Raw genomic sequence first — 103,640 nt, 5'->3', positions numbered from 1 at the left:
AGGGTAACCAGCGCCGGAACCGAAACCCGAGGCTGGAAGCCACACTCCAAGGTGACCAAACAACGTTTCGCGCCCAGCACAATCATTCTTTTCGATAGGTCCGAAAAAGGGGAAGGCCGAGGAGAACAGTCCTACACCGGACAAGTCTGGTCAGCAAGAAAACCGACCACATCCTCAAACCGCCCCTCCCGAGCAAAAGCAGCCCGCTGCCGAGCCGCACCAGACCCATCCAGCAGCAGCCGAGCAAGCGACTCGTTCACCAGCTCATAGTCCCCGGCATACTCCAAAGCAGGCCGGATCCACCGAACGAGAGCCGCAGCCAAGTTCCCGGCAGGTGCCAACTCACCCGTGCGCACGTCCAGCCCGAGACCTTCCAGACCGTCCCGAGCCGCGCGCCACAACGCCGGCCGGAGCAGGTGCTGCGGCACGGCCAAGGCGGGTGTCTCCGAAGCCAACGCGGTCGCGGCGATCCCCCGCACGATGGCGGCGAGCATCACCGCGTCGTCGACCGTTGGCGCTACGTCGCAAACCCGAAGTTCGACCGTGGGGTGATGCGCCGAGAGTCGCGCGTCCCAGTACAGCATTCCCACGTCGATCGCGGCGCCGCTGGAGATGACCTCCTCACGGGCCGCGTAGTACGACGCCGCCGATTCGAACCACGGTGGTGGGCCGGCGGACGGCCATCGGCCCCACATCAGGTAGCGCCAACTGGCGTACCCCGTGTCCGAACTGTTGCAGTAGGGCGAGTTGGCGCCGATCGCGAGCAGGGTCGGCAGCCACGGCCTCAGGTGGTTGGAGACCAGCACCCTGGCCTCGTCGTTGGGCAGTCCGATGTGGACATGGCAGCCGCAGACCGGCAGGTCGCCGACGAGCGCACGGAACTCGCGGTTCATCCGGTGATACCGCGGCACGGGGGTGAGCATGAGCGGCGATGTCCGCGCCAGTACAGGCGTGCCGGAGGCGATGATGCGGGCACCGTACATGGCGGCCTGCTCGCCGAGGGCCATCCGCGCACCCACGAGCTGTTCCCGCAGCTCACCCATGCTGAGACAGACACCTGACGCGGTCTCGACCTGGCTGAGGGTGATCTCCGCCTGCAGGTCCACGCCTTCCGCGTCGGCGTTGGACAGCACGTCCGGGGCGCGGTCGGCCAGCCGGCCCGTTCCGGTGTCGACCAGCATGAACTCTTCTTCGACGCCGACCGACAGCAGATCCCGTGGGGCGCTCGCCGTTCGGAGCAGTCGTTCACGGGTGTCAAGCCGGGCTTCGCTCACGACTGCCTCCAGTGACGACCGTCCTCACAATCGACAGTAGGAGTCAGCACCGGTCGAGCGCATGCGGCGTTTGAGGGAAACCAAGTGTGAGTTTCCCGCGCGTTCACCAGTCCAACGCACCGAGGAGGAGCATCACAAAGAACGCCAACACCAGTTTTCCGACATATCGTGCGGCGGCTACCGCGCTCATGACCCCACCTCCCCGCTGAAGACTGCCGGGCGCCCCCTGCTCCGCGCGTCCTTCCATGGGACGGTCCGAGACTCATCCTTTGGGCCGATACCGGAGCCACAACGGCGGTATGCAACAGTTCAGGGGGAGGCGGACACCTCCAGACGTGACGACCACCGCGAACCGGACGCTGGGAGCGAGGATGCTGCCCGACCGCGGCGACCCCGCCCTGGGGCCGCCGGCAGGGGCTGAACCCGTCGAGGACCGACACAGCGACTCAGCGCTGTGGCGGCGTGCGGCGTCCGGCAACAAGGCGGCGTTCGGCGAACTGTTCGAGCGGCACGCGCAGGCGGTGTGGAACCACGCCTACCGGCTGACCGGTTCTTGGTCGCTCGCGGAGGACCTCACCTCGATCACGTTCATGACCGCGTGGCGCAAACTCAACGAGGTCACCCTGGTCCGGGACAGCGCACTGCCGTGGCTGTACGCGGTCGCCGGCAACCTCGCACGTTCGGAGTACCGCAGCTCCGGCCGGTTCGCCCGGATGCTGCGCCGGGTCCCCACCCAGGAGGCCGTCGCGGACCACGCCGAGCATGTCGCCGACAAGGTGGACGGCGAGAACCGGATGCGGACCGTCCTGGCCGCGGTGGCCAAGCTGCCGAAGTCCGAGCGCCAGGTGGTGGAGCTGTGCCTGATCGGCGAGCTGTCCGTGGCCGAGGCCGCTGAGCTGCTCGGCCTGGAGGACGTGAGCATCCGGTCCCGGATCTCCCGCGCCCGCGCCCGCCTGCGCAAGGTCCTGGGCCGCGACCTCACCGAGGAGGAGTCGTGAGCGACTTCTTTCCTCCGCCCCGGCGGGAGATGCCGCCCGAGGTCCGCGACCGGCTGCGCCGCAAGCTGTGGCGGGAGTTGGACCGGCCGGCCCGGTTTCGCGTGTCACGCGTCCGCGCACCGCTCGCCGCGGCCATCTCGGTCACCGTCCTGGCCGCTGCCGTGTCCTTGGTCGCCGCGCAGTCGACACCGACGGCCGAGGACGCCGGTCCGGCGACCGCACAGGCGCCGGTCGGTGAGGTGTCCGCGAGCGGCGCCACGGACCACTCCTCCGCGGATCTCGACCGTTGCTTCAACGCGGCCAAGGCGTCCCCGGCGGCGGCCACCTTTCCGGACCGGCCACAGTGGACGGTCTCGTTCACCGCCGAGCTGAACGGGGTCGAGGTCACCGCGGCGCGAGCCGGTGGCAAGCCGTTGTTCTGCGAGAGCACGTTGACGACCGTGACGCTGTCGAACCCGTCGGCCGAACCGGCCTACGCGACGGGTTCGGCGACGGGCGCGCTGTTCGCGACTCCGAACGGGACGGTCGCCGGCCTGACGGACCCGTCGTGGGACACGTTCGAGATCACCCCGGCCGACGGGAACGACGCCATGATCGCGGCGCCGGAGAAGGGCGACGGCATGTTCGTCCTGTACACCACGGCCGACCTCGCCCCGGACGCCCACCTGCAGGCCCAGCAGCTGCCCCCGGACATGCCGTTCGACCAGCCGGACCGGCCGGACGACGACGACCCGACCTACCCGATCCGGGACATCCCGAGCGTCCCGCCGCCCATAGTGTCCGTTGTGGACAGACCGGCGCCGGCCGAACGGACCAGCACCCGGGGCAAGGCACTGGCCGACTGCATGGCCGGCTCGCACGACCCGGAACCCGACCGGGACAGCTGGCAGGCAGGCGCGGCCGCGACGGTCAACGGCAACGAGCTGATCATGGCCACGAACGCCAAAGGAGTGGCCGTCTGCCAGTGGCAGACCGACTCGGCGACCCTGGACTTCAGCGAGGCGACGAACCAGAACTTCCAGGCGTACACGCAGTTCGTCCGGTCCCCCCTGCCGGTGGACGCGGCCCAGACCTCGGTGATGAACGGCGGCGACGACGGCCTGGTCATCCTCGGCACGGTCCGTGCGGACGCCACCAAGATGTCCGTCGTCCTGGACGGCACGACCGAGCTGGACACCGACGTGAAGGACGGGACGTTCATCTCGATCGTGCCGGACTCCCAGATCGACGACACCGGCCAGCTCCCCGAAGACCACCTGGCGACGCTGTCGACCACGATCTACGACGCGAAAGGAAACGAGCTGTACCGCGGCCCGCTGAACGCCCGCTGAGCTCGTTCAGACGAGTTCGAGCGGGTCAAGGCGAACCTTGAGGGCTTCCGGGTCCTTGCGGGCCGTGCGGGCGGCCTGGGCGTTGGTCAGGGTCGCGACCAGGGCCCGTCCGTCCACTCGGGACGACCTGATCAGGGCTCGTTCCCGGTCTCCGTTGTCCCCCAACGGGACCGGGCCGAGGATCTCGCCGGACGGCGGGAGCTCAAGGTGTTCGAGGAACTCGACCAACGCGTCCGGCGAACTGTCCACCGAGGCCATTCGGACCGCGGGCGGGAAGCCCAACTCGGTGCGCCCGGCCAGTTCCTGCTCGGCGTGCCACGCGGGATCCCACCGCACCAACGCCTGCACCGGCCCGAGCGACGAATCCGCCACGACCACAACACGTCCGCCGTCCACCGAGGGCCGGACGAGGGCGGCCGCGCCCATCCACCGCCGGAGGGTCTCCTCGGCCGCCCGCAGATCCGCCCGGCCGAGCAACGCCCAGCTGTCCAACAGAAGCGCGGCGCCGTACCCGCCCTCGGCGACCGGCTCGGCGCCCGGCGTGCACACCACAAGCGCCGGCGTGTCGGGCACGGAAGCAAGCACCTCGTCGGCGCCGGATGTCCGCACCGGCACGCCCGGGAACGCCCGGCCCAACTCCTCCGCGGTCCGCTTGGAGCCGACGACGACCGCCCGTAGCCGCCGTGAACCGCATTCGCCACAACGGAAAGCGGCCTCCGCGGCACCGCACCACCGGCACCCGGGCGGCCGGGGAACGTCGGCGTCCCGTCCGCCGGGCAACGCCAGCGGCCCGGCACACCGCCGGCACCGCGCGGGCGCACGGCAGTTGGCGCACGCCAGGGCGGGCACATAACCACGGCGAGGCACCTGCACCAGCACCGGCGCCTCAGCCGCGAGGGCACCCCGCGCGGCCTCAAAGCTGACGAGCGGCAGCCGCGCCGCGCGCGCAGCGGGGTCCCGCGCGATCTGTACGTCGGTCTCGCCTATGGCGGTCACCCGGGGCGCGGCCTGCCGCACAGACTCGCGCGACGCGACCAACTCGTGCGCCCAACCGGACTGCACCAGCAGCTGCGCCTCGGCCGTACGGGCGAAGCCGCCCACAAGCAGTGCCGCGCCCGACAGGTGCGCCCGGAGCGTGAGGACCTCCCGTACATGCGGGTACGGCGCGCGCTGATCGGCGTGCAGGTCGTCGCCGTCGTCCCACACGACGACCAGTCCTGGGTCCGTGACCGGCGCGAACGCCGTCGCTCGCGTGCCCACCGCGATCCGCGCGCTGCCGCGGAGCACCGCGAGCCACCTGCGATACCGCGTGGATGGCCCCAGATCGGCCGACAACGCGACAACCGCGGGTTCCCCGTCCTTCCCGACCAGGTCAAGGCACGCGGCGTGCAGACGGGCCACGTCGCGGTAGTCCGGCACGACGAGCACCACACCCCGGCCTGTGGCGGCGACCGTGACGGCCAGTTCGGCGAGCCGGCGCGGCCAGTCCTCGTCCGGCAGCGCCTGCCACACGGCATGGGCCTTACGGCCGGCACGCAGCGCCTCTACGAAAGCACCACCGCGCGGATATCGGTCCCACCCCGACATGTCCACGGGTGCGAGGGCGACGGGCTCGGGCGACTCGCCGGCTTCGGCGCGTGCGTGCCGCGGCGGAATCGCCAGCCGCAGCACGTCCATCATCGTGCCCGAGTACCGGTCGGCCACGGCGCGGGCCAGTTGGGCTATCGGCGGTGACAGCACCGGCTCGGACGAGACCACCTTCTCCAGGAACATCGGCTTGGGGTGGTCGGACTCGGCCACCCGGTCGATGACGTATCCGTCGACCAGCCGCCCGGAGAACCTGACCCGCACCCGGCAGCCGGGCACCACGTCGGCGTCGACATGCGCCGGAACGACGTAGTCGAAGGCCTTGTCCAGGTGCGCGAGCGGCACGTCCACGTAGACACGGGCGACCGGCAGGACGGCGGCCGGCTGCCGTTCGCCCTTGTGCTGGACACCCGGTTTGACCATGTCAGGTGTCTACCAGAGGGTCCCGTCCCGCCAATTACTGAACCCGGTCTGATTTCAGACCGAGTCTGATATTATTCGGTCATGGCAGGCCTGCGGGAACGCAAGAAGGAGCTGACCAAGCGGCGGATCGCCGTGGTGGCGTTGAAGCTGTTCACCGAACGCGGCTTCGAGGCGGTGACGGTGAACGAGATCGCCGAGACCGCGGAGGTCGCCAAAGCGACCCTCTTCACGTACTTCCCCAGCAAGGAGTCGCTCGTGCTGGAGGGTGTTGGCGACGACGACCTGGCCGGCATCGTCGCCCGGCGAGCGCCCGACCAGACACCGCTGCAGGCGTTGCGAACGCACTTTCGCACGTTCGCGGCGGTGCACACAGGCGCGATCGACTGGGACGACGTAGTTGGGCGAACGCGCGTGATCATCGCCAGTCCCTTGCTCAGCGCGGCCGCGAACACCCTGCTCTACCAGCAGCGTCAGGCGTTGGCCGAAGTGCTGGCCGAGGACCACGGGCCCAGGGCGGCCACGCTGATGGCGGCTCAGATCGCCGCCACCGTGCTCACCCTCCAGGAGTCGTTCTTCCACCTGTTGACCGGCGGCACGTCACCCGAACAGGCGACCGGCGCACTGGCGCAGGACATCGAGCTCGCGTTCGACCTGCTCGAACACGGCATCGACCACACGAAAGGAAAGTGACGTGCGCGCACACGGCATCAACTACGACACCGGTTTCCTCCCTGGGGAAGGCATCTCCCGGAAGACGTTCACCCCCGAGGTGGTCCAGCACGACATGGCGGTGATCGTCGGCGAACTGCACTGCAAGACAGTCCGTGTCTCCGGCGGCGATCCCGAGCGGCTCAGCGTCGCCGCACGCTGCGCCGCCGACGCCGGTCTGGAGGTGTGGTTCGCGCCGTTCCCTGTCGACATGCCCACCGATCAACTGCTCCCGTTCCTGGAAGACTGCGCACAACGAGCGGAAACCCTGCGGCGGGACGGCGCCGACGTGGTGTTCGTCGCCGGCTGTGAGATCAGTGCCTTCTGCGGCGGCTTCATCCCGGGCGACACGTACTCCGACCGCCTGCAGACCATGGTCAGCGCCGATCAGGAATGGTGGGCATCCCTCGGCCCGATCATGCAGCGGTTCAACGAGTTCCTCGCCCAGACCGCCGCGACCGTCCGGTCCCATTTCGGCGGCCGGGTCACGTACGCCGCCGGCCCGTGGGAGTTCATCGACTGGAGTCCGTTCGACATCGTCGGCGTGGACGCCTACCGAGCGGCTTACAACGCCGAGGAGTTCCGGTCCGAACTGCGCCGGCACTTCACCCACGGCAAGCCGGTCGCGGTCACCGAATTCGGAACGTGCGCCTACCAAGGCGCGGGCGACCGCGGCGGAATGGCGTGGCAGGTACCGGAAGGCGCGGTACGCGACGAGGACGAGCAGGTTCGCTACTTCACCGAACTGCTCGACATCTTCGAAGAGGAAGGCGTCGACACCGCACTCTGGTTCACCTTCGCCGGCTACACCTACCAGGGCGACAAAGACCTCGGCTCGTACGGCGTGGTCCGCATGCTCGACGAGACCACATGGGAGCCGAAAAAGGTGTTTCACACCATGGCCGACCGCTACAAACGAGCTTGACCGAAACCGGCCGGGCATCCACGGATGCCCGGCCGGTGACGCTCGACTTCCTCAGACGCCAGCGGCCTGCTTCAGGGCGGCGGCCCGGTCGGTGCGCTCCCACGGCAGGTCCAGCTCCGGCCGGCCGAAGTGGCCGTACGCGGCGGTCGGCGCGTAGATCGGGCGCAGCAGGTCCAGGTCGCGGATGATCGCGGCCGGCCGCAGGTCGAACACCGAGCTGATGGCCTGCTGGATCTTGGCCGGGTCCACGTTCTCGGTGCCGAACGTCTCCACGAACAGGCCAACCGGCGCGGCCTTGCCGATCGCGTAGGCCACCTGGACCTCGATCCGCGACGCCAGCCCGGCCGCCACAGCGTTCTTGGCAACCCAGCGCATCGCGTACGCGGCGGACCGGTCCACCTTCGACGGGTCCTTGCCGGAGAACGCGCCGCCACCGTGGCGGGCCATGCCGCCGTACGTGTCGACGATGATCTTGCGGCCGGTGAGGCCGGCGTCGCCCATCGGGCCGCCGATCACGAACCGGCCGGTCGGGTTCACCAGCAGCCGCACGTTCGACGTGTCCAGCTCCAGGTCGGCCAGCTCGGGCAGCATGACGTGCTCCCGCACGTCCACCCCGAGCATCTTCTCCAGGTCGATGCCGTCCGCGTGCTGCGACGACACCACCACGGTGTCCAGCCGCACGGCCTGGTCGCCGGCGTACTCGATGGTCACCTGGGTCTTGCCGTCCGGCCGCAGGTACGGCAGCGAACCGTCCTTACGCACGTGAGTCAGCCGCTTCGACAGGCGGTGCGCCAACGCGATCGGCAGCGGCATCAACTCGGGCGTGTCCGTGCACGCGTAACCGAACATCAGGCCCTGGTCGCCCGCGCCCTGACGGTCGATCTCGTCGTCGGCGGACTCGACCCGGGACTCGTACGCCGTGTCGACGCCCTGCGCGATGTCGGGCGACTGGGCGCCGATGGCGATGTTGACGCCACAGGAGTTGCCGTCGAAGCCCTTCGCCGACGAGTCGTAGCCGATCTCCAGGATCTTCTCCCGGATGATCGCCGGGATGTCGGCGTACGCCTCGGTGGTGACCTCACCGGCCACATGCACCTGGCCGGTGGTCACCATGGTCTCGACCGCCACCCGCGACCGAGGGTCCTTGCGCAGCAGGGCGTCCAGGATCGAGTCGCTGATCGCGTCACAGATCTTGTCCGGATGCCCCTCGGTGACCGACTCCGACGTGAACAGCCGGCTTGCCTTACTAGCCAATGTGTCTTCCCCTCAAGTCATCCCGGGTGAACTCGGACAGCCTACTGAAGGCGGGTGAGTGGACCGTCAACTGTGCACGAAATCCCAGATTTCGGCCGCCATTTGCGCCTTCGACCCCAATGCGATAGGTCGTTCCTGGCCGTCCTTCGCGAGCAGCCACCCGGAGTTGTCCTCCACTTCGAACGCCTGCCCCTCCCCCACGGCGTTCACCACCAGCAGATCGCAGCCCTTACGGGCGAGCTTGGCGCGGGCGTGGGTGAGCACGTCCCCGCTCTCGTCGCCGGTCTCGGCGGCGAACCCGACGATCACCTGGCTCGCCGGCAGCCGGCCGGCGGCACGGGCCTGGACCAGTTCGGCCAGCACGTCCGGGTTGCGGGTGAGGGCCACCGGGTCCGGGTCCCGGTCGGATTTCTTGATCTTGTGGGTGGCGGTGGTCACCGGCCGGAAGTCCGCGACCGCGGCGGCCATCACCACGATGTCGGCGTCGGCCGCGGCCTTGTGGACGGCGTCCCGCAGCTCCAGGGCGGTGCCGACGTGCACGATGTCCACACCCGCCGGTTCGGGCAACGCGACCGTGTGCGCGGACACGAGCGTCACCTGCGCGCCGCGCTGGGCGGCGACCCGAGCGAGCGCGTACCCCTGCTTGCCGGACGAGCGATTGCCCAGGTAGCGCACGGGATCCAGCGGTTCACGCGTCCCGCCCGCGGACACCACCACCCGCTTGCCCGCAAGGGACCGGGGCAAACTGTCGGACCGGGCCAGCAGCAGCCGGGCCAGGTCGACGATCTCGGCCGGATCGGCCAGTCGCCCCTTGCCGGTGTCCTTGCCGGTCAGCCGGCCGCTGGCGGGTTCGGCGACCACCACGCCCCGCGACCGCAGCAGGGCCACATTGGCCTGGGTGGCGGCGTGCTCCCACATCTCGGTGTGCATCGCCGGGATCATCAGCACCGGGCAGCGGGCGGTCAGCAACGTGCCGGTCAGCATGTCGTCCGCGAGGCCGTTCGCGGCCTTCGCGATCAGGTCCGCGGTCGCGGGGACCACGACGACCAGGTCGGCCTCCTGGCCGATCCGGACGTGTGGGACGTCGTACACGTCCTCGAAGACCTGGGTGTGCACGGGCCGGCCGGACAGCGCCTCGAAAGTCGCCCGGCCGACGAAGTTCAGCGCCGCCGCGGTCGGCAGCACCTGCACCTGGTGTCCGGACTCGGTGAGCCGCCTGAGGACCTCACACGCCTTGTAGGCGGCGATCCCACCTCCGACCCCAAGGACCACCCGGGGCCGGCTGTCCGCCGGGGGCACGTCCGCCGGGGGCCCGAACACGGTCGGCTCCGTCACTCGCCTTCGGTGTGCTCAAGCAGGCCGGAGTGGATCTCGCGGAGCGCGATCGACAGCGGCTTCTCCCGCGGGCCCGGCTCGACCAGCGGGCCGACGTACTCCAGCAGGCCCTCGCCGAGCTGCGCGTAGTAGTCGTTGATCTGACGGGCACGCTTGGCGGCATAGATGACCAGCGCGTACTTGGAACTGACCTTGTCCAGCAGGTCGTCAATCGGGGGGTTGGTGATGCCTTCCAGGTTCGCGGTCGGCTCACCCAGTGCGCCCAGCTCGGTGCTCAAAACAACTCCTGCCTGGTCAAGATGGTCTTCCCGTTGTCAAGGTTAGCAACTCGGCCGCGGCCTGCCGCACGTCGGTGTTCACCACGAGCGCGTCGAACTCGCCCTGGGCGTCCAACTCCTTCTCGGCGACGGCCAGCCGGTGGGCCACCACGTCGGGGTTTTCGGTGCCGCGCCCGGTGAGCCGCCCCACCAGTGTCTCCCAGGACGGCGGTACGAGCATGACGAGCTGCGACTCAGGCATCGCGGCGCGCACCTGCCGCGCGCCCTGCAGCTCGATCTCCAGGATCGCCGGCCGGCCCGCGGCCAGCGCGTCCAGAACTGGCTGGCGTGGTGTGCCGTAGAAGTTCCCGGCGTACTCGGCGTACTCAAGAAAGTCGTCCTGCTCGATCATCCGCTGGAACCGCTGCCTGTCCACGAAGTGGTAGTGCTGACCGTCCACTTCGCCCGGCCGCTGCGCGCGGGTGGTGCAGGAGACGCTGAAGAAGATGTCCGGGTCCAGTTTCCGCACCTGTGCCACCACAGTGGACTTCCCGACCCCGGACGGACCCGACACAACAGTGAGCCGGGGTTGGGCGCGCACACCCGTCCCCGGCTCCCGGTCAATCACAATTACTCGCCGCTGAACTCGGCGAGCAGCGCCTTGCGCTGCCTGTCGCCGAGGCCCCGGAGACGGCGGCTGGGCGCGATCTGCAACCGCTCGATGATCTGGTTGGCCCGCACCTTGCCGACGCCCGGCAGGGCCTCAAGCAGTGCGGTCACCTTCATCTTGCCCAGGACCTCGTCGCTGTCGGATTGAGCCAGCACGTCCTTAAGGGTCGTGCCGCCTCGCTTCAGGCGCTCTTTGAGCTCCGCCCGAGCCCGACGAGCGGCAGCCGCCTTCTCCAGCGCTGCGGCCCGCTGCTCCTCGGTCAGCTGGGGAAGGGCCACGATTTCCTCCGTGGGGTGGGTGTTTCTGGATCGGGTGCTGGCGACCGTACCGACCTCGGGTATCCCAGGACAACGTGGGTGGCCAATCAGGGCGGGATCACGCGTGGTACATCAGTGGTCACCGGCGGCCGACACGATCGCGTCACGGGTGCGCAGGGCCTCACTACGCAGCGCGAAGACGTCCGGACCGGCTTGGAGCACCCCCCGTGACGTGGCCGGAAGTACGTTACGCAGGGACTTTCCGAAGAGTGTCCGGATATCGGACAGGGTGCCTCCCTGCGCCCCGAAACCGGGTGCGAGCACGGGTCCGTTGAGGGTCGACAGGTCCACCCCAAGGTCCTTGATGGTTGCGCCAACAACAACGCCGATTCCACCGATCGGAGTAACACCGATGTTGCGTTCGGCCGCGAGGTCCACCACCGTTTGGGCGGTGGCGCGTCCGCCGTTCACCGCGCGCTGTACCTCCGAAGCTTCAGGATTCGAGGTCAGCGCAAGGACAAAAACGCCCCGGCCGGACTTCTCCGCCGCTTCGAACGCAGGTTCCAACGAGCCCACACCAAGGTACGGTGACAGTGTTACGGCGTCCGCCGCGAGCGGTGAGCCGTCGGCCAGGTAGGCGTCCGCGTAGGCCGCCATGGTCGAGCCGATGTCGCCGCGTTTGACGTCCAGCAGGACCACCGCGCCGGCCTGCTGGGACTCGGCGATGACCCGTTCGAGGACCGCGATCCCCTTCGACCCGTGCCGCTCGAAGAACGCCGACTGGGGCTTGAGCACGGCGATCTCACCGGCGAACGCCTCGACGCACGTCAGCGCGAACCGTTCCAGTCCACCTGGATCGTCCGGCAGGCCCCACGCGGTGATCAATCCCGGATGTGGGTCGATGCCGACGCACAGCGGCCCACGCAGCGACACGGCCGTGGTGAGCCGGGATCCGAACGATGCCCTCATGGCGTTCCCCTTGTCAGCTTCGCCCTCAGCGCCTCTTGCAAGGCCTGCAACGGCCGGACATGGATATCCCCCCGGATCAGGGCCTCGATGCCCTGTACGGCCGCTGCGGCGCCCTGAATCGTGGTCACACAAGGGATGTCGCGCGCGACCGCGGCGGTACGGATCTCGTAACCGTCCACACGGGGTCCACTGTTGCCGTACGGCGTGTTGATCACCATCTTCACCTCGCCGGCGAGGATCACGTCGACGGCGTTGCGCCCGCCATCGGTCTCGAAGTGCTTGGGCACCTCGGTGCAAGGGATTCCGTTGCGTCGCAGCACTTCCGCGGTTCCGGTGGTGGCCACGACCTCGAACCCGAGGTCGGCGAGCCGTTTCACCGGGAAGATCATCGCCCGCTTGTCGCGGTTCGCCACGGACACGAAAATCCGTCCTGACGTGGGCAATGAGCCGTAGGACGCGGTCTGCGACTTGGCGAAGGCCTTGCCGAAGGAGGTGTCGATGCCCATGACTTCGCCGGTGGACTTCATTTCCGGGCCGAGCAGGGAGTCGACGCCTTTGCCGTCGGGGGTGCGGAAACGGTGGAAGGGGAGGACGGCTTCTTTGACGGCGACGGCGGCGTCGGAGGGTAGTTCGCCGCCGTCGCCGGTGGCGAGCAGCATGCCCTCGTCTCGCAGTTGCTTGATGGTGGCGCCGAGCATGATCCGCGCGGCGGCCTTGGCCAGCGGCACCGCGGTCGCCTTTGACACGAACGGCACCGTGCGGGAGGCGCGGGGGTTGGCCTCCAGGACGTAGATTTGGTCGTCTTTCAGGGCGTATTGGACGTTGAGCAGGCCGCGCACCCCGACGCCGTGGGCGATGGCCTCGGTGGAGCGGCGGACGTTGTCCAGGTCGGTGCGGCCCAAGGTGATGGGAGGCAGAGCACAGGAGGAGTCGCCGGAGTGGATGCCGGCTTCCTCGATGTGTTCCATGACGCCGCCGATGTAGACCTCGTCGCCGTCGCACAACGCGTCGACGTCGATTTCGATGGCGTCGTCGAGGAACCGGTCGACCAGGACCGGATGCTCGGGCGACACCTCGGTGGCGCGGGTGATGTAGTCGGCCAGGGTGGCGTCGTCGTACACGATTTCCATGCCGCGCCCGCCGAGGACGTAGGACGGTCGGACCAGGACGGGGTAGCCGATCTCGTCGGCGATGCGTTTCGCGGCGGGGTAGGAGGTGGCGGTGCCGTAGCGGGGTGCGGGCAGCCCGGCGGCCTGCAGGACCTCGCCGAACGCGCCGCGGTCCTCGGCCAGGTGGATCGCCTCGGGCGGGGTGCCCACGATGGGCACGCCAGCGTCGGCCAGCCGCCGGGCCAGGCCGAGCGGGGTTTGCCCGCCGAGCTGCACGATCACTCCGGCGACGGTGCCGGACTGCCGCTCCGCATGCACCACTTCCAGGACGTCTTCGAAGGTGAGCGGCTCGAAGTAGAGGCGATCCGAGGTGTCGTAGTCGGTGGAGACGGTCTCCGGGTTGCAGTTGACCATGACGGTCTCGAACCCGGCCTCGCGCAACGCCATCGCGGCGTGTACGCAGGAGTAGTCGAACTCAATGCCCTGCCCGATCCGGTTCGGCCCGGACCCCAAGATCAACACTTTGGGTCGGTCAGGTTGGGGGGCGACCTCGGATTCGGCGGCGGGGTCGGATTCGTAGGCGGAGTAGTGATAGGGGGTGCGGGCGGCGAACTCGGCCGCGCAGGTGTCCACGGTCTTGAACACCGGCCGCACACCGAGCCGGTGCCGCAGCGTGCGGACCCCGTCCTCACCGGCCAGTTCCGGTCGCAGCGCGGCGATCTGCCGGTCAGACAACCCCGCCCGTTTCGCCCGGCGCAACAGGGTTTCGTCCAGAACGGCCGCGTCCATGATCTCGGTGCGGAGTTCGACCAGGGAGAGGATCTGGTCGATGAACCACGGGTCGATCTTCGACGCCTGGTGCACCTGCTCGACCGTGGCACCGAGCCGCAGGGCGCGTTCCACCGTGTAGAGGCGGCCGTCATGCCCGGCGGCGAGTTGTTCCAGTGTGGATTGGAGGGTGGTGTCGGGGTCGGGGGTGGTCCAGAACCCGGCGGCCTTGGTTTCCATCGACCGCAGTGCTTTGCCGAGGGCTTCGGTGAAGTTCCGGCCGAGTGACATCGCCTCACCGACGGATTTCATGGTGGTGGTGAGGGTTTTGTCGGCGCCGGGGAACTTCTCGAACGCGAACCGCGGCACCTTGACCACCACATAGTCCAGCGTCGGCTCGAAGCTCGCCGGGGTCTCGCCGGTGATGTCGTTCTGAATCTCATCCAGGGTGTAGCCGATGGCCAGCTTGGCGGCGATCTTCGCGATCGGGAACCCGGTCGCCTTGGAGGCCAGGGCGCTGGAGCGGGACACCCGGGGGTTCATCTCGATCACGACCATCCGCCCGTCGGCCGGGTTGATCGCGAACTGGATGTTGCAGCCGCCGGTGTCCACGCCGACCGCCCGCAGGACGTCGATCCCGACGTCGCGCATGTGCTGGTACTCGCGGTCGGTCAGGGTCATCGCCGGGGCGACGGTGACGGAGTCGCCGGTGTGCACGCCCATCGGGTCGATGTTCTCGATCGAGCAGACCACCACGACGTTGTCGCGCCGGTCGCGCATGAGTTCGAGTTCGTACTCTTTCCAGCCGAGCACGCTCTCCTCGATCAACACCTCGGTCACCGGCGACTCGGCCAACCCGACCGACGCGAGCCGCTCCAGTTCTTCGGGGGTGTGGGCCATGCCGGAGCCCAACCCGCCCATGGTGAACGACGGCCGGATCACCACCGGCAGACCAAGGTCGGTCACCGTGTCGCGGACCTCGTCCATCGAGTGGCAGACCCGGGAGCGCGGGGTCTCGGCGCCGATCTGGGCAACGATGTCCTTGAACTTCTGCCGGTCCTCACCGCGTTGGATGGCGTCGATGTCCGCGCCGATCAACTCCACGTCGTACTTCGCCAGCACCCCGCGGTCATGCAGGGCGACGGCGCAGTTGAGGGCGGTTTGGCCGCCCAGGGTGGCCAGGATCGCGTCCGGCCGCTCGGCCGCGATCACCTTCTCCACGAAATCCGGCGTGATCGGCTCGATATAGGTCGCGTCGGCGAACTCCGGATCGGTCATGATCGTCGCCGGGTTGGAGTTCACCAGCGACACGCGCAGGCCCTCCGCGCGCAACACGCGGCAGGCCTGGGTGCCGGAGTAGTCGAACTCGCACGCCTGCCCGATCACGATCGGCCCCGACCCGATCACCAACACGTGCTGGATGTCAGTCCGTTTGCCCATCAGTGCTCACCGCTCAGGTAGTCCACGAACTGGTCGAAAAGAGGCTCGGCATCGTGTGGGCCGGCCGCGGCCTCCGGGTGGTACTGCACGGAGAACGCGGGCACATCGAGGCAGCGCACGCCCTCGACCGTGCCGTCGTTCGGGCAGTAGTGGCTCACCTCAGCCGGGCCGTACGGGGTGGCGAACCGTTGTCCGGGTTCGCCTTCCAGGGCGAAGCCGTGGTTCTGCGCGGTGATCGCCACCCGCCCGGTCGCCGCCTCGATCACCGGCACGTTGATCCCCCGATGCCCGTAGGTCATCTTGTAGGTGCCCAGGCCGAGGGCCCGGCCGAGGATCTGGTTGCCGAAGCAGATCCCGAACAGCGGGATCCGCCGCTGAAGCACCTGCTCGGTCAGGCTGATCGCGTGCGCCTGGGTGGCCGGGTCACCCGGCCCGTTGGCCAGGAACACCCCGTCCGGCTCGACCGCCAGCAAATCCTCCATAGTGGACCCCACCGGCAGGACGTGCGTCTCGATCCCCCGCTGAGCCATCATCCGCGGCGTGTTGAACTTGATCCCCAGGTCAAGCGCGGCCACCCGAAACCGGCGTTCCCCGTCCGCCGGGACCACGTAGGTTTCCTTCGTGGACACCGCGCCGGACAGGTCCGCGCCCTTCATCTGCGGGCTCGCCTGCACCTGCGCGACCATGCCGTCGGCCTCGGTCAGCGCGTTACCGGAGAACACCCCGGCACGCATCGCGCCCTGCTCGCGGATATGCCGAGTGATCGAACGGGTATCCACCCCCGAGATCCCCACGATCCCCTGGCTCACCAGTTCCGCGTCCAGCGACCGCCGCGACCGCCAGTTCGACGGCACCCTCGCGGGATCGCGCACCACATACCCGGCGACGTGGATCTTCGCCGACTCGTCATCCTCGTCGTTCCACCCGGTATTGCCGATCTGCGGCGCCGTGGCCACCACGATCTGCCCGTGATACGACGGATCCGTCAACGTCTCCTGGTACCCCGTCATCGCCGTACAGAACACAACCTCGCCGAGGCTCACGCCGACCGCGCCAAAGGCCTCACCGCGGAAAACCCTGCCGTCCTCAAGCACAAGCGCAGCTGGTGTAGTCACGCCTTTCCTCCCATCCGCTGCAGCGCGTCCACCCAGTCCGCGTACACGTCCTTGTCGTCTCCTCGGAAACCGGTGTCCAACTCGTGCTCGCCGAGCCGCCAGCGGACCACGAGCAGGCCGTCCTTGCCCATCACCTTCCCCGCGATCGCCCGGTCGGTCCGCGCGCCCACCACGGACCCCGCCGGGATCCACACGTGGTCGGCGCCTTCCCGGTCGAACAGGACGCCGTCGCCGGTCAGGTGCATGGTCGCGGCCGCCCGGAACCCGATGTCGCCGATGGCGATCCGGTCCTGCCAGCTGGCCGCCGTGGTCGTGCTGACGTAGACACCGGTCGCCGGTTCGAGCACGTCCGGTGCTGGTGTCTTCGGTGGCTGCGGGAACTCCGGCAGCACCGCGTCCTGCCGGCGGGCCCGGTTGCGGTAGCCCCACCACATCGCCAGGACGCACAGCAGGAACACGACCACGATCGCGACGGTCAACAGGGCCCTCATGGCCGTGTCCTCCCGTCCTGCGCGGTGACCCGGCCACGCAACAGCGTCGTGTGCACGACCCCAGGCAGCTCCATGCCCTCGTACGGCGTGTTCCCGGCCAGGCTGGCCAGCTCGGCGCCGTTCACCACCCACGTCCTGGCCGGGTCGACGAGCACCAGGTTCGCCGGCTCGCCCGCCGCGATCGGCCGGCCCTGGTCGGGCAGGCCGGCGATCTCCGCCGGCCGCTCGCTCATCACGCGCGCGACGCCACGCCAGTCGAGCAGCCCCGGCCGGACCATGGTCTGGATCACGATGGACAACGCGGTCTGCAGGCCGAGCATGCCGGGTCGGGCCGCGGACCACTCGCAGTCCTTGTCCTGCGGGGCGTGCGGCGCGTGGTCGGTCGCCACACAGTCGATGACCCCTTCGGCGAGGGCCGCGCGCAACGCCTTCGTGTCCGACGAGGTCCGCAGCGGCGGGTTCACCTTGTTGACCGGGTCGTACGTGGCCAGCCGGTCGTCGTCCAGCAACAGGTGGTGCGGTGTGACTTCCGCCGACACCTGCGTGCCGCGCGCCTTGGCCCACCGCAGGACGTCGGCTGTGCCGGCGGTCGAGACGTGGCAGACGTGCAGTTGCGCGCCGAAATGCCCGGCCAGCAGGCAGTCCCGGGCCACAATGGACTCCTCGGCCGCCGCCGGCCATCCCGCCAGGCCGAGCCGGGCCGCGGCCTCGCCCTCGTGGGCCTGCGCGCCGACCGTCAGCCGGGGATCCTCGGCGTGCTGCGCGATCAGGACGTCCAGGCCACGGCTGTACTCCAGGGCGCGGCGCATGATCAGCGGGTCGGCGACGCACATGCCGTCGTCGGAGAAGATCCGGACGTTGGCCGCGCTGCGGGCCATCGCGCCGAGCTCGGCGAGCCGCTCCCCTTTCAGGCCGACCGTGACCGCGCCGATCGGGTGCACGTCCACCAGGCCGACCTCACGGCCGCGCCGCCACACGTGCTCGACCACGACCGGGTTGTCCGCGACGGGATCAGTGTTGGCCATGGCGAAAACGGCCGTGTAGCCGCCGAGAGCGGCGGCGGCCGAGCCCGTCTCGATGGTCTCGGTGTCCTCGCGGCCCGGTTCCCGCAGGTGCGTGTGCAGGTCCACGAGGCCGGGCAGGGCGATCAGGCCGTGCGCGTCGATCACGTCCCCGGCCCGGTCGCGGACGTTGCCCGTCGCGGTTGCGATTTCGGCGATCTGGCCGTCCTCGACGACGATGTCGACCGGGTCACCTTCGCCGTAGGGCACGGCGCCTCGGATCAGCGTCATGCGACTTCTTCCTCTCCGGCGAGCAGGTGGTACAGCACGGCCATGCGGACGTGCACCCCGTTGCGGACCTGGTCGGTGATCGCGGCGCGCGGCGAGTCAGCCACCGCGGACGCGATCTCCATGCCGCGCAGCATCGGCCCGGGGTGCAGCACGACCGCGTGTTCGGGGAGCAGGCGCAGGCGCGCCTCGGACAGACCGTAGGCGATGGAGTACTCCCGCGCAGAGGGAAAGAAACCGCCGTTACTGCCTCCAGGGCCGGCAGGCCCCGCAATCCGCTCCGCCTGAACCCTGAGCATCATGACGGCGTCCACAGCGGACAGCTCCGCGTCGAGCTCGTGCGACACGTTCACCGGCCAGCGCTCCACGCCTGACGGCAGCAGCGTCGGCGGTGCGACGAGTACGACCTCCGCGCCGAGCGTTGTGAGCAGGTGCACATTGGAGCGCGCCACTCGGCTGTGCAGCACGTCTCCGACGATCGCGACTCGGCGACCGTTGAGCCCGCCGAGGCGTTCCCTCAGCGTCGCCGCGTCGAGCAGGGCCTGCGTCGGGTGCTCGTGCGTGCCGTCGCCCGCGTTCACCACCGACGTGTGTGTGCCCGCGAGCCACTCCGCCAGACGGTGCGCCGCGCCCGACGCGGGGTGCCGCACGATGACGCAGTCCGCGCCGGCCGCGGCCAGCGTCAAGGCCGTGTCCCGCAGGGACTCGCCCTTGCTGACCGACGAGCCGCCGGACGAGACATTGACCACGTCCGCGCTCATCCACTTGCCGGCGATCTCGAACGAGACGCGGGTGCGCGTGGAGTTCTCGTAGAACATCGTGATGACGGTCCGCCCGCGCAGCGTCGGCAGCTTGCGGACCTCCCGGCCCAGCAGCGCCTGCTTCAGCGCGCCGGCTGTGTCCAGGATCGCAGTCGCGGCGTCCGCGCCAAGGTTCTCGCAGCTCAGTAGGTGTCTCATCCGACCAGCTCCACCGCGTCCCGGCCGTCGAGCTCGGCCAGCGACACCACGATCTCCTCGGCCCGATTGGTCGGGACGTTCTTGCCGACGTAGTCCGCGCGGATCGGCAGTTCCCGGTGCCCGCGGTCGACCAGGACGGCGAGTTGGACCGCTCGCGGCCGCCCATGGTCACGCAGCGCATCCAGAGCGGCACGGACTGTTCTCCCCGAGTAGAGGACGTCGTCCACCAGGATCACGAGCTTGTCCTCGATGCCCCCGCCGGGCAACGCGGTCGGCTCCAGCGGGCGGTTGGGACGTCTCCGCAGGTCGTCGCGGTAAAGCGTGACGTCAAGGACGCCGACCGGGACAGTCACTCCGCTGAATTCCGCAATGCGTGCTGCCAGACGCTCGGCCAGCGGTGCGCCCCTCGTCGGAATACCGACAAGCACGACCGGAGCAGCGTCGGCAGCACCGAGAGTCGTTTTTTCGATGACCTGATGGGCCATTCGAGCGACGGTGCGCGCGACGTCCCCGGCCGAAAGCAGCTCACGCCGCCCGCCAGGGTCCGCCGCGCCACGGGTTCGCGGCACGGTCAGGGACCTCCTTCCCCGCCTCGCCGGACGGGTCGTTAAAGGATGTCGAGGACCCTTGCTACCAGGGTCATCAGGGACGGTACCAGGAGAAGTCGGTAGACCTTCCGGGTGGTGTTTTCGACGATCGGGCTACGGCATCAGTGAGAGGTGCTTGACCTGCCGACCACAACAAGTAACCATTACTCTGCGTATCGATCTAAGCAGGGACCCGCCGGCACTCCTTCCCGGCCGCCGGGGTGAACGAAATGGAGAACCGCCAACATGGGCGATTACGCCAAGGCGCTAGGGGCCAAGCTCCGTGGCATCCGCCAGCAGCAGGGCCTGTCTTTGCACGGCGTCGAGCAGAAGTCCGGCGGACGCTGGAAGGCAGTCGTCGTCGGCTCCTACGAGCGCGGCGACCGAGCGGTAACCGTCCAGAAGCTGGCCGAACTGGCCGACTTCTACGGCGTTCCAGTGGTCGAGCTGCTGCCTGAGGGAAGGGTGCCCTCCGGTGCGGAACCGGCCACGAAAATCGTGATCAACCTGGAGAGGCTGCAACAGCTGCCGGCCGAGAAGGTCGGCCCGCTGGCCAGGTACGCGGCCACCATCCAGAGTCAGCGAGGCGACTACAACGGCAAGGTGCTGTCCATCCGGACCGAGGACCTGAGGTCGCTCGCCATCATCTACGACATGACCCCCGGCGAGCTGACCGAACAGCTCATCGACTGGGGCGTGCTCCCGCCGGAAGCCCGGCCGTCGAAAGAGGACTGACGGCCGAGAGGGGGACGTAGTTCGACACGACCCGGCTGCGCGTCTGGGGGTCCGCTCACGAGGTGGCGCGCAGCCGGTCGGTCTGGCTTCATCGCACGGACTCGTGCCGGCACAAATGCCGTCACGAGCGGGGCGTGAGCTATGCCGTCGGCTTCTCCAGATACACCAACGACAGGGTCGGGCTGACCGCGTGCGTGCGGTAGGGGACGTACCCGGCCCGCTGGTACAGGCGCAGATTGGCTTCGCTGCGTTCCCCGGTGTGCATCCGGAATCGGCGCACGTGCGCCGCATGGGCACGCTCCACGGCTGCGATGAGGTCGAAGGCGATGCCTCGTCGTTGCATGTCCGGAGCCACCACCAGGCGCGCGACCTCGCAGTCCTGGCCGTCCCGGATCCCGCGCACGGCGCCGACAATGCGAGCGCCCATCGTCGCCACCAGGACGCTGCCGGACTCGACCGCCGCGCGGACCTCGTCCAACGACTCAGTCAGCGCGGAAAAACCCGGGTTGCCGTACAGCTGGGCCTCGGAGACGTACGCGGCACGCTGCACAGTCAGGATCTCGCCCGCGTCCGCCGGTTCGGCCACCCGGATGTGGTGCTCAGGTTCCCGGCGCATGGCCTTACAGAGTGGCGCGCAGGCGGTCGGCGATCGTCGCGATCCGGCCGAGCAGCCCGTTGACGAACCGCGGCGAGTCGTCGGTCGACAGCATCTTCGCCAGCTGCACAGCCTCGTCGATGGCGACCGGGTCAGGCACGTCCGTTGCCCACAGCAGCTCGTACAGGCCCAGCCGGAGCACGGCCAAGTCCACCGCGGGCATCCGGGCGAGGGTCCAGCCCTCGGAGTGCTCGGCGAGCAGCTCGTCGATCCGGGCCAGCTGCGCCTGGACACCTTCCACCAGCGTCACGGTGTAGTCGTTCACCGGCGGCACGTCCGGGGAGCCGACCCGGTCGGCGAGCAACGTCACCGGGTCGACACTCCGCAGCTGGGCTTCGAAGAGCAGGTCTACGGCGCGTTTTCGGGCCTTGCTCCGGGCGCCCATCTCAGCCCGAGACACGGCCGAGGTAACGGCCGTCACGGGTGTCGACCTTCACCTTCTCGCCGGTGGACAGGAACAGCGGGACCTGGATCTCCGCGCCCGTCTCCAGGCGCGCCGGCTTGGTGCCGCCGGTCGACCGGTCGCCCTGCAGGCCCGGGTCGGTGTGCTCGATGATCAGCTCGAGCGAGGTGGGCAGTTCGACGTACAGCGGGACACCCTCGTGCGTGGCCACGACGACCGTCGTGTTCTCCAGCAGGTAGTTGGCGCCGTCGCCGACGACTTCGCTGGACACCGGGATCTGGTCGTAGGTGTCACCGTCCATGAACACGAAGTCCTGGCCGTCGGCGTACAGGTAGGTCATCGACCGGCGGTCGACGGTGGCGGTCTCCACCTTCGTGCCGGCGTTGAACGTCTTGTCGACGACCTTGCCGGACAGCACGTGCTTGAGCGTGGTCCGGACGAACGCCGGGCCCTTGCCGGGCTTGACGTGCTGGAACGACACGACCGTCCACAACTGGCCCTCCAGGTTGAGGACCAGGCCGTTCTTCAGGTCGTTGGTGGTGGTGGCCACGGGTTCGGTTCTCCTGTACGCAGGGCCGCGCTTGTCACACGACCATGAGGTGCTTGGTGGTCAGGGTGAGGAGTTCGGGACCGGCCTCCCGCACGACGAGCGTGTCCTCGATACGGACACCGCCCCGCCCAGCCAGATACACGCCGGGCTCCACGGTGACCGCCATGCCGGCCGAAAGTGTACCTTCACCGGTCTTCGCCAGGCTGGGCGCCTCGTGAATCTGCAGGCCCACGCCGTGCCCGAGACCGTGCAGGAAGTCGTCGCCGTGGTCGGCGTCCTCGATCACGCCCCGCGCGGCCGCGTCGATGTCCTTGACGCCCGCGCCCGGTTTCAGCGCGGCCCGCCCGGCCGCCTGCGACGCCGCGACCAGGTCGTAGATCTCCCGCTGCCACTCCGCGGGCTCCCCCAGCACCAACGTCCTGGTCATGTCCGAGTGGTAGCCGTCGACCAGCGCGCCGAAGTCGAGCTTCACGAAATCACCGGACTGCAGCACGGTGTCGGTGGGCCGGTGGTGCGGGATCGCCGAGTTCGCGCCGGCGGCCACGATCGTGTCGAACGACTTGTCCGCGGCACCGTTCTCCAGCATCCGGTTCTCCAGGTCCCGCGCGACCTCCCGTTCGGTCAGTCCCGGCCGCAGACCACCGTGCTCCATCAGGTCCGCGAGCGCCCGGTCCGCGGCGGCACACGCCATCCGCAGCGCCTCGATCTCGATGTCGTCCTTGACGATCCGGAGCTTCTCCACCATGCCCGGCGCACGCACCAGGTCGATGCCGGCCGCCGCGTCGGCGAGCCCGTCGAGCGCCTCCACCGTGACGTGGTGGCTCTCGTACCCGGTCTTCCGGAACTTCTCCTTCGCCGCCCGCGCGGCAAGAAAGACGGCGCTGTTGCGATCGATCACCCGCTCGAGGTCGGGCACCTGTTTCTCGGACTGCGTCAGGTAACGGCCATCGGTGCAGAAGATCGAGTGCGCGTCATCGCTGGCGTGCACGACAAGTGCGGCGTTGGACCCGGTGAATCCGGTCAGGTACCTGATGTTGAGCAGGTCGACCAGAAGCAAGGCGTCCAGCCCCCGGTCGCGGAGCTGAACCCGCAGCGCCTCGCGGCGGCGGACGAAGGCGTCAGACATGTCTCGCAGCCTAAGGGCAGCCGGCACATTCACGTGGGCCGCGTGATCGGAGCGCTACAGTCAGGGCATGCGGTTCTGGCTGATCCGGGGTGTTGTGCTCGCCTTCGTACTGGCGGGCGCCGATGTCGGGCTGGCCGCGTTGGCCGTCCAGCACAGCGACCTGACCGTGGTCCGATCGATCGTGCTCGGTGTCGTCGCGGGGCTGGCCGCGTTGTGGGCCGCCCTGGACGGCTGGCGGCGGCTCGACGACCGGGGCCGTGCGTGGGTGTTGGCGGCCGTGATCGCCGGGTTCGGCAGCGGGCTGCTCCGGGTGATCGGCCGGGCCGTCTTCGTGGACGAGACCGGCCTCAGCTCGCTGGGCACCGCGCTGACCGGCGACGCGGCGTTCGGCGCGCTCGTCGTCCTCGTCCCGGCCGGACTGGGCCTGTTCGTGGGCGCCAGGTTCGCTCAGCGGGACACGGTCAAGGCCGGGCCCACCGAATAGCCGTCCCACAACGCGGGCGCCACGTCCACCACCGGCGACGAGTTGGCGGCCGCGACGGCGGCCGACGCGACCGGATACAACTGGCCATCCACGAGCAGGCCGATTCCCCGGCCCTGCGCCCGCAGCGCCTGAACGCCCGCGATCACCCGCGCGGCGGGCTTGACGTTGTCCATGGCTGCCGGCCGTGCGCCGATAACGGTCGCGCCTATCGCCTCCGCGACCGACTTACGGTCGATCCGGAACAGCTGCCCGGCGAGCACCAGGTCGACGGTCCGCTGCGGTCCCGGCACCGCGAACCCGTTCAGCGTGGCGAGCGCCGCCGCGGAGTTCTCGCAGCTCCACGGGTTGTTCAGGGTCAGTCCGAAATGCTGGAGATCGGTCGGCTCGGCCCGGTCCCGGGTCGCCCTGACCAGATCGACCGGGATCCGGCCGCACGGGTTCCGCGGATCGACCGGGGCGTGTCCGTCAGGACGGCGAACCAGGCCGGGCCCTTCCTCCCACGGCCCGGCGACCAGCACCGGCTGGTACGGGTTCGCGGTGAAATCCCTGTTCCAGAAGGTGATCGAGGTGCCGCCGTCGGCCTCGTGGGCGATCGCGAAGCTGTTCAGCGCCGCCACCCACATCCAGTCCGCGCTGAACGCGTCCACGATCGTCCGATCGCGTCCCATGCCCGGGCGAAAACCGTGGTCACCGAGGGATTCCACGCCGGACGCGAACATCGGGTCAGGTGACCGCAGCACGAACTGTCCTGCGCCGTTCGGACCGGCCGCGCGGCCGTTGGTGTCGGTGAACAACAGGTAGTACCAGCCGTCCAGGAAAACCACGGACGGCTGGCCGGCGCCGTAGGGATTGCCGCGGCTCACCTCGTAAGACGACGACACAACCGGCCGGCCGCCGTTCGCCCGCGCCCATGTGACGCCGTCGGTGCTGGTCGCGACCCCAATGGCATTGCCGGAGTGATCGGTGGACGCGCCCGTGTAGTACAGGTAATAGGTGCCGTTCACGCGTAGCACGGACGGATCGCAGGTGTGTCGTGCGTCGAACCCGTTCCCGGAGCCGCTGAACACCGCGCGACCGGCATCGAACGGTCCATTTGGCGCGGGCGCCTCGGCGTAGAGCACGTCATCACCCGGTGGTGGGGCACTGACCAGCTGGCTGCACCACCACATCCGCACCCGGCCACCGTCGGCCATCAGCGAGGGCGCGTAGTTGTACTGGGCGTTCTCACCGGCCGCCGCGACCACGTTCCCTTCCGCCCGGTAGCTGTCCGCGCCTAACGGACGAGGCCCGGGGTGATCGCCCTTGGGTCGCGGCTCCGCTCCCCCGAATGCCGCGCCACCAGCGCGTTCGGCCTGAGGCTGGGAATTACTGCACGCCGAGACGAGGGCCGCCGACACTGCCAGCAGCGCGACCAGTCGACGCACACGTCACCCCTAACGTCACTCCTTCGGGTGACAGTCTAGGGAGTCAGCGGGTGGCCGTCCGGGGCAACGCGACTTGGACGCGATGCGGTCCGCCGTAGTACGTCCCAGAGCCGACATCGAGGAACCCCAGTCGCTCGGCCAGTCGGGCGCTCGGGACGTTCCGCTCGTGCACCAACGCCCACACGGCGGGAACTTTCAGCGTGTGCAGGCCGTGGTCCCGCAACGCCGCAGCCGCTTCGGCCGCCAGACCACGGCCTTGGTGCTCGACACCCAGGTACCAGCCGATCTCGGCGACCGCGCCCGGCAGCTGGTGCGACGGGCGCAGGTGACCGATCCCGACCATCACGTCGTCCTCGACGAACACCCAGTGGCCCATGCCGTCCGGTCCGTCGAACGCGATCCGGCGGTCCATCATCCGCCCGACCCACCCGTCAGCCTTGTCCCCGCTCAGGTAGTGGACCATCTGCTCGGCCGGAAACACGTCGATCGCGTCCTGCCGGTCCTCGCCCCGCAGTGGGCGGATCACCAGCCGCTCGGTCCGGATCGTCGGCTGTGGTCCGGCGAACCCGCCGGGCTGCCCCAGCAGCACCTGCACCCGGCCCTCGCCGGCCGGCTGGGAGAACTCGGCGACATCCAGGAAACCCATGCTCCGCGCGAGCCGGATGCTCGGCTCGTTGCCGTGGTAGATCAACGCCCACACAGCCGCCAGCCCGAGAGTCCGCGTCGCGTGGTCGATCAACACCCGGACCGCCTCGGTCGCGTATCCCTGGCCGACATGGGCGCGGGCCACGAACCACCCGGCCTCCACCACGTTGCCGGGCAGTCGCACCGAATGCGTCAGCCGGCCCACGCCGACAGCGGTGCCGGCCAGGTCCATCAGCCACGTGCCGGTGCCGTCGCCCGGAGCCTGGCCGAGCCAGCGTTCGAAGCCGGCGACGGCGGTGACCGGGTCGGACATGTCCCGGGTGAGATACCGGCTGGACTCCGGGTCGGCGAAGATCTTGACGACCGACTCCCGGTCGTCCGGTCGCATCGGGCGCAGCGTCAACCGGTTCGTCTCGAACGTCGGCTGGGTCATTTCTTGGCCAGCCACCGCAACGCCAACGCGTAGCCCTCGACCCCAAGCCCCACGAGCACCCCGCTGGCGTGCGCCGAGATGTAGCTGTGGTGCCGGAACTCCTCGCGTTTGTGCACGTTCGAGATGTGCACTTCCAGCAACGGCGCGGTCAGCATGGCGCACGCGTCGGCGACCGCGATGGAGTAGTGGGTCCACGCGCCCGCGTTCAACACCACCGGCCACTGCCGCGTCGCGGCCTCATGGAGCCAGCCGAGCATCTCGCCCTCGTGGTCGGTCTGCCGCACCTCCACGTCCAGCCCCAACTCCTCGCCGGTCCGCGCGCACAGCTCGGCGAGGTCGGCGTGCGTGGTGTGCCCGTAGATCTCCGGTTCCCTGGTGCCGAGCCGGCCGAGGTTGGGGCCGTTGAGAACCAGCACCTTCACAGCAACACCCCTCCGCTCCTGCCCTCGGCGGCGACCGCCGAGTACGCGCCCGCCAGCAACGCCGGATCCGGGCCCTCCAGCCGACCCGGCTTGGCCAGCCCGTCGAGGACGACGAACCGAAGCATGCCGGACCTGGTCTTCTTGTCGTTGCGCATCCCGTCGATCAGTTGCGGCAACGCGTCCGCGTCGTACCTCGTCGGCAGCCCGATCGACGCCAGCACGCTCTGATGGCGTTCGGCCGTGGCGTCGTCGAGGCGCCCGGCCAGCCGAGCCAGTTCGGCCGCGAACACCATGCCCACACTGATCGCGGCACCATGCCGCCAGCGGTAACGCTCCCGGCGCTCGATGGCGTGGCCGAGCGTGTGGCCGTAGTTGAGGATCTCCCGGAGGCTGGACTCCTTCAGGTCCTTGCCCACCACGTCGGCCTTCACCTGGATCTTGCGCCGGACCAGCTCGGCGATGACGTCACCGTCGGGATCGAGGGCGGCCTTCGGGTCGTTCTCGATCAGCTCGAGGATCCTCGGGTCGGCGATGAAGCCGCCCTTCACCACCTCAGCCATGCCCGCGACCAGCTCGTTCGCGGGCAACGTGGCCAGCGTGGCGAGGTCCACCAGGACGGCCGCGGGCTCGTGGAACACCCCGACCAGGTTCTTGCCGGCGTCGGTGTTGATCCCGGTCTTGCCGCCGACCGCCGCGTCCACCATGCCCAGCAGGGTCGTCGGAACGTTGACCAGCTTGACCCCGCGCAGCCAGGTCGCCGCGACGAACCCGGCGAGGTCGGTGACGGCCCCGCCACCCAACCCGACGACAACGCCCTGGCGGTCAAGGCCGATCCGGCCGAGCACGTCCCAGCAGAACCCGGCCACATTGAGGGCCTTGCCGTCCTCCGCGTCCGGGATCTCCACGGTGTGGGCGTCCACACCAGCGGCCTTGATCTCGTCCCGGGCGGCCTCGGCCGTCTTCGCCAGCGTCGGCGTGTGGATGATCACCGCCTTGGTCGTCCGCCGCACCTGCTCGACCAGCTCACCCAGCAGGCCCCGGCCGACAATGACCTCGTACGGCTGCTGCGTGGCGACCGCGATCCGCACTGGTTCCATGGCGCTCAGCATGTCAGGTGGACGGCTCCAGGCTGGCGAGGACGTCGTTCAGGATGTCCGCCGGTTCCCGGCCGCTGGTCGGCACAGTGGCGTCGGCAACCGCGGCGTAGACCGGTCGCCGGTCGCTCAGCAGCTGCCGCAACTGGGCACGCGGGTTCGGCATCAACCACGGGTGCAGCGGCAACAGACCCTCACGCCTGAGCAGATGATCCAAGTCGACGTCCAGGAAAACGACGTGGAACGGCTTCAGCAGCTCCGGCACCCCTGGCGCGGTCGGCGTCCCCCCACCGAGCGCGAGCACCCCGTGATGTTCGGGCAGAACGCGAACCAGCAGCTCGTGCTCCAGTTCCTGAAAGCGTTCCCGACCGAAGTCGACGACCAGCTCGCCGGCCTCCTTGCCGTGCTCGGCCTGCATGTCGTCGTCGAAGTCACGAAACGACACACCAAGGTGGTCCGCCGCCAACCGACCGACCGTGCTCTTGCCCGACCCAGGCGGCCCGACCAGGACAAGCACCGGACCGCTCACTGGGCCGTTCACCGGGTCGCTGGCCGTCCCGCCCGCAGGGTCATGTGCTGGGTCGCTCGCGGCGCTGTTCGCGCTCACCAGCGCTCCTCCAGGGTCTTCAGGTACGACACCACGTTGCTGTGCGTCTCACGCATCGAGTCGCCGCCGAACTTCTCCAGCGCCGTGTCGGCGAGCACCAGGGCGACCATCGACTCCAGCACCACACCGGCCCGCGGCACCGCGCACACGTCCGACCGCTGGTGGATCGCCACCGCCGCCTCGCCGGTTGTCACATCCACAGTGGACAGTGCTTTGGGGACGGTTGAGATCGGCTTCATGGCCACCCGGGCGCGCAGCGGCTCGCCGTTGGTGACGCCGCCCTCCAGCCCACCCGCCCGGTTGGACCGCCGGCTCACCCCGGTGACGCCGTCGGCGCGGTCGATCTCGTCGTGCGCCTTGCTGCCCCACCGTCGCGCGGTGGTGAAGCCGTCGCCGATCTCGACACCTTTCATCGCTTGGACACCCATCAGGGCGCCGGCCAGCCGGGCGTCGAGCCGCCGGTCCCAGTGCACGTATGACCCCAGGCCCGGTGGCAGTCCGTAGGCGATCACCTCGATGACGCCGCCGACCGTGTCGCCGGCCTGCTTCACCGCCTCCACCTCGGCCACCATCGCGTCCGTCGCGGCCTGCCCGAACGCACGCACCGGGCTCTCGTCGATCGCTTCAAGGTCCGCGGCGGTCGGCTCCAGACCTTCGGGCGCCTCAGCCGCGCCGATGGACACGACGTGGCTGATGACCTCCACGCCGAGCAGCTGCCGAAGGAAGTTCTTCGCGACCGCGCCCAACGCCACCCGCGCCGCGGTCTCCCGCGCGCTGGCCCGCTCCAGCACCGGCCTGGCCTCGTCGAAGCCGTACTTCTGCATGCCGGGCAGGTCGGCGTGACCGGGCCGGGGCCGGGTGAGCGGCTCGTTGCGGGCCAACCCGGCCAGTTCGTCCGGGTCGACCGGGTCGGCCGCCATGACCTTCTCCCACTTCGGCCACTCGGCGTTCTCGATCTTGACCGCGACCGGTCCACCCTGGGTCCGGCCGTGCCGCACCCCGCCAAGGAACTCGGTGTGGTCGGTCTCGAACCCCATCCGCGGGCTCCGGCCGAAGCCGAGTCGCCTGCGGGCGAGTTGCCCGGCCAGATCGTCGGTGGTGACCTCGACACCGGCCACCATGCCCTCCAGCACGGCGACCAGGGCAGGCCCATGGGACTCCCCTGCGGTTATCCAGCGCAACACCCCCCGATCCTGTCATGAACTGCCAGCTCATACCGAACCCGGGTGTCCGCGCTTGGCCACCCAGCCACCGAACTCCTCAGGCGTGCGCACCCCGCCGTTCAGAACGGCCTCGTACGCGCCCACACCGCCCACCATGTGCGGATACTCGGGCCGCCGATGCCACACGTCCTTGATCCACGACACCGCGTCGATACTCCATAGATCACCGGCGTGCTCGACCGCGATACCGACGTGAGCTGTACCGGGCCGACGCTTTCGAAGGCGCCCATGAACCTGCCCAGCAGGTCACCGGCATCCGCCCGCAGCGACTCCTGGCGCCGCCTGAGGTCCTCAGCGGACTCCACGAACCGGCCTTGCTGATCGCTCACCGACGGTCCGCCGGTGGGCCGGCGAGCGCGGCGAGGTCCCGCACCACGTCGTCGAGTGGCCTCCGGGTGTCGATCTCCACCGTCGCCGAAGACCGGAGCAGCGGCTCGATCTCGGCCTTGTCCGCCGCGATCCGTTCCCGCTCCACCGAAGTCTTCCCGAACGGGTTGGTGTCCCGGCCGATGACACGGTCGAGCATCACCGCCAAAGGCGCGCTGAGCAAGACGATCTCGTCGAACCGTGGATAGAAATCGACCTGGTTCCACACCGTGCCCGAGATGAACAGCGGCTCACCGGAACGCTCATGATCCGTGATCAACGCGTCGATCCGGTCTTCGCGCCACTGCGGCTCGACACCGTCGCCGCCGGGACGAGGGATCTCCTCGACCCACCCGCCGACATCGGTGTCCACCACCCGATATCCCTGTTGTTCCAACCGGTTCAGCGCGCTCGACTTCCCCGTGCCGGACATGCCCGTCACCAAGATCACCGTCACTTGCCCATCCTAGGAACCGGGACAAGCTGGCTGGCCTGGCGGGTGGCCCGACTGGCATCGCGGACCGTTCACCGGCGAAAGGCGAAACCACATCTCGGTGTGGGTGAAGACCTCTTAGTCGGGTCGCTGTCGTCTAGGCGTCCTCCTGGGTTGGTGGGTCGACAAGTCCGCGGCATCGCATGAACGGCGCCGCGCGGTGGTCGCCGCTCAGGTCTCTGTGTGTTCGAACGGCGGCGGCTGCGGTTCCTCGTAGGGTTCGGGATGGCTTGTGTACACGCGGCCTTCGGGGCTGGTGAAGGTGAACGTCCCGGGCCTGGGCTGGTTGACCTGCCATGAACTGCGCTCCTTCCAAAGATTGTGGAACTTGCAGAACGAACCTGTGTTGTCGGGACTGGTCATGCCCCGGTCGGCGTGGCGGACGGTGTGGTCGATCTCGGTGGTGTCGGCCGGCGCGGTACAGCCGGGCACCCGACAGTTGCGGTCACGGACGTGGAGGAAGCGGGTCAGCGACGCGGACGGTTTGCGACGCTCGCTCGCATGCAACGTGTTGCCAACAGGGTCTTCGATCATGTGCCGCCAGGTGTTGTCGCTGACGAGTTCCGCGGCCCGTCTTGCCATCACTGCCTGGTATCCAACGAGTTTCGAGGGATCCTCGTTGAGGATTGCGAGTGTCTCGGCCGAGACCGTCGCGTTGACGGTCACGTTGATGTTGTCCTGGCCGCCGAGGATCAGGTCGACCAGAACATCGGCCCGTACCTCGTCAGGACTTCGCGGGTGGCCCGGAGTGTGCGCGACCTCGGCCAGGTCGTCGACCCGTCGCTGCGCGGCGGCGGCCTCCGATTGGGTCAGCTCGGCGGTGAGCACAGCCATGCCGTCGAAACACGGCTGATAGTGAACATCACGGCAACTCTGCGCCGCCGCAGCACGCTTCTCATCAGCGTGCGCATCCACTTTGGACGCATGGCTGCGAATCGCCTCCTTGAATCGGCCGACACTTGCCCTCCGTCCTCTGGACAGCACTCTTATCTCCACCAATCTGGCGTCCTCAACAGACAGGACACTGGTGAGCTCGGTCATGGCCACGGCGCGAGCATGATCGATACGGCCGGCGGCAAGAGCCTCGAGGGTCTCGGGCAGTCTCGTCACCAACTCCTTGGCGCGGCGTACCTGAGTGGCGGCCGTTCTGGGACTGATGCCCAACTCCAACGACACCTCCTCCCGCGCGCCGTCAGCCAGGTCGATCCCAGGCCTGTTCGGCTGGCGAAGGTCAGCGAACCGCGCCATCGCCTCCGCGATCCGAGCATCGAAGTGGGCGATCTTCTTGTCCGCGTCGGCAATCACATCAAGGCACTGGGCAGCGGACATCGACTCGACCGGAACGTCCGCCGGCGGCAGGACCTCCCGGAACTGCAGGAGGAACTCTTCTTCGATCATGACAGTGGAAGGGGTTGAAGGGACATGGCAACCTTCTGGCCGGCGGCGATCACGGTATGCGGGTGCCAGCGACGTCGGTGTTCGGGTGAGCGAATGAGGGACACGGAAGCTTCCTTCTGTTCTGGGGTTGAGGCGGCCAGCGTTGGTGACGTCGGCCAGATTCGGCTGGTGGACGGAGACAACAGTGTGCGGACTTGTTCAGTGGCAACCGGGAACGCTGCGGGGGCGTTGATCGGCCCCGGTGCGATGGTGCCGTGGCGGATCGACGGGGTTGGATCGACAGGGGACATGGTTGGGATGACTTCCTTTCGGTGTTGATTGGGCCTCGGGTGGCGAATGGACTGTGGCGCGGGGTGCACCGGCTGGACAGGCTTTGGTTGTTGGCATCGGGTCGATGGGGCGGGTTCGGCGCGGACTGGAACAGAGTGGACATGGGTTCGAGGGGACGGAGGCTGGGCAAGGGCGGCGGATATGGGTTGGAGATGAGGGATCAGACCCGGAGCAACGGTGGGCCCGAGTTGGTTGAGTCCAAACCCGCCGGATTCAGCGGCGGAGAGTCCAAGGGTTGTGAGTTGCGAGGTGGCGGGCGCTAGGCGGGGGTTCGGACTACGGGTTGTGAGTTACCGGGTGATGGGTAGTAGAGGCGATGGAGTTCGGACAGGCGGTTGTGGGTTGGGAACACAGGGATTGGAGGTGGTGGGTTCGGTCACGGGGTTGTGAGTCAAGAGGTGACTTGGATTGGAGGCAGTGGTTTGGACACGGGCTGTGAGTTGCGAGATGACGGGTACTGGAGGCAATGGTTTAGGCCCAATGGTTTGGGGCCTGATGGGTTGAGGTCCGATGGACTGAGGCCTGATGAGTTGGGGCACAGTGAGTTGAGGTACTGCGGATTCGGGCACCGGTGGACTCGGACATGGCGGGGTCAGACAGGCGGGGTCAGACAGGCGGGGTCGGACAGGGGCTGGCACAGGCACGACAGGCTCGGGCATGAGCACGGCGGCATGGGCACAGGTGGGTTGAGGCACGATGGGTCCAGACACGGTCAGGCACAACGGACATGGCACGACTAGCACAGGCGGCATACGCGGATTCGGGCACGATGGGTCCAGACAAGGGCAGGCTCGGACACAGGCGGGCACAGGCACAACGGGCTCGGGCATGAGCGCGACGGGCACGGGCATAGGCATGGCACAACGGGTCGGGCACGGGCACGGTGGGCTCGGGCATAGGCGGATTCGGGGATGGGTCCAGGCGCGGGCGGATTTGCACGCGTGGGCTTGGACTTGGTGAGCTCGGCCGGTGGGTGGACCGGTGGTTAGGGAGCTCGGGTGGGTGAGGTTAAGGGTGTTGGGTGGGTAAGAAGGCCAGGAGCCAGGTGGCGGTGAGGAGGCCGGGGCCGTGGGGGATGCCGTCGCGCCAGCGGTTGGCGGAGATGGCGCGCAGGCAGAGGGTGATCACCGCGGCGAGGGTGAGGGCGGCGGCCAGGGCGAGCCAGCTGACGGCGCCGAGGATGGCGCCGAGGGTGCCGGAGAGTTTCACGTCTCCGCCGCCCATGGCGTTCGGTGCGAGCATGTGGACTGTCGCGTGTAGACACAGGAAGAGGGCGGCGCCGGCGGTGGCGCGGACCAGGGTTGTGGGACCGGTTCCGGCCAGGGACGCGATGGTCAGCAGGAGGGCGAAGACTGGGTAGGCGGGCAGGGTCAGTGCGTCGGGTAGGCGGCTGTGCAGGAGGTCTGTGGTGACCAGCAGGACCGCGAACCAGGACAGGGCCAGCATCACCGGGGTCCACCATGGGGGCATGGAGTTGGTGGCCGCGCCGATGATGGCCCACAGCAGCGCGTTGGCGACCTCGCACCAGCCTGGGCGCACCACGGCGCCGCGCCGGAGCCGGCCCAACAGCAGGCGGCCCAACGCTCCGGCGAGGGCGCCGGTTGTCAGGAGGGTGATGATCAGTGCCATGGGTCAAGTTTGCCCATGGGGGTGGGGTTTGGGCTAGGACTTGTCCGCGCGAACGGTCCTTTCGCTCGGTTTTTTCCAGAGCAGCGAGTAGCGCCACAGGACATGCCGTCGGTAGTGCACCCCGGGGAGCAGGGAACGGGCCAGGCGGCGCATCTGTGTGTACGTCACCGGCGGCGGCCACACCACGGGTGACGGGTGCTGCCAGAAGTCCTTTCGAGCCTTGTGCACCCGGTGCGCCACGAAGCCGGCCAACTCGGGCGGACAGTCCCTGATGGACGATATCCGCGCCACCCCGACCACCACGAGGGTCCCGCCCGGATTCAGGAGATTCCTGAAGCGGGTCAGGCCCTCGGTCGCGTCCATGTGGTGCAGGGTGGCGACCGACGCGATGAAGTCGAACGACGGCAAGGGTTCGGTCAGGACATCGCCTTCGACGTACCTGACGTCGTCGCCTTGTTCACGGGCGAGCGCCAGGCTGTTCGAGTCGAGGTCGACCCCCGTCACCTCGGGCACACGTTGACGCAGGGCACGCGCCAGCATCCCCTCCCCGCACCCGACGTCCAGCGCGCTCCGGGCCCCGGCCGGAACCGCGGACAGGATCATCGGATGGTAGTGAATATTGTGGTTCCACCGTTCGGCCATGATTTCCGTTCGAATGTGAGACAATTACTTACCGCTGACACATTGCGTCAAGTATTCCACACGAACAATCGGTCACCCGCCGTCACCGGACCGTCCGGCGCGAAGTCCACCAACGCGCTGTTCTGCGCGTCCAACGCGACGACGGGGCAAATCGACGAATAGCCCGCCGCCTCCACCGCGCGTGGATCCCACCCGACAACCGGTTGGCCGGCCCGCACCGACTCGCCTTTCACCACGTGCAGGGTGAAACCCTCGCCTTTCAGTTTCACCGTGTCGATTCCAAGGTGGACGAGCACAGCCTGGTCGTCGTGCGCCACCACGAACGCGTGCGGGTGCAGGGCGGCCACCACTCCGTCGACCGGGGCGAGCACGTCACCGGCGGTCATGGCCGGTCGGACGGCCAGGCCGGGGCCGACCATCGCCTGGGAGAACACCGGATCCGGCACGGCCGAGAGCCCGGCCACCTCGCCGCTGACCGGACTGGAAACTCGCAAACTCACAAAAGGTCCTCAATGTCGCTGGCTATCGTGTCCGCTTCCGGTCCGACGACGATCTGCACCACGCCACCCATCCGTACAACCCCGTGTACACCGAGTGCGCGCAATGCGGCCTCGTCGACCAGAGAGTCATCTTCGAGCTCACACCGTAGCCGTGTGATGCACGGCTCGAGTTCGACAACGTTGTCCTTTCCACCTATCGCGGCGAGTATCTTCGCCGGTCGCTCGTCAGCCATCTGGCGTCCCTTCCGCACCCGACACGGATGCGTAACACTTGTTGACACTTAACACCTGCCAGGCGCATAGTGCCGCACTTACCTGGTCTAAACCAGTGGTGGCCACCCGGCCCGCGTGGACACCGCCCCGACACTGGAGAGACTCCCAAGTGAGCGCACCACAGATCCAACAGTCCGGCAGGGGATTCGCCGGATTACAACGATTCGCCCGCAGCCTCATGCTGCCGATCGCGGTGCTGCCCGCCGCGGCGTTGCTGTCCAGGCTGGGATACGTCGACGGCAGCGGCAAGGGCCAGGGCGAGCTGATCGCGGCCATCCCGTTCCCGGGCTCCCACGATGTCGCGAAGGTCATCGGTGCCGGCGGCGACGCGCTGTTCCAGTACCTCCCGCTGCTGTTCGCGCTCGGCATCGCGGTCGGTTACGCGCGCCGCGCGGACGGCTCGGCCGCCATCGCCGCCGCCGTGGGCTATCTGGTGTTCCACAACGTGTTGTTCACGGTGGTCGGGAGCAATCACCCCGAGCTCATCAAGGACAAGTCGTTCATGACCGGGCCGTACGGCGTGCTGGGCGGGATCATCACCGGCCTGATCGCGGCCGGGTTGTGGACCAGGTACCACCGCATCAAACTCCCGCCGTACCTGGCGTTCTTCGGCGGACGCCGGTTCGTGCCCATCATGGCCGCACTGGTCATGCTGGTCGTCGGCGCGATCCTCGGCCTGCTGTTCCCCCTGGTCAACACCGGGCTCACCGACGTCGGGGAGTCGGTGTCCGGGTCCACAGTGGTGGGCGCCGGCGTCTACGGCGCGCTCAACCGGCTGCTCATCCCGTTCGGCCTGCACCACATCATCAACTCGTTCGTGTGGTTCGTGTTCGGCAGTTCCAACGGCGCCACCGGTGACCTGAACCGGTTCTTCGCGGGCGACCCGAACGCCGGCGCGTTCATGTCCGGGTTCTTCCCGATCTTCATGTTCGCGCTGCCGGCCGCGGCGCTGGCGATCTACCACACCGCCAAGCGGGAGAACCGCAAGCTGGTCGGTGGCCTGATGTTGTCGGCCGCGCTGGCGTCGTTCCTGACCGGGGTGACCGAGCCGCTGGAGTTCGCGTTCATCTTCGTCGCCTGGCCACTGCTGATCGTGCACGCCGTGCTCACCGGCCTGTCGCTGGCCGTGACGAATATTCTTGGCGTGCATGACGGGTTCGGGTTCTCCGCCGGGGCGATCGACTACACGCTGAACTGGAACCTGGCCACGAAACCGTGGCTGATCATCCCGATCGGACTGGTGTTCGGGGTCATCTACTACGTGGTGTTCCGGTTCGTGATCACCCGGTGGAACCTGCGCACGCCAGGCCGCGAGGACGAGTCGCTGGACACCGAGCAGACAGGTGTGGACGCGCCGACGGACCGAGTGCCGCGGCCACACCGTGCCTGAGGTCCGCGTCCACGTGGCCAGCAAGGTCGGCCTGCACGCCAGGCCGGCCGCGTTGGTCGCCCGGCTGGCCGCTGAACAGCCCGTGACCGTCACCATCCGCAAGGACGGCGGCGAACCGGTGCCAGCGGCCAGCGTGCTCAATCTGATGACGCTCGGTGCGATGCGTGGCGACGAGGTGATCCTCGCCGCCGAGGGCGAACTGGCCCAGGCGAGCCTGGACCGGGTCGCCGCGCTGATCGCGTCCGACATGGACGGTGAATGACCAACGGATTCGTGGGCGGCGCCCACTACTTCACGCGGGGTGTTGCGGGCAGGCCTGTCCCGGGTTACTGGCCGAGCTTGCGCCGCGTGCTTGTCCGCGACATCGCCGCCGCCACGGTCCCGACAACCGCGACACCCGCGAACAGCGCCAAGAAGCCAGCGAAGAACACGACCATCGCCACGAGGACGACGGCCAGAAGCGCGACGGTCAACGCTGTACCCACGCACACCCTCCGATCACTGACACACACCGCTTCGTGAGCGTCACCTACTGTCTATCACGGGTGCGGTGGATCAGGCCAGGCGCATCCCCGTCGCCGCCGACAACGCGTTCCGCATCTCGTCCCGCGGCGCCGGGCGTCCGGTGAACTGCTCGACCTGCCCGAACGCCTGGTACAGCAACATATCCAGGCCTGTGCCGATCCTGCCGCCACGCGCCTGCACGGCCGAAGCCAGCCGGGTGGGCCACGGATGGTAGATCACGTCCAGCACACACGAAGCCCGCGCGAGGTCCTCGGCGTAAGGGTCGGCGACGCTCCCCGGAACCGTGCTCACCAGCACGTCGGCGTCGGCCGCGAGCTCCTCGAATGACGTGTCCGCCCAGCGAAGCACGTCGACCTTCACGCCAAGTCGTTCCGCGCATAGCGAAACGTCCGCGGACTTCGCTGGATCTCGCAGTACCAAAGCGAAAGACGAGACCTCAAGCGACGCGAGGGCCACCAGGGCGGCCAACGCGGTCCCGCCGGCACCGAGCAGTACGGCGCGCGCGTCCGGGCGGGCCTGGAAACCGCCGCCGTGCACCAGGGCGCCGACCACACCGTCCACATCGGTACAGTCCGCCCGCCAGCCGTCCGCGGTACGCACCAACGTGTTCGCCGCGCCGACAAGGGAAGCCCGGTCCGTGACCGAGTCCGCCAACGACAGGGCGGCGAACTTGCCCGGCATCGTCACCGACAGGCCCATCCACTCCGGACCGAGCCCCGCCACCAAACCAGGCAGTTCGGTGTCGTCCGCCTCGATCCGCGAGTACGTCCACTCGGTCAGCCCAAGGGCTTCGTAGGCGGCCGAGTGCAACACGGGCGACAGGGAGTGCGCGATCGGCTTGCCGACCACACTCGCCTTAGAAGACGCCATCCGCGTGCGCCTTCGCCACGTTCGCGTCGTGTTCCGCCTTGGTCGCCGCGAAGCAGGAGGTGCCGTCTTTCTTGCATTTCACGAAGAACCGGAAGTCTCCCGCCTCGGGCTTGGCCGCCGAACCCAGCGCGTCCCTGCTCGGCGCCGAGATCGGCGTCGGCGTCAGACCTGTGAGCTTGTATGTGTTGTACGGCCCTGCGCTGTTGCGGTCCCCTTCGTTGGTGGTGAGCACCGGACGGTCGAGCACGTAGTTGACGGTCGAGTCGAAGCCCAGCGGGATCTTCTCGGCCAGCCGCGTGTAGACCACCCGGGAGATCTTGCCGAAGTCGTTCTTGATGCCCTCGCGCTCGATCAGCGAGCCGATGATCAGCACCTGGTACGGCGTGAACCCGGTGTCGGCGGCCAGCTTGGGCATCCCGAAGCCGTCCAGCTGGCTGGCCGAGTCCGAGAGGACCGTCTTCAGCAGATCCTCGGCGCTCTGGCCGGGCATGACGTCGTAGACGCCGGCGGCGATCAAGCCCTCAAGCCGGCGTTTCGGCTCGGCCTTGGCCGCGTCCTGCACGGCCCACGCGGGCACACCCAGCTTGGCCAGGTCGGCGGTTTCCGCGACCTTGCGCAGCTCCTCCACGGTGGGGCCGACCTGCTTGCCGTTCATCGTCACGGTCCCGGCGCGGGCGATCAACGACCAGATGCCCGCGGTGACCGACTTGTTGGGCTGGGTGACGTCGTCGAGCTGGGCGCCCGGCTTGATCTGCAGCTGGCCTTTCCGGGCGTCCTTGTCGGTGATCCGGGCGACCGCGGCCTTGCCGGACATCTTCGTCTTCAGTTCGTAGAAGCCGGGCTGGATGGCCTTCACCTTGCTGTCGTCCTCACCGGCCACGGTGAACGCCCGCGGGCTGGCCACGATGCCCTTGTCCTTGAGGGTCGAGCCGATGTCGCCGACGCTCTGGCCGGCCTTGACCTCCACGATGACGTCCGACTCGCCGGTGCCCGGATAGTCGTCGTACGAGCCGAACCCGAGGACCTCGGTGACGCCGTAGTACGCGCCGCCGCCGATCAGGGCGACGACCACCGCGACGATGACCCAGAACAACGGCCCACGCCTGCGCCGCCGGGGCTGGCGTTCGCCGGGCTGCTCGTCGTCGTAGTCGTCCTCGTTGTCGAGGTCGCCCCGCGAGTTGTCGAAAAGTCCGAGTCCGTCGGTCATTCGCCACCTCGATCCCGCTGGATGGCCGCGCCGCGCGCGTCCAGCCATGACTGGAGGATCTCCACGGCCGCCGCCTGGTCCACGACCGCCCGCTGCTTCTTGCCCCGCACGCCACGCTCGGCCAGCACCCGGGACGCGGTGACCGTGGTCAGCCGCTCGTCGCCGAGCCGGACCGGCACCGAACCCACCCGCCGGGCCAGCTCGGTGGCGTAGGCGACCGCGCCGGCCGCCGCCGGGCCGTGCCGGCCGGCCAGTGTCCTGGGCAAACCGACCACCACCTCGACCACCTCGTGCTCCGTGACGAGTTCCGCGAGCCGGTCCAGGTCGCTGCCCGACCGCTCATCCCGAGACAGCGTAACCAGCGGACTGGCCAGGACGGGCGCCGGATCGCTCAACGCGACGCCGACCCGGACCGTGCCCACGTCGACACCCAGCCGCCGACCAGGCCCTGGATCATGTTCACCGGGACGGTCGGCGGCCGGGCCGTCATGCGTCACGCGCCGCCCAATTCCTTGCGCAGCAGCACGATGGCGTCGTCGACGCCGGCCGGCTTGGTGCCGCCGCCCTGGGCCATGTCCGGCTTGCCGCCGCCGCGACCGTCGATGGCCGGGGCGAACGAGCCGACCAACTTACCCGCGGCCAGGCCCTTGTCCCGGGCGACGCCGGTGGTGGCCACGACGAAACTGACCTTGTCCCCGGCCGGCACGAACAGGGCCACCACACCGGCCCGCCCACCGAGGCGGTTACGTACGTCCGTGGCCAAGGCGCGCAGGGCGTTGGCGTCCACTCCCTCGGGCACGCGCTCGGCCACGAGCAGCACCCCGTTGACGTCCTGGGCCTTGCCGGCCAGGTCGCCGGCGGACTGCAGCACCTGGGCGATGCGCAGCTGCTCGATCTCCTTCTCGGCGGACTTGATCCGGCCGAGCATGCCCTCGATCCGGCCGGGCAGCTCGGCCGGCGGCACCTTCAGCTGGTCGGCCAGCTGGGACACCAGCAGCTGCTCCTTGCGCACGTACCGCAGGGCGTCCGAGCCGACCAGGGCCTCCACCCGGTGCACGCCGGAGCCGATCGAGGCGTCCGCGACCAGCTTGACCAGGCCGAGCTGGCCGATCCGGCCGACGTGCGTGCCACCGCACAGCTCCCGCGAGTACTCGCCCATGTCGACCACGCGGACGTTGTCGCCGTACTTCTCGCCGAACAGGGCGATCGCGCCCAGTTCCAGGGCCTTGGCCTTGGTGGTGGTGAACGTCTGAACCTCGACGTCGGTCTGCAGGTAGTCGTTCACCTCTTCCTCGACCTCGGTGAGGATGTCCGAGGACACGGCACCCGGCGTGGTGAAGTCGAACCGCATCCGGCCGGGGGCGTTGAGCGAACCGGCCTGGGCGGCGCGCTGCCCGTAGGCGCCACGGACCGCGGCGTGCACGAGGTGCGTGGCGGAGTGGGCGCGGGCGATGGCCTTGCGGCGGTCCCGGTCGACCGAACCGGTCACCTCGGTGTCCAGGCCGATCTCGCCGGACAGCACGGTCACCCGGTGCACGAACAGGCCCGGCACGGATTTCTGCACGTCGTTCACCTGGATCTCGGCACCGGCGCCGACCAGGAGACCCGTGTCGGCGATCTGGCCGCCGCTCTCGGCGTAGAACGGGGTGCGGTCCAGAATCAGCTCGGCGTCCTGGCCGGCTTTGACCACCGGCACCGGCACGCCGTCCACCAGCAGGCCGATCACCCGCGAGGCGGCCTGCAGGTCGGTGTAGCCGAGGAACTCGGTCTCGCCGTGCTGTTCCAGGACCTTCCGGTACGCCGACAGGTCGCCGTGGCCGGTCTTACGGGCGGCGGCGTCGGCCTTGGCGCGCTGGCGCTGCTCCTCCATCAGCTCGCGGAACCCGGCCTCGTCGACCTGGAGGCCCTGCTCCGAAGCCATTTCCAGGGTCAGGTCGATCGGGAAGCCGTACGTGTCGTGCAGCTGGAAGGCCTTGTCACCAGCCAGCACGCGGCTGCCGCTGTCCTTCGTCTGGCCGGCGGCGAGGTCGAAGATGCGCGAGCCGGTCGTGAGGGTGGCGCGGAAGGCGTCCTCCTCGGTCTTCATGACGGCCGAGATCCGGTCGAAGTCGCGCACCAACTCCGGGTACGACGGCCCCATGGCGTCGCGGACGACGGCGGCGAAGTCCGTCAGCACCGGCTCGTCGACCCCGAGCAGCCGCACGGACCGCACGATCCTGCGTAGCAGACGGCGCAGGACGTACCCACGGCCCTCATTGCCCGGTGTAACACCGTCACCGATCAGCATCACGCCGGAACGGGCGTGGTCGGCGATGACGCGGAACCGCACGTCGCCGGTGTGGTCGGCGCCGTAGTGGCGGCCCGACATCTCCTCGGCCTTGGTGATCACCGGGCGCACGAGGTCGGTCTCGTAGACGTTGTCGACGCCCTGCAGCAGGTAGGCGACCCGCTCGACGCCCATCCCGGTGTCGATGTTCTTCTTCGGCAGGGTGCCGATCGGCTTGTGGCCCTTCTTCGGGCTCAGCTCGCCGCGCACGTCCTGCATGAAGACCAGGTTCCAGATCTCCAGGTACCGGTCCTCGTCGACAACAGGCCCGCCTTCCTTGCCGAACTGCGGACCGCGGTCGTAGTAGATCTCCGAGCACGGGCCGCCGGGGCCGGGCACGCCCATGTCCCAGTAGTTGTCGTTGCCGTCGCGGCGCTGGATCCGCTCGTCGGGCAGGCCGGCGATCTTCCGCCACAGGTCGATGGCCTCGTCGTCGTCGAGGTAGACCGTGGTCCAGATGCGGTCCGGGTCCAGTCCGAAGCCGCCCTCGTCCTGCGACGTGGTGACCAGGTTCCAGGCGTGTTCGATCGCGCCGGCCTTGAAGTAGTCGCCGAACGAGAAGTTGCCGGCCATCTGGAAGAACGTGTTGTGCCGGGTGGTCTTGCCGACCTCGTCGATGTCGCCGGTCCGCACGCACTTCTGCACGCTGGTGGCGGTCGGGTACGGCGGTGGGGCCTCGCCGAGGAAGTACGGCTTGAACTGGACCATGCCGGCGTTGACGAACAGCAGGTTCGGGTCGTCCAGGATCAGCGAGGCGCTGGGCACCTCGGTGTGCCCGGCGTTCTTGAAATGATTCAGGAAGCGGTTGCGGATCTCATGCGTTTCCACGGTCTTGTCCTTGCGGAGAGCGCGGGCCTACGGCCCGGAGTGAACGAATCGGGTCGCGGGTTTGTCGGCGGAACAGCGCAGACTCAGCTGTCCGCCCGGCGCGCTCGCGGCGCGGGCCGGCGGGCCTCGACGGCACGGGAACTGTGCCGCCCAAGCGTGACGCCCGACCGTTCGCTCACCACGTCCTGCAACTCCTTCTCGCGTTCGGCCATGCCCGCGCGCACGTCCGCTCCGAACGCGCCCACGGCTCCGGCCAGCTCCCGCATGGCGTCGCCGACGTTCTCCGCGATGCCGGCCGGGCTGGCCTGACGGGCCTTCTCCCGAAGTTTACGGGACAGAACCACTCCGGCCGCGACGCCGACTCCAAGCCAGAAAAACCTGCTCATTTGCGGCCTCCGCGGCGAAGCGTGCGGCGCGTGTGCTTCCCCTCGCGCTCGTCGGCACGCTTGCGACGGGCCTTGATCGCCTTGGACAGCCCGTAGGACACCGCGGCGACCTTCACCAACGGGCCGCCGAGGGTCGCGGTGAACACCGAGGTCAGCGCGGAGACGTTGCCGGTGACCGCCTGCGCGTTCGCGGTGATCCCGTCCACCCGCTCCAGCTGGGTGTTGACATGGTTCAGCGTCGTGTTGGCGCCGTTGAACAGCGGGTCGCTGTTCTCGTGAGCCTTGCGGATGGCGATGGTGGCCTCGTCCAACGTGCGTCCGAGCTTGACCAACGGGGCCACCAGCAGTGCCACCAGCACCACGAACGTGGCTGCGGCGACGACCGCTGCGATTTCCCCTACGGACACGAAGCCCTCCCGAAAAGGCGGTTGGCGGAAGTTGGGTGGGGCAAGGCTACCGGTCGCGCCGAGCAGCCCCTTTACGGGGTTTCGCCCTCAGCCAGCTCCTCCCGGTAGTGCCGGACGCTCAGGTCGTACGCCCAGTCGTCGGGCAGATCCTCGGCGTCCAGGCCCAGGTCACGCCGCATTTCCGCGCGCATCCGCCGGTAACCGGTCTGACTGGAGTCCCACAGGGTCTCGATCTTCTCGCGGTCCTGCTGGTCGTTGATCAGTTCCATGACGAGGTTCGACCGCGGCAGCATCGCGCCCCGAAGCAGGTCGTTGAACCGGGTCGGTGCGTACAGGTTGACCTGGCCGAGGGAATGCCGCAGCTCCTCGCGCACCCGGCGGGCGTCCGCGAGATCCTCGGCGTTCAGCTGGGGGTCGCGGCGAAACCCCTTGATGATCGGATAGATGATCCAGTCGAACGCCTCCACGGCCGAGATGACCTGGGCGTACGAGTCCTTACGGAGGTCGAAGTCGCGATTGTCTAGCTCGCGCTGACGTTCCCGGCGCCACCGCAGTTCCTCCCGTTCCTGCTCGCGACGCCATCGGCGGTCCTCGCGCCACGCCGCGATCAACTGGGCGCTCAGGACACCGACGAAACCGACGAACGCGACCAGGATGGTGACCCACAGCGGCACTTGAGACACAAGCGACAACGTAGACGTCGGCATGACCGGAGGAAACGGTGGACGTTCGGCAGCTCGAGTACTTCCTCGCCATCGTCGACCACGGTGGCTTCAACCGGGCGGCGAGCGTGCTGTACGTGTCCCAGCCGTCGCTGTCGCAGACCGTACGGGCGCTCGAGCGTGACCTGGGGACGGACCTGTTCCACCGGATCGGCAGGCGGGCGGTGCTCACTGAGGCCGGCACGGCGCTGATCGAACCGGCTCGCGCGGCCGTACGCAGCCTGCAGACCGCGCGCGCTCGGGTGGCCGCCGTGCGTGAGCTGAGCGAAGGGCGGTTGGACATCGCGGCGATGCCGTCGCAGACGGTCGAGCCCCTGACCACGATGATCCGTGGCTTCAGCGACCGGTATCCCGGCGTGTCGGTGGCCATCCGGGCGGCGTTCACCCCGCGTGACGTCGTCGACATGGTGCGCACCGGGTCCGCCGAACTGGGCCTGCTCGCCACCCCGGACCCGCTGCCGGGCGTCGAGGTCGTGTCCCACTCTGTCGGGGAACAGCGGTTCGTGCTGGTCACTCCGCCAGATGGTCCGTTCCCCGCCGGACAGGCCGTCTCCTACGCGGAGCTGGCCGGACATCGGCTGATCGTCGGGCAACGCGGCACGGGCATGCGCGCGTACGTCGACAGCCTGCGGGAGGCGGGCGTCGAGTTCACCGTGGCGGCCGAGACCGAGCATCGGGTGGCGATCCTCCCGCTGGTCCTGGCCGGGGTGGGGTTCGCCGTGCTGACCGAGTCGTGGCGCGAGTTCGCCGAGCGCGCGGGCGCCTTGGTGCTGGACATCGAACCGAAGACCACGCTCAAGATCGCCGTGGTCAGCCGCCGCGCGGAGCTGTCCCCAGCGGCCGACGCGTTCCTGGCGCTGGCGACTGATAAGTCAGACCTATAAGGCACATCGCATCTGCGTCTTGGACGGTGTGGCCGCGCGCTTGGTCCCATCGACCGCATGACGACGTACCGCATCGCGTTGATCCCCGGGGACGGGATCGGCGCCGAAGTACTGCCGCCGGCCCGACAGGTCCTCGACGCCGTCGGGCGCCGGCACGGGTTCGGCTTCGCGTACACCTCCTACGACTGGTCGTGCGAGCGGTACGCGCGTGCGGGCGCGATGATGCCAGCGGACGGGTTGGACCAGCTCCGTGACAAGGACGCCATCCTGCTCGGCGCGGTCGGCTACCCCGGCGTCGCCGACCATGTCTCCCTGTGGGGGCTGCTGATCCCCATCCGGCGTGGCTTCCGCCAGTACGTGAACCTGCGGCCGATCCGGGTCTTCGACGGGGTCGACAGCCCGGTGCGCGCGGCGGTGGCGGGCGAGGTCGACTTCGTCGTGGTGCGGGAGAACGTCGAGGGCGAGTACAGCGAGATCGGCGGCCGCCTCAACCGCGGTTTTCCCGACGAGATGGCCGTGCAGGAGTCCGTGTTCACCCGCGCCGGGATCACCCGCGTGCTGGACTACGCCTTCCACCTCGCCGCCGACCGGCGCGGACGGCTCACCTCGGCGACCAAGTCCAACGGCATCGTGCACACCCTGCCGTTCTGGGACGAACTGGTCGCCGAACGCGGCGCCGCGCACCCCGACGTCACCTGGGACCAGGAGCACGTCGACGCGCTGGCCGCGAAGATCGTGCTCGACCCGGCCCGGTTCGACGTGGTGGTCGCGTCCAACCTGTTCGGCGACATCCTCAGCGACCTGGCCGCCGCGGTGGCCGGCTCGATCGGCATCGCCCCCGCCGCGAACCTCAACCCGGAGCGGGACTTCCCCTCGATGTTCGAACCGGTGCACGGCTCGGCGCCCGACATCGCCGGCCGGGGCGTCGCCAACCCCTTGGGCGCGATCTGGTCGGCCGCGCTGATGCTCGACCACCTCGGCCACGCCGAAGCCGCCGCCGACGTCACCGACGCGATCGCCGCCGTCCTGGCCAAGACCGACCTGCGCACCCCGGACCTCGGCGGCACCGCGACCACCGCCGAGTTCACCGACAAGCTGCTCGACCTGCTGTGACGCGCCCTTTCCCTGTGACTTTCTCAATGAGGAGAAACCATGGACTTACCGATGCGCAAGCCTTGGTATCAGCAGCTGTACTTCTGGGTGGTCACCGCGATCGCCGCGGGCATCCTCACCGGCGCGCTCTGGCCGTCCGTCGGCGTCGCGTTGGAGCCGGTCGGCACCACGTTCGTCAACGCCGTCAAGATGCTCATCACTCCGATCGTGTTCCTGACGATCGTCGCGGGCATCGGCGGCGTCGACAGCCTCCGCCGGGTCGGCCGGGTGGGCGTCAAGTCCCTGGTCTACTTCCAGGCCGGGACCCTGGTCGCGCTCGCCATCGGGCTGGTGGCCGTGAACGTGTTCCAGCCCGGCGCGGGCGTCCACGCCCACCCGGGTGAGCTGCGTCTGTCCGGCAGCGCGGCCCAGTACGTGCAGTCCGGCGAACACCAGAGCTGGTGGCACTTCCTCACCGACATCGTGCCCAGCAGCGCCATCGGTGCCTTCGCCGACGGCAACGTCCTGCAGGTCATCTTCATCGCGGTGCTGTTCGGCGTCGCCATGAAGGCGATCGGACCGGTCGGCCGGCCCCTGGTCGAAGGCATCAACCGGCTCAACACGACCGTGTTCAAGATCCTGCACTACGTCATGCTGGCCGCGCCGGTCGGCGCCTTCGGCGCGATGGCCTTCACCATCGGCAAGTACGGCGTGTCCACGCTCGCCAGCCTCGGCCACCTGATCGCGCTGTTCTACGGCACGTCCCTGTTCTTCGTGATCGTTGTGCTCGGCGGCGTCACCGCTCTGATGAGGGTCAACATCTTCCGGCTGCTGCGCTATCTGCGCGAGGAGTTCCTCATCGTGCTGGGCACGTCGTCCTCGGAAAGCGTGCTGCCCCGGCTGATGACCAAACTCGAACGCCTGGGCGTCCGGCGTGAGATCGTCGGGCTCACCGTGCCCACCGGCTACTCGTTCAACCTCGACGGCAGCTCGATCTACCTCTCCCTCGCCGCCGTCTACATCGCCCAGGCGACCGACACCCCGCTCGGCATCGGCGGGCAACTCGGCCTGCTGGCCGTGATGTTGTTGACCTCCAAGGGTTCCGGCGGCGTCACCGGCGCCGGTTTCATCGCCCTGGCGGCCACTCTGTCCACGGTCGGCACGGTTCCGGCCGCGGGCATCATGCTGATCTTCGGCATCGACAAGTTCATGTCCGAGTGCCGCGCGCTGACGAACCTCGCCGGGAACAGCGTCGCGTCCCTCGTGGTCGCCCGGTGGGAGCGCGTTCTCGACGTGACCCAGGTCAATCGGGTTCTCCGCACCGGGTCGGCCGCGCCCGCGCCGGCCGAGTCCGCTCGTCAACAGGCGACCGTCAGCTGAAGATCTCCTTGCTCACGCTGGCGACCAGGCGTTGGAACTCCGCGCAGTGGGTGAAGTCGCCGACCGGGCACTCCAGGGCGTGGTCGATCAACGCCTTGGAGGCCTGGGCCTGCGCGATCCGCTCGTCCAGCTGGGCCCGCTGCTCGATCAGGACGCGGCGGCGCTCCTCGCCGTCGGGCGCGTTGAGCATGTCGCGGACCTGGTCGAGGCTCATCCCGGCGGACTTCGCGCGCATGATCACCGCGACCCGTGTGACGTGCTCCTCGGTGTACATCCGCCGGCCGTTCACCCGGTTCGCGGGCGTGAGCAGGCGTTCGGACTCCCAGTGCCGCAGCACGTGGGTGGCGAGGCCGAAGGTGCCGGCCAACTCGCCGATGGTGAGACTTGACTTCATGTTGACATTAACATGCAGAGTTGGTCGTGTTGTCAACCAAGCCAGGAGGAGTCATGTACGACGCGATCGTGATAGGAGGCGGCCCCGCCGGTCTGGCGGCGGCGCTGACCTTGGGCCGAGCCCACCGAAAGACCCTTGTCCTGGACTCGGGCGACGGCCGCAACGCCCCCGCCGAGGCCATGCACAACTTCCTCACCAGGGACGGAACACCCCCGGCCGAGGTCCGCGCGATCGGCCGCGCACAGTTGGGCGCGTACCCGGCCGTCACCGTCGTCGATGCCCTCGCGGTGTCCGTGGCGACCGTGTCCGGCGGTTACGAGGTGCGGTTGGCCGACGACCGGGTCGAGTACGCCCGGCGGCTGCTGCTCGCGTCCGGACTGGTCGACATCCTGCCGCCGGTCGACGGCCTGGCCGAGATCTGGGGCCGCTCAGCGCTGCACTGCCCGTACTGTCACGGTTTCGAGGTCAGCGACCGGCCGATCGCCGTCCTCGGCGGCGACCCCGACCGGATCCACCTCGCCCTGCACCTGAGCAGGTTCTCCAGCGACGTCGTCCTGTGCACCAACGGGACCGAGATCGAGGAGACCCACCTGGCGACCCGGACCGCGCCGGTGACCCGGCTGGTCAGCACCGGCGGCAAACTGGAGGCCATCGAGTTCGCCGACGGCACCGCCCTGGCCAGGGACGCGGTGTTCGTGAAGACCTCATGGCGGCAACGCTCCGGCCTGCCCGCCCAACTCGGCTGCGCGACATTCCCGGACGGCACCCTCGAGGTGAACGACTTCGGGCTGACCAGCGTCCCCGGCATCTACGCGGCCGGCGACATGGCCCGCCGGGCCAGCCAACCAGGACCGATGGCAGCGGTCATCGCGGCCGCGGCGAGCGGCACGATCGCGGCCGTGGCGCTCGACAAGGACCTGCTCGGCGCCGACTTCGACCTGCCAAATCCGTTGGCGGCCAAGGCTTAGTCGCCACGGATCGCCTTGCGCAGTTTGGGGACCCGGTCGGCCAGGGCGCGTTCGGCGCCGCGTTGGGTCGGCTCGTAGTAGTCGCGGCCGACCAGGCTGTCGGGTGGATATTGTTGGGCCAGAACACCTTCCGGGACGTTGTGGGGGTAGCGGTAGCCCTGGGCGTTGCCCAGGCGGGTGGCTCCCGCGTAGTGGCCGTCCCGTAGGTGGGGTGGGACTGTGCCGGCGGCGCCTGCGCGGACGTCGGCGAGCGCGCTGTCGATCGCGGTGATCACCGCGTTGGATTTGGGTGCTGTGGCCAGGTGGATGGTGGCCTGGGCGAGGGCAAGGCGGCCTTCCGGCATGCCGATGAACTGCACGGCGTGGGCAGCCGCCACGGCGGCTTGCAGGGCGGTGGGGTCGGCCATGCCGATGTCCTCGCTGGCGTGCACGACCAGGCGGCGGGTGATGAACCTGGGGTCCTCTCCCGCCTCGATCATCCTGGCCAGGTAGTGCAGGGCCGCGTCCACGTCCGAGCCACGGATCGACTTGATGAACGCGCTGATCACGTCGTAGTGCTGGTCACCGGCCCGGTCGTAGCGGACAGCGGCCTTGTCCACGGTGGCCTCGACCGTGGCCAGGTCGATCTGGCCGGCGCCGGTGGCCCCGGCCGAGTCCGCGGCCGCCTCCAGCGCGGTCAGTGCCCGCCGGGCGTCCCCACCCGCGAGCCGGACCAGGTGGTCCTCGGCGTCCTCGGCCAACGTGAGGGTGCCGGCGAGGCCACGCTCGTCTTCGACCGTACGCCGGATCAGGACGCGCACGTGCTCGTCAGTCAACGGGTGCAGTTGCAGCACCAGCGACCGGGACAGCAGAGGCGACACGATCGAGAACGACGGGTTCTCCGTGGTGGCGGCGACCAGCAGCACGATCCGGTCCTCCACGGCGCCGAGCAGCGCGTCCTGCTGGGTCTTGGAGAACCGGTGCACCTCGTCGATGAACAGCACGGTCGACTCACCGGACCGGGTCAGCCGCCGGCGAGCGTCGTCGATGACCGCGCGGACCTCCTTCACCCCCGCGGACAGCGCGGACAGCGCGACAAACCGTCGCCCGATGGCCTGCGACACGAGCGTGGCGAGCGTCGTCTTGCCCGTCCCAGGTGGGCCGTACAGCAGTACGGACGCGGGTGCGGCGCCCTCGACCAGGCGACGCAGCGGCGAGCCGGCCCCTAGTAGGTGATCCTGCCCCACCACCTCGTCCAGGGACCGCGGCCGCATCCGAACCGCCAACGGAGCGTTCGCCGCCACCCGCTCCGCCGCTGCGGGATGCAGTGCCGGGGTCGGCTCGGACACGTCGAAAAGGCCGTCTTCCACGGAAAACACGCTACAGCAGGCCCCCGACAGGTCAGCGGAACGCTGATTTCACCATGATCGACACGGCGTAGGGCAGTAGATCCCGGCCGCGTCGCCAGAGCCAAGGGATGCCCTTCAAGATCAGCCACAGTATGTGCCCGGCCGCGCCGACGTGCCGGCCGCCGGAGCACTCCAGGCTGACCGGGTTGGGGACCGCGCAGCCGCGTTCGGCGAGCATCTCCCCGAACGCGCGCGCCAGCATCCGGTGTCCCAACTCGGACGGGTGCAGCCGGTCCACGCTCCAGGAACGCAGGTCGTACGCGCCCGGCAGCAGGTCGAGGTCGAGGCATCCGGCGTCGTGCGCGGCGGACACCTCGGAGATCAGCGCGTTCAGCTCCGCGATCCGGCTGCGCAACGCCCGCTTGATCGGTCCGGGCAGCCGGAACACCTTGCCGTGGTCGTGGAACCGCACGGTGAGCACCACTGACCCGGCCGCCACCAGCGAACCCAGCACGTGGTCCAGGTCGGCGCGCATGCCCGCCGGGTCGAAATCGGACCGGAGGGTGTCGTTCATGCCGACGAGGATCACGGTGACGTCGGGCCGTCTCCGGACCGCCGCGGGCAACTGGTCTGTGCGCACGCACGCCATGCGCGCGCCGGTGAAGGACAGGTTCGCGAAACGCACGCGGTCGGCGCCGCTGAGCGCGTCCGCGAGCAGCGGGCCGACTCCCCGCCAGCCACCACCGGGCAACGGGTCCCCCAACCCGGCCGCGGTGGAGTCGCCGAGCACGACAAGGCTGCGAGCCTGCCATTCCGGCGGCTGCCGCACATCCCCATCCGAGGTCACGCATTCCAGCACGGTCACGGTGGAAACGATCGCTGGCCCGGGCTCACCGCCGGTGACTACGGGTTAACCGTCCGAAGACCACCGATTGAACCCTGGGTGCCCATGAATCACGTGTGAACACCGGCCGACTCGCCGAAGAATCCGTGGTGGGAACTCGTTCACCCGGGCGACCGGGTTGGATGGACGGCATGTTGGTGGGGAGGTCGGTCGAGCGGGCCGCCATCGACGCCTTGCTGGCCGACGCGGCCGGCGGGCGCGGTGGTGCGTTGGTTCTGCGCGGCGAGGCGGGGATCGGCAAGACCGCGTTGTGCGACTACGCGGAGGCCCAGGCCGGGACGCCGGCACGGCGGACGACTGGGGCCGAGGGCGAGTCGGGGCTCGGGTACGCGGCGTTGCAACGGTTGGTGCCGGAGTTGACGGAGGCCATCGGGCCTGACCCGTTCGCGGTCGCGGTGAAGGCGTTGACGTGGATCTCGGACGCCGCGCCGGTGCTGATCGTCGTGGACGACGCGCACTGGATCGACCCCGCGTCGGCGCAGGCGTTGCTGTTCGTGGCTCGACGGATCGAACGCGAGCCGGTGGCGATGCTGTTCGCCACCCGCGGTGAGGAGTTCGCCGACCTGCCGGAGTCGCGGATCGAAGCCCTGGCGGAGCCGGAGGCGCGAGAACTCCTGAGGGCGGTGCACGGCCATGTTCAGCCACGGGTGCTGGCGGACGCCGCGGGCAACCCGCTCGCGTTGGTCGAGCAGTCGCGCGGCGGCCGGGTCGAGCGGATGTTCGCCCGGCAGGTGGCTGATCGCGTCGAGGAGGAACGGATTGCGCTGCTGCTGGTCGCGGCCGCCGGTCACGCCAACGAACTGGTGCTGCGGCGCGCGGCCCGGATCCTCGGTGTCACGCTCGAGAGCGATCTGTTGCGGCACGGCCGTTTCCGGCATCCGCTGATGCGGTCCGCGGTGTACGACAGCGCTTTCGACACGCAACGCTGGGCCGTGCACTACGCGTTGGCCGAGGCGCACGACGACCCGGACGAGCGGATCTGGCATCGGTCCAAGGCGACAGCGGGACCGGACGAGGACGTGGCCGGCCAACTCGCCGAGGCCGCGACCCGAATGGCCGCGAACGGCGCCTACCTGGCCGCCTCGGACGCGTTGGAGCGTGCCGCTGAGCTCGGCGACGAGAAGTTGCGCGGCGAACGCCTGACACAGGCCGCGGAGGCCGCGTGGCACGGTGGTGACGGGCGTCGTACGTCGGCCCTTCTCGACGCGGCACGGGTGCGCACCGCGCAGTCGATCTATCTACGCGGGGCGATGGAGGTGCGTTCCGGCGTTTCGACCGACGCGGTCCGGATACTGGTTCCCGGCATCGCGATGGCCACCGACCCCGGCCTGGCGCTACGGATGCTGCTGCTGGCCAGGGAGGCCGCGTTCAACACCGCGGCACCGGAGATGCTGGCCATGGTGGAACAGGTGCCGGTGCCCAAGCCGGACGACCGGCACGAGGCCGCCATCGCCCGGATCTTCGAGTTGTTCCGGTCGGCGCACGCTGACCCGGCGCTCGCGTACCGCAGTGGTGCGATGCGTTATCGGGACGAGTGCGTCGCGTTGATCACCGAGCTGGGCGAGAGCCTGACCGACCCGGAGTTGTTGCAGGTCGCCGGCGGTATGGCGCACGCGCTCGGCGAAGCCGGAATGTCGCGCGCCCTGCGCCTCAAGGCGGTCGCCGTGGCCAGGGAACGCGCCGCGTTGGGTATCCTGGCCACCACCTTGGAGTCCATTGTGGACGAAGAGGTCGCGCGAGGCCGCTTCGACGCGGCCGAACAGGCCGCTGAAGAAGGTCACCGGCTGGCGATCGAAGCCGGCCGGACGAACAGCGCGTGCGTCCACAAGGCGTCCCTGTCGCTGCTGGCCGGACTACGTGGCCGTGAGCAGGCGACCGCGCAGATTCTCACCGAAGCGACAGAACGACAGCTTGTGCGCGCGGCAGTGACGGCCTTGCGTGGCGTCGGTCTCGCCGCACTGGCCGCCGGACGTTTCGAGGACGCGGTCCGCGCGTTGGAAACCAGCGCGGGCGGCAAACCCGTGCCCGGTGGCCCGGCCGCCGCGTTGTCCGCCACGCCCGACCTGGTGGAGGCGGCCGTCCGGGCCGGCGATCCGGCCCGTGCGCACCGGCTGTTCGAACCGTTCCGGCTCTGGGTGGAATCGTTGGGATCCGCCGAGTTCACCGCTTTGCTCGCGCGCTGCCGCGCTTTGCTGGACGACGACCCCGAGCCGCATTTCCGGGCGGCACTGGCAGCGCACGCCGAGTCCGGACAGGTGTTCGAACACGCCCGTACCCGGCTGCTTTACGGCGAGTTCCTCCGCCGGGACCGACGCCGGGCCGAGGCCCGTGAACCGCTGCGCGACGCCATGGAGACGTTCGAACGGCTCGGCACCCCGGTCTGGGCCGCCCGCGCCGCCGCCGAACTGCGGGCCACCGGTGAGACGGTCCGCAGTCGGACCGACACCACCGAGGCCCTCACCCCCCAGGAACGCCAGATCGCCGAGGCGGCCGGGGCCGGCGCCACCAACCGGGAGATCGCCGCCCGGCTGTTCCTCAGCCCCCGCACGGTCGACTACCACCTGCGGAAGGTGTTCCGGAAACTCGGCATCAGCTCACGGACCGAGCTCATCCGAGCCACCCGGTGATCACTGTGTAGATCACTGCGGAACCATTCGGTTGCTGATGTGCAGTCCCACGATCCGGTCGTCGACCACGATGTGGGTGGTGCTGAAGCTGCCGTCGATCGACCGGTCGCCGATCGTGCCGGCCTGGGTGTACCAGCCGACCACGACAGCCGTGTCGCCGAACCGGCGGACGTCGCCGCCGTGCCACTCGAAGCCCGAGTAGGTCACGCCCTGGTTGGTGAACCGGTCCAGCCACCCCTGTTTGGTGAGGACGAAGCCGGCCGGGCCGACCGCGACGAACTCGGGGTGCAGCAAGGTGTCCAGGTCGGTGGCCGAGCCGGCCAGTTCGGCGGCGGCCCAAGCGGTGAGGATTTCGTTGGTTTCCATGACGTCAACGCTATGAACCGGGGCCGTTCGCTCGCATCACGCACATCGCCAGTCCCCTACCGGTGGTGCTCCCGGAACGCCGGGTACATCGGCAGCTCCAGGTCCGGGCCGAACTTGCGCTCCAACGCCGCCACCACCGACCAGGCGTGCTCCAGGATCGAGTCGGCGCCCGCCCGTTTCGCCTCGTCCGCCAGGTGCCGCCACCGCGCGGCCAGCGACACGCTCCGCCGGGGGGACGGCAGGTGGCTGTCCAGCGGCGCGTCCGACTCCCCCGGCCTCGGCAGGAACCAGAACGTCGACGCCCACACCCAGAACAGCTGCGCGTCCAGCATCCGGGGCAGCATCACGCCGTCGTCGGCCAGGTCCGGCCACATCACCCGCACCTCGGCCCGCCACGCCGCGAACATCGCGTCGGTCATGCCGGCCGGCAACGCGAACGCGCACCAGCACGACGGGAACGGAACCCGCAGGTAGGCGGCGTCCAGCATGATGTTCCGGACGCACCCGCCCTCGAAGTCCAGGAACCGCACGCCCCGGCTGGTGATCAGGTTGTTGTCCGGGCACAGGTCGGACGGGCTGAAGCCGCGGTGCCGGCTGGTGGCCAGCAGCCAGCGGGTCCGCTCGGCTCGTTCGAACACCTGCGCGGGGGTGTGCACGCCGAGCGTGTCCGCCAGCAGCTGCGGCAGGCGTTCGATCGCGGCTGGGCCGTTGACCGCCAACGGGTCGCCCTTGATCCGTCCGGCGGACAGCCGGCGCATCAACGCGTCGAAGTCGGCCTCCCGGCCGGCGGTGGTGGCGTGCAGCCGACCCAACGACCTGGCCCAGGACAGCAGGGCGCGCTCGGCGCTGCGGGCGTCGTCGCCGAGCAGCTTGTCGGCCAGGGTGGGGGCGCGGCCGAGGTCCTCGATCACGATCACGCCCGCGTTCCCGTCGTGGGCGTACAGCTCGGGGCACATTCGTTCCTCGGCGGTCAACGCCGTGAACAGCTGGTAGCTGACCGCCTCCCGGACGAACGACTCGGCGGGCGCCGGCTCGGTGTACCGCTTCACGACCAAGGTGCGCGGCAGCGAGAACGGGGTCGCGGCGACCCGGACCCGGACGACCGTGGAGAGCTTGCTGCCGCCGAGGTCCTCCGGTTCGGCGAGCTGGATCTTCGCGCCGAACCGGCGCCGCAGCACCGCCTCCGCCGCGGCCACCGCCGCGCGAATGGCTGGACTGGGCGTGTTGTCCAGGTCTGGTGGGTCGGCGGCGATGTCCACACTCATCTCCTCCGACCCTACTCCCACGTCCTCGCGGCCCCGACGGTAGCCGCCGTCAACGATAAAGAGCGACCCTTGAAGCAACAGATTGCGATCTCAACCTGTGGACCGCTGTCCTTCGACGCCGGTTTCTCCCAGCACCCCGGCCACCGCCGCATGCCCCGCGGCCGGAATCGTCGTCACCGAGATGAACACGCCCACCAGTGCCGCCGACTTCGCCGACGTCATCGACAAACATACCCGCCGCACCGGCGAGGAGCAGCCGCTACTGGGCGGGCTTGGGCTTGGCGTCGACGCCCGCCTCCTTGCGCTGCTCGACAGTGATCGGCGCGGGAGCCCCGGTGAGCGGGTCGTAGCCGCCGCCCGACTTGGGGAACGCGATCACCTCACGGATCGAGTCCGCGCCGGACAGCAGCATGCAGATCCGGTCCCAGCCGAACGCGACACCGCCGTGCGGCGGCGGGCCGTAGGAGAACGCGTCCAGCAGGAAGCCGAACTTCTCCTGGGCCTCCGCCGGGCCGATGCCCATCACACCGAACGCGCGCTGCTGCACTTCCCTGTTGTGGATACGGATCGAGCCACCGCCGAGCTCGTTTCCGTTGCACACCAAGTCGTACGCGTACGCCAACGCGTTGCCCGGGTCCTGCTCGAAGGTGTCGATCCAGGTCGGCGTCGGCGAGGTGAACGCGTGGTGCAGCGCGGTCCACTTGCCCGACCCCACGGCCACGTCGTCCGAGCCCTCCACGGCCTGGAACATCGGGAAGTCCACGATCCACACGAACGACCAGGCCGAGTCGTCGACCAGGTCACAGCGTCGGCCGATCTCCAACCGGGCCGCCCCGAGCAGCGCCCGCGCCGGGCCGGGCTCGCCGGCCGCGAAGAACACGCAGTCGCCCGGGTTCGCGCCGACCGCCTTGGCCAGGCCCTCGCGTTCGGCGTTGGTCAGGTTCTTGGCGACCGGGCCGCCGAGCGTGCCGTCCTCGGCGACGAGGACGTATGCCAATCCCTTGGCGCCGCGGGTCTTCGCCCACTCCTGCCAGGCGTCGAGCTGGCGGCGGGCCTGGCTCGCGCCGCCGGGCATCACCACCGCGCCCACGTACGTCGCCTGGAAGACCCGGAACGTGGTGTCCTTGAAGTACTCGGTCAGGTCGGTGAGCTCCACCCCGAACCGCAGGTCGGGCTTGTCCGAGCCGTACCGGGACATCGCGTCGGCGTAGCTCATCCGCGGGATCGGCAGCGGGATCTGATAGCCGCCGGCCTCGCGCCAGACCGCCGACATGACCTTCTCGGACAGCGCGATCACGTCGTCCTGCTCGACGAAGCTCATCTCGATGTCCAGCTGGGTGAACTCCGGCTGCCGGTCGGCGCGGAAGTCCTCGTCCCGGTAGCAGCGGGCGATCTGGTAGTAGCGCTCCAGGCCGGCGACCATCAGCAGCTGCTTGAACAGCTGCGGCGACTGCGGCAGCGCGTACCACGAGCCGGGCTGCAGGCGGGCGGGCACCAGGAAGTCACGGGCGCCCTCCGGGGTGGACCGGGTCAGCGTCGGCGTCTCCACCTCGACGAAGTTCTCGCCGTGCAGCACCTCGCGGGCGATCCGGCTGACCTCGCTGCGCAGCCGGATGGCCTTGGCCGGGCCGGTGCGGCGCAGGTCAAGGTAACGGTGCCGGAGCCGGGCCTCCTCGCCGACGGTCAGGTGGTCGTCGATGGGGAACGGCAGCGGCGCGGCCTCGCTGAGCACCGTCAGGTCGGTGACCAGGACCTCGATCGTGCCGGTCGGGATGTCCGGGTTCTCGTTGCCCGCCGGCCGGGCCGCGACCTCGCCGACGACCTGCACGCAGAACTCGCTGCGCAGGCGGTGGGCGCGCTCGGCCATCTCGCCCTCGCGGAACACGACCTGGGCCACGCCGGAGGCATCACGCAGGTCGATGAAGATGACACCACCGTGATCGCGCCTGCGGGCCACCCAACCGCTCAGCGTGACGGTCTGCCCGGCGTGCTCGGACCGGAGCGTACCGGCCTCATGAGTGCGGATCACGGGTTGTGCTCTCCTCGCATTCGAAACGTCCCTCTTGGCGCAAGAAGGCTAGCCAACGAGGCTGCGCCTTTTACGCTCGGCTACCAGTTGCGGCCCGGATCAGCATGTGAAACACCGACTCTTGTCGGTACCTTGGCCGATCACCCCGAAGTAGCCTCGACGCAGGAGAAAGTCAAGCCAGGGGAGCATACCGGATGGCCGATTGGGCGGTTGGTGAGACCAGCGCCGTCGACGAGGTCGACGCGCTGGCCGGGGACGCTTTCCCGGTCGCGCTGCGGGCCGCCATCCGAGCCAGCGGCCTGAGCCTCGACCGCATCCAGTACCGCCTGCGCGCCCGTGGACTGACCATCAGCGTGACCGCGCTGAGTTACTGGCAGTCCGGCCGGCGCCGGCCCGAGCGGCCCGAGTCGCTGAGCGCCCTGAAGCACCTTGAGGAGGTTCTGGGCGTCGAGTCCGGTTCGTTAACCGCGCTGCTCGGCCCACCGCGGCCGCGCGGCCGGGCCCAGCGCGCCCCCGCCGCGATCTCGATGGACGCGCTCTGGGACAACAAGGACCAACTGGGGCCGCTGCTGTCCCGGATGGACCTCGCCTCGGACACCGCGCTGACCAGGATCAGCCAGCACGACCGGGTGGAGATCGCGGCCGACCGGGGCGAGCACAGCATCAAGGTCCGCCAGGTGCTGCGGTCCGAGCAGGACGGCGCCGACCGCTGGATCTCGCTCTACGACGTGGCCCGGCCCGGCAACCCGCTCCCCCGGATCGTGCCACTGCAGTCCTGCCAGCTCGGCCGGGTGGCGAAGGACCCCGAGGCCGGGCTGATCGTGGCCGAGCTGCTGTTCGACCGGCCGCTGGCCCGCGGCGAGACCGTGATCATGGAGTACGAGGTGGCCTCGGACGGGCCGCCGTACCCGCGCAACGACGACGTCTTCTGCCGCAGGTTCCGGCTGCCGACCCGGGACTACGTGATCGAGATGCGGTTCGACCCGGCCGACCCGCCGTCCTACTGCCACCAGGTCGCCACGCCGGCCGAGGACGTGTCCGCCAGCGCCCGCCGGGAGATGGTCGTTGACGCCTCCGGGCACACCCACGCGGTCGCGCTCGGCTTCGGGCCGGGTACCTTCGCGGTCGCCTGGGGCTGGCACGACTGACAGTCCACTATGGACCTCAGTCGGCCGGCAGGATGAGTTCCAGCTGTTGCGGGGTGGCCGGTTCCGGCCCTTGCTCGGGCATGCTGCCGCGCGGCCAACTGGAGCCGCCCATCCCGTACCGGCGCAGCAACGGCCCGATCCGCTCACCGAGCCGTGCCTTGTACCGCTTGCTGGCATAGCTGCCACGCCCGTAGACGTCCCGGTACGAGTCCACCAGGTCCGGACGTTCCCGCTTGAGCCACGAGGCGAACCACTCCCGCGTGCCGGGCCGCAGGTGCAACGGGATCGCGCTGATCCCGGACGCGCCCGCCGCGGCGATCTTCGAGATCAGGCTGTCCAGCTGGGCCCGCGAGTCGGTCAGGTACGGCAACACCGGCGCCACCAGCACCCCGCACGGCAGGCCCGCGTCCGCGAGCCGGCTGATCATGTCCAGCCGCGCCTGCGGGGTGGGCGTGCCCGGTTCGAGGCGTTGCTGCAGGTCCTTGTCCAGCAACGCGAGCGACACCCCGACCCCGACCGGCACCTCCTTGCTCACCTGGGTGAGCAACGGGATGTCACGGACCATCACGGTCCCCTTGGTGAGGATGGAGAACGGCGTGCCGGACGACGCCAGCGCCGAGACGATCCTGGGCATCAGCTGGTAACGGCCCTCGGCGCGTTGGTACGGATCGGTGTTCGTGCCCATGGCGACGTGGTCCCGTTTCCAGGTGCGGGACTGAAGCTGCCGGGCGACGACCTCCGGCGCGTTCACCTTCACCACGACCTGCGTGTCGAAGTCGTGGCCGGCGTCGAACTCCAGGTACGTGTGGCTGTTTCGGGCGAAACAGTTGTGGCTGACCACGCCGTTGGCGATGAAGTCGCCCGTGCCCGTGGTGATGTCGTAGAGGGGGACGTTCGGGCCGATCGGTTCGATCGACTCGACCGCCAGGTGCGAGCCAGCGGTGACGGAGCCGTCTGCGGCGCCGATCAGCTGCACGCCGGGCGTCAGGTACGGCTGGCCGGTGATGCCCTCGGCGACCTGCTTCCAGCCGCGGTCGGTGAGGAACCGGTGGTCGCCGCTGGCGACCAGTTCGGTGCCGCCGGCCAGGGTGACCCGGTACGCCGGCTTGATCGTCGACCAGTGGGCGAGCACGCGGGTCGGCGCGTACCGGCGCATCCGGCCGAGCCGTTGGGTGCCGTAGATCTCGTCGCCGACCTGGATGTCCGCGAGGGGCTTGGTGCGCCCGTCCGCCATCAGGATCGCGGTGTCGCCGGCCATGCAGTACGTGCAGGCGTGCGAACAGCCGCGGTAGGGGTTGATCGTCCACGAGAACGGCATGCTTGAACTGGACGGCACCTTGTTGAGCACCGACTTGGCGTGCACCTCATGGAACACGACGCCGGCGAACTCCGGCGTGCGGACCGTGCGCACCAGCCCTGGCAAGGCCAGTTGCCCACGATCCGCCCGCTGGGAGTCCCACCGCATGACCTTGATCCGAACATATGTTCGAAGGTCATGTCAATCGACGTGCCGCGAACTCACCCGCCGAGCACCCGGAACAGGTCCGTGTGATCGTTGGTGCCGAGCAGCGCCAGGGAACCAGGACCGTTGCCCCACACCGGAACCACCGTGCCGGTGTGCTGCTGGCTCGGCGCCTTGGCGGCCGGGGCCTTGCCGTCGCCACCGAAGCCGGCCGTGCCGTACGTCAGCGTCAGCGTCTGGCCGTCCTTGGACACCAGGTTGGTCGAGTACCCGGTCGGCAGACCGGAACCCGACGCGTCCTCGGACACGATCTGGCTGGTGTGGCCGTGGTCCGCGGTCACCACGACGAGCGTGTCCGGGTGGGTCCGCTGGTAGTCCAGGGCCACCCCGATCGCCCGGTCGAACGCGACCGTCTCGCCGATCTGGCCGCACGCGTTGGTGGCGTGGTCCTGCTTGTCGATCGACGCACCCTCGACCTGCAGGAAGAACCCGCGCCTGCGGTCGTTCTCGAGCAGCTTGATCGCCTTCGTGGTCATGTCCGCCAGGCTCGGCTCGTTCGCCGGGCGCTGGTTCTCGACGCACGGCGCGGGCGCGCTGCCCTTGCCGAGCGCCGCGGCCGGACCGCTCCACTCCAGCGACATGTTGCCGCCGTTGAACAGGCCGATCACGGGCTTACGGGTGTCCTTGACGTTGGCCAGGCCGTTCGCGTCGGTCACGTACTGGAAACCCTTGTCCTGCGCGGCCTGGACCACGGTCTTGCCCGCGTCCGGACCGCCGGTGACCTTCTGCTCGAACCGGCCACGCCCGCCACCGAGCAACACGTCGATGTTGTGGTCGACCTCCTGCTCGGCGATGGAGCCCAGGCCACCCGCGGCCTTGGTCTCCTTCGGGCACGCGGCCATGTCGGCCGGTCCCTGGCAGCCCCGCAGCGAGACGTGCGAGGCCAGGACGGCCGGGGTCGCGTCGGTGATCTCCGCGGTCGACACGTTGCCGACCTTCATGCCGCGCTTCTGTGCCTTCTCAAGCACGGTCGGCAGGTTCTCGCCGGGCACGTCGAGCGCGGTGCTCGGCCCCTGGGAGATCCGCTCGTCGACGGTCTTCTGGCCGGTGGCCCACTGGCTGCCGGTGGACGCCGAGTCGGGGTCGTAGTCCGGCAGGTAGGGAGCCTTGGGGCCGGGCTTGACCGACCAGGTGGTGTCGAAACCGGTGATCGCCATCCGGTCGACGTTCAGCTTGTTCCTGACGCCCTGGTAGTAACGAGCGGCCGTGATCTCCTGCGTCCCCATGCCGTCACCCAGGAAGAAGATGACATTGCGGGGATGCCGGTCGAACAGCGCCTGGAACACAGCCCCGTCTTTGCTGTGGTCGGACGACGAACCGGCCGCCGACCCGGCGCCGACCGCGGCGACGAGCAGCGATAACGCGACAACGGCCGTGACGCCCCGTCTTCTCATTTGAAGGCCTTTCCCATCGGTTTACGTACCGGCGGGACGCTAAGCGCCGTGGGCAGACGGAAGGTGTCCACACAACAGACAGCTGGTAACAAATGCAGCTCCGCGCATCGTCGCATGCCTCGTTGTACGTGTTTTGTATGTCACCGGGAGACAGTGTGTGACAGCCGGCAGTGTGACCCCCCGCATGCTGCCGGCCCTGCGCTTGGCCGCGCCGGTCATTTCCGCGCCGCAACACGCCCGACATCGCCCCGGGCACGGCGGGAAGCGGCCCAGCGAAGATGTCGGCCGCGTGGGGCGGGGTGGAAATGATCGGCTTCAGGCGGCCAAGCGCGTCCGAGCGGAGCGAGGACAATCGGACGCTGAAAGACTCTCGCCCATGTCGTTGAGTTGGACCGAGATCGCCGGGTTCGTGACTGGTGCGTTGTGCGTGTGGCTGGTGGCGCGGCAGAACGTGGGGAACTGGCCGATCGGCATCCTCAACAACATCTTCTTCCTTGTGTTGTTCATGACAGGCGGCCTGTACGCGGACGGCACGTTACAGATCGTTTACTTAGCGTTGGGGGCGTACGGCTGGTGGGCGTGGCTGCGCGGGGGCGCGGCGCACACCGAGTTACCGATCAGCCGGACGACCGCGACGCAGTGGTGGACGCTTCTGGCCGTGGGTGTGGCGTCGACCGCGCTCGTGACTTGGGCGCTGGTGCGCTACACCGATTCGACCGTGCCGTTCGCGGACGCGGTGACCACGGTCCTGTCGCTGCTGGCGACGTGGGGGCAGGCCCGCAAGAAGCTTGAGTCGTGGTGGCTGTGGATCGCCGCGGACGTGATCTACGTGCCGCTGTACGCCTACAAGGGCCTGTGGCTGACCGGGGTCCTCTATCTCGGTTTCCTCGGGCTGTGTGGGTACGGCCTGGTGGGCTGGCGGGCCGCGGCGCGGGAGCAGGTGGCCGCATGACGTTCCGGCACGCGCTCGTCCTGGGCAAGTTCTACCCGCCGCACGTCGGCCACCACCATCTCGTCCGCACGGCCGCGGCGGCGAGCGACCGGACCACGGTCGCCGTCCTCGCCTCCAGTGTCGAGTCGATCCCGTTGCGGGACAGGGTGTCCTGGATGACCGAGGTGCACAGGGACGACCCCGGGGTGGTGGTCCTCGGCGACATCGACGAGCATCCCACCGATTTCGAATCGGACCCGGTGTGGGAGGCCCACGTCGGCGTCTTCCGGTCGGTGCTGTCCCGGCGGGCGATCATGGACGGCGACCCGTCGAGCGCGTCCGTCGACGCGGTGTTCACCAGCGAGGAGTACGGCGAAGAGCTGGCCGCCCGCCTTGGCGCCCAACACGTTCTCGTCGACCTGCGCCGGGACGCGTTCCCCACCTCCGGAACGGCGATCCGGTCGGACATCCGGCGCCGGTGGTCGGAACTGGCCGAGCCGACCCGCGCCGGGCTCGCCGCGCGGGTGGTCGTTGTCGGCGCTGAGTCCACAGGCACCACAACGGTTTCCCGTGCGCTCGCGGACCACTACGGCGCTGTGTGGGTAGCGGAGTACGGGCGGGTGCACACCGAGCAGAAGCTGGCCGCGGCGACCGCGATGACCCCGGACGTGACCGTGGACGGTCTGGTGTGGACGGTCGGCGACTTCGTCGACGTGGCCGACCGGCAGGCCAGGGCGGAGGACGCGGCGGCCCGGTCCGGCGGGCCGATCCTGGTGTGCGACAACGACCCCTGGGCAGCGAGTGTCTGGTGCGAACGCTACCTCGGCCGCGCCTACCCGCAGGTCGCCGCGGCCGTGGGCGACCGCCGCCCGGCGCTGTACCTGCTGACCGACCACCGGGAAGTGCCGTTCGAGCAGGACGGCTGGCGCGACGGCGAACATCTGCGCGAATGGATGACGGGTCTGTTCGAGCACAAGCTGACCGAGCGGGGCGTGCCGTGGACCCGGCTCACCGGCAGCCGCCAGAACCGGCTGCACCAGGCGATCGAGGCGTGCGAGTCGTTGATGGACAGCCATTTCCGGTACACCGCCCCGCTCGGCTAGCCGGGCGGTGTCGCGGTATGCTGCTTGAGTCATGACGACTTCTCATGACGATCCCACTCAGGTGGTCAAGGCCTTGGTCGCGGCGTTCAACGGCGACGACTTGGCGGCCATCGAGGGCCTCTACGAGCCGGACAGTGTGCTGATCCCGCGCGCGGGCATGGAACCGGTGAGCGGCCCGGACCGGATGGCCGGGTTCGCCCGGCTGCGCGAGCTCGGGTTGCCGATGAAGGCCGAGGTCCGGCACTCGTACATCGTCGACGGCATCGCCCTGCTCGTCGTGGACTGGTCCATCCAGGGCACCGCGCCGGACGGCCGGGAGATGAACCTGTCGGGCACGGGCACCGACGTGTTCCGTCGCGGCGCGGACGGGACATGGCGGTACCTCATCGACAACCCTGACGGCGGCGCGTAACGCGACGGCCCCGTGCGCAGCACGGGGGCCGTCGGCTATCCGTGCGTCAGGACTCGGTCGCGGTGGTGATGGTGACCGGGTTCTTCGGGGCGCCGTCCGTCGGGCCGTTCTGGCCCGGGGTGATGCCACCGGCCGCGATCTTGTCGATCGTGGTCAGCCCGGCCGGGTCGACGTTGCCGAAGAGGGTGTAGTTCGGGCCCAGCGTGCTGTCCCCGTACACCAGGAAGAACTGGCTCCCGTTGGTGTTCGGGCCGCTGTTGGCCATGGCCAACGCGCCCCTCGGGTAGATCACGGCCTGGCCGGTCGGGTCCGGCTTCAGACCGGTCGGCAGCTCGTCCTTGATCTCGAAGCCGGGGCCGCCGTTGCCCTGGCCGCTCGGGTCGCCGCACTGCAGGACCTTGAGGCTGTCCCCGCCGGTGAGCCGGTGGCACGGCACGCCGTCGTAGTACTTCGACTTCACCAGGTGCTCGATGGCCTGCGCGGTGCACGGCGCCTTCGACCGGTCGATGGTGACCGGGATGTCGCCCTGGTTGGTCTTGAGCAGCACCTTGGCGGTGCCGGTGTTCGGCGTCGGGTCGACGTCCGGCGGCGGGGCGACCTGCTTGGCCGCGGGCGACGACGCGGTCGTGTACTTGCACGGCCCGTTGGTCAACGGCGGCGCCTGAGGTGTCGACGGGGGTGTCGACGCGTCGCTCGGCTGGGCCGCAGGGGTGCTACTGCCCCCACTGTTCAGCACCACCAGGAGGGTGATCAGGCCGGCGACCACCACAACCGCGCCGATGGTGATCCCGGCTGTCCAGATCCGGCGTTTCTTCGCCCGCTCAGCCCTGTTCGCCAGCTGGCGTTCCAGCTTGCGTTTGGCCGCCTCCCGACGTTGCTGGTTTGTCGGCACCTGCACCCTCCCTGGGCCCCAACTCTCGCGCTTGTACCAGCCCCGATGGGGTGGCAGGCGGGCAGTCTATTGGCACCCTGGGTAAGAACCGTGTAGCGGGATGCTGGGACTAGGGTACTGAGGCACCCACCACTCGGTTCGGAGGTCCGTTTACGTGCTCGTCGTCGGCTTTCCCACCGGGGCACTGCAAGCAAACTGTTATCTGATCGCGGCCGGAAAAGGCGAGGCGTGCGTGATCGTCGACCCTGGCCAGGACGCCGCGGAGGCGGTCGAGGAGGCGGTCCGGGAGCACGACCTGTCGCCGGTGGCCGTGGTGCTCACCCACGGGCACTTCGACCACTGTTTCGCGGTCGCGCCGGTGTGCGACGGCAACGACATCCCGGCGTGGGTCCACCCGGACGACCGCGAGCTGCTGAGCGACCCGCTGAAGGGCATCAGCGCCGAGTCGCGGGCGTTCTTCGGCGGCAACCTGGAGATGCGGGAGCCCGCGGAGGTCCGGGAACTGGCCGACGAGGCCGTGCTTGACCTGGCCGGGTTGCACCTGGTCGTGGACCACACCCCGGGGCACACCCGTGGCTCGGTCACGTTCCGCTCCGGCACCGACGAAGGCGGCCGGCTGCTGTTCGCCGGGGACACGCTGTTCGCCGGCTCGATCGGCCGCACCGACCTGCCCGGCGGGGACATCCGGCAGATGGCCCAGTCGCTGCGGACCAAGATCCTCACCCTGGAGGACGACACGGTGGTCCTGCCCGGCCATGGGCCGACCACGACGATCGGGCGGGAGCGCGCCACGAACCCGTTCCTCGCCGGCCTGGCCGAGGGATCCACTGTGCCCGGTCCGTTGCGGGGGCTGTAGCGCCATGGCGGACGAACGGCTGCCGCTCGACCTGATCACCCGGGCCGGCGCGGGCAAACGGTTCCGGATGGCGGCGATCGTGATCGTGATCCTGGCGGCCGCGATCGGCGGGATCGTCGGGCTGATCGGCGGCCGGGTCGCCGGGCTGGTGGGCGCCGCCGCGGTGGCCGTGCCGCTGCTGCTGTTCAGCTGGTCGCAGGCGCGCCGGCGGCTGTGGCTGGACAGCCGGAAGCTCGTGATGCGGGCGTTCGGCCGGCGTTCGGTGGATCTGGCCAAGGCGGATCGGCTGGAGCTGGTCGTGACGAACGTGCGCGCCGTGCGGACGGTGAGCCTGCTCGTGGCCGACACACCCAAAGGCCGGGCGATCAACCTGGCCGTGGCCTCCTACTCCGCCGCCGGTGGCACCGAGCTGGGCATCCTCGCGTTACGCCGGTTGGCCGACGCGCTGGCGGCGAGCGAGAACACCGGCGCGCTCGTGTTCTCCGAACTGCTCGTGGCCCAACTGCGGGCCGAGGCCCGCGAGGAGGGCCTGGCCGGGCGGCCGCTCTACCAGCTGGCCTACGCGGCGCCGGACGGCAAGCTCGCGGTCCGGCTCAAGGCCGAGGCCGTGACGAAGTTCGTGGCTTCGCTGGAGTGACCGCTTCCTGACTGGCCACGACCGCGGCGACGAACGTGGTCACCGGCACGCACGCCACCAGCCCGATGCTGCCGACCAGGGTCCGCACGATCTCCTGCGCGATCGACTGCGACCCTAGGACCGTTCCGAGCCCCGCGCCCGACAGGTACGAGAACAGCAGCACGGGCAGCGCGGCGCCCGCGTACGCCATCACGAGAGTGTTCACCGCGGACCCAACGTGGTCACGCCCGATACGCAGTCCCGCGGCGTACAGCTCCCCTCTCGTCAGCAACGGGTTCGCGCGCCGCAACTCCCACACCGCGCTCGCCTGCGTGACTGTGACGTCGTCCAACACGCCCAACGCGCCGATGACGAGGCCCGCCAGCAGCAGGCCGCGCGTATCAAGCCCGTGCCCCAGTGAGCCGAGCAGCTGCGCGGTGTCCTCATCGAGTCCCGTGAGTTTCGCGACCGCGGTGAACAACGCGCCCAGCCCGCCGATGATGACCAGGCTGATCATCGTGCCCAGCACGGCCGTGGACGTCCGCGCGGTGAACCCGTGTGTCACGTACAGCGCGATGAACATGATCAGCCCGCTGCCGGCGACCGCGACCAGCAACGGGTTCTCCCCGGCGAGAATGGCCGGCAGCACGAACATCAGCAGCACGACAAAGCTCAGGACCAGCGCGACGAGCGCCGCGATCCCCCGGTACCGGCCGAGGACCAGCACCGCGAGCGCGAACAGCAACGCCAGCACGACCAACGGGATCCCGCGCTGGTAGTCGGCGATGCGGTAGGCGTTGGCGTCGGTCGGGTTGCCGCCCGCGAACGCGAGAACCACCTTGTCGCCCACGGTGTAGTGGGTCGACGTCGGATCGTTCGGCTCCCGTTTGGTGATCTCCTTGCCCGGCGCGGCGCCGTCCGCCATCCGGATCACCGTCACCAGGCACGGCCCACCGGTAGTGCCCACCTGGATGTCGTCATCCCGACACGGCCCCTGGGACACCGCGGTGACCTCACCGGACACAGCCGTGACAGGCGCAGCCGGCTTCGGCGTGCCATGAAACGGGTACAGCAGCACAACGCCGATGACCGACGCCAACGCGAACGGCACGAGCAACGCCGTCAGCAACCGCCGGACCCTGGCCGACGCCGGCTCCACCGGCCCATGACCGTGTCCGTGTCCGTTTCCGGGGCCGGCGGTGCCGTTCCGGTTTCCGCGCCGATGCCCGGCTGTGACGGGTTTTTCCGGTTCCAGCCGGACCCTGGGGATCGGTACGGTGTCGTCCTGCACGCGCCCATCCTGCTCCACCCCGGGCATACTTGGGCTATGTACCGGGAGTTCCGGCCGGGTGGCGACACTGTGGACAGTGTGTGGACGAGCACACTGCACGGTGTCCAACGGGTGGTTCCGGACGGGTGCATGGACATCCTGTGGCTGAACGGGCAGCTCGTGGTCGCCGGACCGGACACGTCGGCCCAACTCGCCCCGATCGACGGAACCATTGTGGGCGTTCGGTTCCGGCCCGGAGTCGCGCCCGGTTTCCTCGGCCTTCCAGCGAGCGAGCTGACCGACACCCGGGTCCCGCTGGCGGACCTGTGGGCACCGGACCGGGTGGACCAGCTGGCCGAGGAGATGCTGACCAAGCCACCGGGGCAGGTCCTGCTCGGGCTGGCCGGACAGGCCCGACCCGACCCGTTCGCCGACGCCGTCGTCACCGGCATCCAGTCGGACGTCCGGGGAATGGCCGAGGACATGGGCCTCAGCGAACGGCAACTACACCGCCGGTGCCTGACCCGGTTCGGATACGGCCCCAAGACACTGCACCGCGTCCTGCGCTTCGGCCAGGCCATGGAACTGGCCTACGACGGCGCCGCGTTCTCGGACATCGCCTACCGAATCGGCTACGCCGACCAGGCCCACCTGGCGCGCGAGGTGAAGACGCTGGCCGGAGCCACGCTGACCGAGCTGGTCAGGACGCCGACGTAACCCGGTGCTTGGGTCCCCACGCGGTCCCCGAGGGCATCGATGGCACACAGCGTGATCAGATCGGCCGCCAGGCGATAACATCGTTCTTCACAGATTTCAGAAGAATCATGAGAGCGTGGAGCTTGTCGAGGTGTCAGCGTCAATCACCAACAGTCACGGTGACAGTTATCCCCCGCAAGCGGCTGGCCTGGTCGAGAACCTTCCCCAGCGGGTGACCCCGTCGGCGCAGGAGCGGACAGTCGGCGTGACGAGAATAGGTGACCGCGTGTTACCGCCAATCATGTCAGGCTATGACCCGGTGTTCTCAGAACTGGCGTGTCGTCGTCTTGCCGCGATCGGGATCGACCCGGCGATGTTGAAGTCCCACGTCGAGGTCAAGCTCGCCGCACTCATGATCGACACTGGTCAGACCCAAGCGACAGTGGCCATCAACTACACTCCGTGCGGCTTTGAGGTCCGACGCTTCGCTCCCGACACCTGTCACAGGGTGCTGGACGATATGCTCCCGCCGGGGTACACGTTGACTGTCTACGGAACAACTCAGGACAACGCGCCCTTCGAGTGGACGTACGGGAGGAGGAACGGGTGAAGACAGCCGCAGCCGGACTACTCGCTGATGGCGGCGCTGACCTGCGCAGCCTTCCTCTCGACCTGGACCTCGTCGACCTTCTGCGAACCGCGAACGCCCAACGGCCGAAGCAGGCGTGGACCTTCTATCTCGACCCGTCCGACCGACTCGCCCCATCGCTCACGGTGGGGTTGAACGGGCCGAAGGGTTTTGTGCGCTGGTGGACCGGCAAAGCCACCCTGCGACCGGAGATGGCGACGCTGACCGGCGAGTACGTCGACTACTGGAGCGGTGGCCACCACTTCCAGTCCGACATCGGCGAGGAAGTCCCCGCGGAGTACGTGTTCGCCGTCGTCGTCGAGTTCGTGGCAACGCACCGGCGTCCGGCATGGCTGCGGTGGGAAGACAACGCGGCCTGATCGGTCAGGACGCCGACGTAACCCGGTATACGTCGTACACACCCTCGACGCTGCGCACAGCTTTGAGCACGTGCCCGAGGTGCTTCGGGTCGCCCATCTCGAACGAGAAACGGGACACCGCGACCCGGTCACGGGACGTGGTCACCGAGGCGGAGAGGATGTTGACCCGCTCGTCGGCCAACACCTTGGTCACGTCGGACAGTAACCGGTGCCGGTCCAGGGCTTCCACCTGGATGGCCACCAGGAAGACCGACGAGGCTGACGGTGCCCACTCGACGTCCACCAGGCGGTCGGGCTCGGCCAGCAGGTCGTCCGCGTTCGTGCAGTCCGTCCGGTGCACGGACACGCCGCCACCGCGGGTGACGAAGCCGAGAATGTCGTCGCCGGGTACCGGTGTGCAGCATCGCGCGAGCTTCACCCACACGTCGGACGCGCCCTTGACGACCACGCCCGCGTCGCCGGAGGACCGGCGGCGGGTCACCGTGGACGGAGTGGCCCGCTCGGCCAGCTCCTCCTCGGCGTGTTCCACGCCGCCCAGCAGGGCCACCAGGCGTTGCACGACGTGCCGGCCGGAGGTGTGGCCCTCCCCCACCGCGGCGTACAGCGAGGTGATGTCCGGGTACCGCAGTTCCCGCGACAGCGCGTTCATGGAGTCCACGGACACCAGGCGCTGCATGGGCAGGCCGACCCGGCGGACTTCCTTGGCGATGGCGTCCTTGCCCGCCTCGATCGCCTCTTCCCGACGTTCCTTGGCGAACCACTGCTTGATCTTGGCTCGGGCCCGCGGCGACGCGGCGAACTGCAGCCAGTCCCGGCTCGGGCCGGCGCCTTCCGCCTTGGACGTGAAGACCTCGACGACCTCGCCGTTCTCCAGCTTGCGTTCCAGCGCGACGAGCCGGCCGTTCACGCGCGCGCCGATGCAGCGGTGGCCGACCTCGGTGTGTACGGCGTACGCGAAGTCCACCGGGGTCGAGCCCGCGGGCAGGGTGATCACGTCGCCTTTCGGCGTGAACACGAAGATCTCCTGGGTCGACAGGTCGTACCGCAGCGATTCGAGGAACTCGCCCGGGTCCGCGGCTTCTCGTTGCCAGTCAAGGAGTTGACGCATCCACGCCATCTCGTCGACTTCGACGCCTTTGCTGTCGTGGGTGCCGCGGGTCTCCTTGTAGCGCCAGTGCGCCGCGATGCCGTACTCGGCCGTGTGGTGCATCTCGTGGGTACGGATCTGCACCTCGAGCGGCTTGCCGTCCGGCCCGATCACGGTCGTGTGCAGCGACTGGTACACACCGAAGCGGGGTTGGGCGATGTAGTCCTTGAACCGGCCGGGCATCGGCTGCCACATGGCGTGCACGACACCCATCGCCGCGTAGCAGTCGCGGACGTCCTCCACCATCACCCGGACGCCGACCAGGTCGTGGATGTCGTCGAAGTCGCGGCCGCGCACGATCATCTTCTGGTGGATCGAGTAGTACCGCTTCTGCCGGCCCTCCACCGACGTCTTGATCTTGGCCTCGGCCAGGTGCGTGGTCAGCTCGTCGATGACCGTGTTCAGGTAGTTCTCCCGGGACGGCGCCCGGTTGGCGACCAGGCGCACGATCTCGTTGAACTTCTTCGGCTGCAGGATGGCGAACGCCAGGTCCTCCAGCTCCCACTTCACCGTGGCCATGCCCAGCCGGTGCGCGAGCGGGGCCAGCACCTCCAGGGTCTCCTTGGCCTTGCGGGCCTGCTTCTCCGGCGGCAGGAACCGCATGGTGCGCATGTTGTGCAGCCGGTCCGCGAGCTTGATCACCAGCACCCGCGGGTCCTGCGCCATGGCGATGATCATCTTGCGGATCGTCTCGGCCTCGGCGGCCGTGCCCAGCTTGACCTTGTCCAGCTTGGTGACGCCGTTGACCAGGTGCGCCACCTCGTCGCCGAAGTCGGCGCGCAGCAGCTCCAGCGAGTAGTCGGTGTCCTCCACCGTGTCGTGCAGCAGGGCCGCGACCAGGGTCGTGGTGTCCATGCCCAGCTCGGCGAGGATCGTCGCCACCGCGAGCGGGTGCGTGATGTACGGGTCGCCGGACTTGCGGCGCTGGTGCCGGTGCTTCTCCTCGGCGACGTCGTACGCCTGCTGCAGCAGGCCCAGGTCGGCCTTGGGGTGCAGGTCGCGGTGCACTGCCGCGAGCGGTTCGAGGACCTGCTTGACCGGGGCGGACCGCTGCGCGGTGATCCGGCGCGCCAGCCGGGTGCGGACACGACGCGTCGCCGAGGGCGCCCTCGGGACGGCAGCCGGTTCGATCTCCGGCTTCAGGTTCGCCGCGGCCTCAACGTCGTGACTCACTCACACGCTCCCGCATCACCTGAGCCGTCCGCACCACGAGTGTGGTGTTCTACCGACGAGAATAACGCGTAACCGCAGGTGAACATCTGGACTTCGCGGTAGGCGGCCTGGTTCACACGGTGAGCAGCGCGTGAATCTTACGTCCGACGAGTCGCCGACGACCGCCGAGTGCGCCGATCTCCATCAGCACTGTGATCCCGGCCACTTCTGCCTTGGCGTGTTCGACCAGCTCACAGGCTGCGGCCGCGGTGCCGCCGGTGGCGAGCACGTCGTCGATGACGGCGACCCGCTGGCCAGGTTTGATCAGGTCGGCCGGGATCTCCAACTGGGCCGTGCCGTACTCGAGCGAGTAGGAAGCGTGCCCGCCGACGACGGGCAGTTTGCCGGCTTTGCGCACCGGCACCACACCGAGGCCGCGGGAGTACGCCACGGCGGCGCCGAAGAAGAACCCGCGGGCGTCCACGGCCACGAGCGTGTCCACGTCCTCCAGGGTCGCTGCCATGGCGTCGACGACCGCCCGGAACGCGGCCGGGTCGCCGAGCACGGGCGTGATGTCCTGGAACAGCACGCCCGGCTCGGGGAAGTCCGGCACTCGCCGGATCAGGGCGAGTGCGTCGGTCAACTCCACTACTTCTGCCGCTTGCCCTGAGGTGTCCGGCGCCGGTGCCGGTCCGACGCACGCTGGTTGCGCACCGGGACACCGCCGGCAGCGGCCATCGCCCGCTGGCGACGAGCGTGCGCGTCCACCGCGTCCTTGTCGAACGACTCCGGCTCGTCGTCAGCCACGTCCGCAGCCTCGTCAGACGCGCCCGTCGTCAACCGGGCAGCCCTGGCCTTACGGGCCGAAGCGACCCGCTTGGCCTGCTGCTTGAAGCGCGGGTCGCGCATGGTCATGTCCACCAGCAGCGGCGTGGCGAGCGCGATCGACGAGGACACACCGACGATCAGACCGGTCATCTGGATCAACGCGAGGTCCTGCAGGGTGCCGACACCCAGCAGCAACGCGCCCACCACGAACAGGCCGATCACCGGCAGCAGCGCGATCAACGCGGTGTTGATCGACCGCATCAGGGTCTGGTTCACCGCCAGGTTCGCGGCTTCGCCGTAGGTGCGGCGGGTCAGGCCGAGCAGGCCTCGGGTGTTCTCCTTGACCTTGTCGAACACCACCACCGTGTCGTACAGCGAGAAGCCCAGGATGGTGAGCAGGCCGATCGCGGTCGCCGGGGTGACCTCGAACCCGATCACCGAGTACACGCCGGCGGTGACGATCACGTCGTGGAACAGCGTGACCAGGGCCGCGGCGGCCATCCTGCGTTCGAAGTACAACGCCAGGAACAGCGTCACCAGCACCAGGAACACCAGCAGGGCGATCAGCGCCTGCTGGGTGACCTCGCCGCCCCAGGTGCCGCTGACCGCGCTGTCGCTGATCGTGCCCGTGGGGTGCAGCTGGTTGGTCAGCGCGTTCTTCAGCTTGTCGACGTCGACCGCGTTCAGCGTGATCGTCCGGATCTGGATGGACGCGCTGTTGCCGAGACCGACCGCCTGCACCGCCTCCGGCGTGGCGCCGAGCGCGTCCTGGTAGACCTTGGTGACGTCGTCGGTGCTGATCACCTGGCCGGACGTGGCGCGCGCCTCCAGTTGGACCTTGGTGCCGCCCTTGAAGTCGATGCCGAAGTTGAAGCCCTTGACCGCGATGAACGCGAGGCTCACCACCACCAGGGCCGAGAAGAAGATGTACAGCCCCTTGCGGTGACCGATGACGTCGATCGCGCCGGTGCCGACATACAGCCGGTGGAAGAAGCTCTGCTTCTTGCCTTCTGAGGTACCGCCGGCCACGTCAGGCCTCCTTCACTGCGGGACCGGTACGGCTCGCGGCCGCACGGGAAACACTCTCTCGGTGGGCCGCGCCCAGCCCGACCAGGCCCGGTTTGGACAGGGCCTTGGACGTGGACACGAGCGCCACCAGCGGATGCGTCACCAGGAACACGATGACCAGGTCGAGCACGGTCGACATGCCCAGGGTGAACGCGAAGCCCTTGACCTGGCCGGACGCCAGCAGGTATAGCACGGCGGCGGACAGGAACAGCACCGCGTCGGCGGACAGGATCGTTCGTCGGCCTCGGACCCACGCGCGGGGCACGGCCGACCTGAATGTTCGGCCCTCGCGCATCTCGTCTTTCAGACGTTCGAAGAACACCACGAACGAGTCCGCGGTGAAACCGATCGCGACGATCAGGCCGGCGACACCGGACAGGTCCAGGCTGTAGCCCAGGGCCCGGCCGAACAGCACCAGGATCGAGTACACCAGGCCGAACGACAGGAACAGCGACAGCATGGTGAGCACGCCGAGCAGCCGGTAGTAGAACAGGCAGTAGATGAACACCAGGCCGAGGCCGATCGCGCCGGCGATCAGGCCGGCCCGCAGCGACGTCAGGCCGAGCGTGGCGGACACGGTCTCCGCGTCGGACGAGTCGAACGACAGCGGCAGCGAGCCGAACTTCAGCACGTTCGCCAGGTCGGTCGCGGTCTTCTGGTTGAACTGACCGGTGATCTGGGTGTTGCCGCCGGGGATCGCGCCCTGGATGGTCGGCGCCGAGACCACGGCCGTGTCGAGCACGAACGCGGCCTGCTTGCCGACGTTGGCGGCGGTGAACTTGGCCCAGATGTCCGAGCCCTCACCGTTGAAGTTCATGTTCACCTGGTAGCCGGCGCCCTGGGTGTTCGGCGAGGCGTTGGCGTCGGTGATGTCCTGGCCCTTGAGGAACTGCTTGCCCAGCAGGTACTTGACCTGGCCCTTCTGGTCGCAGGTGACCAGCGGCAGGTTCACGTCGTCGTTGCCGATCAGCGGGTCCTTGCCCTGGCAGGTCGTGGTCGCGTACGCGGCCTGGATCGCGGCCTGGTCCGGGGCCTGGGCGTTGCCGCCGTCGTCGGCGGTCGCCAGCGCCGGGTTCTGCCGGATGTCCCTGGCCTGCTTGATCTGCGCGGCGACCTCTGGGCTGACCGCGCCCGTGCCGGTACCCGAGCTGGTGCCGGAGTTGTTGGACGGCGGCGGGTTCGAACTGGGTGGGTTCGAACTGGGCGGCGGGCTGCTCGCGCCGGTGGACGGCTGCTGCGCCACGTGCGGTGCCACGGCGCCCTGCGGCGCGCCGCTGGACGGGGGCGGACTGGACGGGGGCGGCGAGGACTGCTGCTGCGACCCGGACGGTTGCTGGGCACCCGACGGCTGTTGCGAGCCGGACGGCTGCTGGGAGCCGCTGGCGGGCGGTTGGGACGGGTTGGTGGCCGGCGGTGCGGGCTGGTTCGGCTGCTGGTCGAGCACCTTGCGGAAGCCCAGCAGCGCCGTCTGGCCGAGTTCCTTGGCCTTGTCGCCGCCCTCACCGGGGACCGTGATGACGATGTTGTTGCCGTCAAGCACAACCTCGGCACCGCTGATGCCCTGGCCGTTGACGCGGGTCTCGATGAGCTGCCTCGCCTGGTTCAGCGACTCCTGCGGGGCGGGGCCGCCGTTCAGCGTCCGCGCGGTCAGCACGACGCGGGTGCCGCCCTTCAGGTCGATGCCGAGCTTGGGAATCGGCTTGTGATCCCCGGTGCCGAACACCAGCCCGTAGAGAACCGCGATGATCCCGATGAAGAAGGCGAGATAACGAACGGGGCGGAATTGCCCTGCCGATGGTGCCACGTCGGTCCGTCTCTCTGTCCGTAGTCACTGGCGCGGTCGTGGTCATGACGCTGCGCCCGCACCCGATCACTATTGGGTGAGGGCGCAGCGTACCGCGCACCTGGTGTGGTATCTGTGTCTGCTACTTACCAGTTATCGCTTTTTCGGGGTCTCGACCGCCGCCTTGGCGTTGACCTTCTCCGGCTCGTCCACGTGCTCGGTCTCCGGCTCGTCGACCAGCTCGCCCGGCTCCTCGACCTCGTCGATGACCTCGGCCTCGTCGACGTACTCCTCCTCCGGGCCAACCTTCTCGCGGACGGCGGCGCGCAGCCACGTGGTCACGACACCGTCGGCGATCTCCAGGTCGACCGTCGCGTCGTCGTCGGTGTTCGCGACGGTGGCGTACAGGCCGGACGTGGTCATCACACGGTCACCGACGCCGATCGAGTTCTGCAGTTGCTGCTGCTGCTGCGCCGCCCTTTTCTGCTTGCGGCTCATCAGCACCATGGGGACGATGAGCACCGCGATCAGCAGAAACGGAAGCAGTTGACTCAGGTTCATTTCTCTCCGTTCGGCGGACATCCCGTTGGAGTGGAAATGCCCGAATTGTTCTGTTGCCCTGCCGCCGAGTGTGCCAGCTCCACGCGCGGGGGAGCCAGCCACTCTGTGCGCACGATCACTCGCCGAACAGGGTAGGCGTGGCCTGACCTGGCGCGTCGCCCGGGGCTCGCAACCCGAGGTGTTGCCACGCGGCCGCGGTCGCGACCCGGCCACGAGGCGTCCTTGCCAGCATGCCAGCCCGTACCAGGTACGGCTCGCACACCTCCTCCACGGTAGTCGACTCTTCGCCCACGGCCACGGCCAAAGTCGAAATACCGACCGGCCCGCCGCCGAACGACCGCACCAACGCGCCCAGTACGGCCCGGTCAAGGCGGTCCAGCCCGAGTTCGTCGACGTCGTAGACCGCGAGTGCGGAGTGGGCGACTTCCCTCGTCACAGCGCCGTTCGCGCGCACTTCGGCATAGTCCCGGACCCGCCGCAGCAGGCGGTTGGCGATCCGTGGCGTGCCGCGGGACCGGCTGGCGATCTCGGCCGCGCCGTCCGGCCTGAGGTCCACACCGAGGATGACGGCCGACCGGGTGAGCACCTGCTCCAGTTCGTGCGGTTCGTAGAACTCCATGTGCGCGGTGAAACCGAAACGATCCCGCAACGGTCCGGTCAACATGCCGGACCGGGTGGTGGCGCCGACCAGGGTGAACGGCGCGATGTCCAGCGGGATGCTGGTCGCCCCGGGCCCCTTGCCGACCACCACGTCCACCCGGAAGTCCTCCATGGCCAGGTACAGCATCTCCTCGGCCGGCCGGGCGATCCGGTGGATCTCGTCGATGAACAGCACGTCGCCCTCAAGCAGGTTGGACAGCATCGCGGCCAGGTCGCCAGCACGTTCCAGGGCCGGCCCGGACGTGATCCGGATGGCGCTGCCCAACTCGGCCGCGATGATCATCGAGAGGCTGGTCTTGCCCAGGCCGGGCGGGCCGGACAGCAGGACGTGGTCGGGCGGCGAGCCGCGCCGCATCGCGCCTTCGAGCACCAGTTGCAGCTGTTCACGGACCCGCGCCTGGCCGACGAACTCGCTCAGCCGCTTGGGTCGCAGGCTCGATTCGACGTCCCGTTCCTCCGGCACGGCCAGTGGCGAGAGGGTCGTGTCCGCGTCCATCTCGGTGTCCATGTCCGTGTCCATGTCGCCGTCGTTCACAGCGTCACCGCTTGCGGCCCAGCACGGCCAACGACTTGCGCAGCACCACCGCGGTGTCCCCCGCCGAGTTATCCGCGAGCACACCGTCCACGGCCTGTTCCGCGGCGCGTTGCGCGAACCCGAGCCCCACCAACGCCTCCACCACGGACGCCCGCACCACGCTCGCCGACGGCGCGGCCACGGCCGGCTCGCCACTGGGCAGGCTGCCGACCTTGTCCCGCAGCTCGATGATCAGCCGCTCCGCGCCTTTCTTGCCGATCCCGGGGACCTGGGTGAGCATGCTGATGTTGCCCTCGGCCAGCGCGGCCCGCAGCTTGTCCGGTTCCAGCACGGCGAGCATGGCCAGCGCCAGCCGGGGGCCGATCCCGGACACGGTCAGCAGCAGCCAGAACAGGTCGCGGGCGTCCACGTCGGCGAAGCCGAAGAGGGTGAGCGAGTCCTCGCGGACGATCAGGGCGGTCGCCAGCCGCGCCTCCTCCCCACGCCGGAGCATGGCCAGCGTGGACGGCGCGGCCTGGACCGCGAACCCGATCCCACCGACCTCGATCACGACGTGGTCGAGCCCCACGGACAACACCGGTCCGCGTACCGACGAGATCACCGCGTGATACCTCCTGCCCGACGCCCTGTCATCGGCTGGCCCCTCCTGCTTTGCGTGCCTGTGCCAGGCGCGCCTTGTGCACCCGCGCCAACTCTGCGGCGCGTTGTTCCGCTTCGGCGAGACGGGCTCGCATCGGCGCGCGCCAAATGTGGCAGATGGCCAAGGCGAGCGCGTCAGCGGCGTCCGCGGTGCCGGGACGTTCCTGGAGGCTCAGCAGGCGCATGACCATCGCGGTCACCTGCGCCTTGTCCGCCCGTCCGGATCCCGTCACGGCCGCTTTGACCTCGCTGGGGGTGTGGAACTCGACCTTCAGGCCGCGCCTGGCCGCCGCGACCGCCACCACCCCGCCGGCCTGTGCCGTGCCCATCGCGGTCTGCACGTTGTACTGACTGAACACCCGCTCGACCGCGACCACATCGGGTTTGTGCAGGTCCAGCCAGCTTTCGACGAAGTCGGAGACAGCGAGGAGACGGCTGGCCAGATCCGCGTCGACCGGCGTCCGCACCGTGTCCACGGCGACGCAGGTGACCTTCCGGCCGGTCCCGCCGTCGACCACGGCCACACCGCACCTGGTCAGGCCCGGGTCGACACCGAGCACGCGCACACCATCACCCCTTGTGGAACATTCGTTCGAGAGCGTAACGGGTCGCCGTTGGCCGGCCGCGCAGGACACGCGGGAAGATGGCGGCATGGGGCCCCAGGAGATCATCGAGGCGCTCGGACTCAAGCCGCTCCCGGTCGAAGGCGGCCTGTTCGCCGAGCACCTCCAGGACGAGCACGCGTCCTCGATCTACTACATGCTCGTCGCGCCGCAGTTCTCGGCGTTGCACCGGCTCACGCACCTGGAACTGTTCGTGCACCACGCGGGCGCGCCGGCCCGGATGTTCCTGCTGCACCCGGACGGGACCGTCGAACGACCCGTCCTCGGCATGGATCTGGCCGCGGGCGAACGGCCACAGGTCATCGTCCCCGCCGGCACCTGGCAGGCGACCGAGACGCTCGGTGAATGGAGCCTGCTGGGCACGGTCATGGCGCCGCCGTACGCCGAAGACGGCGTGACGTTCGCGGACGACACCCTGGCCGACCGGTTTCCGGACCACGCGACGGAGATCCGCCGGCTGCTTTGAGGCTGCGCGACACGTCCTCCCAGCGGTCGCGCAGCCCATGCTGGTCAGCCGGGTCGCGAGGGCAGGTGAACACGGCTGACCGGGTCTAACAGGGCGCCGCCTGGACGAGATCGCGGGTGACCTCGTGCAGGCAGGCGCACCCGCACAGCCCGAGCGCCCGGTCGGTCTCGTCGCGCAGGAGCTCAAGGACCTGCGTCACGCCGGCCGCACCGGCCACGGCGAGGCCCCAGATCACCGGCCGGCCGACGGCCACCGCGGACGCTCCGAGCGCGAGGGCCTTCACAACGTCCGTGCCGCGCCGGACACCGCCGTCGAGCAGGACCGGGATCCGGCCGTTCACCGCTTCGGCCACGTCCGGCAACGCGTCGATGGTGGCCATGGCCGTGTCCAGCTGGCGGCCGCCGTGGTTCGACACGATGACGCCGCTGACGCCGTGGCCCACCGCCATCACCGCGTCCAGCGGATGCATCAGTCCTTTGAGGACGATCGGCAGCGCGGTCGTGGCGCGCAGCCGGTCGATGTGCTCCCAGCTCAACTCCGGGGTGGACTCGATCTGCCGGACACCGCGTTCGCCCGCGATGCCGCGGAGGTTCTCGCAGTGCAGGCCCTCAGGCAGGTCATGGAACCCGTTGCGGTGGTCACGTTCGCGCCGGCCGAACACCGTCAGGTCGACCGTCACCACCAACGCCCGGCAGCCCGCGCGTTCCGCGCGCCGCACAAGAGCTTCGGTCACCGCCCAGTCGGGTTGGACGTACAGCTGGAACCACAGCGCGAGGCTTTGGCCGCCGGCGTCGGCGATGTCCTCGATCGCGACCGTGGACCCCATGCTGACGATCATGATCGCGCCCGCCGCGGCCGCCGCCCGCGCGGTCAACTTCTCGCCCTCCGGGTGGGCGAGGCGGTGGAACGCGGTCGGCGCGATCAGCACCGGCATGGTCGCGTCCATGCCCAGCAACGACACGCCCAGCTCACGGGTGGCCGGCCCGCGCAGCACGCGGGGCAACAGGCGCAGACGGCCGAACGCGGACTCGTTCGCCCGCAAGGTCACCTCGTCCTCGGCGCCGCCCGCGACGAAGTCGTACACGTCCGCCGGCAGCCGGTCGCGGGCCAGCGCCTCGAACTCCCTGATCGACAACGGCATCAGCGTGTTGCCGCCGTCAGGATGGTCTGCAGCAGGCGCTCCGCGAAGAACTCGGTCAACCGTCTGCGACGGACTGCGTCGCTTGTCAGGTCGTTCTCGACGGCATTGTGGTCGGCAAGGAGCGTGGCGCGGAAGAAGTGCCGGATGACAGTGCGCGGCGAGGCTGGTTCGCGGTTCGGTGTGATCGTGAAGTAGTCGTCGGCCAGCGCGTGGTCGTGCAGGTAGTCGACGGGGATCTCCTCGTAGTAGCTGGCCAGCCGGCCGGCGGGGACGATCACGTCGGCGAACTGGCGCCGCAGGAATGAACCGCGGCCCAGCACCACCTCGGTCAGGACGGTCGGATCCGCCTGATGACACGTGTTCGGCCAGTCGACGCCGTGGTACTTGCGCTCCAGGATCCTGTGCAACGCGCGGACCTGCGTGAGGGTGCCGGCGAAGTACACGCCCGGCACGTTGGTGGACTCCCGTTCGCTGGTCCGCGCCGGCGACCTGCCGTCGGTCGCCAGGTCCAGCCCGGGAATGTCCAACGGCGACGCGGCGATCACCGTCGGGGCCATGATCACCTCGCCGTTCGGGTCGACCGCGCGGAAAAGCTTGTCCTTGCGCACTTCCGCGACCGCGTCGACGACAAGACAGTCGTGGCCGGCCTGGCTCAGGAAGTGCCCCAGTCGCATCCCGGCCGACCCCGCTCCGATCACCAGATAGTCCATGCTCGTGACCAATGCGTCTCCTTTCGGGGAGGCGGCTCCGGGGCGCTTGTTTCAGCACTGCATATGGGGAGATAACGCGAGCACGGACGGTTCTGTTCAATGCTCAACCGATATTTATGGGGCAAAAATTGGGGCTTTGTTGCCACAAGTGTGCTATTGCGCCGTTGTCGCATGCCTGATCGGGCATATACCGTGCTGCCATGGGACACGGACACGGTCATGGGCATCACCATGACACCAGCCGTGAAGGCATGCGGGCGCTATGGATTTCGCTCGCGGTCCTCGCAGCGACGGCATTGCTCCAAGCGGTCGTCGTGGTGTTGAGCGGTTCGGTCGCGCTGCTGTCGGACACTCTGCACAACGTCGCCGACGCGTTGACTGCTGTACCGGTTGGCATCGCGTTCCTCCTAGGGCGTCGACACGCGAGCACACGGTTCACATACGGATACGGCCGCGCGGAGGACATCGCGGGCATCGTCGTCGTGCTCGTAATCGGGGCGTCGGCGATCGCGGCCGCCGTCGAGTCCGTGCAACGGCTGTCGTCGCCTGCGTCATTGCGGGACCTGCCCGCAGTGGCAGGCGCGGCGATCGTGGGTTTCCTGGGCAACGAGATCGCGGCCCGAGTGCGCATCCGTACCGGCCGCCGGATCGGGTCTGCGGTGTTGGTGGCCGACGGCATGCACGCGCGCACTGACGCGTTGACGTCCCTCGCGGTGCTGCTGTCGGTGTTCGGGTCCGCGTTCGGGTTGACGTGGATGGACCCCGTCGTGGGGCTGGCGATCGCCGCGATGATCGCGGTCGTCACGTACTCCGCGGCCCGGCAAGTGTTGGCGCGCTTGATGGACGCCGTCGACCCGGCAGTCGTCGACCAGGCCGGGATCGCCCTGCGAGCGACCGACGGCGTGGAGGGCATCGACCGGATCCGGATGCGGTGGATCGGCCACGACCTGCACGCCGAGGTGGAGCTCACAGTCGGCGGATCGATGTCCCTGCAGGACGCACACGAGATCGCACACCGCGCCGAGCATTGCCTGCACCACGCACTTCCGCGCGTCCGTTCGGCCACTGTTCACGTAAACCCCAGCGGTGCGCACCTTTGACGACCTATCTTCCGTGTCATGCGTCGATTGCTCGCCGTGACCACGGTCCTGGCCTCCGTTGTCCTGCCGGTCGGCAGCGCCTCAGCTGACGTCCCGTTCGCGTCCGCGATCTTCAAAGCGACCCACAACAGCTACTCGGGTGACGTGGACGGCACCAAGCACTCCATCCCGTACCAGCTCGACCACGGTGTCCGGTTCGTCGAACTGGACGTCCACGACAACGGGTACGACACGAACCGCGACTACGCCATCGGCCACAGCAGCCCCGGCGACCTGGTCGACCACAACGGCAACCCGGCGGCCAACACCCTGCGGGACTGGCTGGGCGTGGTGAACGGCTGGTCGGCGGCGCACACCACGCACGCCCCGATCGTGGTCATGCTGGACCTCAAGGACGACCTGACCGACAACCAGTCGTTCGCGGCGGGCAACATGACCGCGTTGAACAAGGAGCTCACCGACGTCTTCGGCCCGCGGCTGCTGCTCGCCAAGGACTATCCGGGCGCGCTGCCGTCGGTCGACACACTGCGCGGCCGGGTGCTGGTGCTGTTGTCCGGCGACGGCGGCAGCCGTACCGAGTACAAGCGCGATGTCGGCTACAACCCGGCGGTCGCGTTGAACGGCCGAGGCCAGATCGTCGAGGTGCACGACTCGGGTGGCGGCGGCCTGTGGTACTGGACCGGGACGTACGGCGCGGACGGCCGCGTGACCTGGCTGCGGCACGGCAAGTACGACAACGGCCAGACCCCCGCGGTGGCGTTGAGCGACAACGGCACGCTCGTCGAAGTCCACCAGTCGCAGTCGCTCAGCACGCTCTGGTACCACGTCGGCCATCTCGACAGCAACGGCGAGATCACCTGGTCGGCCAGCCACCAGTACGACAACGGCGTGCTACCCACCCTCGTGTTCACCGGCGCGAACACCCTGCGTGAGGTCCACAAGAGCCAGTCCAACAGCCAGAACTGGACCTGGAACGGCACCCTGAACGGCGACACGGTGTCCTGGACGGGGAACGCGAAGACCTCGGATCCCCGATACAACAAGGCATTCGCGGCCCGCGGCAGCACATCGGTGTCGGTGTGGACAGGCGCCGACGGGGCGACGTCCGCCCAGACCCTGCGGTACTCCACCGACCGCGTCTTCGGCGACCGGATCCGTTACCAGCAAACGGCTTTCGACGAGTTCCAGGACGGCGACAGCGCCGAACTGCAGCAGGGTGCGGTGTTCTACGCGGCGCCCGCGACCGATTCGTCGTTCATCGTCTCGGCCCGACAGTCCGGCAAGATCGTGCGCGGTTGGGACTTCGACTCGGCGTCGGACGCCACCAACCCGTTGGCCAACTACCCGGCCACCAACCAGCCGTGGACGTCCTGGTACGCCTCGTTGACCAGCGGAGCCGTGCAGTAGGAGCCGCTACGGCCCGTTGAGGCCAGGGAGCCAACTCTCTGGCCGGCCGCTTTCGGTGAGCACGTGCTGCCAGTCCTGGAAGCCGTCCGGCGCGTCCGCGGACCATGGCCAGTGGCCCTGTGGGGTGGGCACGATCAGCTGCAGCGCCGGGAAGTCGCCTTTGCGGTACAGGACGAACGCGCTGCCGAAGTACTCCAGGTAGTGGCCTTTGGCGACGCGTTCGACCGTGATCGGGACGCCTTCGAAGAAGTCGTCGTAGATATGGCCGGGGAGGAAGCGTTCGCCTCCTTTGGCGCGCTCCAGGTACAGGTGGATCAGGGTGTTGCCCATGCCTTCGGGCAGGCCGAGGACCACTGCCTCGGAGACGCCGAACCGGCGCCACGCGCCGACCGAGAACGTGTAGCCCGCGCCTTCCTGGTCCGGGGGCACGTCGATCACGACAGTGCCGTTGGTCTCGGTTTCCCGGACAATCCAGTCACGGAACCGCTGCTCGTCAGGGTTGAGTGGCGCTGGGGACACGGCCGCCATTCTGCCTGGTCACCCGTTCGGGCGATAACCCGGTGGTGGTTGCTGGGTCTGCGCCGGATACGGCTGCTGGTACTGCTGTGGGTCCTGCGGCTGCTGCTGGTACTGCTGGGGCTGGGCCTGGTATTGCTGAGCCTGGTACTGGGCAGCCTGCTGTTGGTAGTCCTGGGCCTGGTACGGCGCGGCCTGCTGGTGGTACTGCTGTGGGTCCTGCTGGTACTGCCCTGGTTGTGGATACTGCTGTGAGTCCTGTTGGTACTGCCCTGGTTGCTGGTACTGCGCTTGCTGGTACTGCTGCGGGTATCCCTGGTAGGGCTGGTATCCGGCTCGTTGCCTGGCCGCGGCGGCCTTCATCTTGCCGAAGGCGAACAGGATGAAGCCCAGGACGAGCAGCGCGGCGATGAACCCGGCGATCACGCCCGGGAAGGCGCTCTTCTTCGGGTTCAGGAAACTGCCGTACATCCGCAGGTCGGCGGCGATGTAGTAGACCAGGTACGCCAGCGGGAAGCTGAGCCACGTGATCGGGTGCCACCACTTGGCCGCGGCCTGGTTGCGGCCCACCGCCAGGTAGTCGACGAGCACCAGCAACGGCGTGATCAAGTGCTCGAACAGGGACCACGTGGCGTCCAGGCTGCCGCCGATGATCGCCAGGTAGGTGACGCACACCAGGATCAGCAGGATCACCATGGATCCACGCCACCACGGCGACTTGGGTTCGTGCCGTCGGCCGCCGGTGAACACCGGGTACAGCAGCAGGCCCAGGTACACGATGCCGACGAGCAGGCTGGCCTGCTGGCTCAGTGCCGGCAGCAGGTTCGACGCCTTGCCGCGGCTCATCGCCGAGAAGAACCCGACGCACGCGCTGATCACGATGAGTAGTCGCCAGACGCTCACGCCGACCAGGACCCCGGGCGCGACCCGGGGCCCTGCCGGCTGAACCTGCTGGTAGGGCTGTTGTTGGTAGTTCATCCCGCAATCCCCCAGGACTGTGCCTTGATCACAACCGGCACAGTGTTACACGCGCGGGCTACCTACGCATCGACAGCAGCCAAAATGTCGTCGCTCACGTCGAAGTTCGCGTATACGTTCTGCACGTCGTCGCAGTCCTCGAGCGCGTCGATCAGCCGGAACACCTTGCGGGCGCCGTCGACGTCCAGGGGCACCGACACCGACGGCAGGAAGCTCGACTCCGCCGACTCGTAGTCGTAGCCGGCTTCCTGCACGGCCTTGCGGACCGCGACCAGGTCGGTGGCCTCGGAGACGATCTCGAAGCTGTCGCCGAGGTTGTTGACCTCTTCGGCACCGGCGTCGATGACGGCCATGAGCACGTCGTCCTCGGACAGGTCGCCCGTGGGCATCACCACGACACCCTTGCGGTTGAACAGGTACGACACCGAGCCCGGGTCGGCCATGTTGCCGCCGTTGCGGGTCATCGCGGTCCGGACCTCACCGGCCGCGCGGTTGCGGTTGTCAGTCAGGCACTCGACGAGCACCGCGACGCCGCTCGGGCCGTAGCCCTCGTACATGATCGTCTGCCACTCGGCGCCGCCCGCCTCTTCACCGGCGCCGCGTTTACGGGCGCGCTCGATGTTGTCCAGCGGGACCGAGTTCTTGCGCGCCTTCTGCATGGCGTCGTACAGCGTGGGGTTGCCGTCCGGGTCGCCCCCGCCGGTCCGCGCGGCGACCTCGATGTTCTTGATCAGCTTCGCGAACAGCTTGCCACGCTTGGCGTCGAGGGCGGCCTTCTTGTGTTTCGTCGTCGCCCACTTGGAGTGGCCGCTCATTTCTCCTCCGTTGCTCGAAGCGCCAGTCAGGACGCCCGTACCATCTGCGTGAACAGCCGGTGCACCCGCCCGTCGCCGGTGAGTTCCGGGTGGAAGGCGGTCGCGAGCACGGACTGTTGCCGAACCGCCACGATCCTACCGGCGGCGGCTCCGGCGGTCGGGGTGTCCGGGACCGTGGCGAGCACTTCGACCTCCGGCGACACCGACTCGACCCACGGCGCGCGGATGAACACCGCGTGTAGCGGGCCGCCGTCGACCCCGGTGAAGTCCAGGTCCTCCTCGAACGAGTCCACCTGCCGGCCGAACGCGTTCCGGCGCACGATCATGTCGATCCCGCCGAGCTGGTGCTGGTCGGGCCGGCCGTCGAGCACCTTGGCGGCGAGCATGATCATGCCCGCGCACGAGCCATAGGCCGGCAGCCCGGCCGCGATCCGCGCCCGCAACGGCTCCAGCAGCTCGAACGTCTCCAGCAGCCGGGACATCGTGGTCGACTCCCCGCCGGGCAGCACGATCCCGTCGAGCGCCGCGATCTCCTCCGGCCGCCGCACCAGCTGGACCCGCACGTCGCACTCGGCCAGGGCGGCCGCGTGCTCCCGCACGTCGCCCTGCAGAGCGAGCACGCCGACAAGTGGCTGTGTGGACAAAGGTGGCCTTCCCTCCCGAACGCCTTCCTCCCAGTTTAGAAGGCCACCGGTCGGGCCGGCGTAGGCGGTGGCGAGTTCGGGCTTTCGGCGGCGGGTGAGGTTGTGGACGCCGGCAGGGGTGCCGACGGTGTCCGCGGTGGGCAGCATCGGGAAACGTCGAGATCAGTCCACCGGAATTCGCCACAAATCGTTGCTCGGTGACATTTGGCAAATACCCGATGATCAGGCAACTTCCCGGCTTTTCGGGCGTCTCGTCTACATCTTTGGAGTTTTCACCCTCTCTCGAGGGGAGTCGAGAAATGATCATTCGAACTGTCAGCTTGATGGTCGGCGCGATTGTCGCCGTGGTTCTCGCGGTGCCGATGGCCGCGGCGGCCACCGCCCCGTACTGCGGGATCACGTGGGGCTCGCTGCCGAAGTCGGCACCGTCCACTGTGTCCGCCGAGTTGGTCGGCCTCCGGGCCGGCCAGCACGACTGCTATGACCGCCTGGTGTTCGACTTCCGTGGAGCGGTCGACGGATTCAATGTGTCCTATGTGGACCAGGTGACGATGGATCCGAGTGGCGCGCCGGTGCCGTTGCGCGGTGGTGCGAGGCTGGCGATTGTGCTGCGCGCGCCGGCCTACGACCAGAACGGCAACCCCACTTATGTGTTCGCCAATCCCGCCGAGTTGGTGAACTTGGCCGGGTTCCAGACCTTCCGGCAGGCGGCCTGGGCCGGTTCGTTCGAGGCGGTCACCACGGTGGGGTTGGGTGTCCGGGCCCGGCTGCCGTTCCGGGTGTTCACGTTGCCCGACCGGATCGTGGTGGACGTGGCGCATTTCTGGTGACGGTACGAAGAAAGCGCCTGGCCCCCAGGCCAGGCGCGTTCGCTTCGGGGCGAGCTACCAGCCGCGCTCGGCGAGGCGGTGCGGCTGCGCGATCTCCTCGACGCTGATGCCGACCATGGCCTCGCCCAGGCCGCGGGAGACCTTGGCGATCACGTCCGGGTCGTCGTGGAACGTGGTGGCCTTCACGATCGCCTCGGCGCGCTGGGCCGGGTTGCCGGACTTGAAGATGCCGGACCCGACGAACACGCCCTCCGCGCCGAGCTGCATCATCATGGCCGCGTCGGCCGGGGTGGCGATGCCGCCCGCGGTGAACAGCACGACCGGCAGCTTGCCGAGCTCGGCGACCTCACGGACCAGCTCGTAGGGCGCCTGGAGTTCTTTGGCGGCAACGTAAAGCTCGTCCTGCGACATGGTCTGCAGGCGGCGGATCTCGGCGCGGATCTTGCGCATGTGGGTGGTGGCGTTGGAGACGTCACCGGTGCCGGCCTCGCCCTTGGAACGGATCATCGCGGCGCCTTCGGTGATCCGGCGCAGCGCCTCGCCGAGGTTGGTCGCGCCGCACACGAAGGGCACGGTGAACTGCCACTTGTCGATGTGGTTGGCGTAGTCGGCCGGGGTGAGCACCTCGGACTCGTCGACGTAGTCGACGCCGAGGGACTGCAGCACCCGCGCTTCGACGAAGTGCCCGATCCGGGCCTTGGCCATCACCGGGATGGACACGGCGGCGATGATGCCGTCGATCATGTCCGGGTCGCTCATCCGGGACACGCCGCCCTGCGCGCGGATGTCCGCGGGCACGCGTTCGAGCGCCATCACGGCGACCGCGCCGGCGTCCTCGGCGATCTTGGCCTGCTCGGCGGTGACCACGTCCATGATCACGCCACCCTTGAGCATCTCCGCCATGCCGCGCTTCACACGGGCGGTCCCGGTCTGCTGGACCGTGTCAGGGCTGGTGGTCACGGCTGTCGGCTCCTTTTCGGTCATGTGTCGTTCACCTGGAATCCTACGGCGGACGTGGCCCGCTCAAACGGTCCAATCCCATGCGATATCGCCAGGCCACTTCATCGAAACCCCAGGTTGTGGCCGCCGCCACCGGAGTAACCCCTACCCACGCCCCCTGTGGCCGACTCGGTTGGGGGCTTGTCCCCGACCTGCGAACGGGTGTGAGATCGAGCACATTGTGTCCTGCATCTGAACACGGTCTGTGCGGGAGGTTGATGGCAATGGCGCAGAAAAACGCCGAGAACTCAGACGCCGGAGCCGCGGTCGCTGTAAACGACCCGGCCAACGTGCGCAACGTCGTCCTGGTGGGACCGTCCGGTTCCGGGAAGACGACACTGACCGAGGCACTGCTCACGGCCGCGGGTGTGCTGTCCCGCGCCGGCTCGGTCACCGAAGGCACGACAGTCTGCGACCACGACCCTGCCGCGGTGCGCCAGCAGCGGTCGGTGGGACTGTCGGTCGCGCCCCTGATGTACGAGGGTGTCAAGATCAATCTGATCGACACACCTGGCTACGCCGACTTCGTGGGCGAGCTGCGGGCCGGCCTGCGAGCCGCCGACGCGGCCCTGTTCGTGGTCTGCGCGGCCGAAGGCGTGGACGCGGCCACGGTCGCGGTATGGGAGGAATGCGCCGCCGTGGGGATGCCGCGTGCGGTGATCGTCGCGCGGCTGGACCACCAGCGGGCCGACGCGGAGGCCGAGATCGCCGCGTGCCAGCAGGCGTTCGGCGCCGGGGTGCTGCCGTTGTACCTGCCTGCCAAGAACGGCCTGGTCGGGCTGATCACGCAGCGGTTCTTCGACTACTCCGACGGCTACCCGCCGAAGGTCGGCGAGCCGGACCCGGCGGACCTGGCGCGGATGACCGACGCGCGCAACGAGCTGGTCGAGGGGATCATCGCCGAGAGCGAGGACGAGACCCTGATGGACCGGTACCTCGCCGGGGAGGATCTCGACCAGGACGAGCTGATCGCGGACCTGGAGAAGGCCGTGGCGCGCGGCTCGTTCCACCCGGTGATCCCGGTCTGCGCCACCACCGGCCTCGGCCTCGCGGAAGTGCTCGACGGCATCAAGCGGGCGTTCCCGTCACCCCTGGAACACCCCCTGCCGATGGTCACCGACCCCCATGGCAAATCGCTGCCCGCGTTGGCCGCGGACCCCGACGGGCACCTCGCGGCAGAGGTCGTACGGACCGCTGTCGACTCGTACGTCGGACGAGTGTCGTTGGTACGCGTGTTCTCCGGGACGCTACGGCCGGAGCGTCCAGTTCACGTGTCCGGGCATGGAATGGCCGAGCGCGGCCACGAAGACCATGACGTTGACGAACGTGTCGCGCACATCTACTCCCCTCTCGGCGCAACCCTGCGCGAGGTGCCGTACTGCGTCGCGGGCGACCTGTGCGCGTTGACCAAGGTCGGTTCCGCCGAGACGGGTGACACGGTGTCCGCGCCGGAATACCCGGTGCTGATGGCCCCGTGGCAGATGCCCGAGCCGTTGCTGCCGGTGGCGGTCGTCGCGAAGACGCGCAGCGACGAGGACACCATGGCCCGCAACCTCGCGCGCCTGGTCGCCGGCGACCCGACACTGCGGTTGGAACGCAACGCCGAGACCCACCAGCTTGTGTTGTGGTGCATGGGTGAGGCGCACGCGGACGTCGTGTTGGCGCGGCTGCGGTCGGGCGGGGCCGATGTGGACACCGAGCCGGTGAAGGTGGCGTTGCGGGAGACGTTCGCCGGTCAGGCCAAGGGACACGGGCGGCACGTGAAGCAGTCCGGCGGGCACGGCCAGTACGCGGTGTGCGACATCGTCGTGGAGCCGTTGCCGCGCGGCTCGGGCTTCGAGTTCGTGGACAAGATCGTCGGCGGCGCGGTCCCCCACCAGTTCATCCCGAGCGTGGAGAAAGGCGTCCGGGCGCAGCTGGAACGCGGCCTGGAGGCCGGGCATCCGGTGGTGGACATCAGGGTCACGCTCGTGGACGGCAAGGCGCACAGCGTGGACTCGTCGGACGCGGCGTTCCAGACCGCCGGCTCGATCGCGTTGAAGGAAGCCGCCGCCAACGGCCGCGTCAGCCTCCTCGAACCGGTCGACACGGTGACCGTCCGGCTGCCCGACGACCATCTCGGCACGGTCCTCGGCGACCTGTCCAGCCGGCGCGGCCGGGTGCTGGGCACCGAGGCGGACACCTCACCCGGGTATTCGGTGATCCGCGCGGAGGTGCCGGCGACCGAACTGATCCGGTACGCGATCGACCTGCGGTCGCTGAGTTCGGGCTCGGCCACGTTCACCCGCGAGTTCAGCCGCTTCGACCCGCTGCCACAGAACCTGGTGGCCGGCGTCGCGCATTAGGTCCTACCGAACGGACCGGGTCTGACCGTCCCATTCGGATTCGAGGAGGTCCGGCAACAGGTCGGCCAGCTGGACGGGATAGACGACATCACTGGTGGTGCGGAGGTCCGCCGCGCTCCACCAGCGGTGTTCGTCGATCGTGTCCAGCTCGATCTGGTTGAACCCGGCGGTGTCGATCTCCGTCTGCATGGTCGTGGCCAGGAAGAACCACTCGTCGGCGTCGTAACTGCGGCCGTCGAAGCTGAACACCGCGCGCCGCCGCCACACCGGACCGACGAGTTGGTCGTCCGGCAGCTCCAGGCCGGTCTCCTCGCGCAGCTCCCGGTGCGCGGCCGTGCGGAGTTCCTCGCCCGTCTCCACACCACCGCCGACGGTGAACCAGAACGACCCGCCGTCGTCCACGCCGTGGAACAGCAGCACGCGGCCGTCGGCGTCCAGCAACAAGATCCGCGCGGCCGTCCGGGCCAATGGGGCCACGCTGCCGTTCAGTTCGGGTTCGGCGATCTCGAAGTACTCCGGCCTCGGCGCGGTCCCGGCCAGCCGCAACCACCGGACCATACGGCGTCGGCGTTGCAACAGCGTGTCCCGTACGGCGTCGTTGTGCACGCGCCGCGCGATGACCACGCGCTGCTCCGCGTCGACGAGCTCCGCTGCGAGCGCCAACGGCAACCGTGATCGTTCCACCGCCGCGAGTTCACGCGTCAACTCGTTCTCCGCTGCCTCACGGTCAGTGCGTGGCGTCCGCTCGGCGTGATCCGCGATCTCCAGCAGTGAGCCAGGCGCGACACCGGTCGCCACGACCGCACGCGCCACGACCGCACGACGCGCCAACGCGGCCTCCAAGGCAGCCCATGCCGCGTCGGTCTTGATGTGCAGACGGTCCAAGCGGTTAGCGGTCGCGTACAGCCACAGGATCAGCACCAGCACGACAAGCGCGATGAGCAGAGGAAGCATCACAACGCCTCGATGACGTGCCGCGGATCGGCCGCGATCGCCGCCTCGTACACCCGGAGCACCTGGTCGGCGATGACGGACCAGTCGAACTGGGCGACCCGGCGGTTGCCCTCCGCCGCCAACGTCGCCCGCCGCGCCGGGTCGGCCAGCAGCCCGCGCAACGCCTCGGCCAACGCGGTCGAGTCCCCGACTGGGGTGAGCACACCCGCTTTGTTGTCGTCCAGGACCCGCCGGAACGCGTCCAGATCGCTTGCCACGACAGGGGTTCCCGCCGCCATCGCCTCCAGCAGGATGACGCCGAAGCTCTCCCCGCCGGTGTTCGGCGCGCAGTACACGTCCACGCTGGCCAGCGCCCGTGCCTTCGTCTCGTCGTCGACCTGACCCAGCAGGTCGATCCGGGCGGCCAGTTCGGGGCCGGCCTCGCGCCTCAGGTCGTCCTCGTCGCCCCGGCCGACCACCAGCAGCCGCAGGTCCGGCATGTGCGGCACGAGCCGGCGCATGGCCGCGAGCAGGATCGGCATTCCCTTGCGGGGCTCGGTGAACCGGCCGACAAAGCCCACTGTCGGCCCCTGGCGCGGATATCCGTCGAGTGGCCGGGCGCCGGCGAAGAACCCGACGTCGACGCCGTTGGGGATCTGCACCGCGTCCCCGCCGAGATGCTCCACCTGCACCCGTCGAGCCAGCGCGGACACCGCGATCCGCGCGGAGATCTTCTCCAGGAACGGCTGCAGCACGATCTGGAACGCGTTCAACGCCCGCGACTTCGTCGTCGACGTGTGGTAGGTCGCCACGATCGGGCCGTCCGCGACGATCAACGCCAGCAGCGACAGGCTCGGCGCGATCGGTTCGTGCAGATGCACCACGTCGAAGTCGTGATCCCGGATCCACCGCCGCACCCGCGCGTACGACACCGGCCCGAACGACAGGCGCGCCACCGAACCGTTGTACGGAATGCTCACCGCACGCCCGGCCGGCCGGACGAAATCCGGCAGTGGCGTGTCGTCGTCGGCCGGAGCGAGGACGTCCACCTCGTGCCCGAGCCGCCGCAACGCGCGCGCCAGGTCGACGACGTGCGCCTGCACCCCTCCGGGAACCGCGAAGGAGTACGGGCACACAAGCCCGACCTTCATCCGGCGCTCAACGCCGCACGCCGGGCTTCCGGCAGGTCGGCGACCCACAGTTTCTGCAGCATGTGCCAGTCGGCGGGGTGTGCCGCGATGTCCGCGGCGTAGTGGTCCGCCAGCCGCTGGGTCGCCGCGGGCGCGTCCGCCCGGGACTCGACCAGCTGCGGCGAGTGGAACCGAACAGTCCAGCCGTCGCCGTCGAACAGGTTGTCCAGGACCATCAGCGTCGCGCCCGTGCTCGCGGCGAGCCGCGCCGGCCCGGCCGGCATCCGGGTCTCCTCGCCGAAGAACGTCACCGGGGTTCCCATCCGGGTCAGGTCCCGGTCGGCGACCAGGCAGATCACCCGGTTCTGCTTCAGCCGCTCCACCATCACCCGGTAGGGCGAGGTTTCGCCGCCGGTCAGCGGCAGCACCTCGAACCCGAGGGACTCGCGGTACGCCAGGAACCGCTCGTACAGCGACTCCGGCTTGAGCCGTTCCGCGACCGTGGTGAACCCGTCGCAGTGGTGCGCGACCCAGATGCCGGACGCGTCGAAGTTCCCGGTGTGCGGCAGCGCGACCACCAGGCCGTTGCCCCGGGCCAGCGCCTTGTCGACCAGGTCCCGGCCGACGACGGTCTCGTCCATCCGCCGGGCGATGGCCTTGGCGTCCATCGCCGGCAGCCGGAACGTCTCCTTCCAGTACCGCGCGTACGACCGCATGGCCGCGCGGACCAGGTCGTCCAGTTCCTGCGGCGACGCCTGCGGCACGACCCGTCGCAGGTTGCGGCGCAACTGCCGGACACCCCCGCCGCCACGGCGGACCGCCAGGTCGGCGGCGAGCCGGAACGCGGACGTGGCCAGGCCCTCCGGCAGGCTCTTCACCAGGCCCCAGCCGGCCGCGTACGCGCTGTCGACGATCCGTTCCTTCACTGGGCCTCCTTTTGTGCTGACTGCCAGACCGCCACGAGCCGCTGGAAGATCGTGATCACCGACAGCACCGCGAGCAGCCACAGGGCCACGTGCAGGGCGTAGGGCACCCCCAGGCCGACCAGGCCGGTCCCCACCAGGGTGATGATCAGCCGCTCCGCCCGTTCGACGATACCCACATCGGCGTGCAGCCCGGACGCCTCGGCCCGCGCCTTGACGTACGAGATGACCTGGCCACTGACCAGGCAGATCAGCGCGGCGGCGGTGAGGACGTCGTTGTGGGCGACCACCGCGCACCACCAGACGACACTCGCGCCGAGCACGCCGTCGGCGATCCGGTCACAGCTGGAGTCCAGCACGCCGCCGAACTTCGTGCCGGTGCCCTTGGCCCGCGCCATGGCGCCGTCCAGCAGGTCGAGCATGGCGAACCCCCAGACCACGAACGTGCCGGTGAGCAGCTCGTTGCGGGGGAAGAACCAGACCGAGCCGAGCACCGCGCCGAGGGTGCCGATCACGGTCATCGCGTTCGGGGTGAGCCCGATCTTGACCAACCGGGCCCCGATCGGATCGGTGACACGCGAGACGGACGCGCGGGCGAAGATGTTCAGCATGAGGTCTCGGCGGGCACCTGATCACGGGGCAGTGGGGCGTGCCAGAGCCTAACCGCTGGCGGACCCGGCTCTGAACTCCGCCTCCAGCTCGGCTTTGGCCACGTCGCACTTGGGGGTCAGACCGTTCTGGATCGCGGTGGTGATCTGGTCCAACTGGTCGAGCTGCTCGTCGGTGAGCATGTCGAACAGGTGCTCACGGACGGTGGTGACGTGGTTGGGCGCGGCCTTCTCCAGTACCTTGAACCCGGCGTCGGTCAGCTCGGCGAACGAGCCGCGCTTGTCGCTCTCGCAGGCGCGCCGCCGTACCCACCCGGCTTCCTCCAGCCGGGACACGGCGTGCGACAGCCGGCTGCGGGACGACCGGCACATCTCGGCGAGCTCGCTCATCCGCAGGGAACGGCCGGGCATCTCGGACAGCACCGCGAGGATCTCGAAGTAGGCCAGCGGCATGCCGGAGTCCCGCTGCATCTGGCGGTCGAGATGGTCCATGAACATGCCCGTTGCGGTGAGGTACCCACGCCAGGTCACCTGCTCGCGCGTGGTCAGCCACCGGACGTCGGTCATGTCACCATCCTACCCCATTGTTGAACTCTCAACTTCATCGCGCTAGGGTCTCGGCTGAAAGTTGAAACTTCAACCGACTTGGGAGTAAGGATAGCGATGAGCACCCCTACCGTCACCATCCCCGGCTACCTCACCGGCACCTGGACCATCGACCCGATCCACTCGGACGTCTCGTTCATCGTCCGCCACCTGGGCGTCTCCAAGGTCCGTGGCCAGTTCAACACGTTCACCGGCGAGATCGTCACCGCCGAGGACCCGCTCGACTCCAAGGTCAGCGCCACGATCGAGGCCGCGTCCTTCCACACCCGCCAGGAGCAGCGCGACAACCACGTCAAGAGCCCGGACTTCCTGCACGTCGAGGAGTACCCCGAGCTGAACTTCACCTCCACCGGCGTGCGGCACGACGGCGAGAACTTCCTGCTCGACGGCGACCTGACGGTCCGCGGCGTGACCAAGGCGGTCACCCTGAACCTGGAGATCAACGGCTTCGGCGAGGGCCCGGACGGCTCCCCTGTCCTGGGCATCTCGGCGTCCACCGAGATCAGCCGCAAGGACTTCGGCGTCCACGGCGGCGCGGCCGGCGCCATGGTCAGCGACAAGATCCAGATCCTGCTGGAGGTCGAGGCCAAGCGGGGTTAGGTTTTCCGCCACGCCTCGGCGAGGAGGTTGCGGGTCTCGGCCAGGAGCTGGGGCAGGACCTTGGTGTGGCCGATCACGGGCATGAAGTTGGCGTCGCCGCCCCATCGCGGCACCACGTGTTGGTGCAGGTGGGCGGCGATTCCGGCGCCGGCGATCACACCTTGGTTCATCCCGATGTTGAAGCCGTGCGGCGCCGACACGTCCCGCGCGACCGTCATCGCCCGCTGGGTGAACTCCGCCAACTCCAGGGTCTCGGCCACGGTCAGGTCCGGGTACAGCGCCACATGCCGGTACGGCACGACCATCAGGTGACCCGGGTTGTACGGGTACAGGTTGAGCAACGCGTACACCGACTCGCCGCGCGCGATGATCAGCCCGGCTTCGTCGTCCATCTCGACGACCTTGCAGAACGGGCAGCCCTCGCTGGCGTCGTCGTCGGGTTTGTTCTCGCCCTTGATGTACGCCATCCGGTGCGGGGTCCACAGCCGTTGCAGGGCGTCCGGGATGCCGACACCCTGCTGCTCGACCAGCTCCGAAGGTTCCGTCACAGGGTCGCCTGGACGGTCTCGGCCGTCGGCGAGCTGTTCTCCCGCCGATCGATCCACGCCCTGACCGTCTCCACCGCGCGGTCCACCGGCACGCCGTTGATCTGGGTGCCGTCCAGGAACCGGAACGACACCGCGCCCGCCTCCACGTCCTTCGCGCCGGCCAGCAGCTGGAACGGCACCTTCTGCAGGGTGTGGTTGCGGATCTTCTTCTGCATCCGGTCGTCCGACAGGTCCAGCTCGACGCGGACACCGTTGGCGCGCAACGACTTCGCCACCCGCTGCAGGTGCTCGACGTGCTCGTCGGCGATCGGGATCCCGACCACCTGCACGGGCGCCAGCCACGCCGGGAACGCGCCCGCGTAGTGCTCGGTCAGCACGCCGAAGAACCGTTCCACCGACCCGAACAGGGCCCGGTGGATCATCACCGGCCGCTGCCGGGTGCCGTCCGCCCCGGTGTACTCCAGCTCGAACCGTTCCGGCAGGTTGAAGTCGACCTGGATGGTGGACATCTGCCAGGACCGGCCCAGCGCGTCCTTGGCCTGCACGGAGATCTTCGGGCCGTAGAACGCGGCGCCGCCCGGGTCCGGGACCAGTTCGAGCCCGGAGTCCTCGGCCGCCACGCGCAACGCCTCAGTGGCCTTCTCCCACACCTCGTCCGACCCGACGTACTTCTCCTCGTTGCGGGTCGACAGCTCAAGGTAGAAGTCGTCGAGGCCGTAGTCGCGCAGCAGGTTCAACACGAACGTCAGCAGCGACTTCAGCTCGTCCTGCACCTGCTTGGGGGTGCAGAAGATGTGCGCGTCGTCCTGGGTCATGCCGCGCACCCGGGTCAGGCCGTGGATCACGCCGGACTTCTCGTACCGGTAGACCGAGCCGAACTCGAACATCCGCAGCGGCAGCTCGCGGTACGACCGGCCGCGCGAGCGGAAGATCAGGTCGTGGAAGGGGCAGTTCATCGGCTTGAGGTAGTAGTCCTGGCCGGGCTTGCGGACCGTGCCGTCCTCGTTCAGCTCGGCGTCCAGGTGCATGGCCGGGTACATGCCGTCCCGGTACCAGTCCAGGTGCCCGGACACCTCGAACAGGGTGCCCTTGGTGATGTGCGGCGAGTAGACGAACTCGTAGCCCTCTTCCTCGTGCCTGCGCCGGGAGTAGTCCTCCATCGCCCGGCGGATGACGCCGCCCTTGGGGTGGAACACCGCGAGGCCGGAGCCGATCTCGTCGGGGAAGCTGAACAGGTCCAGTTCGGTGCCGAGCTTGCGGTGGTCGCGTTTCTCGGCCTCGGCCAGCAGGCGCACGTACTCGTCCAGCGCCTCCTGCGACTCCCACGCGGTGCCGTAGATGCGCTGCAGCTGCGGGTTCTTCTCGCTGCCACGCCAGTACGCGGCGGCGGACCGGGTCAGCTTGAACGCCGGGATGTACTTGGTGGTGGGCACGTGCGGGCCGCGGCACAGGTCGCCCCAGACCTGGTCGCCGGAGCGCGGGTCGAGGTTGTCGTAGATGGTCAGCTCGCCGCCGCCGACCTCCATCACCTCACTCGTATCCACGTCCGACTTGATGTCGACGAGTTCGAGCTTGTACGGCTCGGCCTTCAGTTCCTGCTTGGCGGCGTCGACGGACTCGACCACGCGGCGGGAGAACCGCTGGGCGCCCTTGATGATCTGCTTCATCCGCTTCTCGAGGGCCTGCAGGTCGTCCGGGGTGAACGGCTTGGGCACGTCGAAGTCGTAGTAGAAGCCGTCCTTGATGGGTGGGCCGATGCCCAGCTTGGCCTCGGGGAACAGCTGCTGGACGGCCTGCGCGAGGACGTGCGCGGTCGAGTGCCGGATCACGCTGCGGCCGTCCTCGGTGTTCGCCGCGACGGCCGCCACCTCGACGTCCGCGTCCGGCGACCACGACAGGTCGCGCAGTTTGCCCTGCGCGTCCTTGACCACGACCACGGCGTCCGGGCCCTTGGTCGGCAACCCGGCCTCCCGCACGGCGGTGCTCGCCGTGGTCCCCGCCGGAACCACCACGCGCTCGGCGGGTGCGGCCAGGACGGCGGGAGGATTGGACACGGTCGTGCTCCTTCGCTGTGGGGTGTCGGCGGTGGCCGCCGGGGTGGATCGTATCGAGTCGCCGGTGATCAGGGCCTGGCGCGCCCCTGTTACCCAACCGACAGGTTTCGCTCAGGCAACGCTCAGCTAACTGGGTGAACCTGGACAAGTCACCGAAATACCACGCAGGACCGGGAGTCCCAGTGTCCGACGAACCCAGCAAGCCCGAGCAGCCCGCAGTGCCGGACGCAGCCGATGCTCCCGACCATGCGCCCAAGCCGGACGTGGCCGACCAGGCCACTGCCCAGCTCGCCGCGGAGGGCCAGCCCCAGGCCCCCGCGGGCGAGCCCAACGTGACCGGTCAGCAAGGACCGGTCACGGCGGCCGGGGCGGCGGCACCTCCTCCGCCGCCGCCCTACCACGCCCCACCCCGCCCGCCGGGCGGCTTCGGCCGGTTCGTGCGGCACCGGGCCACCCAGATCGTCGCCGCGGGCCTCGCCGGCCTGGTCATCGGCGGCGGCGCGATCGCGCTGATCAACCACGGCGGCAACGGCCGTCCAGTCCCCGCGCACGGCTTCCGAGGCGACGGCTACCCGCGCGGCGGCCCTGGTTTCGGCCCGTACGGCGGACCTTACGACGGTCCGTACCGGGCTCGTCCGCCGCGCAAGGCGCCGCCTCCTCCGGCCAGCGCCACGCCGCAGACACCGGGCACGCAGACACCGCCCAGCGGAACGCCGACACCGCCGAGCGGCACGCCGACACCACGCTAGAGAGGCTCAGCCGAGCATCGCTTTCATCTGGCTGATCTCCTTCTGCTGGGTGGCCAGCACGTCCTGGGCCATCTCCTCGACGAACACGTCCGATCCCGTCTGCAGCAGATCCGCCGCCATCGTGATGGCGCCTTCGTGATGCGTCGTCATCAGGCGCAGGAACATCGTGTCGAAGTCCGGACCGTTCGCCGCCCGCAACGCGGCGAGCTGGTCCGGACTCGCCATGCCGGGCATCGGGTCCCGCATCTCGTGTGCGGGTGCCTTGACCTTGGTGAGCCACGCCTGCATCGCCTTGATGTCCGGCCCCTGGGTGTCGGCGATCCGGCTGGCGATGGCCTTCACTTCGTCCCTTGCGGCTCGGGTGGGCACGAGCGCGGTCATCTCGATCGCCTGCTGGTGGTGCGCGATCATCATCGTCACATAGCGGACGTCCGCCTCGTTGAACGCCGGTTTCTGTTGCGCGGCACTGGCTTTGTCCGCCGGCAGGGTCCTGGCCGGTTCGCCGGGGAGCCCGGGGACGATCACGTCCGGCTTGTCCGCCGAGGACGCCGCCGTGCATCCGGTGAGAACGGACAACACGAGTAAAGAGATCGTCACGCACGCCCCGATGGACCTCACGGCTGTTGACGCTACCGGACGTCCCACCAGGCGCTTCCCTACTTTCGGATGCTGTCTGTGAGTAAACCGCTCCTCATACTGTGATTTACCAACTTCCGCGTGGAGGAGCTGCCGTGAAGTCGAGTGGCAGAACGCTCGCGCTCTTGGGCACGGTGGTCGTCAGCTTGTCGGTGGTGCTGGGCACCCCGGCTTCGGCCGCCGACGACGGGATCCCAGGAGTCGATCAGATCAGGCACAGCTGGAACGTGCGGGACGTCGCGAACGTGCCGAAACACGCGCCGTTCGACACCCTGGACGCACTGGACAGCGACCTGGCGTTCACCGGGGACAAGGTGATCGCCGGCAACTACAACGGTTTCACCATCTACGACATCCACAACCCGCGCAAACCCAGGATCCTCAGCCAGGTCTCCTGCCCTGGCTCCCAGAACGACGTGTCGGTGTTCGGGAACCTGCTGTTCGTGTCGACCGACTCGTCCCGCAGCGACTCCTCGTGCAACAGCACTTCGTTGCCCGCTTCGGAGAAGCAGGCCTGGGAGGGCATGAAGATCTTCGACATCAGCGACGCCCGGTCGCCGAAGTACATCGCGGCGGTCGAGACGGACTGCGGCTCGCACACCCACACCCTCGTGCCGGACAAGACAGGCCGGAACGTCTACCTGTACGTGTCGTCGTACGCCCCGAACGCGACGTTCCCGGACTGCTTGCCGCCGCACGACTTCATCTCGATCATCAAGGTCCCGCTCAAGGACCCGACAGCCGCAGCCGTGGTCGCCAAGCCGGTGCTGTTCCCGGATGGCGGCAACCCGGGCGCGCCGCTGCCGTGGCCGGGCCCGACCGTGTCGACGACGTCCGGCTGCCACGACATCACCGTGTACCCGTCGAAGGACCTGGCGGCGGGCGCGTGCATGGGTGACGGCATCATCTTCGACATCTCCAACCGGGAGAACCCCAAGGTGATCGACCGGGTCGAGGACAACGCGCACTTCGCGTTCTGGCACTCGGCGACCTTCAACAACGACGCCACCAAGGTCGTCTTCACCGACGAGCTCGGCGGCGGCGGGCGGGCCACCTGCAACACCACGATCGGCCAGGAACGCGGCGCGGACGGCATCTACGACATCACCGGCCGCGGCGCCAAGCGCAAGCTCGAGTTCCGCAGCTACTACAAGATCCCCCGGCCGAACACGGACACCGAGAACTGCGTGGCGCACAACGGCTCGCTGATCCCGGTCATCGGCCGCGACATCATGGTGCAGGCCTGGTACCAGGGCGGCGTGTCGGTGTGGGACTTCACCGACTCGGCCCATCCGAAGGAGATCGGGTTCTGGGAGCGCGGCCCGCTGTCGGCGACCCAGGCGATCATCGGCGGCTCCTGGTCGGCCTACTACTACAACGGGTACGTCTACTCCAACGACATCCAAAAAGGACTGGACGTCCTGCAGATCACCGACCCGCGGGTGTTCACGGCCAAGTTCGTGCACCTCAGGGACATGAACGCGCAGACCCAGCACCACAACTGGTAGCGTTCGAGGCATCGCCTGGTCCGGGCCGTCCCCTAGGGGCGGCCCGGCACCTTTTCCAGGGGCCGTACCTGATGTCCGGCGACGCCGGCACCTCTACCGTCATCATCCGTGAACCTCATCGAGACCGAGTCACTGGAGAAGCGGTACGGCGGCAAGGTGACCGCGCTGGCCGACCTCACGGTGACCATCGAACCCGGCATCGTCGGCCTGGTCGGTGCGAACGGGGCCGGCAAGAGCACGTTGATCAAGCTGGCCCTTGGCCTGCTCACGCCGACCGCCGGCCGCATCCGAGTCCTGGGGCTGGACCCGCTCGTGGACGGCGACATCGTCCGGGCTCAGGTCGGTTACATGCCCGAACACGACTGCCTGCCGCCGGACATGTCCGCGGCGGAGTTCGTCACGCACATGGCGCGGGTCAGTGGGCTGCCGCCCGCGGCCGCCCGTGAGCGTGCCTCCGAGACGTTGCGGCACGTCGGCCTGTACGAGGAGCGCTACCGCCAGATCGGTGGCTATTCGACGGGCATGAAGCAGCGGGTCAAGCTCGCGCAGGCCATGGTGCACGATCCGGAGCTGCTCCTGCTGGACGAGCCGACCAACGGTCTCGACCCGGAGGGCCGCCGGCAGATGCTGGCGCTGGTGCACCGGATCGGCACCGAGTTCGGCATCTCGGTGGTGGTCTGCTCGCACCTGTTGGGGGAGATCGAGCGGATCTGCACGGCCCTGGTCGCCATCGACGGCGGCCGGCTGCTGCGGTCGGCGTCGCTGTCCTCGATGACCCAGCACAGCGACATGCTGATGGTGGAGGTCGACGACGGTGAGGACGCGCTCGCGGCCCAGCTCAGCGGCGCCGGTCTCGCGGTCCGCCGCAAGGACCGGGTGCTGATGGTGACCCTGGCCGGGGACGACACGTTCGACACGATCCGCGACGCGGTGGCCGACCTGGACCTGTCGCTGCACCGGCTCGAGCAACACCGTCACCAGGTGGCGGACCTGTTCCGGGAGGAGGCCAGCCATGTCTGAGGCGGGTGTCATTCATGACATCGGATACCAGCGGTACGAGGGGGCGCGGCTGGGCCGCCGGTACTCGACCTGGTCCATCTACGTCCACAGTGTCCGGACGGCGTTCGGGATCGGCCGGACCGCCAAGGCGAAGCTGCTGCCGATCGGCCTGTTCGCCCTGGCGAACCTGGCGTCGCTGATCCTGGTCGTGGTCGGCAGCCAACTGCCTGAGCCGCCGGTCAGCTACGTGGGTCTGGTGTCCACGTTCTCGATCGCGATCACCGCGTTCGTCGCGATCGTGGCGCCCGAACTGGTCTCGCGGGACCTGCGGAACACGGCACTGCCCCTGTACTTCTCCCGGCCGCCGCACCGGACCGACTACGCGCTGGCCAAGCTCGGCGCGTTGGCCACGGCCGCGTTCGTGATGTACGCGGGACCGCTGCTGCTGATGGTCATCGGCACGTCGTTCAGCACGAAGGACGGCTTCGGCGGCGTCATGGACCAGTTCGGCGACCTTGTGCCGGGGGTCGGCGCGGCCGTCATCCACTCCATCGTGATCGCGGCGATCGCGCTGCCGCTCGCGGCGCTGACCGGCCGGCGGGTGTTCGCCACCGGCCTGATCATCGGCGTGTTCCTGCTGACCGCGCCGATCTCCAGCGCGTTGCAGCACTTCGGGCGACACGGCGACGGCCGGTACCTGGCCGGTCTGCTGAACCCGGTCAACCTGATCAACGGCGTCGACATGTGGCTGTTCGGCCAGACCAACGGACTCACCGTGGAAGTGGGCGGCTACGGCCCGGTCTACGGCGTCGTCGCGGTCCTGCTGGCCGCCCTCGGCACCGCACTGGTGATGTGGCGATACAAGAAGGTGAACGCATGACCACCGTTGTCGTGGACCGGAAGGTCAATACTGAGTCCACAGTGGAGCTCACCGGGGTCTCGCACTGGTACGGGAACGTGGTGGCGGTCAACGACGTCACGCTGACCATCGGCCCCGGCGTGACCGGGTTGCTCGGCCCGAACGGCGCCGGCAAGACGACCGTGCTGCACATGATGGCCGGGTTCCTGCCGCCGTCGCAGGGCACGGTCACCGTCGGCGGACAGTCCGCCTGGCGCAACCCGGACGTGTACCGGGACCTGGGCCTGGTCACCGAACGGGAGAGCGTCCCCGGCTACCTGACCGCGTGGGAGTTCGTCCTGGCCAGCGCCAAGCTGCACGGCCTGCCGAACCCGGCGGCCGCGGCCGAGCGGGCGATCGGCATCGTCGAGATGCAGGACGCCAAGGACCGCCGCATCTCCACGTACTCCAAGGGAATGCGGCAGCGGTCGCGGGTCGCCGCGGCCCTCGTGCACGACCCGTCGGTGCTACTGCTGGACGAGCCGTTCAACGGCATGGACCCACGTCAGCGCATGCACATGATGGACCTGCTGCACCGGATGGCGGACGAGGGCCGGACGATCCTGTTCAGCTCGCACATCCTGGAGGAGGTCGAGCAGCTGTCCGGGACCGTGCAGGTGATCGTGGCCGGCCGGCTGGCCGCGTCCGGCGACTACCGGCACATCCGGCGGCTGATGACCAACCGGCCGCACGTCTTCATGATCCAGTCGTCGGACAACCGCGTGCTCGCGACCCTCCTGATGGGACTGGAGTCGGTGTCCGGGGTGGAGCTGGAACCAGCCGGCCTGCAGGTCCGCGCGAACGACTACGGCACGTTCACCCGCACGCTCAGCAAGGTCGCGCGGGACAAAGGCATCCGGTTGACGGCCGTGCTGCCGTCGGACGAGTCCCTCGAAAACGTCTTCTCCTACCTGGTGGCGTCATGAACCTCACGATCGCCGGACTGACCGCACGGGCGTTGCTCGGCCGGCGCCGGATCCTGTTGCTGCTGCCCATGCCGGTGGTGCTGATCGGGTTGACCCTGATCGGCACGAGCACCGGTGTCGAGGTCGACCAGTGGGCCCCGAACGTGCTCGGCGACCTCGGCATGGGGGTGATCCTGCCGCTGACCGCGTTGATCGTCGGCAGCAGCGTGCTCGGCCTGGAGATCGAGGACGGCACGATCACCCACGTGCTGGCCAAACCGGTGCCGCGCAGCGAGATCATCACCGCCAAGCTGGTGGTGGCGTGGGTGGTGACCACGGTGACCACGGCCGTCCCGCTGGCGGTCGCCGGCCTGCTCGTCTCCACCGGCGGGTTCGCCGTCGGGCTGGCGTTGGGCGCGGCAGTCGGGGCGCTCGCGTACACCGCGTTCTTCCTGGCGTTGAGCCTGATGTCGCGCCGGCCGGTCGCGATCGGCCTGATCTACATCATATTGTGGGAGAACCTGCTGGTGAAGTTCGTCAGCGGCGCCCGGGTGCTGAGCATCCAGCAGTACGCGGTGAGCCTCGCCGACGGTCTGTCGCCCAGCAACCTGCTCAACTCGGACGTCGCGCCGCTCACCGCGGCCATCCTGGCGGCGGCGTTCGTCGCGCTGG

General features: G+C 69.0%; 106 protein-coding genes and 1 pseudogene (1 of these 107 running past the window's edge). 34 read left to right on the top strand and 73 right to left on the bottom strand.

The features are described from left to right. Window positions 1-131: 131 nt before the first annotated feature. A complete protein-coding gene (locus EV192_RS46285; RefSeq protein ID WP_243727501.1) occupies window positions 132-1,274 on the bottom strand; it encodes a carboxylate-amine ligase in 1,143 nt (380 codons plus the stop codon). A gap of 371 nt (window positions 1,275-1,645) precedes the next feature. On the opposite strand from EV192_RS46285, the gene EV192_RS46280 reads away from it, so the two are divergent. Both EV192_RS46280 and EV192_RS46275 read left to right on the top strand, forming a co-directional pair. After that, the gene (locus EV192_RS46280; protein ID WP_132125149.1) at window positions 1,646-2,272 is read left to right on the top strand and encodes an RNA polymerase sigma factor; all 627 of its coding nucleotides are present in this window, start codon (window positions 1,646-1,648) and stop codon (window positions 2,270-2,272) included. Continuing rightward, window positions 2,269-3,603 carry a hypothetical protein gene (locus tag EV192_RS46275; protein WP_132125115.1) on the top strand — a complete coding sequence of 445 codons (1,335 nt, stop codon included), beginning with the start codon at window positions 2,269-2,271 and terminating at the stop codon, window positions 3,601-3,603. Before EV192_RS46280 ends, EV192_RS46275 begins: the two co-directional genes overlap by 4 nt. A gap of 6 nt (window positions 3,604-3,609) precedes the next feature. Here the strand turns inward: EV192_RS46275 and EV192_RS46270 are convergent, their stop codons facing one another. Next, the gene (locus EV192_RS46270; protein ID WP_132125114.1) at window positions 3,610-5,613 is read right to left on the bottom strand and encodes a primosomal protein N'; all 2,004 of its coding nucleotides are present in this window, start codon (window positions 5,611-5,613) and stop codon (window positions 3,610-3,612) included. Window positions 5,614-5,694: 81 nt separating this feature from the next. On the opposite strand from EV192_RS46270, the gene EV192_RS46265 reads away from it, so the two are divergent. Then, complete coding sequence (locus EV192_RS46265; protein ID WP_132125113.1) at window positions 5,695-6,303, top strand: TetR family transcriptional regulator; 609 nt, start codon at window positions 5,695-5,697, stop codon at window positions 6,301-6,303. 1 nt (window position 6,304) lies between these two features. After that, on the top strand, window positions 6,305-7,246 hold the full coding sequence (locus EV192_RS46260) for a hypothetical protein (protein WP_132125112.1): 942 nt from the start codon (window positions 6,305-6,307) through the stop codon (window positions 7,244-7,246). A gap of 51 nt (window positions 7,247-7,297) precedes the next feature. Here the strand turns inward: EV192_RS46260 and metK are convergent, their stop codons facing one another. The 12 genes from metK to pyrR all read right to left on the bottom strand — a co-directional run bounded on the left by metK (window position 7,298) and on the right by pyrR (window position 19,728). Next, window positions 7,298-8,479, bottom strand: coding sequence for a methionine adenosyltransferase (gene metK, locus EV192_RS46255; RefSeq protein WP_132125148.1), 1,182 nt, complete (start codon window positions 8,477-8,479; stop codon window positions 7,298-7,300). Window positions 8,480-8,566: 87 nt separating this feature from the next. Then, on the bottom strand, window positions 8,567-9,820 hold the full coding sequence (coaBC, locus tag EV192_RS46250) for a bifunctional phosphopantothenoylcysteine decarboxylase/phosphopantothenate--cysteine ligase CoaBC (RefSeq protein ID WP_243727500.1): 1,254 nt from the start codon (window positions 9,818-9,820) through the stop codon (window positions 8,567-8,569). Window positions 9,821-9,831: 11 nt separating this feature from the next. Further along, entirely contained in the window at window positions 9,832-10,113 is a 282-nt protein-coding gene (gene rpoZ, locus EV192_RS46245) for a DNA-directed RNA polymerase subunit omega (protein ID WP_207926781.1), read from the bottom strand. Between the two features lie 16 nt (window positions 10,114-10,129). Next, window positions 10,130-10,720 (bottom strand): guanylate kinase, encoded by a 591-nt coding sequence (gene gmk, locus EV192_RS46240; protein WP_243727499.1) that lies wholly within the window; start codon window positions 10,718-10,720, stop codon window positions 10,130-10,132. Window positions 10,721-10,722: 2 nt separating this feature from the next. Continuing rightward, complete coding sequence (mihF, locus tag EV192_RS46235; RefSeq protein ID WP_054293572.1) at window positions 10,723-11,040, bottom strand: integration host factor, actinobacterial type; 318 nt, start codon at window positions 11,038-11,040, stop codon at window positions 10,723-10,725. 111 nt (window positions 11,041-11,151) lie between these two features. After that, on the bottom strand, window positions 11,152-11,988 hold the full coding sequence (gene pyrF, locus EV192_RS46230; protein ID WP_132125110.1) for an orotidine-5'-phosphate decarboxylase: 837 nt from the start codon (window positions 11,986-11,988) through the stop codon (window positions 11,152-11,154). Then, window positions 11,985-15,305, bottom strand: coding sequence for a carbamoyl-phosphate synthase large subunit (carB, locus tag EV192_RS46225; protein ID WP_132125109.1), 3,321 nt, complete (start codon window positions 15,303-15,305; stop codon window positions 11,985-11,987). The genes pyrF and carB overlap by 4 nt, the downstream gene beginning before the upstream one ends. Next, complete coding sequence (gene carA / locus EV192_RS46220; RefSeq protein ID WP_132125108.1) at window positions 15,305-16,420, bottom strand: glutamine-hydrolyzing carbamoyl-phosphate synthase small subunit; 1,116 nt, start codon at window positions 16,418-16,420, stop codon at window positions 15,305-15,307. Before carA ends, carB begins: the two co-directional genes overlap by 1 nt. Beyond that, on the bottom strand, window positions 16,417-16,911 hold the full coding sequence (locus EV192_RS46215) for a PH-like domain-containing protein (protein WP_132125107.1): 495 nt from the start codon (window positions 16,909-16,911) through the stop codon (window positions 16,417-16,419). The genes carA and EV192_RS46215 overlap by 4 nt, the downstream gene beginning before the upstream one ends. Next, window positions 16,908-18,203, bottom strand: coding sequence for a dihydroorotase (locus tag EV192_RS46210; protein WP_132125106.1), 1,296 nt, complete (start codon window positions 18,201-18,203; stop codon window positions 16,908-16,910). The genes EV192_RS46215 and EV192_RS46210 overlap by 4 nt, the downstream gene beginning before the upstream one ends. Next, complete coding sequence (locus tag EV192_RS46205) at window positions 18,200-19,159, bottom strand: aspartate carbamoyltransferase catalytic subunit (protein WP_132125105.1); 960 nt, start codon at window positions 19,157-19,159, stop codon at window positions 18,200-18,202. The genes EV192_RS46210 and EV192_RS46205 overlap by 4 nt, the downstream gene beginning before the upstream one ends. Then, window positions 19,156-19,728 carry a bifunctional pyr operon transcriptional regulator/uracil phosphoribosyltransferase PyrR gene (gene pyrR, locus EV192_RS46200; protein ID WP_132125104.1) on the bottom strand — a complete coding sequence of 191 codons (573 nt, stop codon included), beginning with the start codon at window positions 19,726-19,728 and terminating at the stop codon, window positions 19,156-19,158. The genes EV192_RS46205 and pyrR overlap by 4 nt, the downstream gene beginning before the upstream one ends. Before the next feature lie 264 nt (window positions 19,729-19,992). Here pyrR and bldD point away from each other — a divergent pair, with 264 nt between their 5' ends. Beyond that, window positions 19,993-20,481: a transcriptional regulator BldD gene (gene bldD / locus EV192_RS46195; protein WP_003096372.1), complete on the top strand. Its 489-nt coding sequence runs from the start codon at window positions 19,993-19,995 to the stop codon at window positions 20,479-20,481. A 139-nt stretch (window positions 20,482-20,620) separates the two neighbouring features. Here bldD and EV192_RS46190 read toward each other — a convergent pair whose 3' ends face one another. From EV192_RS46190 to EV192_RS46175, 4 genes are read right to left on the bottom strand one after another with little or no spacing between them, the layout of a single operon-like run. Beyond that, window positions 20,621-21,097, bottom strand: coding sequence for a GNAT family N-acetyltransferase (locus tag EV192_RS46190; RefSeq protein WP_132125103.1), 477 nt, complete (start codon window positions 21,095-21,097; stop codon window positions 20,621-20,623). Between the two features lie 4 nt (window positions 21,098-21,101). Beyond that, the gene (gene nusB, locus EV192_RS46185; protein WP_132125145.1) at window positions 21,102-21,521 is read right to left on the bottom strand and encodes a transcription antitermination factor NusB; all 420 of its coding nucleotides are present in this window, start codon (window positions 21,519-21,521) and stop codon (window positions 21,102-21,104) included. Between the two features lies 1 nt (window position 21,522). Continuing rightward, window positions 21,523-22,089: an elongation factor P gene (efp, locus tag EV192_RS46180; protein WP_132125102.1), complete on the bottom strand. Its 567-nt coding sequence runs from the start codon at window positions 22,087-22,089 to the stop codon at window positions 21,523-21,525. Window positions 22,090-22,123: 34 nt separating this feature from the next. Then, window positions 22,124-23,215 carry a M24 family metallopeptidase gene (locus EV192_RS46175; RefSeq protein ID WP_132125101.1) on the bottom strand — a complete coding sequence of 364 codons (1,092 nt, stop codon included), beginning with the start codon at window positions 23,213-23,215 and terminating at the stop codon, window positions 22,124-22,126. Window positions 23,216-23,282: 67 nt separating this feature from the next. Between EV192_RS46175 and EV192_RS46170 the strand changes: the two genes are divergently transcribed. Continuing rightward, window positions 23,283-23,699 carry a hypothetical protein gene (locus EV192_RS46170; RefSeq protein ID WP_132125100.1) on the top strand — a complete coding sequence of 139 codons (417 nt, stop codon included), beginning with the start codon at window positions 23,283-23,285 and terminating at the stop codon, window positions 23,697-23,699. On the opposite strand, the gene EV192_RS46165 is transcribed toward EV192_RS46170, so the two are convergent. The 13 genes from EV192_RS46165 to EV192_RS46110 all read right to left on the bottom strand — a co-directional run bounded on the left by EV192_RS46165 (window position 23,663) and on the right by EV192_RS46110 (window position 35,138). After that, window positions 23,663-25,123: a beta-xylosidase gene (locus EV192_RS46165; RefSeq protein ID WP_341770992.1), complete on the bottom strand. Its 1,461-nt coding sequence runs from the start codon at window positions 25,121-25,123 to the stop codon at window positions 23,663-23,665. The genes EV192_RS46170 and EV192_RS46165 overlap by 37 nt on opposite strands. A gap of 43 nt (window positions 25,124-25,166) precedes the next feature. Then, window positions 25,167-26,201, bottom strand: coding sequence for a GNAT family N-acetyltransferase (locus EV192_RS46160; RefSeq protein WP_132125099.1), 1,035 nt, complete (start codon window positions 26,199-26,201; stop codon window positions 25,167-25,169). Then, the gene (gene aroQ / locus EV192_RS46155) at window positions 26,198-26,623 is read right to left on the bottom strand and encodes a type II 3-dehydroquinate dehydratase (RefSeq protein WP_132125098.1); all 426 of its coding nucleotides are present in this window, start codon (window positions 26,621-26,623) and stop codon (window positions 26,198-26,200) included. The genes EV192_RS46160 and aroQ overlap by 4 nt, the downstream gene beginning before the upstream one ends. Beyond that, complete coding sequence (aroB, locus tag EV192_RS46150) at window positions 26,620-27,720, bottom strand: 3-dehydroquinate synthase (protein WP_132125097.1); 1,101 nt, start codon at window positions 27,718-27,720, stop codon at window positions 26,620-26,622. Before aroB ends, aroQ begins: the two co-directional genes overlap by 4 nt. A 13-nt stretch (window positions 27,721-27,733) precedes the next feature. Next, window positions 27,734-28,324 carry a shikimate kinase gene (locus EV192_RS46145; RefSeq protein ID WP_243727498.1) on the bottom strand — a complete coding sequence of 197 codons (591 nt, stop codon included), beginning with the start codon at window positions 28,322-28,324 and terminating at the stop codon, window positions 27,734-27,736. Next, window positions 28,321-29,508, bottom strand: a complete 1,188-nt coding sequence (gene aroC, locus EV192_RS46140; RefSeq protein ID WP_132125096.1) for a chorismate synthase — start codon at window positions 29,506-29,508, stop codon at window positions 28,321-28,323. Before aroC ends, EV192_RS46145 begins: the two co-directional genes overlap by 4 nt. A 27-nt stretch (window positions 29,509-29,535) precedes the next feature. Continuing rightward, entirely contained in the window at window positions 29,536-29,691 is a 156-nt protein-coding gene (locus EV192_RS54375; protein ID WP_165960951.1) for a hypothetical protein, read from the bottom strand. Window positions 29,692-29,872: 181 nt separating this feature from the next. Beyond that, entirely contained in the window at window positions 29,873-30,370 is a 498-nt protein-coding gene (locus EV192_RS46135) for an AAA family ATPase (protein ID WP_243727497.1), read from the bottom strand. Between the two features lie 207 nt (window positions 30,371-30,577). Further along, a complete protein-coding gene (locus tag EV192_RS46130) occupies window positions 30,578-31,654 on the bottom strand; it encodes an HNH endonuclease signature motif containing protein (protein ID WP_243727509.1) in 1,077 nt (358 codons plus the stop codon). Between the two features lie 1,488 nt (window positions 31,655-33,142). Further along, the gene (locus tag EV192_RS46125) at window positions 33,143-33,763 is read right to left on the bottom strand and encodes a prepilin peptidase (protein WP_132125094.1); all 621 of its coding nucleotides are present in this window, start codon (window positions 33,761-33,763) and stop codon (window positions 33,143-33,145) included. 33 nt (window positions 33,764-33,796) lie between these two features. Next, window positions 33,797-34,405 carry a class I SAM-dependent methyltransferase gene (locus EV192_RS46120; RefSeq protein WP_132125093.1) on the bottom strand — a complete coding sequence of 203 codons (609 nt, stop codon included), beginning with the start codon at window positions 34,403-34,405 and terminating at the stop codon, window positions 33,797-33,799. 47 nt (window positions 34,406-34,452) lie between these two features. Beyond that, window positions 34,453-34,905, bottom strand: coding sequence for a PTS sugar transporter subunit IIA (locus EV192_RS46115; protein WP_132125092.1), 453 nt, complete (start codon window positions 34,903-34,905; stop codon window positions 34,453-34,455). Next, window positions 34,902-35,138 carry a PTS sugar transporter subunit IIB gene (locus EV192_RS46110; protein ID WP_132125091.1) on the bottom strand — a complete coding sequence of 79 codons (237 nt, stop codon included), beginning with the start codon at window positions 35,136-35,138 and terminating at the stop codon, window positions 34,902-34,904. Before EV192_RS46110 ends, EV192_RS46115 begins: the two co-directional genes overlap by 4 nt. Window positions 35,139-35,287: 149 nt before the next feature. On the opposite strand from EV192_RS46110, the gene EV192_RS46105 reads away from it, so the two are divergent. Further along, the gene (locus EV192_RS46105; RefSeq protein WP_424923438.1) at window positions 35,288-36,568 is read left to right on the top strand and encodes a PTS transporter subunit EIIC; all 1,281 of its coding nucleotides are present in this window, start codon (window positions 35,288-35,290) and stop codon (window positions 36,566-36,568) included. Next, window positions 36,561-36,830, top strand: a complete 270-nt coding sequence (locus EV192_RS46100; RefSeq protein WP_132125090.1) for an HPr family phosphocarrier protein — start codon at window positions 36,561-36,563, stop codon at window positions 36,828-36,830. Before EV192_RS46105 ends, EV192_RS46100 begins: the two co-directional genes overlap by 8 nt. Window positions 36,831-36,894: 64 nt before the next feature. Here EV192_RS46100 and EV192_RS54370 read toward each other — a convergent pair whose 3' ends face one another. The 8 genes from EV192_RS54370 to EV192_RS46065 all read right to left on the bottom strand — a co-directional run bounded on the left by EV192_RS54370 (window position 36,895) and on the right by EV192_RS46065 (window position 43,800). Beyond that, window positions 36,895-37,053: a hypothetical protein gene (locus EV192_RS54370; RefSeq protein WP_165960950.1), complete on the bottom strand. Its 159-nt coding sequence runs from the start codon at window positions 37,051-37,053 to the stop codon at window positions 36,895-36,897. Window positions 37,054-37,123: 70 nt separating this feature from the next. Beyond that, complete coding sequence (locus EV192_RS46095) at window positions 37,124-37,963, bottom strand: shikimate dehydrogenase (RefSeq protein ID WP_132125089.1); 840 nt, start codon at window positions 37,961-37,963, stop codon at window positions 37,124-37,126. Continuing rightward, entirely contained in the window at window positions 37,950-39,170 is a 1,221-nt protein-coding gene (mltG, locus tag EV192_RS46090) for an endolytic transglycosylase MltG (RefSeq protein ID WP_132125088.1), read from the bottom strand. The genes EV192_RS46095 and mltG overlap by 14 nt, the downstream gene beginning before the upstream one ends. Then, the gene (gene ruvX, locus EV192_RS46085; RefSeq protein ID WP_132125087.1) at window positions 39,167-39,667 is read right to left on the bottom strand and encodes a Holliday junction resolvase RuvX; all 501 of its coding nucleotides are present in this window, start codon (window positions 39,665-39,667) and stop codon (window positions 39,167-39,169) included. Before ruvX ends, mltG begins: the two co-directional genes overlap by 4 nt. Next, the gene (gene alaS / locus EV192_RS46080; RefSeq protein ID WP_132125086.1) at window positions 39,664-42,324 is read right to left on the bottom strand and encodes an alanine--tRNA ligase; all 2,661 of its coding nucleotides are present in this window, start codon (window positions 42,322-42,324) and stop codon (window positions 39,664-39,666) included. Before alaS ends, ruvX begins: the two co-directional genes overlap by 4 nt. Window positions 42,325-42,407: 83 nt before the next feature. Beyond that, a complete protein-coding gene (locus EV192_RS46075) occupies window positions 42,408-42,710 on the bottom strand; it encodes a hypothetical protein (RefSeq protein ID WP_132125085.1) in 303 nt (100 codons plus the stop codon). Then, the gene (locus EV192_RS46070; RefSeq protein WP_132125084.1) at window positions 42,707-43,117 is read right to left on the bottom strand and encodes a DUF948 domain-containing protein; all 411 of its coding nucleotides are present in this window, start codon (window positions 43,115-43,117) and stop codon (window positions 42,707-42,709) included. The genes EV192_RS46075 and EV192_RS46070 overlap by 4 nt, the downstream gene beginning before the upstream one ends. Before the next feature lie 71 nt (window positions 43,118-43,188). Beyond that, entirely contained in the window at window positions 43,189-43,800 is a 612-nt protein-coding gene (locus tag EV192_RS46065) for a hypothetical protein (protein ID WP_132125083.1), read from the bottom strand. A 38-nt stretch (window positions 43,801-43,838) separates the two neighbouring features. Here EV192_RS46065 and EV192_RS46060 point away from each other — a divergent pair, with 38 nt between their 5' ends. From EV192_RS46060 to dctA, 3 genes are read left to right on the top strand one after another with little or no spacing between them, the layout of a single operon-like run. Beyond that, the gene (locus EV192_RS46060) at window positions 43,839-44,723 is read left to right on the top strand and encodes a LysR family transcriptional regulator (protein WP_132125082.1); all 885 of its coding nucleotides are present in this window, start codon (window positions 43,839-43,841) and stop codon (window positions 44,721-44,723) included. A 57-nt stretch (window positions 44,724-44,780) separates the two neighbouring features. After that, window positions 44,781-45,836: a tartrate dehydrogenase gene (locus tag EV192_RS46055; protein ID WP_132125081.1), complete on the top strand. Its 1,056-nt coding sequence runs from the start codon at window positions 44,781-44,783 to the stop codon at window positions 45,834-45,836. A 39-nt stretch (window positions 45,837-45,875) separates the two neighbouring features. Further along, window positions 45,876-47,195, top strand: a complete 1,320-nt coding sequence (gene dctA, locus EV192_RS46050) for a C4-dicarboxylate transporter DctA (protein ID WP_132125080.1) — start codon at window positions 45,876-45,878, stop codon at window positions 47,193-47,195. On the opposite strand, the gene EV192_RS46045 is transcribed toward dctA, so the two are convergent. After that, window positions 47,188-47,589 (bottom strand): helix-turn-helix domain-containing protein, encoded by a 402-nt coding sequence (locus EV192_RS46045; RefSeq protein WP_132125079.1) that lies wholly within the window; start codon window positions 47,587-47,589, stop codon window positions 47,188-47,190. The genes dctA and EV192_RS46045 overlap by 8 nt on opposite strands. A 53-nt stretch (window positions 47,590-47,642) precedes the next feature. On the opposite strand from EV192_RS46045, the gene EV192_RS46040 reads away from it, so the two are divergent. Continuing rightward, window positions 47,643-48,557 (top strand): NAD(P)/FAD-dependent oxidoreductase, encoded by a 915-nt coding sequence (locus tag EV192_RS46040; RefSeq protein ID WP_132125078.1) that lies wholly within the window; start codon window positions 47,643-47,645, stop codon window positions 48,555-48,557. On the opposite strand, the gene EV192_RS46035 is transcribed toward EV192_RS46040, so the two are convergent. Together EV192_RS46035 and EV192_RS46030 are read right to left on the bottom strand one after the other, a co-directional pair. Then, window positions 48,554-49,906, bottom strand: coding sequence for a replication-associated recombination protein A (locus tag EV192_RS46035; RefSeq protein ID WP_424923437.1), 1,353 nt, complete (start codon window positions 49,904-49,906; stop codon window positions 48,554-48,556). The two genes, EV192_RS46040 and EV192_RS46035, sit on opposite strands and share 4 nt — an antisense overlap. A 31-nt stretch (window positions 49,907-49,937) precedes the next feature. After that, window positions 49,938-50,750 carry an SGNH/GDSL hydrolase family protein gene (locus EV192_RS46030; RefSeq protein WP_424923436.1) on the bottom strand — a complete coding sequence of 271 codons (813 nt, stop codon included), beginning with the start codon at window positions 50,748-50,750 and terminating at the stop codon, window positions 49,938-49,940. A 170-nt stretch (window positions 50,751-50,920) separates the two neighbouring features. Between EV192_RS46030 and EV192_RS46025 the strand changes: the two genes are divergently transcribed. After that, on the top strand, window positions 50,921-53,416 hold the full coding sequence (locus tag EV192_RS46025; protein ID WP_132125076.1) for a helix-turn-helix transcriptional regulator: 2,496 nt from the start codon (window positions 50,921-50,923) through the stop codon (window positions 53,414-53,416). Window positions 53,417-53,428: 12 nt separating this feature from the next. Here the strand turns inward: EV192_RS46025 and EV192_RS46020 are convergent, their stop codons facing one another. The 4 genes and pseudogenes from EV192_RS46020 to aspS all read right to left on the bottom strand — a co-directional run bounded on the left by EV192_RS46020 (window position 53,429) and on the right by aspS (window position 57,076). Next, a complete protein-coding gene (locus tag EV192_RS46020; protein WP_132125075.1) occupies window positions 53,429-53,782 on the bottom strand; it encodes a nuclear transport factor 2 family protein in 354 nt (117 codons plus the stop codon). Between the two features lie 56 nt (window positions 53,783-53,838). Continuing rightward, window positions 53,839-55,047: a hypothetical protein gene (locus EV192_RS46015; protein WP_132125074.1), complete on the bottom strand. Its 1,209-nt coding sequence runs from the start codon at window positions 55,045-55,047 to the stop codon at window positions 53,839-53,841. 123 nt (window positions 55,048-55,170) lie between these two features. Then, window positions 55,171-55,300: pseudogene (locus EV192_RS46010) on the bottom strand (DUF389 domain-containing protein); the annotation flags it as partial. Window positions 55,301-55,306: 6 nt separating this feature from the next. Next, complete coding sequence (gene aspS, locus EV192_RS46005; RefSeq protein ID WP_132125073.1) at window positions 55,307-57,076, bottom strand: aspartate--tRNA ligase; 1,770 nt, start codon at window positions 57,074-57,076, stop codon at window positions 55,307-55,309. Window positions 57,077-57,270: 194 nt separating this feature from the next. On the opposite strand from aspS, the gene EV192_RS46000 reads away from it, so the two are divergent. Continuing rightward, window positions 57,271-58,224, top strand: coding sequence for a helix-turn-helix domain-containing protein (locus EV192_RS46000; RefSeq protein WP_132125072.1), 954 nt, complete (start codon window positions 57,271-57,273; stop codon window positions 58,222-58,224). Between the two features lie 16 nt (window positions 58,225-58,240). Here EV192_RS46000 and EV192_RS45995 read toward each other — a convergent pair whose 3' ends face one another. Together EV192_RS45995 and EV192_RS45990 are read right to left on the bottom strand one after the other, a co-directional pair. Beyond that, on the bottom strand, window positions 58,241-59,689 hold the full coding sequence (locus tag EV192_RS45995; protein ID WP_132125071.1) for an Rv2578c family radical SAM protein: 1,449 nt from the start codon (window positions 59,687-59,689) through the stop codon (window positions 58,241-58,243). 53 nt (window positions 59,690-59,742) lie between these two features. Next, a complete protein-coding gene (locus tag EV192_RS45990; RefSeq protein ID WP_132125070.1) occupies window positions 59,743-61,140 on the bottom strand; it encodes an alkaline phosphatase in 1,398 nt (465 codons plus the stop codon). 376 nt (window positions 61,141-61,516) lie between these two features. On the opposite strand from EV192_RS45990, the gene pnuC reads away from it, so the two are divergent. Genes pnuC through EV192_RS56485 form a run of 3 tightly spaced genes read left to right on the top strand, consistent with a single transcriptional unit; the run spans window position 61,517 to window position 63,586 of the window. Next, complete coding sequence (gene pnuC / locus EV192_RS45985; protein WP_132125069.1) at window positions 61,517-62,092, top strand: nicotinamide riboside transporter PnuC; 576 nt, start codon at window positions 61,517-61,519, stop codon at window positions 62,090-62,092. Then, window positions 62,089-63,174, top strand: coding sequence for an AAA family ATPase (locus EV192_RS45980; RefSeq protein ID WP_132125068.1), 1,086 nt, complete (start codon window positions 62,089-62,091; stop codon window positions 63,172-63,174). Before pnuC ends, EV192_RS45980 begins: the two co-directional genes overlap by 4 nt. Before the next feature lie 31 nt (window positions 63,175-63,205). Then, window positions 63,206-63,586 carry a YybH family protein gene (locus EV192_RS56485; RefSeq protein ID WP_243727496.1) on the top strand — a complete coding sequence of 127 codons (381 nt, stop codon included), beginning with the start codon at window positions 63,206-63,208 and terminating at the stop codon, window positions 63,584-63,586. Between the two features lie 46 nt (window positions 63,587-63,632). On the opposite strand, the gene EV192_RS56480 is transcribed toward EV192_RS56485, so the two are convergent. Continuing rightward, entirely contained in the window at window positions 63,633-64,478 is an 846-nt protein-coding gene (locus EV192_RS56480) for a peptidylprolyl isomerase (protein WP_243727495.1), read from the bottom strand. A 154-nt stretch (window positions 64,479-64,632) separates the two neighbouring features. Between EV192_RS56480 and EV192_RS45970 the strand changes: the two genes are divergently transcribed. Continuing rightward, window positions 64,633-65,334 (top strand): MBL fold metallo-hydrolase, encoded by a 702-nt coding sequence (locus EV192_RS45970; protein WP_132125067.1) that lies wholly within the window; start codon window positions 64,633-64,635, stop codon window positions 65,332-65,334. A 4-nt stretch (window positions 65,335-65,338) separates the two neighbouring features. Then, window positions 65,339-65,971, top strand: a complete 633-nt coding sequence (locus tag EV192_RS45965) for a hypothetical protein (RefSeq protein ID WP_132125066.1) — start codon at window positions 65,339-65,341, stop codon at window positions 65,969-65,971. Here the strand turns inward: EV192_RS45965 and EV192_RS45960 are convergent. Continuing rightward, window positions 65,928-67,241, bottom strand: coding sequence for a YibE/F family protein (locus EV192_RS45960; protein ID WP_243727494.1), 1,314 nt, complete (start codon window positions 67,239-67,241; stop codon window positions 65,928-65,930). The genes EV192_RS45965 and EV192_RS45960 overlap by 44 nt on opposite strands. A 36-nt stretch (window positions 67,242-67,277) precedes the next feature. On the opposite strand from EV192_RS45960, the gene EV192_RS45955 reads away from it, so the two are divergent. The 3 genes from EV192_RS45955 (at window position 67,278) to EV192_RS45945 (ending at window position 68,924) form a co-directional block, all read left to right on the top strand. Further along, entirely contained in the window at window positions 67,278-67,937 is a 660-nt protein-coding gene (locus tag EV192_RS45955; protein ID WP_132125064.1) for an AraC family transcriptional regulator, read from the top strand. A gap of 115 nt (window positions 67,938-68,052) precedes the next feature. Further along, window positions 68,053-68,526, top strand: a complete 474-nt coding sequence (locus EV192_RS45950; protein ID WP_132125063.1) for a DddA-like double-stranded DNA deaminase toxin — start codon at window positions 68,053-68,055, stop codon at window positions 68,524-68,526. Continuing rightward, complete coding sequence (locus EV192_RS45945) at window positions 68,523-68,924, top strand: Imm1 family immunity protein (protein ID WP_165960949.1); 402 nt, start codon at window positions 68,523-68,525, stop codon at window positions 68,922-68,924. Before EV192_RS45950 ends, EV192_RS45945 begins: the two co-directional genes overlap by 4 nt. Before the next feature lie 4 nt (window positions 68,925-68,928). Here EV192_RS45945 and EV192_RS45940 read toward each other — a convergent pair whose 3' ends face one another. From EV192_RS45940 to ruvC, 8 genes are all read right to left on the bottom strand, one after another. Beyond that, window positions 68,929-71,244 carry a RelA/SpoT family protein gene (locus EV192_RS45940; RefSeq protein WP_132125061.1) on the bottom strand — a complete coding sequence of 772 codons (2,316 nt, stop codon included), beginning with the start codon at window positions 71,242-71,244 and terminating at the stop codon, window positions 68,929-68,931. Window positions 71,245-71,356: 112 nt separating this feature from the next. Further along, window positions 71,357-71,872 (bottom strand): adenine phosphoribosyltransferase, encoded by a 516-nt coding sequence (locus EV192_RS45935; RefSeq protein WP_132125060.1) that lies wholly within the window; start codon window positions 71,870-71,872, stop codon window positions 71,357-71,359. Then, entirely contained in the window at window positions 71,872-73,080 is a 1,209-nt protein-coding gene (gene secF, locus EV192_RS45930; protein ID WP_132125059.1) for a protein translocase subunit SecF, read from the bottom strand. Before secF ends, EV192_RS45935 begins: the two co-directional genes overlap by 1 nt. 1 nt (window position 73,081) lies before the next feature. Next, window positions 73,082-74,923, bottom strand: a complete 1,842-nt coding sequence (gene secD / locus EV192_RS45925; RefSeq protein WP_132125058.1) for a protein translocase subunit SecD — start codon at window positions 74,921-74,923, stop codon at window positions 73,082-73,084. Window positions 74,924-75,055: 132 nt separating this feature from the next. Next, complete coding sequence (gene yajC, locus EV192_RS45920) at window positions 75,056-75,463, bottom strand: preprotein translocase subunit YajC (RefSeq protein WP_132125057.1); 408 nt, start codon at window positions 75,461-75,463, stop codon at window positions 75,056-75,058. Between the two features lie 115 nt (window positions 75,464-75,578). Then, window positions 75,579-76,631 carry a Holliday junction branch migration DNA helicase RuvB gene (ruvB, locus tag EV192_RS45915; protein WP_243727505.1) on the bottom strand — a complete coding sequence of 351 codons (1,053 nt, stop codon included), beginning with the start codon at window positions 76,629-76,631 and terminating at the stop codon, window positions 75,579-75,581. Window positions 76,632-76,662: 31 nt separating this feature from the next. Beyond that, a complete protein-coding gene (gene ruvA, locus EV192_RS45910) occupies window positions 76,663-77,259 on the bottom strand; it encodes a Holliday junction branch migration protein RuvA (RefSeq protein WP_132125056.1) in 597 nt (198 codons plus the stop codon). Between the two features lie 28 nt (window positions 77,260-77,287). Then, window positions 77,288-77,863, bottom strand: a complete 576-nt coding sequence (gene ruvC / locus EV192_RS45905) for a crossover junction endodeoxyribonuclease RuvC (protein ID WP_165960948.1) — start codon at window positions 77,861-77,863, stop codon at window positions 77,288-77,290. An 85-nt stretch (window positions 77,864-77,948) separates the two neighbouring features. Here ruvC and EV192_RS45900 point away from each other — a divergent pair, with 85 nt between their 5' ends. Then, on the top strand, window positions 77,949-78,386 hold the full coding sequence (locus tag EV192_RS45900) for a cupin domain-containing protein (RefSeq protein WP_132125054.1): 438 nt from the start codon (window positions 77,949-77,951) through the stop codon (window positions 78,384-78,386). An 85-nt stretch (window positions 78,387-78,471) separates the two neighbouring features. Here EV192_RS45900 and EV192_RS45895 read toward each other — a convergent pair whose 3' ends face one another. Both EV192_RS45895 and EV192_RS55145 read right to left on the bottom strand, forming a co-directional pair. Beyond that, the gene (locus tag EV192_RS45895) at window positions 78,472-79,527 is read right to left on the bottom strand and encodes an alpha-hydroxy acid oxidase (protein ID WP_132125138.1); all 1,056 of its coding nucleotides are present in this window, start codon (window positions 79,525-79,527) and stop codon (window positions 78,472-78,474) included. Beyond that, the gene (locus EV192_RS55145; protein ID WP_243727493.1) at window positions 79,527-80,249 is read right to left on the bottom strand and encodes an FAD-dependent monooxygenase; all 723 of its coding nucleotides are present in this window, start codon (window positions 80,247-80,249) and stop codon (window positions 79,527-79,529) included. Before EV192_RS55145 ends, EV192_RS45895 begins: the two co-directional genes overlap by 1 nt. A gap of 188 nt (window positions 80,250-80,437) precedes the next feature. Between EV192_RS55145 and EV192_RS45885 the strand changes: the two genes are divergently transcribed. Further along, window positions 80,438-81,337, top strand: coding sequence for a cation diffusion facilitator family transporter (locus EV192_RS45885; RefSeq protein WP_132125053.1), 900 nt, complete (start codon window positions 80,438-80,440; stop codon window positions 81,335-81,337). 18 nt (window positions 81,338-81,355) lie between these two features. Next, complete coding sequence (locus tag EV192_RS45880; RefSeq protein ID WP_132125052.1) at window positions 81,356-82,744, top strand: phosphatidylinositol-specific phospholipase C domain-containing protein; 1,389 nt, start codon at window positions 81,356-81,358, stop codon at window positions 82,742-82,744. A 6-nt stretch (window positions 82,745-82,750) separates the two neighbouring features. Here EV192_RS45880 and EV192_RS45875 read toward each other — a convergent pair whose 3' ends face one another. The 4 genes from EV192_RS45875 to pdxT all read right to left on the bottom strand — a co-directional run bounded on the left by EV192_RS45875 (window position 82,751) and on the right by pdxT (window position 85,697). Then, window positions 82,751-83,272: a DUF4262 domain-containing protein gene (locus EV192_RS45875; protein WP_132125051.1), complete on the bottom strand. Its 522-nt coding sequence runs from the start codon at window positions 83,270-83,272 to the stop codon at window positions 82,751-82,753. A gap of 9 nt (window positions 83,273-83,281) precedes the next feature. Next, window positions 83,282-84,238 carry a hypothetical protein gene (locus tag EV192_RS55140; RefSeq protein ID WP_207926777.1) on the bottom strand — a complete coding sequence of 319 codons (957 nt, stop codon included), beginning with the start codon at window positions 84,236-84,238 and terminating at the stop codon, window positions 83,282-83,284. A 62-nt stretch (window positions 84,239-84,300) separates the two neighbouring features. Beyond that, a complete protein-coding gene (locus EV192_RS45865) occupies window positions 84,301-85,053 on the bottom strand; it encodes a YebC/PmpR family DNA-binding transcriptional regulator (protein WP_132125050.1) in 753 nt (250 codons plus the stop codon). A gap of 26 nt (window positions 85,054-85,079) precedes the next feature. Continuing rightward, window positions 85,080-85,697 (bottom strand): pyridoxal 5'-phosphate synthase glutaminase subunit PdxT, encoded by a 618-nt coding sequence (pdxT, locus tag EV192_RS45860; RefSeq protein WP_132125137.1) that lies wholly within the window; start codon window positions 85,695-85,697, stop codon window positions 85,080-85,082. A gap of 299 nt (window positions 85,698-85,996) precedes the next feature. Between pdxT and EV192_RS45855 the strand changes: the two genes are divergently transcribed. Further along, window positions 85,997-86,527, top strand: a complete 531-nt coding sequence (locus EV192_RS45855) for an AMIN-like domain-containing (lipo)protein (protein ID WP_132125049.1) — start codon at window positions 85,997-85,999, stop codon at window positions 86,525-86,527. A gap of 54 nt (window positions 86,528-86,581) precedes the next feature. Here EV192_RS45855 and pdxS read toward each other — a convergent pair whose 3' ends face one another. Beyond that, window positions 86,582-87,511 (bottom strand): pyridoxal 5'-phosphate synthase lyase subunit PdxS, encoded by a 930-nt coding sequence (gene pdxS, locus EV192_RS45850; RefSeq protein ID WP_132125048.1) that lies wholly within the window; start codon window positions 87,509-87,511, stop codon window positions 86,582-86,584. Between the two features lie 239 nt (window positions 87,512-87,750). Between pdxS and EV192_RS45845 the strand changes: the two genes are divergently transcribed. Then, window positions 87,751-89,871 (top strand): elongation factor G-like protein EF-G2, encoded by a 2,121-nt coding sequence (locus EV192_RS45845; RefSeq protein ID WP_132125047.1) that lies wholly within the window; start codon window positions 87,751-87,753, stop codon window positions 89,869-89,871. A gap of 3 nt (window positions 89,872-89,874) precedes the next feature. Here the strand turns inward: EV192_RS45845 and EV192_RS45840 are convergent, their stop codons facing one another. Genes EV192_RS45840 through EV192_RS45820 form a run of 5 tightly spaced genes read right to left on the bottom strand, consistent with a single transcriptional unit; the run spans window position 89,875 to window position 94,032 of the window. Further along, window positions 89,875-90,825 carry an NUDIX hydrolase gene (locus EV192_RS45840; RefSeq protein ID WP_132125046.1) on the bottom strand — a complete coding sequence of 317 codons (951 nt, stop codon included), beginning with the start codon at window positions 90,823-90,825 and terminating at the stop codon, window positions 89,875-89,877. Then, entirely contained in the window at window positions 90,825-91,955 is a 1,131-nt protein-coding gene (locus tag EV192_RS45835; protein ID WP_132125045.1) for a glycosyltransferase family 4 protein, read from the bottom strand. The genes EV192_RS45840 and EV192_RS45835 overlap by 1 nt, the downstream gene beginning before the upstream one ends. Next, window positions 91,952-92,860, bottom strand: coding sequence for a phosphatidylinositol mannoside acyltransferase (locus EV192_RS45830; RefSeq protein ID WP_132125044.1), 909 nt, complete (start codon window positions 92,858-92,860; stop codon window positions 91,952-91,954). Before EV192_RS45830 ends, EV192_RS45835 begins: the two co-directional genes overlap by 4 nt. Continuing rightward, a complete protein-coding gene (pgsA, locus tag EV192_RS45825; protein WP_132125043.1) occupies window positions 92,857-93,468 on the bottom strand; it encodes a phosphatidylinositol phosphate synthase in 612 nt (203 codons plus the stop codon). Before pgsA ends, EV192_RS45830 begins: the two co-directional genes overlap by 4 nt. Window positions 93,469-93,516: 48 nt before the next feature. After that, entirely contained in the window at window positions 93,517-94,032 is a 516-nt protein-coding gene (locus EV192_RS45820; RefSeq protein WP_132125042.1) for a MarR family winged helix-turn-helix transcriptional regulator, read from the bottom strand. Between the two features lie 96 nt (window positions 94,033-94,128). On the opposite strand from EV192_RS45820, the gene EV192_RS45815 reads away from it, so the two are divergent. After that, entirely contained in the window at window positions 94,129-94,671 is a 543-nt protein-coding gene (locus tag EV192_RS45815) for a YceI family protein (protein ID WP_132125041.1), read from the top strand. On the opposite strand, the gene EV192_RS45810 is transcribed toward EV192_RS45815, so the two are convergent. After that, window positions 94,668-95,219, bottom strand: a complete 552-nt coding sequence (locus EV192_RS45810; protein WP_132125040.1) for an HIT family protein — start codon at window positions 95,217-95,219, stop codon at window positions 94,668-94,670. The genes EV192_RS45815 and EV192_RS45810 overlap by 4 nt on opposite strands. After that, a complete protein-coding gene (thrS, locus tag EV192_RS45805; RefSeq protein ID WP_132125136.1) occupies window positions 95,216-97,231 on the bottom strand; it encodes a threonine--tRNA ligase in 2,016 nt (671 codons plus the stop codon). The genes EV192_RS45810 and thrS overlap by 4 nt, the downstream gene beginning before the upstream one ends. Before the next feature lie 224 nt (window positions 97,232-97,455). Here thrS and EV192_RS45800 point away from each other — a divergent pair, with 224 nt between their 5' ends. Then, entirely contained in the window at window positions 97,456-98,022 is a 567-nt protein-coding gene (locus tag EV192_RS45800; RefSeq protein WP_207926773.1) for a hypothetical protein, read from the top strand. A 6-nt stretch (window positions 98,023-98,028) separates the two neighbouring features. On the opposite strand, the gene EV192_RS45795 is transcribed toward EV192_RS45800, so the two are convergent. Next, window positions 98,029-98,640: a DUF305 domain-containing protein gene (locus EV192_RS45795; RefSeq protein ID WP_207926771.1), complete on the bottom strand. Its 612-nt coding sequence runs from the start codon at window positions 98,638-98,640 to the stop codon at window positions 98,029-98,031. A 113-nt stretch (window positions 98,641-98,753) separates the two neighbouring features. Here EV192_RS45795 and EV192_RS45790 point away from each other — a divergent pair, with 113 nt between their 5' ends. The 5 genes from EV192_RS45790 to EV192_RS45770 all read left to right on the top strand — a co-directional run. Then, window positions 98,754-100,166, top strand: a complete 1,413-nt coding sequence (locus tag EV192_RS45790) for an LVIVD repeat-containing protein (RefSeq protein ID WP_132125038.1) — start codon at window positions 98,754-98,756, stop codon at window positions 100,164-100,166. Between the two features lie 108 nt (window positions 100,167-100,274). Then, entirely contained in the window at window positions 100,275-101,186 is a 912-nt protein-coding gene (locus tag EV192_RS45785; RefSeq protein ID WP_132125037.1) for an ABC transporter ATP-binding protein, read from the top strand. Continuing rightward, on the top strand, window positions 101,179-102,045 hold the full coding sequence (locus tag EV192_RS45780; protein WP_132125036.1) for an ABC transporter permease: 867 nt from the start codon (window positions 101,179-101,181) through the stop codon (window positions 102,043-102,045). Before EV192_RS45785 ends, EV192_RS45780 begins: the two co-directional genes overlap by 8 nt. Further along, a complete protein-coding gene (locus EV192_RS45775) occupies window positions 102,042-102,989 on the top strand; it encodes an ABC transporter ATP-binding protein (protein WP_132125035.1) in 948 nt (315 codons plus the stop codon). Before EV192_RS45780 ends, EV192_RS45775 begins: the two co-directional genes overlap by 4 nt. Next, window positions 102,986-103,640, top strand: the 5' portion of a protein-coding gene (locus EV192_RS45770) for an ABC transporter permease subunit (protein WP_132125034.1). 59 nt of this gene lie beyond the right edge of the window; the window shows 655 of its 714 coding nt (coding positions 1-655); the start codon lies at window positions 102,986-102,988; its stop codon lies beyond the right edge, outside the window. Before EV192_RS45775 ends, EV192_RS45770 begins: the two co-directional genes overlap by 4 nt.

Source organism: Actinocrispum wychmicini, assembly GCF_004345645.1.
Taxonomy (GTDB): domain Bacteria; phylum Actinomycetota; class Actinomycetes; order Mycobacteriales; family Pseudonocardiaceae; genus Kibdelosporangium; species Kibdelosporangium wychmicini.
This window is presented reverse-complemented; position numbering and strand designations above follow the sequence as displayed.

Excerpts from the sequence above, each read along its gene's own strand:
- pgsA (WP_132125043.1), bottom strand. The coding sequence starts at position 93,468 with ATGCTGAACATCTTCGCCCGCGCGTCCGTCTCGCGTGTCACCGATCCG.
- EV192_RS46045 (WP_132125079.1), bottom strand. The coding sequence starts at position 47,589 with ATGAAGTCAAGTCTCACCATCGGCGAGTTGGCCGGCACCTTCGGCCTC.
- EV192_RS45775 (WP_132125035.1), top strand. The coding sequence starts at position 102,042 with ATGACCACCGTTGTCGTGGACCGGAAGGTCAATACTGAGTCCACAGTG.
- pnuC (WP_132125069.1), top strand. The coding sequence starts at position 61,517 with ATGTCGTTGAGTTGGACCGAGATCGCCGGGTTCGTGACTGGTGCGTTG.
- aroB (WP_132125097.1), bottom strand. The coding sequence starts at position 27,720 with ATGGAACCAGTGCGGATCGCGGTCGCCACGCAGCAGCCGTACGAGGTC.
- EV192_RS46190 (WP_132125103.1), bottom strand. The coding sequence starts at position 21,097 with ATGCGCCGGGAACCTGAGCACCACATCCGGGTGGCCGAACCGGCGGAC.
- EV192_RS46025 (WP_132125076.1), top strand. The coding sequence starts at position 50,921 with ATGTTGGTGGGGAGGTCGGTCGAGCGGGCCGCCATCGACGCCTTGCTG.
- EV192_RS46210 (WP_132125106.1), bottom strand. The coding sequence starts at position 18,203 with ATGACGCTGATCCGAGGCGCCGTGCCCTACGGCGAAGGTGACCCGGTC.
- EV192_RS45995 (WP_132125071.1), bottom strand. The coding sequence starts at position 59,689 with ATGCGGTGGGACTCCCAGCGGGCGGATCGTGGGCAACTGGCCTTGCCA.
- EV192_RS45885 (WP_132125053.1), top strand. The coding sequence starts at position 80,438 with ATGGGACACGGACACGGTCATGGGCATCACCATGACACCAGCCGTGAA.
- EV192_RS46125 (WP_132125094.1), bottom strand. The coding sequence starts at position 33,763 with ATGGCACTGATCATCACCCTCCTGACAACCGGCGCCCTCGCCGGAGCG.
- EV192_RS46280 (WP_132125149.1), top strand. The coding sequence starts at position 1,646 with ATGCTGCCCGACCGCGGCGACCCCGCCCTGGGGCCGCCGGCAGGGGCT.
- EV192_RS46000 (WP_132125072.1), top strand. The coding sequence starts at position 57,271 with ATGGCCGATTGGGCGGTTGGTGAGACCAGCGCCGTCGACGAGGTCGAC.
- EV192_RS45820 (WP_132125042.1), bottom strand. The coding sequence starts at position 94,032 with ATGACCGACGTCCGGTGGCTGACCACGCGCGAGCAGGTGACCTGGCGT.
- EV192_RS46110 (WP_132125091.1), bottom strand. The coding sequence starts at position 35,138 with ATGGCTGACGAGCGACCGGCGAAGATACTCGCCGCGATAGGTGGAAAG.
- EV192_RS45895 (WP_132125138.1), bottom strand. The coding sequence starts at position 79,527 with ATGCCGTTGTCGATCAGGGAGTTCGAGGCGCTGGCCCGCGACCGGCTG.
- EV192_RS55140 (WP_207926777.1), bottom strand. The coding sequence starts at position 84,238 with ATGAACTACCAACAACAGCCCTACCAGCAGGTTCAGCCGGCAGGGCCC.
- EV192_RS46040 (WP_132125078.1), top strand. The coding sequence starts at position 47,643 with ATGTACGACGCGATCGTGATAGGAGGCGGCCCCGCCGGTCTGGCGGCG.
- EV192_RS46130 (WP_243727509.1), bottom strand. The coding sequence starts at position 31,654 with ATGGCGCGGTTCGCTGACCTTCGCCAGCCGAACAGGCCTGGGATCGAC.
- EV192_RS45840 (WP_132125046.1), bottom strand. The coding sequence starts at position 90,825 with ATGCTTCCTCTGCTCATCGCGCTTGTCGTGCTGGTGCTGATCCTGTGG.
- EV192_RS46160 (WP_132125099.1), bottom strand. The coding sequence starts at position 26,201 with ATGACCCAGCCGACGTTCGAGACGAACCGGTTGACGCTGCGCCCGATG.
- EV192_RS46075 (WP_132125085.1), bottom strand. The coding sequence starts at position 42,710 with ATGAGCAGGTTTTTCTGGCTTGGAGTCGGCGTCGCGGCCGGAGTGGTT.
- EV192_RS45780 (WP_132125036.1), top strand. The coding sequence starts at position 101,179 with ATGTCTGAGGCGGGTGTCATTCATGACATCGGATACCAGCGGTACGAG.
- EV192_RS45980 (WP_132125068.1), top strand. The coding sequence starts at position 62,089 with ATGACGTTCCGGCACGCGCTCGTCCTGGGCAAGTTCTACCCGCCGCAC.
- yajC (WP_132125057.1), bottom strand. The coding sequence starts at position 75,463 with ATGAACCTGAGTCAACTGCTTCCGTTTCTGCTGATCGCGGTGCTCATC.
- EV192_RS45875 (WP_132125051.1), bottom strand. The coding sequence starts at position 83,272 with ATGGCGGCCGTGTCCCCAGCGCCACTCAACCCTGACGAGCAGCGGTTC.
- dctA (WP_132125080.1), top strand. The coding sequence starts at position 45,876 with ATGGACTTACCGATGCGCAAGCCTTGGTATCAGCAGCTGTACTTCTGG.
- EV192_RS46265 (WP_132125113.1), top strand. The coding sequence starts at position 5,695 with ATGGCAGGCCTGCGGGAACGCAAGAAGGAGCTGACCAAGCGGCGGATC.
- mltG (WP_132125088.1), bottom strand. The coding sequence starts at position 39,170 with ATGACCGACGGACTCGGACTTTTCGACAACTCGCGGGGCGACCTCGAC.
- nusB (WP_132125145.1), bottom strand. The coding sequence starts at position 21,521 with ATGGGCGCCCGGAGCAAGGCCCGAAAACGCGCCGTAGACCTGCTCTTC.
- EV192_RS46205 (WP_132125105.1), bottom strand. The coding sequence starts at position 19,159 with ATGAGACACCTACTGAGCTGCGAGAACCTTGGCGCGGACGCCGCGACT.
- EV192_RS45900 (WP_132125054.1), top strand. The coding sequence starts at position 77,949 with ATGGGGCCCCAGGAGATCATCGAGGCGCTCGGACTCAAGCCGCTCCCG.
- EV192_RS45855 (WP_132125049.1), top strand. The coding sequence starts at position 85,997 with ATGATCATTCGAACTGTCAGCTTGATGGTCGGCGCGATTGTCGCCGTG.
- EV192_RS46270 (WP_132125114.1), bottom strand. The coding sequence starts at position 5,613 with ATGGTCAAACCGGGTGTCCAGCACAAGGGCGAACGGCAGCCGGCCGCC.
- EV192_RS56485 (WP_243727496.1), top strand. The coding sequence starts at position 63,206 with ATGACGACTTCTCATGACGATCCCACTCAGGTGGTCAAGGCCTTGGTC.
- EV192_RS46170 (WP_132125100.1), top strand. The coding sequence starts at position 23,283 with ATGCGGTTCTGGCTGATCCGGGGTGTTGTGCTCGCCTTCGTACTGGCG.
- EV192_RS46175 (WP_132125101.1), bottom strand. The coding sequence starts at position 23,215 with ATGTCTGACGCCTTCGTCCGCCGCCGCGAGGCGCTGCGGGTTCAGCTC.
- bldD (WP_003096372.1), top strand. The coding sequence starts at position 19,993 with ATGGGCGATTACGCCAAGGCGCTAGGGGCCAAGCTCCGTGGCATCCGC.
- pdxS (WP_132125048.1), bottom strand. The coding sequence starts at position 87,511 with ATGACCGAAAAGGAGCCGACAGCCGTGACCACCAGCCCTGACACGGTC.
- ruvB (WP_243727505.1), bottom strand. The coding sequence starts at position 76,631 with ATGGACACCGAGATGGACGCGGACACGACCCTCTCGCCACTGGCCGTG.
- EV192_RS46015 (WP_132125074.1), bottom strand. The coding sequence starts at position 55,047 with ATGAGTGTGGACATCGCCGCCGACCCACCAGACCTGGACAACACGCCC.
- EV192_RS45880 (WP_132125052.1), top strand. The coding sequence starts at position 81,356 with ATGCGTCGATTGCTCGCCGTGACCACGGTCCTGGCCTCCGTTGTCCTG.
- EV192_RS45865 (WP_132125050.1), bottom strand. The coding sequence starts at position 85,053 with ATGAGCGGCCACTCCAAGTGGGCGACGACGAAACACAAGAAGGCCGCC.
- EV192_RS46215 (WP_132125107.1), bottom strand. The coding sequence starts at position 16,911 with ATGAGGGCCCTGTTGACCGTCGCGATCGTGGTCGTGTTCCTGCTGTGC.
- EV192_RS46095 (WP_132125089.1), bottom strand. The coding sequence starts at position 37,963 with ATGGCGTCTTCTAAGGCGAGTGTGGTCGGCAAGCCGATCGCGCACTCC.
- EV192_RS45955 (WP_132125064.1), top strand. The coding sequence starts at position 67,278 with ATGTACCGGGAGTTCCGGCCGGGTGGCGACACTGTGGACAGTGTGTGG.
- EV192_RS46120 (WP_132125093.1), bottom strand. The coding sequence starts at position 34,405 with ATGGCCGAACGGTGGAACCACAATATTCACTACCATCCGATGATCCTG.
- EV192_RS45835 (WP_132125045.1), bottom strand. The coding sequence starts at position 91,955 with ATGAAGGTCGGGCTTGTGTGCCCGTACTCCTTCGCGGTTCCCGGAGGG.
- EV192_RS45990 (WP_132125070.1), bottom strand. The coding sequence starts at position 61,140 with ATGAGAAGACGGGGCGTCACGGCCGTTGTCGCGTTATCGCTGCTCGTC.
- EV192_RS45815 (WP_132125041.1), top strand. The coding sequence starts at position 94,129 with ATGAGCACCCCTACCGTCACCATCCCCGGCTACCTCACCGGCACCTGG.
- EV192_RS46020 (WP_132125075.1), bottom strand. The coding sequence starts at position 53,782 with ATGGAAACCAACGAAATCCTCACCGCTTGGGCCGCCGCCGAACTGGCC.
- EV192_RS45965 (WP_132125066.1), top strand. The coding sequence starts at position 65,339 with ATGGCGGACGAACGGCTGCCGCTCGACCTGATCACCCGGGCCGGCGCG.
- EV192_RS46055 (WP_132125081.1), top strand. The coding sequence starts at position 44,781 with ATGACGACGTACCGCATCGCGTTGATCCCCGGGGACGGGATCGGCGCC.
- EV192_RS45845 (WP_132125047.1), top strand. The coding sequence starts at position 87,751 with ATGGCGCAGAAAAACGCCGAGAACTCAGACGCCGGAGCCGCGGTCGCT.
- carB (WP_132125109.1), bottom strand. The coding sequence starts at position 15,305 with ATGGGCAAACGGACTGACATCCAGCACGTGTTGGTGATCGGGTCGGGG.
- pyrF (WP_132125110.1), bottom strand. The coding sequence starts at position 11,988 with ATGAGGGCATCGTTCGGATCCCGGCTCACCACGGCCGTGTCGCTGCGT.